98 protein-coding genes and 2 riboswitches (1 of these 100 cut by a window edge) are annotated in these 114,964 nt (G+C 71.7%); of the genes, 63 read left to right on the plus strand and 35 right to left on the minus strand.

Features of this window, described 5'->3' with window-relative positions:
- Window positions 1-168 precede the first annotated feature (168 nt).
- Together ACGFR7_RS15790 and ACGFR7_RS15795 are read left to right on the plus strand one after the other, a co-directional pair.
- On the plus strand, window positions 169-567 hold the full coding sequence (locus ACGFR7_RS15790; protein ID WP_030083935.1) for a cytochrome c oxidase subunit 4: 399 nt from the start codon (window positions 169-171) through the stop codon (window positions 565-567).
- 134 nt (window positions 568-701) lie between these two features.
- On the plus strand, window positions 702-1,976 hold the full coding sequence (locus ACGFR7_RS15795; RefSeq protein ID WP_393318624.1) for an Ig-like domain-containing protein: 1,275 nt from the start codon (window positions 702-704) through the stop codon (window positions 1,974-1,976).
- 17 nt (window positions 1,977-1,993) lie between these two features.
- On the opposite strand, the gene ACGFR7_RS15800 is transcribed toward ACGFR7_RS15795, so the two are convergent.
- The gene (locus tag ACGFR7_RS15800; protein WP_350250461.1) at window positions 1,994-2,395 is read right to left on the minus strand and encodes a hypothetical protein; all 402 of its coding nucleotides are present in this window, start codon (window positions 2,393-2,395) and stop codon (window positions 1,994-1,996) included.
- Between the two features lie 263 nt (window positions 2,396-2,658).
- On the opposite strand from ACGFR7_RS15800, the gene ACGFR7_RS15805 reads away from it, so the two are divergent.
- The 6 genes from ACGFR7_RS15805 to ACGFR7_RS15830 all read left to right on the plus strand — a co-directional run bounded on the left by ACGFR7_RS15805 (window position 2,659) and on the right by ACGFR7_RS15830 (window position 9,836).
- Complete coding sequence (locus tag ACGFR7_RS15805) at window positions 2,659-3,279, plus strand: heme-copper oxidase subunit III (protein WP_086717031.1); 621 nt, start codon at window positions 2,659-2,661, stop codon at window positions 3,277-3,279.
- A gap of 77 nt (window positions 3,280-3,356) precedes the next feature.
- Window positions 3,357-4,166, plus strand: coding sequence for a c-type cytochrome (locus tag ACGFR7_RS15810; protein WP_393318627.1), 810 nt, complete (start codon window positions 3,357-3,359; stop codon window positions 4,164-4,166).
- A complete protein-coding gene (locus ACGFR7_RS15815) occupies window positions 4,163-5,227 on the plus strand; it encodes a Rieske 2Fe-2S domain-containing protein (RefSeq protein WP_393318630.1) in 1,065 nt (354 codons plus the stop codon). The genes ACGFR7_RS15810 and ACGFR7_RS15815 overlap by 4 nt, the downstream gene beginning before the upstream one ends.
- Complete coding sequence (locus ACGFR7_RS15820; protein ID WP_393318633.1) at window positions 5,224-6,861, plus strand: cytochrome bc complex cytochrome b subunit; 1,638 nt, start codon at window positions 5,224-5,226, stop codon at window positions 6,859-6,861. Before ACGFR7_RS15815 ends, ACGFR7_RS15820 begins: the two co-directional genes overlap by 4 nt.
- A gap of 139 nt (window positions 6,862-7,000) precedes the next feature.
- Complete coding sequence (gene trpD / locus ACGFR7_RS15825; protein WP_393318636.1) at window positions 7,001-8,065, plus strand: anthranilate phosphoribosyltransferase; 1,065 nt, start codon at window positions 7,001-7,003, stop codon at window positions 8,063-8,065.
- 91 nt (window positions 8,066-8,156) lie between these two features.
- A riboswitch (SAM riboswitch) is annotated at window positions 8,157-8,274 on the plus strand.
- A gap of 182 nt (window positions 8,275-8,456) precedes the next feature.
- A complete protein-coding gene (locus ACGFR7_RS15830) occupies window positions 8,457-9,836 on the plus strand; it encodes an aminotransferase class V-fold PLP-dependent enzyme (RefSeq protein WP_393318639.1) in 1,380 nt (459 codons plus the stop codon).
- Window positions 9,837-10,473: 637 nt separating this feature from the next.
- Here ACGFR7_RS15830 and ACGFR7_RS15835 read toward each other — a convergent pair.
- A complete protein-coding gene (locus tag ACGFR7_RS15835; protein WP_393318642.1) occupies window positions 10,474-10,755 on the minus strand; it encodes an Lrp/AsnC family transcriptional regulator in 282 nt (93 codons plus the stop codon).
- A complete protein-coding gene (locus tag ACGFR7_RS15840) occupies window positions 10,752-11,432 on the minus strand; it encodes a rhomboid family intramembrane serine protease (protein ID WP_393318645.1) in 681 nt (226 codons plus the stop codon). The genes ACGFR7_RS15835 and ACGFR7_RS15840 overlap by 4 nt, the downstream gene beginning before the upstream one ends.
- Before the next feature lie 293 nt (window positions 11,433-11,725).
- Between ACGFR7_RS15840 and ACGFR7_RS15845 the strand changes: the two genes are divergently transcribed.
- From ACGFR7_RS15845 to ACGFR7_RS15865, 5 genes are all read left to right on the plus strand, one after another.
- Entirely contained in the window at window positions 11,726-11,965 is a 240-nt protein-coding gene (locus ACGFR7_RS15845) for a hypothetical protein (protein ID WP_030086623.1), read from the plus strand.
- Window positions 11,966-11,983: 18 nt separating this feature from the next.
- On the plus strand, window positions 11,984-13,357 hold the full coding sequence (locus tag ACGFR7_RS15850; RefSeq protein WP_393318648.1) for an NYN domain-containing protein: 1,374 nt from the start codon (window positions 11,984-11,986) through the stop codon (window positions 13,355-13,357).
- Between the two features lie 302 nt (window positions 13,358-13,659).
- Window positions 13,660-14,685 carry an NlpC/P60 family protein gene (locus ACGFR7_RS15855; protein WP_393318651.1) on the plus strand — a complete coding sequence of 342 codons (1,026 nt, stop codon included), beginning with the start codon at window positions 13,660-13,662 and terminating at the stop codon, window positions 14,683-14,685.
- Window positions 14,686-14,954: 269 nt separating this feature from the next.
- Window positions 14,955-16,001, plus strand: coding sequence for an NlpC/P60 family protein (locus tag ACGFR7_RS15860; protein ID WP_393318654.1), 1,047 nt, complete (start codon window positions 14,955-14,957; stop codon window positions 15,999-16,001).
- Between the two features lie 51 nt (window positions 16,002-16,052).
- Window positions 16,053-17,438 (plus strand): hypothetical protein, encoded by a 1,386-nt coding sequence (locus ACGFR7_RS15865; RefSeq protein ID WP_393318657.1) that lies wholly within the window; start codon window positions 16,053-16,055, stop codon window positions 17,436-17,438.
- A 15-nt stretch (window positions 17,439-17,453) separates the two neighbouring features.
- On the opposite strand, the gene ACGFR7_RS15870 is transcribed toward ACGFR7_RS15865, so the two are convergent.
- Window positions 17,454-18,782, minus strand: a complete 1,329-nt coding sequence (locus ACGFR7_RS15870; RefSeq protein ID WP_393319385.1) for a glycosyltransferase 87 family protein — start codon at window positions 18,780-18,782, stop codon at window positions 17,454-17,456.
- Between the two features lie 234 nt (window positions 18,783-19,016).
- Here ACGFR7_RS15870 and ACGFR7_RS15875 point away from each other — a divergent pair, with 234 nt between their 5' ends.
- The gene (locus tag ACGFR7_RS15875; protein ID WP_393318660.1) at window positions 19,017-20,159 is read left to right on the plus strand and encodes a glycosyltransferase family 4 protein; all 1,143 of its coding nucleotides are present in this window, start codon (window positions 19,017-19,019) and stop codon (window positions 20,157-20,159) included.
- A 164-nt stretch (window positions 20,160-20,323) separates the two neighbouring features.
- Here ACGFR7_RS15875 and ACGFR7_RS15880 read toward each other — a convergent pair whose 3' ends face one another.
- Window positions 20,324-22,120 carry an AMP-dependent synthetase/ligase gene (locus ACGFR7_RS15880; RefSeq protein WP_393318663.1) on the minus strand — a complete coding sequence of 599 codons (1,797 nt, stop codon included), beginning with the start codon at window positions 22,118-22,120 and terminating at the stop codon, window positions 20,324-20,326.
- 273 nt (window positions 22,121-22,393) lie between these two features.
- Here ACGFR7_RS15880 and ACGFR7_RS15885 point away from each other — a divergent pair, with 273 nt between their 5' ends.
- The 6 genes from ACGFR7_RS15885 (at window position 22,394) to ACGFR7_RS15910 (ending at window position 27,673) form a co-directional block, all read left to right on the plus strand.
- Complete coding sequence (locus tag ACGFR7_RS15885; RefSeq protein ID WP_393318666.1) at window positions 22,394-23,170, plus strand: metallophosphoesterase; 777 nt, start codon at window positions 22,394-22,396, stop codon at window positions 23,168-23,170.
- Between the two features lie 257 nt (window positions 23,171-23,427).
- Complete coding sequence (locus ACGFR7_RS15890; protein ID WP_393318669.1) at window positions 23,428-23,946, plus strand: SRPBCC family protein; 519 nt, start codon at window positions 23,428-23,430, stop codon at window positions 23,944-23,946.
- Between the two features lie 2 nt (window positions 23,947-23,948).
- Window positions 23,949-25,151 carry an ArsA family ATPase gene (locus ACGFR7_RS15895; RefSeq protein ID WP_393318672.1) on the plus strand — a complete coding sequence of 401 codons (1,203 nt, stop codon included), beginning with the start codon at window positions 23,949-23,951 and terminating at the stop codon, window positions 25,149-25,151.
- Between the two features lie 105 nt (window positions 25,152-25,256).
- Window positions 25,257-25,733, plus strand: a complete 477-nt coding sequence (locus ACGFR7_RS15900) for a DUF5304 domain-containing protein (protein ID WP_393318675.1) — start codon at window positions 25,257-25,259, stop codon at window positions 25,731-25,733.
- 126 nt (window positions 25,734-25,859) lie between these two features.
- Window positions 25,860-26,801, plus strand: a complete 942-nt coding sequence (locus ACGFR7_RS15905; protein ID WP_393318680.1) for an ROK family glucokinase — start codon at window positions 25,860-25,862, stop codon at window positions 26,799-26,801.
- Window positions 26,802-26,923: 122 nt separating this feature from the next.
- The gene (locus ACGFR7_RS15910; protein ID WP_393319388.1) at window positions 26,924-27,673 is read left to right on the plus strand and encodes an endonuclease/exonuclease/phosphatase family protein; all 750 of its coding nucleotides are present in this window, start codon (window positions 26,924-26,926) and stop codon (window positions 27,671-27,673) included.
- A 1-nt stretch (window position 27,674) separates the two neighbouring features.
- Here ACGFR7_RS15910 and ACGFR7_RS15915 read toward each other — a convergent pair whose 3' ends face one another.
- A complete protein-coding gene (locus tag ACGFR7_RS15915) occupies window positions 27,675-28,358 on the minus strand; it encodes a hypothetical protein (protein ID WP_393318683.1) in 684 nt (227 codons plus the stop codon).
- Window positions 28,345-29,142 carry an alpha/beta hydrolase gene (locus tag ACGFR7_RS15920; RefSeq protein ID WP_393318686.1) on the minus strand — a complete coding sequence of 266 codons (798 nt, stop codon included), beginning with the start codon at window positions 29,140-29,142 and terminating at the stop codon, window positions 28,345-28,347. Before ACGFR7_RS15920 ends, ACGFR7_RS15915 begins: the two co-directional genes overlap by 14 nt.
- Window positions 29,143-29,304: 162 nt before the next feature.
- Between ACGFR7_RS15920 and ACGFR7_RS15925 the strand changes: the two genes are divergently transcribed.
- The 5 genes from ACGFR7_RS15925 (at window position 29,305) to ACGFR7_RS15945 (ending at window position 34,607) form a co-directional block, all read left to right on the plus strand.
- Window positions 29,305-30,051 carry a 1-acyl-sn-glycerol-3-phosphate acyltransferase gene (locus tag ACGFR7_RS15925; RefSeq protein ID WP_088797274.1) on the plus strand — a complete coding sequence of 249 codons (747 nt, stop codon included), beginning with the start codon at window positions 29,305-29,307 and terminating at the stop codon, window positions 30,049-30,051.
- A 104-nt stretch (window positions 30,052-30,155) separates the two neighbouring features.
- Window positions 30,156-31,433 (plus strand): MacS family sensor histidine kinase, encoded by a 1,278-nt coding sequence (gene macS / locus ACGFR7_RS15930; protein WP_393319390.1) that lies wholly within the window; start codon window positions 30,156-30,158, stop codon window positions 31,431-31,433.
- Window positions 31,434-31,453: 20 nt separating this feature from the next.
- Entirely contained in the window at window positions 31,454-32,098 is a 645-nt protein-coding gene (locus ACGFR7_RS15935) for a response regulator (protein WP_393319393.1), read from the plus strand.
- Between the two features lie 245 nt (window positions 32,099-32,343).
- The gene (locus ACGFR7_RS15940) at window positions 32,344-33,372 is read left to right on the plus strand and encodes a 6-phosphofructokinase (protein ID WP_393318689.1); all 1,029 of its coding nucleotides are present in this window, start codon (window positions 32,344-32,346) and stop codon (window positions 33,370-33,372) included.
- A gap of 218 nt (window positions 33,373-33,590) precedes the next feature.
- The gene (locus ACGFR7_RS15945) at window positions 33,591-34,607 is read left to right on the plus strand and encodes a 2-hydroxyacid dehydrogenase (protein WP_393318692.1); all 1,017 of its coding nucleotides are present in this window, start codon (window positions 33,591-33,593) and stop codon (window positions 34,605-34,607) included.
- Here the strand turns inward: ACGFR7_RS15945 and ACGFR7_RS15950 are convergent.
- Window positions 34,573-36,615, minus strand: a complete 2,043-nt coding sequence (locus ACGFR7_RS15950; RefSeq protein ID WP_393318695.1) for an anthranilate synthase family protein — start codon at window positions 36,613-36,615, stop codon at window positions 34,573-34,575. The genes ACGFR7_RS15945 and ACGFR7_RS15950 overlap by 35 nt on opposite strands.
- A gap of 253 nt (window positions 36,616-36,868) precedes the next feature.
- On the opposite strand from ACGFR7_RS15950, the gene ACGFR7_RS15955 reads away from it, so the two are divergent.
- Window positions 36,869-38,218, plus strand: a complete 1,350-nt coding sequence (locus tag ACGFR7_RS15955; RefSeq protein ID WP_393318698.1) for a class II 3-deoxy-7-phosphoheptulonate synthase — start codon at window positions 36,869-36,871, stop codon at window positions 38,216-38,218.
- 174 nt (window positions 38,219-38,392) lie between these two features.
- Window positions 38,393-38,647, plus strand: coding sequence for a (2Fe-2S)-binding protein (locus ACGFR7_RS15960; RefSeq protein WP_350250438.1), 255 nt, complete (start codon window positions 38,393-38,395; stop codon window positions 38,645-38,647).
- A gap of 70 nt (window positions 38,648-38,717) precedes the next feature.
- Here the strand turns inward: ACGFR7_RS15960 and bfr are convergent, their stop codons facing one another.
- Window positions 38,718-39,194 carry a bacterioferritin gene (gene bfr / locus ACGFR7_RS15965; protein WP_393318701.1) on the minus strand — a complete coding sequence of 159 codons (477 nt, stop codon included), beginning with the start codon at window positions 39,192-39,194 and terminating at the stop codon, window positions 38,718-38,720.
- A gap of 145 nt (window positions 39,195-39,339) precedes the next feature.
- Here bfr and ACGFR7_RS15970 point away from each other — a divergent pair, with 145 nt between their 5' ends.
- Window positions 39,340-39,972 carry a sulfite oxidase-like oxidoreductase gene (locus ACGFR7_RS15970; RefSeq protein ID WP_393318704.1) on the plus strand — a complete coding sequence of 211 codons (633 nt, stop codon included), beginning with the start codon at window positions 39,340-39,342 and terminating at the stop codon, window positions 39,970-39,972.
- A 21-nt stretch (window positions 39,973-39,993) separates the two neighbouring features.
- Here the strand turns inward: ACGFR7_RS15970 and ACGFR7_RS15975 are convergent, their stop codons facing one another.
- The 5 genes from ACGFR7_RS15975 to thiO all read right to left on the minus strand — a co-directional run bounded on the left by ACGFR7_RS15975 (window position 39,994) and on the right by thiO (window position 45,535).
- Window positions 39,994-40,887, minus strand: a complete 894-nt coding sequence (locus ACGFR7_RS15975) for a deoxyribonuclease IV (protein WP_393318707.1) — start codon at window positions 40,885-40,887, stop codon at window positions 39,994-39,996.
- 64 nt (window positions 40,888-40,951) lie between these two features.
- Window positions 40,952-42,919, minus strand: a complete 1,968-nt coding sequence (gene pknB, locus ACGFR7_RS15980; protein ID WP_393318710.1) for a Stk1 family PASTA domain-containing Ser/Thr kinase — start codon at window positions 42,917-42,919, stop codon at window positions 40,952-40,954.
- Window positions 42,920-43,193: 274 nt separating this feature from the next.
- Entirely contained in the window at window positions 43,194-44,048 is an 855-nt protein-coding gene (locus tag ACGFR7_RS15985) for a thiazole synthase (protein WP_393318713.1), read from the minus strand.
- A 9-nt stretch (window positions 44,049-44,057) separates the two neighbouring features.
- The gene (gene thiS, locus ACGFR7_RS15990; RefSeq protein WP_393318715.1) at window positions 44,058-44,285 is read right to left on the minus strand and encodes a sulfur carrier protein ThiS; all 228 of its coding nucleotides are present in this window, start codon (window positions 44,283-44,285) and stop codon (window positions 44,058-44,060) included.
- Window positions 44,282-45,535, minus strand: coding sequence for a glycine oxidase ThiO (thiO, locus tag ACGFR7_RS15995; RefSeq protein WP_393318718.1), 1,254 nt, complete (start codon window positions 45,533-45,535; stop codon window positions 44,282-44,284). The genes thiS and thiO overlap by 4 nt, the downstream gene beginning before the upstream one ends.
- Window positions 45,533-45,645, minus strand: a riboswitch (TPP riboswitch). (Overlaps the previous gene by 3 nt.)
- Before the next feature lie 155 nt (window positions 45,646-45,800).
- Between thiO and ACGFR7_RS16000 the strand changes: the two genes are divergently transcribed.
- From ACGFR7_RS16000 to ACGFR7_RS16020, 5 genes are all read left to right on the plus strand, one after another.
- Complete coding sequence (locus ACGFR7_RS16000) at window positions 45,801-47,096, plus strand: NAD(P)/FAD-dependent oxidoreductase (RefSeq protein WP_393318721.1); 1,296 nt, start codon at window positions 45,801-45,803, stop codon at window positions 47,094-47,096.
- A gap of 156 nt (window positions 47,097-47,252) precedes the next feature.
- Window positions 47,253-47,618, plus strand: coding sequence for an Rv2175c family DNA-binding protein (locus ACGFR7_RS16005; protein ID WP_364876876.1), 366 nt, complete (start codon window positions 47,253-47,255; stop codon window positions 47,616-47,618).
- 115 nt (window positions 47,619-47,733) lie between these two features.
- The gene (gene thiE, locus ACGFR7_RS16010) at window positions 47,734-48,426 is read left to right on the plus strand and encodes a thiamine phosphate synthase (RefSeq protein ID WP_393318724.1); all 693 of its coding nucleotides are present in this window, start codon (window positions 47,734-47,736) and stop codon (window positions 48,424-48,426) included.
- A gap of 172 nt (window positions 48,427-48,598) precedes the next feature.
- Complete coding sequence (gene metF / locus ACGFR7_RS16015) at window positions 48,599-49,516, plus strand: methylenetetrahydrofolate reductase [NAD(P)H] (protein ID WP_393318727.1); 918 nt, start codon at window positions 48,599-48,601, stop codon at window positions 49,514-49,516.
- Between the two features lie 36 nt (window positions 49,517-49,552).
- Window positions 49,553-50,851: a hypothetical protein gene (locus ACGFR7_RS16020; protein WP_393318730.1), complete on the plus strand. Its 1,299-nt coding sequence runs from the start codon at window positions 49,553-49,555 to the stop codon at window positions 50,849-50,851.
- Window positions 50,852-50,977: 126 nt separating this feature from the next.
- Here the strand turns inward: ACGFR7_RS16020 and ACGFR7_RS16025 are convergent, their stop codons facing one another.
- The 5 genes from ACGFR7_RS16025 to ACGFR7_RS16045 all read right to left on the minus strand — a co-directional run bounded on the left by ACGFR7_RS16025 (window position 50,978) and on the right by ACGFR7_RS16045 (window position 57,634).
- Window positions 50,978-52,495 (minus strand): phytoene desaturase family protein, encoded by a 1,518-nt coding sequence (locus tag ACGFR7_RS16025; RefSeq protein WP_393318733.1) that lies wholly within the window; start codon window positions 52,493-52,495, stop codon window positions 50,978-50,980.
- A gap of 104 nt (window positions 52,496-52,599) precedes the next feature.
- A complete protein-coding gene (locus ACGFR7_RS16030; protein ID WP_393318736.1) occupies window positions 52,600-53,220 on the minus strand; it encodes a DUF4126 domain-containing protein in 621 nt (206 codons plus the stop codon).
- Window positions 53,221-53,653: 433 nt separating this feature from the next.
- The gene (locus tag ACGFR7_RS16035; RefSeq protein ID WP_393318739.1) at window positions 53,654-54,268 is read right to left on the minus strand and encodes a TetR/AcrR family transcriptional regulator; all 615 of its coding nucleotides are present in this window, start codon (window positions 54,266-54,268) and stop codon (window positions 53,654-53,656) included.
- Window positions 54,269-54,396: 128 nt separating this feature from the next.
- Window positions 54,397-56,604 carry a YhgE/Pip family protein gene (locus ACGFR7_RS16040; protein WP_393318742.1) on the minus strand — a complete coding sequence of 736 codons (2,208 nt, stop codon included), beginning with the start codon at window positions 56,602-56,604 and terminating at the stop codon, window positions 54,397-54,399.
- On the minus strand, window positions 56,576-57,634 hold the full coding sequence (locus ACGFR7_RS16045) for an ATP-binding cassette domain-containing protein (RefSeq protein WP_393318746.1): 1,059 nt from the start codon (window positions 57,632-57,634) through the stop codon (window positions 56,576-56,578). The genes ACGFR7_RS16040 and ACGFR7_RS16045 overlap by 29 nt, the downstream gene beginning before the upstream one ends.
- Before the next feature lie 242 nt (window positions 57,635-57,876).
- Between ACGFR7_RS16045 and ACGFR7_RS16050 the strand changes: the two genes are divergently transcribed.
- The 3 genes from ACGFR7_RS16050 to ACGFR7_RS16060 all read left to right on the plus strand — a co-directional run bounded on the left by ACGFR7_RS16050 (window position 57,877) and on the right by ACGFR7_RS16060 (window position 60,103).
- Window positions 57,877-58,362 carry an SAV_6107 family HEPN domain-containing protein gene (locus tag ACGFR7_RS16050; RefSeq protein WP_393318749.1) on the plus strand — a complete coding sequence of 162 codons (486 nt, stop codon included), beginning with the start codon at window positions 57,877-57,879 and terminating at the stop codon, window positions 58,360-58,362.
- A gap of 319 nt (window positions 58,363-58,681) precedes the next feature.
- Window positions 58,682-59,437 carry a methyltransferase gene (locus tag ACGFR7_RS16055; protein WP_393318752.1) on the plus strand — a complete coding sequence of 252 codons (756 nt, stop codon included), beginning with the start codon at window positions 58,682-58,684 and terminating at the stop codon, window positions 59,435-59,437.
- 258 nt (window positions 59,438-59,695) lie between these two features.
- Window positions 59,696-60,103 carry a DUF3040 domain-containing protein gene (locus tag ACGFR7_RS16060; RefSeq protein ID WP_350250419.1) on the plus strand — a complete coding sequence of 136 codons (408 nt, stop codon included), beginning with the start codon at window positions 59,696-59,698 and terminating at the stop codon, window positions 60,101-60,103.
- A 339-nt stretch (window positions 60,104-60,442) separates the two neighbouring features.
- On the opposite strand, the gene ACGFR7_RS16065 is transcribed toward ACGFR7_RS16060, so the two are convergent.
- The 4 genes from ACGFR7_RS16065 to ACGFR7_RS16080 all read right to left on the minus strand — a co-directional run bounded on the left by ACGFR7_RS16065 (window position 60,443) and on the right by ACGFR7_RS16080 (window position 66,299).
- Complete coding sequence (locus ACGFR7_RS16065; RefSeq protein WP_393318755.1) at window positions 60,443-62,905, minus strand: transglutaminaseTgpA domain-containing protein; 2,463 nt, start codon at window positions 62,903-62,905, stop codon at window positions 60,443-60,445.
- Window positions 62,906-63,050: 145 nt separating this feature from the next.
- A complete protein-coding gene (locus ACGFR7_RS16070) occupies window positions 63,051-64,433 on the minus strand; it encodes a DUF58 domain-containing protein (protein WP_393318758.1) in 1,383 nt (460 codons plus the stop codon).
- Entirely contained in the window at window positions 64,433-65,506 is a 1,074-nt protein-coding gene (locus ACGFR7_RS16075; RefSeq protein WP_393318761.1) for an AAA family ATPase, read from the minus strand. Before ACGFR7_RS16075 ends, ACGFR7_RS16070 begins: the two co-directional genes overlap by 1 nt.
- Before the next feature lie 232 nt (window positions 65,507-65,738).
- On the minus strand, window positions 65,739-66,299 hold the full coding sequence (locus ACGFR7_RS16080) for a beta-class carbonic anhydrase (protein WP_393318763.1): 561 nt from the start codon (window positions 66,297-66,299) through the stop codon (window positions 65,739-65,741).
- A 506-nt stretch (window positions 66,300-66,805) separates the two neighbouring features.
- On the opposite strand from ACGFR7_RS16080, the gene rsmH reads away from it, so the two are divergent.
- The 16 genes from rsmH (at window position 66,806) to ACGFR7_RS16160 (ending at window position 84,992) form a co-directional block, all read left to right on the plus strand.
- Entirely contained in the window at window positions 66,806-67,774 is a 969-nt protein-coding gene (gene rsmH / locus ACGFR7_RS16085; protein ID WP_393318766.1) for a 16S rRNA (cytosine(1402)-N(4))-methyltransferase RsmH, read from the plus strand.
- Window positions 67,771-68,487 carry a septum formation initiator family protein gene (locus ACGFR7_RS16090; protein ID WP_393318769.1) on the plus strand — a complete coding sequence of 239 codons (717 nt, stop codon included), beginning with the start codon at window positions 67,771-67,773 and terminating at the stop codon, window positions 68,485-68,487. The genes rsmH and ACGFR7_RS16090 overlap by 4 nt, the downstream gene beginning before the upstream one ends.
- A gap of 7 nt (window positions 68,488-68,494) precedes the next feature.
- Window positions 68,495-70,507, plus strand: a complete 2,013-nt coding sequence (locus ACGFR7_RS16095; protein ID WP_393318772.1) for a peptidoglycan D,D-transpeptidase FtsI family protein — start codon at window positions 68,495-68,497, stop codon at window positions 70,505-70,507.
- An 18-nt stretch (window positions 70,508-70,525) separates the two neighbouring features.
- Window positions 70,526-72,331 carry a UDP-N-acetylmuramoyl-L-alanyl-D-glutamate--2,6-diaminopimelate ligase gene (locus ACGFR7_RS16100; RefSeq protein ID WP_393318775.1) on the plus strand — a complete coding sequence of 602 codons (1,806 nt, stop codon included), beginning with the start codon at window positions 70,526-70,528 and terminating at the stop codon, window positions 72,329-72,331.
- Between the two features lie 62 nt (window positions 72,332-72,393).
- Window positions 72,394-73,845, plus strand: a complete 1,452-nt coding sequence (gene murF, locus ACGFR7_RS16105) for a UDP-N-acetylmuramoyl-tripeptide--D-alanyl-D-alanine ligase (RefSeq protein WP_393318778.1) — start codon at window positions 72,394-72,396, stop codon at window positions 73,843-73,845.
- 5 nt (window positions 73,846-73,850) lie between these two features.
- The gene (gene mraY / locus ACGFR7_RS16110; protein WP_088801983.1) at window positions 73,851-74,915 is read left to right on the plus strand and encodes a phospho-N-acetylmuramoyl-pentapeptide-transferase; all 1,065 of its coding nucleotides are present in this window, start codon (window positions 73,851-73,853) and stop codon (window positions 74,913-74,915) included.
- Window positions 74,912-76,354 (plus strand): UDP-N-acetylmuramoyl-L-alanine--D-glutamate ligase, encoded by a 1,443-nt coding sequence (gene murD, locus ACGFR7_RS16115; protein ID WP_393318780.1) that lies wholly within the window; start codon window positions 74,912-74,914, stop codon window positions 76,352-76,354. Before mraY ends, murD begins: the two co-directional genes overlap by 4 nt.
- A 59-nt stretch (window positions 76,355-76,413) precedes the next feature.
- Window positions 76,414-77,760 (plus strand): putative lipid II flippase FtsW, encoded by a 1,347-nt coding sequence (gene ftsW, locus ACGFR7_RS16120; protein ID WP_393318783.1) that lies wholly within the window; start codon window positions 76,414-76,416, stop codon window positions 77,758-77,760.
- A gap of 6 nt (window positions 77,761-77,766) precedes the next feature.
- Window positions 77,767-78,858, plus strand: coding sequence for an undecaprenyldiphospho-muramoylpentapeptide beta-N-acetylglucosaminyltransferase (gene murG / locus ACGFR7_RS16125; protein WP_393318786.1), 1,092 nt, complete (start codon window positions 77,767-77,769; stop codon window positions 78,856-78,858).
- Window positions 78,859-78,880: 22 nt separating this feature from the next.
- On the plus strand, window positions 78,881-79,696 hold the full coding sequence (locus ACGFR7_RS16130; RefSeq protein ID WP_393318789.1) for a cell division protein FtsQ/DivIB: 816 nt from the start codon (window positions 78,881-78,883) through the stop codon (window positions 79,694-79,696).
- A 281-nt stretch (window positions 79,697-79,977) separates the two neighbouring features.
- Complete coding sequence (gene ftsZ, locus ACGFR7_RS16135; protein WP_393318792.1) at window positions 79,978-81,216, plus strand: cell division protein FtsZ; 1,239 nt, start codon at window positions 79,978-79,980, stop codon at window positions 81,214-81,216.
- A gap of 14 nt (window positions 81,217-81,230) precedes the next feature.
- Window positions 81,231-81,995: a peptidoglycan editing factor PgeF gene (gene pgeF / locus ACGFR7_RS16140; RefSeq protein WP_393318795.1), complete on the plus strand. Its 765-nt coding sequence runs from the start codon at window positions 81,231-81,233 to the stop codon at window positions 81,993-81,995.
- Complete coding sequence (locus ACGFR7_RS16145) at window positions 81,947-82,714, plus strand: YggS family pyridoxal phosphate-dependent enzyme (protein WP_393318798.1); 768 nt, start codon at window positions 81,947-81,949, stop codon at window positions 82,712-82,714. Before pgeF ends, ACGFR7_RS16145 begins: the two co-directional genes overlap by 49 nt.
- 123 nt (window positions 82,715-82,837) lie before the next feature.
- Window positions 82,838-83,458, plus strand: a complete 621-nt coding sequence (locus tag ACGFR7_RS16150) for a cell division protein SepF (protein ID WP_393318800.1) — start codon at window positions 82,838-82,840, stop codon at window positions 83,456-83,458.
- 72 nt (window positions 83,459-83,530) lie between these two features.
- On the plus strand, window positions 83,531-83,824 hold the full coding sequence (locus ACGFR7_RS16155) for a YggT family protein (protein ID WP_085924893.1): 294 nt from the start codon (window positions 83,531-83,533) through the stop codon (window positions 83,822-83,824).
- 49 nt (window positions 83,825-83,873) lie between these two features.
- A complete protein-coding gene (locus ACGFR7_RS16160) occupies window positions 83,874-84,992 on the plus strand; it encodes a DivIVA domain-containing protein (RefSeq protein ID WP_129296869.1) in 1,119 nt (372 codons plus the stop codon).
- Window positions 84,993-85,170: 178 nt separating this feature from the next.
- Here ACGFR7_RS16160 and ileS read toward each other — a convergent pair whose 3' ends face one another.
- On the minus strand, window positions 85,171-88,308 hold the full coding sequence (gene ileS / locus ACGFR7_RS16165) for an isoleucine--tRNA ligase (protein WP_393318803.1): 3,138 nt from the start codon (window positions 88,306-88,308) through the stop codon (window positions 85,171-85,173).
- Window positions 88,309-88,982: 674 nt separating this feature from the next.
- On the opposite strand from ileS, the gene ACGFR7_RS16170 reads away from it, so the two are divergent.
- The 4 genes from ACGFR7_RS16170 to ACGFR7_RS16185 all read left to right on the plus strand — a co-directional run bounded on the left by ACGFR7_RS16170 (window position 88,983) and on the right by ACGFR7_RS16185 (window position 93,253).
- Window positions 88,983-89,771 (plus strand): TraR/DksA family transcriptional regulator, encoded by a 789-nt coding sequence (locus ACGFR7_RS16170; RefSeq protein WP_393318805.1) that lies wholly within the window; start codon window positions 88,983-88,985, stop codon window positions 89,769-89,771.
- 121 nt (window positions 89,772-89,892) lie between these two features.
- Window positions 89,893-90,495 (plus strand): signal peptidase II, encoded by a 603-nt coding sequence (gene lspA / locus ACGFR7_RS16175; RefSeq protein ID WP_393318808.1) that lies wholly within the window; start codon window positions 89,893-89,895, stop codon window positions 90,493-90,495.
- 118 nt (window positions 90,496-90,613) lie between these two features.
- Complete coding sequence (locus tag ACGFR7_RS16180; protein ID WP_328387496.1) at window positions 90,614-91,555, plus strand: RluA family pseudouridine synthase; 942 nt, start codon at window positions 90,614-90,616, stop codon at window positions 91,553-91,555.
- A 120-nt stretch (window positions 91,556-91,675) separates the two neighbouring features.
- Entirely contained in the window at window positions 91,676-93,253 is a 1,578-nt protein-coding gene (locus ACGFR7_RS16185; protein WP_393319396.1) for a Na+/H+ antiporter, read from the plus strand.
- On the opposite strand, the gene ACGFR7_RS16190 is transcribed toward ACGFR7_RS16185, so the two are convergent.
- Entirely contained in the window at window positions 93,250-94,311 is a 1,062-nt protein-coding gene (locus ACGFR7_RS16190; protein ID WP_393319399.1) for a mechanosensitive ion channel family protein, read from the minus strand. The genes ACGFR7_RS16185 and ACGFR7_RS16190 overlap by 4 nt on opposite strands.
- Window positions 94,312-94,423: 112 nt before the next feature.
- Between ACGFR7_RS16190 and ACGFR7_RS16195 the strand changes: the two genes are divergently transcribed.
- Window positions 94,424-95,035, plus strand: coding sequence for a dienelactone hydrolase family protein (locus tag ACGFR7_RS16195; RefSeq protein WP_393319402.1), 612 nt, complete (start codon window positions 94,424-94,426; stop codon window positions 95,033-95,035).
- Between the two features lie 34 nt (window positions 95,036-95,069).
- Here ACGFR7_RS16195 and ACGFR7_RS16200 read toward each other — a convergent pair whose 3' ends face one another.
- The 6 genes from ACGFR7_RS16200 to ACGFR7_RS16225 form a co-directional block, all read right to left on the minus strand.
- A complete protein-coding gene (locus tag ACGFR7_RS16200) occupies window positions 95,070-96,713 on the minus strand; it encodes an alkaline phosphatase D family protein (RefSeq protein ID WP_393318811.1) in 1,644 nt (547 codons plus the stop codon).
- Window positions 96,714-96,802: 89 nt separating this feature from the next.
- Window positions 96,803-97,741 (minus strand): thioredoxin domain-containing protein, encoded by a 939-nt coding sequence (locus ACGFR7_RS16205; protein WP_393318814.1) that lies wholly within the window; start codon window positions 97,739-97,741, stop codon window positions 96,803-96,805.
- A gap of 46 nt (window positions 97,742-97,787) precedes the next feature.
- Entirely contained in the window at window positions 97,788-98,501 is a 714-nt protein-coding gene (locus tag ACGFR7_RS16210; RefSeq protein ID WP_393318816.1) for a hypothetical protein, read from the minus strand.
- 132 nt (window positions 98,502-98,633) lie between these two features.
- Complete coding sequence (locus ACGFR7_RS16215) at window positions 98,634-99,482, minus strand: thioredoxin domain-containing protein (RefSeq protein ID WP_393318819.1); 849 nt, start codon at window positions 99,480-99,482, stop codon at window positions 98,634-98,636.
- Between the two features lie 99 nt (window positions 99,483-99,581).
- Complete coding sequence (locus tag ACGFR7_RS16220; protein WP_393318822.1) at window positions 99,582-100,241, minus strand: hypothetical protein; 660 nt, start codon at window positions 100,239-100,241, stop codon at window positions 99,582-99,584.
- A 128-nt stretch (window positions 100,242-100,369) separates the two neighbouring features.
- The gene (locus tag ACGFR7_RS16225) at window positions 100,370-101,728 is read right to left on the minus strand and encodes a DUF2252 domain-containing protein (RefSeq protein ID WP_393318825.1); all 1,359 of its coding nucleotides are present in this window, start codon (window positions 101,726-101,728) and stop codon (window positions 100,370-100,372) included.
- 233 nt (window positions 101,729-101,961) lie between these two features.
- On the opposite strand from ACGFR7_RS16225, the gene dnaE reads away from it, so the two are divergent.
- Complete coding sequence (dnaE, locus tag ACGFR7_RS16230) at window positions 101,962-105,513, plus strand: DNA polymerase III subunit alpha (protein ID WP_393318828.1); 3,552 nt, start codon at window positions 101,962-101,964, stop codon at window positions 105,511-105,513.
- A 157-nt stretch (window positions 105,514-105,670) separates the two neighbouring features.
- On the opposite strand, the gene ACGFR7_RS16235 is transcribed toward dnaE, so the two are convergent.
- Window positions 105,671-105,850: a hypothetical protein gene (locus ACGFR7_RS16235; protein ID WP_327702354.1), complete on the minus strand. Its 180-nt coding sequence runs from the start codon at window positions 105,848-105,850 to the stop codon at window positions 105,671-105,673.
- A 273-nt stretch (window positions 105,851-106,123) separates the two neighbouring features.
- Between ACGFR7_RS16235 and ACGFR7_RS16240 the strand changes: the two genes are divergently transcribed.
- From ACGFR7_RS16240 to ACGFR7_RS16255, 4 genes are all read left to right on the plus strand, one after another.
- On the plus strand, window positions 106,124-107,434 hold the full coding sequence (locus ACGFR7_RS16240) for an NYN domain-containing protein (RefSeq protein ID WP_393318831.1): 1,311 nt from the start codon (window positions 106,124-106,126) through the stop codon (window positions 107,432-107,434).
- A 160-nt stretch (window positions 107,435-107,594) separates the two neighbouring features.
- A complete protein-coding gene (locus ACGFR7_RS16245; protein ID WP_393319405.1) occupies window positions 107,595-108,527 on the plus strand; it encodes an ABC transporter ATP-binding protein in 933 nt (310 codons plus the stop codon).
- A 73-nt stretch (window positions 108,528-108,600) separates the two neighbouring features.
- The gene (locus ACGFR7_RS16250; protein ID WP_393318834.1) at window positions 108,601-109,425 is read left to right on the plus strand and encodes an ABC transporter permease; all 825 of its coding nucleotides are present in this window, start codon (window positions 108,601-108,603) and stop codon (window positions 109,423-109,425) included.
- Window positions 109,426-109,493: 68 nt separating this feature from the next.
- A complete protein-coding gene (locus ACGFR7_RS16255; protein WP_393318837.1) occupies window positions 109,494-110,234 on the plus strand; it encodes an ABC transporter permease in 741 nt (246 codons plus the stop codon).
- Window positions 110,235-110,349: 115 nt separating this feature from the next.
- Here the strand turns inward: ACGFR7_RS16255 and ybaK are convergent, their stop codons facing one another.
- The 3 genes from ybaK to ACGFR7_RS16270 all read right to left on the minus strand — a co-directional run bounded on the left by ybaK (window position 110,350) and on the right by ACGFR7_RS16270 (window position 113,553).
- Entirely contained in the window at window positions 110,350-110,844 is a 495-nt protein-coding gene (ybaK, locus tag ACGFR7_RS16260) for a Cys-tRNA(Pro) deacylase (protein WP_393318840.1), read from the minus strand.
- Between the two features lie 52 nt (window positions 110,845-110,896).
- The gene (locus tag ACGFR7_RS16265; RefSeq protein WP_393318843.1) at window positions 110,897-111,646 is read right to left on the minus strand and encodes an LON peptidase substrate-binding domain-containing protein; all 750 of its coding nucleotides are present in this window, start codon (window positions 111,644-111,646) and stop codon (window positions 110,897-110,899) included.
- A 305-nt stretch (window positions 111,647-111,951) separates the two neighbouring features.
- Entirely contained in the window at window positions 111,952-113,553 is a 1,602-nt protein-coding gene (locus ACGFR7_RS16270; protein WP_393318846.1) for an oxidoreductase, read from the minus strand.
- Between the two features lie 264 nt (window positions 113,554-113,817).
- On the opposite strand from ACGFR7_RS16270, the gene hisD reads away from it, so the two are divergent.
- Window positions 113,818-114,964: the 5' portion of a histidinol dehydrogenase gene (gene hisD / locus ACGFR7_RS16275; RefSeq protein WP_393318849.1), read on the plus strand. It continues 176 nt past the right edge of the window; the window shows 1,147 of its 1,323 coding nt (coding positions 1-1,147); the start codon lies at window positions 113,818-113,820; the stop codon falls past the right edge of the window.

A 114,964-nucleotide genomic window follows, 5' to 3' on the forward strand; every position in this document is an offset into this window, starting at 1 on the left:
GACGTCCTGCCCGCCGCCGCGGCACAACTTCCTCACCCTGCCGCGTATTCGCTCCGAATCCCCGGCGTTCGACCTGCACCACCCGGAGATCGCAGCCCTCGACGCGCTGCACAACGGCCGCGCCTCCGAGGATGACAAGGCCCTCGCCGGCGGCAAGGAGGCGGGCAAGTGAAGATCCAGGGCAAGATGTTCATCTGGCTCTCCGTCTTCGTCCTCGCCATGGCGATCGTCTATGGCGTCTGGTCGAAGGAGCCCGCGGGTACCACCGCACTGTTCCTCGCCTTCGGCCTGTGCATCATGGTCGGCTACTACCTGGCCTTCACGGCCCGGCGGGTCGACGCGGGTGCGCAGGACAACGAGAACGCCGAGGTCTCGGACGACGCCGGTGAGCTGGGCTTCTTCAGCCCGCACAGCTGGCAGCCGCTGTCCCTGGCCGTCGGTGGCGCGCTCGCCTTCCTGGGCGTGGTCTTCGGCTGGTGGCTGCTGTACTTCTCCCTCCCGGTGATCCTCGTCGGCCTCTTCGGCTGGGTCTTCGAGTACTACCGCGGCGAGAACCGCACGCAGTAACCAGGGCGCATGACGCCGCGGCGGGCCCGGACACCTCAACAGGTGTCCGGGCCCGTCTCGTTTGGCGGCCGGGAGCAGACCCGTTTGCAGTCCTCCAGCGCGCCGGTACAGGTGATTCTTCATATTTTTGGGGCATGAGTCACAGACCTCGAACCCGGACGGTGCTGAGCTGCGGCCTCCTGCTCGTGCCCCTTGCGGTGAGCGCCACCGCGTGCGGGGGCTCGGATTCGGAAGCGCTCTCCGGCACTCCTTACGACGCGGCCGACCAGATCTCGGCCAACATCCCGAACGGCACCAGGAAGGCGGACCCCGACAAGCCGCTCGAGGTGTCCGTCAAGGGGGACGACGCGCGGATCACCGACGTGACCGCCACCGACACCACAGGACGCTTCGTACGCGGCGAGCTGAGCGCCGACGGCAGGCGCTGGCGCACCACGGCGCCGCTGGCCGCCGGGAGCCGCTACACGGTGCGGGTGAGCACCGAGGAGGAGGACGGTTCGCCCGGCCGTAAGACGCTCGTGGTCAACACCCGTGACGCCGACGGCCAGTTGACCGCCACCTTCGGCCCGAAGGAGGGGGAGTACGGCGTCGGCCAGCCGGTCACCGCCGAACTGAGCCAGCCGATCAAGGACCCCAAGGCCCGGGCCGTCGTCGAGAGCGCCCTGAAGGTCGACTCCATGCCGCGGGTCCAGGGCTCCTGGCACTGGGTGGACGACAAGAAGCTGCACTTCCGCCCCAAGGAGTACTGGCCCGCGCACGCCACCATCTCGGTGCACAGCAACCTGGCGGGCCTGAAGGTCGCCAAGGGGCTCTACGGAGGCCCGTCCAAGCCGGTGAAGCTCACCACCGGCGACCGCGTGGAGGCCATCACCGACGCGGCGACACACCAGATGACGGTGCTGCGCAACGGTGAGTCGATCAACACCATCCCCGTGACCACCGGCAAGCCCGGATTCTCCACCCGCAACGGCGTCAAGGTCGTCCTCGGCAAGGAGAGCTTCGTACGGATGCGCAGCTCCACGGTCGGCATCGCCGCCGGGAGCGGGGACTCCTACGACCTGCCGGTCCACTGGGCCACCCGGGTGACCTGGAGCGGGGAGTACGTCCACGCCGCACCCTGGTCCGTCGGATCACAGGGCGCGGCGAACGTCAGCCACGGCTGTACGGGCATGTCCACCAGCAACGCCCAGTGGTTCTTCAACACCGTGCGTATCGGCGACATCGTCAAGGTCGTCAACAGCGGCGGCGACACCATGACGCCGTTCGACAACGGCTTCGGCGACTGGAACATGCCCTGGCAGGAATGGCGCGAGGGCAGCGCGCTCAAGAACAAGGCCAACACGACCACAGGAGCCGCCGGGCGCGCCCAGAACCCCGCCGGTGACGCCCGGCTGCGCCCGAAGTTCTGACGCCGCCCGGCGGCCGCTCAGGCCTGTACGAGGTTCCTGCGGCGCAGCAGGCCGGCCAGGGCGTCCGCGAAGGCCACCGGATCCAGCGGATGCGTCACCGCGGCATCCGCACGGCTCCAGGTCGCCAGCCAGGCGTCCTGGGGGCGGCCGATCAGCAGCAGCACCGGCGGGCACCGGAAGATCTCGTCCTTGATCTGCCGGCAGACGCCCATCCCGCCCGCGGGTGCCGTCTCGCCGTCCAGCACACAGACGTCGATACCGCCCTGCTCCAGGGCCGTGAGGACGGCGGGCGCGGTGGCGCACTCCAGGATCTCGATCTGCGGGACGTCGGCGGCCGGGCGCCGGCCGGCCGCCAGCCGGACCTGCTCGCGGGTGCCTGCGTTGTCGCTGTAGACCAGCACCGTGGCAGTCGCCTGCATCGTTCCTCCACGCTTCGTAGCGGCACAGCATCGGGTGGGGCGGATGCTACTCCCGCGGCGGGTGTCCGCAGGAGGGGTTGAGCGGATCCATGATCTGCCCGACGGGCCGTCAGGACCGGCTCCGGACGGGACGGCGGGCGGCGGCCACCCGGCGCGTCCCCCCTTCGGGCGACCTCCGGAATTGGGCCGTACGAGCAGGGCACACGTCCTTGACACACCGAACGGCACCCCCCGGAGTGAGGGCGGGATAAGCGACCGACATAATGTCGGTCGTGGCGACAGCAACGACAGTAGAAACCGGGCACGCGCACCCGTCGGTCAATCGGCCGAACCTCACCAGCGTCGGAACCATCATCTGGCTGAGTTCCGAGCTGATGTTCTTCGCGGCCCTCTTCGCGATGTACTTCACCCTTCGTTCGGTGACCGGATCCGAGTATTGGAAGGAATCCGCCAGTGCGCTGAATCTTCCGTTCTCCGCGACCAACACCACGATCCTGGTGCTCAGCTCTCTGACCTGCCAGCTCGGCGTTTTCGCGGCCGAGCGTGGCGATGTCAAGAAGCTCCGGGCCTGGTTCGTGGTCACCTTCATCATGGGTGCGATCTTCATCGGCGGTCAGGTCTTCGAGTACACGGAGCTGGTCAAGCACGAGGGCCTGTCGCTCTCGTCCGGCCCGTACGGCTCGGTGTTCTACCTGACCACCGGCTTCCACGGACTGCATGTGACGGGCGGTCTGATCGCCTTCCTGCTGGTCCTGGGCAGGACGTACGCGGCCAAGAGGTTCACCCACACGCAGGCCACCGCGGCCATCGTCGTGTCCTACTACTGGCACTTCGTCGATGTCGTCTGGATCGGCCTCTTCGCCACGATCTACCTGATCCGGTAACCGGCCCGACCGGTACCGCATATCAGACAGACATAGCCAAAGCATCGACGCAGAAGATCCTGACACCGGGGTAATCCGTGAAAAAGCTCTCCGCACGACGGCGCCATCCGCTGGCGGCGCTCGTCGTCCTACTCTTCGCGCTGGCGGTCACTGGGGGGCTGTACGCCGCGTTCGCGCCGGCGGACAAGGCTCAGGCCGATGACACCGCCCAGTCTCTTGCCGTCAAGGAGGGCAAGAAGCTCTTCGCCGTGGGCTGCGCCAGCTGCCACGGCACCGGCGGTCAGGGCACCTCCGACGGTCCGAGCCTGGTCGGCGTCGGCGCCGCAGCCGTGGACTTCCAGGTGGGCACCGGCCGGATGCCGGCCCAGCAGCCCGGCGCCCAGGTGCCGCGGAAGAAGAACATCTACACCAACGCCCAGATCGACCAGCTCGCGGCCTACGTCGCGTCGCTGGGCCCCGGCCCGAGCGTGCCCTCCAAGGAGCAGTACAGCGCCGGCGGTGCCGACATCGGCAAGGGCGGCGAGCTGTTCCGCACCAACTGTGCTCAGTGCCACAACTTCACCGGTAAGGGCGGCGCCCTGACCGACGGCAAGTTCGCACCGACGCTCGAAGGCGTGGACCCGAAGCACATCTACGAGGCCATGGAGACCGGCCCGCAGAACATGCCCTCCTTCGGTGACGGCTCGCTGTCGAAGGAGAACAAGAAGGACATCATCGCGTACCTCGGCGCCGTCAACGGCGATGAATCCGAGAGCCCCGGCGGCCTCGACCTCGGCGGTCTCGGTCCGGTCAGTGAGGGTCTCTTCGGCTACATCTTCGGCCTGGGCGCGCTGATCGCGGTCGCCATCTGGGTCGCAGCCCGGACTACGAAGGCCAAGAAGTCATGAGCGAGACTGGACGACACGAAGACGTGCCAGAAGAAACCCTTCCCAGTGAGCGGGAGACGGCTCACGAAGGCGCGGTGGCCACGGCGGAGAACCCCTTCGCCGACCCGGGCCTGCCGCCCCACGAGCACCGCGCCCAGGACATCGACGAGCGGGCCGCCAAGCGCTCCGAGCGCACCGTGGCGCTGCTCTTCGTGGTGTCGATGGTGGCGACGGTCGCCTTCATCGCCTCCTACGTGGCGATCCCGATCGACAAGATCGTCTACATCTGGCCGATCGGTCACATCAGCGCGCTGAACTTCGCGCTCGGTCTGACGCTCGGCGCGGCGCTGTTCTGCATCGGCGCCGGTGCGGTCCACTGGGCCCGCACGCTGATGTCGGACGAGGAGGTCGCCGACGACCGTCACCCGATCGAGGCCGCCCCCGAGGTCAAGGCCAAGGTCATGGCGGACTTCGCGGCGGGTGCCAAGGAGTCGCAGATCGGCCGCCGCAAGCTGGTGCGCAACACGATGTTCGGTGCGCTGGCCCTGGTGCCGCTCTCCGGTGTCGTCCTGCTGCGTGACCTCGGGCCGCTGCCCGGGACCAAGCTGCGCACCACGAACTGGAAGAGGGGCGTCCGGCTCGTCAACCAGTCCACCAACCTCCCGCTGCGTCCCGAGGACATCGCGGTCGGCTCCCTGACGTTCGCCAAGCCCGAGGGCCTGGAGGAGAACGACGAGGAGTTCGCCGAGAAGATCGCCAAGGACGCCCTGATGCTCGTGCGGATCCAGCCGCAGGACATCAAGGACAAGCACGAACTCTCCTGGTCGCACGAGGGCATCGTGGCGTACTCGAAGATCTGCACCCACGTGGGTTGCCCGATCAGCCTGTACGAGCAGCAGACGCACCACGTGCTCTGCCCGTGCCACCAGTCGACGTTCGACCTCTCTGACGGTGGTCGGGTGATCTTCGGTCCGGCCGGACACGCCCTGCCGCAGCTGCACATCACGGAGAAGGACGGCTTCCTGGAGGCCGCAAGCGGCTTCGAGGAGCCCGTCGGCCCGAGTTTCTGGGAGCGCGGATGAGTAACGAGACAACCGCGACCAGCACACGCCGTGGCCCGGCGCCACGGGGCGAGCGGATCGCGGACTGGGCGGACGGCCGGCTGGGCATCTACAGCCTCGCCAAGTCCAACATGCGCAAGATCTTCCCGGACCACTGGTCCTTCATGCTGGGTGAGGTCGCGCTCTACAGCTTCATCATCATCATCCTGACCGGTGTCTACCTGACGCTGTTCTTCCACCCGAGCATGGCCGAGGTGACCTATCACGGTTCCTATGTGCCCATGCAGGGAATCCGGATGACCCAGGCCTTCGAGTCGACGCTGGACATCAGCTTCGACGTGCGCGGCGGCCTGCTCATCCGCCAGATCCACCACTGGGCCGCGCTGGTCTTCCTGGCCGCGATGATGGTCCACATGATGCGGGTGTTCTTCACCGGCGCCTTCCGCAAGCCGCGCGAGGTCAACTGGCTGTTCGGCTTCCTGCTGTTCGTGCTGGGCATGTTCACCGGCTTCACCGGCTACTCGCTCCCCGACGACCTGCTCTCCGGCACCGGTGTGCGGTTCATCGAGGGCGTCATCCTGGCGATGCCGCTGGTCGGTTCGTACCTGCAGTTCTTCATCTTCGGCGGGGAGTTCCCGGGGCACGACATCATCCCGCGGTTCTTCACGGTGCACGTCCTGCTGCTGCCGGGCATCATGCTCGGCCTGCTGGTGGCGCACCTGATCCTGGTCTTCTACCACAAGCACACGCAGTTCCCGGGTGCCGGCAAGACCAACAACAACGTCGTGGGCATGCCGCTGCTGCCGGTCTACATGGCCAAGGCCGGAGGCTTCTTCTTCCTGGTCTTCGGTGTGATCGCCGCGATCGCCGCGGTGGCCAGCATCAACCCGGTGTGGGCGATCGGCCCCTACCGGCCGGACCAGGTGTCCACCGGCGCCCAGCCCGACTGGTACATGGGCTTCGCCGAGGGTCTGGTGCGTGTCATGCCGGGCTGGGAGTGGAACTTCTGGGGCCACACCGTCAACTTCGGCGTGCTGATCCCGATCCTGATCTTCCCGCTGGTCCTGGTCGCGATCGCGGTCTACCCGTTCGTCGAGTCCTGGGTCAAGGGCGACAAGCGCGAGCACCACATCCTGGACCGCCCGCGCAATGTCCCGACCCGTACCGGCTTCGGTGTCGCCTGGCTGATCGCGTACTTCGTGATGCTGATCGGTGGCGGCAACGACCTGTGGGCCACCCACTTCCACCTGTCGATCAACTCGATCACCTGGTTCGTCCGGATCGCGTTCTTCGTCGGGCCGGTGCTGGGCTTCATCGCCACCAAGCGGGTCTGCATGGGTCTGCAGCGGCGCGACAAGGACAAGGTGCTGCACGGACGCGAGTCGGGCATCATCAAGCGCCTGCCGCACGGTGAGTTCGTCGAGGTCCACGAGCCGCTCGACCAGGAGCAGCTGCACGTGCTCACCCAGCACGAGCAGCCCGCGCCGCTCGAGCTCGGCCCGGAGGTCGACGAGAACGGTGTGGCGCGCAAGGTGCCGCGCTCGCAGAAGCTGCGGGCCAAGCTCTCCAAGAGCTACTACGGCGAGGACAACGTCATCGCCAAGCCCACGGTCGAGGAGTACAAGGAGATCACCAGCGGCCACGGCCACCACTGATCACCGCGGCGCCTCGTAGCGCACCGTAGGAGCACGCCACCCAGAGGGCCCCGTCTGCTGAGCGGACGGGGCCCTCCGGCGTGTCCGGCGGCTCGATAGGGTGAACACACAAGCAGGAGACAAATCAGGAGTGTGGACCATGAACGTTGCGACCCCCCTCGGCGGCGACAGCGTGGCGGCCCACACCTGGCCGGGCATCCTCAACGCCCTGCTCGACGGCCGGGACCTCGCCGCGGAGGACACCGCATGGGCGATGGACCGGATCATGCGGGGCGAGGCCGGCGACGCCCAGATCGCCGGCTTCGCGGTGGCGCTGCGGGCCAAGGGCGAGACCGTCGCCGAGATCTCCGGGCTCGTCCGGGCCATGTACGAGCACGCCCGGCTGATCGAGGTGCCGGGACCGAGCGTGGACATCGTCGGCACCGGCGGCGACGGCGCCAAGACCGTCAACATCTCCACGATGTCCTCGATCGTGGTGGCCGGCACCGGCGCCAGGGTCGTCAAGCACGGCAACCGCGCCGCGTCCTCGGCCAGCGGCGCCTCCGACGTGCTGGAGAAGCTCGGCGTCAATCTCGACCTCACCCCGCAGCGGGTCACCGAGGTCGCCCAGGAAGCGGGCATCACCTTCTGCTTCGCGGTGAAGTTCCACCCCTCGTTGCGGCACGTCGCCAATGCCCGGGGCCAGCTCGGCATCCGTACGACGTTCAACGTGCTGGGCCCGCTGACCAACCCCGCGAAGGTCCGCGCCCAGGCGACCGGCGTCGCGGACGCCCGGATGGCGCCGATCCTGGCCGGGGTGCTCGCCGAGCGCGGCTCGTCAGCGCTGGTCTTCCGGGGCGACGACGGCCTGGACGAGCTGACCACGACCGCGACCTCCCGGGTCTGGATCGTCCGGGACGGCACGGTGCGCGAGGAGGCCTTCGACCCTCGCGACGTGGGTATCGACCTGGTGCCCGTGGAGGCGCTGCGCGGCGCCGACGCGTCGTACAACGCGGAGGTGGCCCGCCGGCTGCTGGACGGGGAGACCGGTCCGGTGCGCGATGCGGTGCTGCTGAACTCCGCGGCGGCGCTGGTCGCGCTGGAGCCCTCCGACGCCCCGCTGGCCCGGCAGATCCGGGCCGGTATCGACAAGGCCGCCCTGGCGATCGACTCGGGGGCGGCCCGGCAGGCGCTGGAGCGCTGGGTGGCCGCCAGCAACACCTGAGCGCCCGGTGACGCAGCGTGTGACGCAAGCCCCAGTCCGGTATACGGACCGGGGCTTGCGTGATGTTGCCCGTATGGCATGATTCTGCGCAGGTCACGAGTGACAGCGATGCAGGCCCCGGCCCGCTGTCCGGCAACCCTCCTTCCGTGGCGGGGTGCCCCGGGTGATGACCAGGCCGTAGGCAGCGAGGTCTGCGGCAAGCGCGGATCCCTCGCCAGGGATCCTGGTCCCCGAGGGAGAACTTCCGTGAATCAGCGAATGCGATAGGGCTCGACGGCCCCTTTTCCGCATCCTTTTTCCTTTTCCGCTGCGGCGCCCTGCCGTGCGCCCCGCGCACCCCTGACGCGCTCCGCCCCGCAGCGAATTCACTTGCTTCTTACGGGAGTTCGCCATGTCCGTTTCCGCCGTTGCCGCCGACCGCTCCGTCTGTGCCCCGCTGCCCGTCCTCGGCCGGGACGTCCGCGTCCCGCTGGTGACCGGCGGCGAGGTCGACTACGCCGCGCTGGACTACGCCGCCAGCGCGCCCGCGCTGCAGCGGGTCTGGGACGACGTGGCGGCCTACGCCCCGTACTACGGCAGCGTGCACCGCGGCGCCGGGTACCTCTCGCAGCTGTCCACCGACCTCTTCGAGAACAGCCGCCGGACCATCGCGGAGTTCCTGGGCTGCGGTGACGACCACCAGGTGGTCCTCACCCGCTCCACCACCGACTCGCTGAACCTCCTCGCGGCCGTACTCCCTGAGCACACCCGGGTCTTCGTCTTCGAGACCGAGCACCACGCCTCGCTGCTGCCCTGGGAGCAGCGCCCGGATGTCGCGGTGACCTACCTCAACGCGCCGCGCACCCCGCGGCAGGCGGTGGACACCCTGGAGAAGGCACTGGCCGAGCGCGACCCCTACGGCCCGGCGCTGGTCTGTGTGACCGGTGCTTCCAACGTGACCGGTGAGTTGTGGCCGGTGCGCGAGCTGGCGGCCGCCGCGCATGCCCACGGCGCGCGCATCGTGCTGGACGCGGCGCAGCTCGCCCCGCACCACCCCGTGGACATCGTGGAGCTGGACGTCGACTGGGTCGCCTTCTCCGGCCACAAGCTGTACGCGCCCTTCGGCGCCGGTGTCCTGGCGGGCCGCGCGGACTGGCTGCAGGCCGCCGCCCCGTACCTGGCCGGCGGCGGCGCCAGCCGCAAGGTCTCCCGGCGGACCGACGGCGGAGTCGACGTCGAGTGGCACACCACCGCCGCCCGGCACGAGGCCGGTTCGCCCAACGTCATCGGCGCCTACGCCATCGCCTCGGCCTGCCGGGCCCTGACCGAGGCCGGCTTCGACGGCCTGGTCGCCCGCGAACAGGAGCTGATCGCCCGCCTGCGCGCCGGCCTGGCCGAGGTGCCCGAGGTCAACGTGCTCTCCCTCTTCGGCGAGGACGCGGCACGCGTCGGCGTCCTCTCCTTCGTCGTCGAGGGCTGGAACAGCTCCCACTTCGCCGCGGCGCTGTCGGCCGAGTACGGCATCGGCGTCCGCGACGGCCTTTTCTGCGCCCACCCCCTCGTCCGTACCCTCCTCGGCAGCGAGCCCCAGGCCCCCGGCGAGTGCGGCGCCCCCGACGCGGTCCCCGGCGAGCGCTCCCTGAACGCCATCCGCGTCAGCGTGGGCGTCGGCACGCCGGATGAGCACGTCGACCGCTTCCTCCGCGCGGTCAAGGAACTGGTGACGAACGGCGCCACCTGGAACTACCACACGGAGGACGGCCGTTGCGTGCCGGCGCGTAGCGCGGATTAATCCCACGTTTTCGGCTTTCCCGTCGTGATTCGTCTCGCCGTTTCCCGCCCGCTAACGCGGTGCGCCCGCCGTTGCGCCTGCGGCGGGCCGGTCCGCTGTGCTTTGCCTGTCCCGACGTGGGGGTTTGCCGCCGTTGCGCCTGCGGCGGGCGGTGCCGCTGCGCGGGCCCGTCCCCTCCCGTTGAGGGGTGGGGAAAAGCCAGGTGGGGGTGCAGGTAGGTGGCCGGGTGCGCCTTGTCGCTCGTATTGAAGTGAACGGGTTGCGAGTGGCCGGCCCCCACTCACCCGTCACTCAATTCCCCCACGGGAGGGGACGGGCCGGAGGGGCAGGGGTGTGGGACGTAAAGCGAAGCAGTCCCACACCCCTGCCCCGGAGGTCCGTCACCGCACCCACAGCCCCGCGCAGCGGACCCGGCCCGCCGCAGGCGCAACGGCGAGAAACCCCAACAGCGAGCCGAGGCACAGCGCAGCGAACCCGCCCCGCAGCGAACCCGCCCCGCAGCGAACCCGCCCCGCAGCGGACCTGGCCCGCCGCAGGCGCAACGGCGGGCGCACCGCGAAGCGGGCGGCAAACGGTGAGCAACCCCCACGGCGGAAAAGACAAAAACGTGGGGCGCAAGCAAAGCGCAGCGAATGGGCTACGCGTCGAGCCCGATCGCAAAGGCAGACTCAAGGTCATGCTGCGAATACGTGCGGAACGCGATATGCGTTTCCGTGGAGGCGACGCCAGGAACCTTGCTGATGCGGCCGGGGATGACGTCCGCGAGGTCGTCGTGGGCGGCGACCCGCACCATGGCGATCAGGTCGTGGGCGCCGGTGACCGAGTAGACCTCGCTGACCCCTTCCAGCGCGGCGATCTTCTCGGCGATCTCCGGGATCTGGTCCACGTTGGTCTTGATGAGCACGATCGACGTGATCACGGCTGGCTCTCTCCCTCGGTCGCCCGGTCATCTCCCCTGGTGGCCCCCACACTATCTCTCCGGTAGCGGGCCCAGGCGTACAGGAAGCCGAGCGCGAAGCCGATGACATGGGCGAGGTAGGCGACGCCGGGACCGCGGGGGTCGTCCTGCGCCGCCTGCCACTGAAGGAAGAACCAGAACAGCAGCACGATCCAGGCGGGGAAGCGCAGCGGCAGGAAGAAGAGGAACGGGAAGAGGCTGGTGACCCGGGCCGTGGGGAACAGGAAGAGGAAGGCGCCGAGGACGCCGGAGATCGAGCCGGAGGCGCCCACCAGTGTCTGCCCCGAGGTGGCGTGGGCGGCCGCGTAGCCGAGCAGCGCCAGGTAGCCGATGATGAGGTAGAAGGCGGTGAACGGCAGCCTGCCCATACGTGCCTCGGTCATGGCGCCGAAGACGTACAGGAAGAGCACGTTGCCGAGCAGGTGCAGCCAGCTGCCGTGCACGAATAACGCGGTGAGCGGGGTGATCAGCGCCCGTGCCGAACCGCTCCACAGCTCCAGCGGGATCACGCCCCACCGCTCGAAATATGCGGTCTGGGCCTTGAGCAGGGCCTCGCCGGTGCCGTATATCCGGTTCAGGCCGGAGGCGGGGCCGAGCACGAAGACCGCGCAGCACAGGCCGATCAGCACATTCGTCATCCGCGAGAACACCGCGGCCGGCGACCGGGCGGGGCGCGGAGGGCGGGGGTGGAGACCGGACGAGCGGGGTGATCGGGGTGAAGGGGCCGGCGCCGTCATGAGGTGATCATGACCCAATGCGGGCAATCGGGACAGAGTGCCTCGCCGCGTCCCGGCACCTGGGCGGGCCCGCACCGGCCCCCCATCAGGCCGTAGGGTTACAGGCAGTACTTTGCGTACTTCCGCGATCCGACGGCGCACCGCGTGAACCGCGCAGCAGCACGACACCGATGAGCACGAAAGAGGACGACACGATGGCTGTTCCCCTGCCGACGGACGGGACCCGGTGGCGCTGCACGCTGTGCGGCAACCTCACGCGGTTCGACGTGACGCGCCGGTCCAAGGTCGTGGAGTACGTCCACCTGGACCTGGCCGGGGCGCCGACGGTGGAGGAGCGCGAGGTCCTCAGTGAGAGCATCGAGTCCGTGCGCTGCCGCTGGTGCAACGCGGTCGACCAGATCGAGCTGGTCGACCGTCCGGGCGCGAACGCCTGAGATCGGAGCGATGCAGCCGTGGTGGACCGTCCAGAAGGGGAGTCGGGGGACCGGCGTGCGGACGCACCGGCGAGTGCGGCCGACGACGTGCTCGACCGTCCGCTGCCCGAGGGCGTACGGCGCCGGGTCGTGGCGCTCACCGCGGAATCGTTCGGCGCGCTGACGCTCTCCGAACTCCCGCCCCCGCTGCGGCAGTACGCCCGGTTCACCCCGACTCGTCGGGCCAAATTCGCCGGAAACGCGATGGCCGCGGCGCTGGAGAGCGACGCGGTCTTCCGGCAGCGGATCGCGGGCAAGCTGCGCGAGGCACAGTCGGAGCTCGCCGAGGCGCTGGAGCACGGCACCCCGCCCGCGGCCGCGGATCCGCTCGATGTCGCGGCGGCCGCCTATGTGCTGCGACCCGAGGGCTGGGTCAAGCTCGTCGCGGCGGCCGGTGAGGAGGCGCAGCGGGCGCGCGCCGAGCGGGCCGGCGAGGAGGCCGAACGCGAGCTGGCCAGGCTGCGCGAGGAGCTGGCGCACGCGCGCGGCGAGGCCCGTACGGAAGCCGACCGGATCCGGGTGGACCTGGACGCGGCCCGCAAGGAGAACGAGTCGCTGCGGCGCAAGCTGCGCAGCGCGCTGAGCGACGTCAAGCGCGGTGAGGCCGCGGTGCGCAAGGCCGAGGCCGCCCTCACGGACGTACGGGACCGGGCGGCCACCGAGAAGACCGCGGCGGACAGCGAGGTGCGCCGGCTCAAGACCCGGATCACCGAGGCGGAGACGGCGTTGGAGACCAGCCGGCGCTCCGCCCGCGAGGGCCGCAGCGTCGAGGACATGCGGCTGCGGCTGCTGCTGGACACGGTCCTGGACGCGGCGCAGGGGCTGCGCCGCGAGCTGGCGCTGCCGCCCGCCAGCGTCCATCCGGCGGACACCGTCGAGGCGGTCGCGCCGGGACGGATGACCCCCAAGGACATCGCGACGCGGGCGCTGTCGGAGATGGACCCGGCGCTGCTCGACCAGCTTCTGGCGCTGCCGCAGGCGCATTTGGTGGTGGATGGCTACAACGTCACCAAAACCGGCTATCCGACCATGCCGCTCGACAAGCAGCGGCTGCGGCTGCTGGGCGGCCTCGCGGTGCTGGCGGCGCAGACCGGTGCGGAGATGACCTGTGTCTTCGACGGTGCGGAGCTCGCGGCGCCGGTGCTGCTCGCACCTCCGCGCGGCGTCCGGGTCCTGTTCAGCAAACCGGGCGTAACGGCCGATGAGTTGATTCGTCAGCTGGTTCGGGCCGAACCGCCCGGCCGTCCGGTCGTCGTGGTCTCCACGGACCGGGAAGTGGCCGACGGGGTGGCGAAGGCCGGGGCGCGGCCGGTGGCATCGGCCCTGCTCCTCAAGCGACTTGCCCGGACCTGACAGGCTGCCCGCTCCGGCGGCCGGAACACCAAAAATCGCCGGCGATCCGTCTCTGAGCGTCAAGTGGCGCTCACTGCCTGTGCGATGTTGGTAAAGGATGGGGCTGGTGGCGCAGATTTTTTCCCTGGGGATTTGAAGCGATCACAGCTCGGTTACTAAGGTCAGCCCCGAACCTTCATGAATCTGATCATCCAACCGGGATGAACCGTGAAGGTACCGCCGAGTCCGCGGCGTTCACGCGGAGCCGGGGTCTCCCCCCCCACTTCCCGGTAGGCGGCTGGAGGAAGAAGGAGCTCGCCCCCGTGGCGTCCCACCGTCGACCCAAGCAGCCGAGCCGTACTCGCGTGACCGTGCTCACCGCCACCGCCGCGGCGGCCGTCGCCCTTTCGTCCCAGGCCGCCCAGGCCGACCCGCACCAGTCGAAGAAGGACGTCAAGTCCGAGGTCGACAAGCTGTACAACGAGGCCGAGCAGGCCACCGAGAAGTACGACGGGGTCAAGGAGCAGCAGGACAAGCTCCAGAAGGAGGTCGACGACCTCCAGGACAAGGTCGCCCGCGGGCAGGGTGAGCTGAACCAGATGCGCAAGGGCCTCGGTGCCGTTGCCTCCGGCCAGTACCGCAGCGGCAGCATCGACCCCTCGGTTCAGCTGTTCCTCTCCGGGGACCCGGACACCTACCTCGAAAAGGCCGCCACGCTCGACCAGCTGAGCGGCAAGCAGGCCGACCAGCTCAAGACCGTCGCGGACAAGCAGCGCCGGCTCGCCCAGGAGCGCGCGGAGGCCTCGGCCAAGATCAAGGACCTCTCCGAGACCCGTAAGGCGCTCGGTGACAAGAAGGACGAGATCAAGGGCAAGCTGGCGGAAGCGCAGCAGCTGCTCAACAAGATGACGGCCAAGGAGCGGGCGTCCATGCAGGCCGAGCAGAACCGCGCCAACCGCAGCAACTCGCGGGTCAACCTCGGCGATGACGTGCCGGCCTCGCAGCGCGGTGCGGCCGCCCTGGCCGCCGCCCAGTCCAAGATAGGTTCGCCGTACGTCTGGGGCGCCACCGGCCCGTCCTCCTTCGACTGCTCGGGTCTGACCTCCTGGGCCTACCAGCAGGCGGGCCAGTCGCTGCCGCGTACCTCGCAGGCACAGGCCAACGCCGGTACCCGGATCGCCTCGCAGAGCGCCCTCAAGCCCGGCGATCTGGTGCTCTTCTACAGCGACCTGCACCACATCGGTCTCTATGCGGGCAACGGTCAGGTGCTGCACGCCCCGAAGCCGGGTGCCGCCGTGCGCTACGAGCCCATGAGCAACATGGAGTTCGCGTTCGGCGTGCGGGTCTGAAAAGCCTCACAACGTTCTCAACCTGCCGCCCGAACGGGCGAATTGCGGCCTCGGCCACTGACTTGCCGCCCCGCCGGTGACCTGCACAGTCACCGGTGGGGCGGCTTTTTGCGGGTGAAAGGGCGGCTTTGGCCGGATCGCACCGGCGCCGTACTCTCTGCCCTCGCAGCTTCCGCTTCACCGACCGCCCTCCCGGGGCGGCAGGGGCTTCCCCCGAGCTCTCGGCTGCGCTCAAGCAGGGGGTACCCCATCGGAAGGAGTCGGCTCTCGTGGCGTCCCATCGCCGTACCTCGCAGCAAGGCCGGACCGCCGTCGCCGGAGTCACCGTGGTGTCGGCCGCCCTCGCGACCGCGGCCGCCGCGCTGTCGGCACCGCAGGCCTTCGCCGACCCCGCCGCCCGCTCGGCCGCCGACCACGACGCGGCCGCCTCGCGGGTCGACCACCTCTACGAACAGGCGGAGCGGGCCACCGAGAAGTTCAACGGCGCGGACGCCCGGACCAAGAAACTGCGCGGCCAGGTGGCGGCGCTCCAGGACCGCACCGCCCGCGCCCAGGAGCGGGTCAACCGGATGCGCGGCAGGCTGGGCGCGCTGGCGGCTGCCCAGTACCGGGCCGGCGGGATGGACCCCACGGTCAGGCTGATGCTCTCCGAACGGCCCGACACCTACCTGGAGAAGGCCTCCGCCCTCGACCGGCTGGGCGCAGGGCAGGCCCGCGAGCTGCGCGGGCTGCGGGCCGCGCAGCGCTCCCTGGAGCAGCGGCGCAGGGAGACCGTGCGGAAGCTGGCGGAGCTGGAGGCCGGACGCAAGGAGGTCGCGCGCCACAAGAAGGACGTCCAGCACAAGCTGGCCACGGCGCGGCGGCTGCTGAACGCGCTCCCCGGGGACGCCAGGGAGGCCTACGCCCGGGCTTCCCGGAGCGACGGCCGCCACGAGGCGGCCCCGGACCTGCGGGGGGCCGTACCGGCCTCCGGGCGGGCCGCCGCGGCCGTCGCCGCGGTGCGTGCCGCGGTCGGCCGGCCCTACGCATGGGGAGGCAGCGGCCCTGCGTCCTTCGACTGCTCCGGACTCACCCAATGGGCCTACGGGCGGGCCGGTGTCTCCCTCCCGCGTACCTCGCAGGCGCAGCGCGGCGCCGGCCGGCAGGTGCCCCTCAGCCAGGCACAGCCCGGTGACCTGGTCATCTACCGCTCGGACGGCAGCCATGTCGGGATGTACGTCGGCAACGGCCAAGTGGTCCACGCGCCCTATCCCGGCGCACGGGTCCGCTACGACCCCGTCGGGATGATGCCGATCTCGTCCGTCACCAGGCCCTGAGGCGGAGCGCAGCGTTTTTGCCCCGGCCGGGCCGGATCTACGATCGTCCGCATGTCACACCAGTGGGCGGGACGAGGGCTGCCGCGGGCCCGGGCGGCGGGCTGCGCCGCCCTGCTCCTCGCGCTGCTCGCACCGCTGACCGGCTGTGCGCCCACCAACTCCACCCCGGCCCGCTACCCGGACGTCCAGCGGATGCTCGACACCCGTGCGCGGGCCGTCCAGCGCCGGGACGCGGCGGGCTTCCTGGCCACCGTCGACCCGCGGGCCACCGGCTACCGGGACCGCCAGCGCACCATGTTCGACCAGCTGGCAGGCGTGCCGCTGGCCGACTGGCACTACGAGCTCGACGCGACCGGCGCCTTCCCGCTGGCGGCCGGCGAATCCGATTCGCACCTGGCCGCGAAGGTGCAGCTGCGCTACCGCTTCAAGGGCTATGACACCTCGCCGGTCCACGCCGTCCAGTACCTCACCCTGACCCGGCGGGACGGCCGCTGGCTGATCTCGTCCGACACCGACGGTGCGGCGGCGGGCAGGAGCGGCACCCGCCAGCTGTGGGACCAGGGCCCGGTGCGGCTGGTCCGCGGCCGGTACAGCCTGGTCCTGGGCGACGCCGCGCATCTGGCGCGGCTGAAGGATCTGGCCCACCGGGTGGACCGGGCGGTGCCCGCGGTGTCCGCCGCCTGGAAGGGGAAGTGGTCGCAGAAGGTCGTGGTGGAGGCGCCGGATTCGGTCGGGCGGATGGCACAGCTGATGGGCAGCGACGATGCGTCCGGCTATGCGGGGATCGCGGCGGTCACCACGGGGGAGGCGGGCGTCTCGACGCCCGCGCCCGCGGACCGCGTGATCATCAACCCCGAGGCCTACGAAGAACTCAACGACCTGGGCCGCACGGTGGTCCTCACCCACGAGACCGCCCATGTCGCCACCCGCACGGCCACCTCGGCGGCGACCCCGCTGTGGCTCTCGGAGGGCTTCGCCGACTGGGTCGCCTACCGGGACAGCCACCGCAAGCCCGCCACCACCGCCCCCGAACTCACCCGCGCCCTCGCCCGGGGCAAGGTCCCCGCCCACCTGCCGACCGACGCGGACTTCGGCTTCAAGGCCGGCGCCGACCGGCTGGCCAAGGCCTACGAGGGCAGCTGGCTGGCCTGCCGGATGATCGCCGGCAAGTGGGGCGAGGACAAACTGATCGCCTTCTACCGGGCGGCGGGCAAGAGCGAGCTCCGTGTCTCGTCGGGGAACGCGGGGGCGCCGATGGAGGCGGCCACGGCCCTCGCCGCGGACTCCCGTGCGGCCGCCCGGGCCGCAGGACCCGGACACCGGCCGCCGGCCCATGCCGACCGGACGGACCGCGCCCTGCGCTCCCAACTGGGCATCAGTCTTGCGGAGTTCACCCGGCAGTGGCGGGCCTATGTGAAGGCACAGCTGCGGCGGTGAGGGCGCCCACCGGGCTCAGTGTCCCGGTGCCGGCGAGCCGTCCGCCGGTGTCTGCGGGGCGGAGCCCGTGAGCCGTGGGGGAGCGGCAGCGGTCTCGCCCTCGCCGGCCGGCCGGCGTGCGCGCACCACGCCGACCGGTCCCGTACGCCCGGGCCCGCTGCCCCGCGTCGAGACCCACAGCCGGCGGCAGGCGAGCAGCGACGCGGCGACCAGCAGGCCGTTGCGCACGGCCAGCAGCATCACGGCCGGAAGATCGCTCGCCACGATGTGCGCGAACCAGACGGGGAATTCCAGCTGGGTGAGCCCGGTGGCCAGCAGGACCAGCACGGCCGGCAGCGTCTGCCGGCCGGCCCGGACCGTCACGCACACCGCGGCGAGCCCCACCAGCCAGAGCATGTACTGCGGGCTGATGACGCGGCTGGTGGTCGTGAACAGCAGGGTGGCGGTGAAGGCGGCGTCGCTCAGCGTCGTGGGGCCCGGCTCCCCGGCGTGCAGCCGCCACAGGAACAGCCAGCCCGCGGCGGCGAGGCTCAGGGTGAGCGCCACGGTGCTGACCAGCGGGACGCCCGGGCCGAGGAATTCCAGCGAGCCGTAGTGCAGCAGTACCTGTCCGTCCCACCCGTACTGCCGGGCGATGTGGAAGACCAGCGCGCCGAGCGATTCGACCTCCGTCCCGCGGTCGCGCTGGAAGGTGAGGAAGGCCAGCGCGCCCGGTGCGGCGGCCACGAAGAACAGGGTCAGCCCGGCCGCGGTGCCGGCCGCGCTCCACCACAGGGCGCGGGCCCGGCGTCCGCGCACCGCCGCCCCCGTCAGCAGCAGCACGGGCCAGACCTTCAGCAGCGCACCGAAGGCGACCAGTGCGCCCGCCACCCGTGGCCGGCGGGCGGCCGCGAACAGCGCGGCGGCCGCGACGGCGGCCACCATCAGGTCGTAGCGGGCGTAGGCGGTCGGGCCCAGCAGTGCCACGCCCGCGATCCACACCCACGCCCCCGCCGGGCGATGGCCAGGACGCCGGCCGGCCCGCAGGAAGAGCGCCAGCGCCGCCGCGTCCGTGACCAGGATCAGGGTGAAGAACGCGGGGGCGTAGTCCAGGAACGGCAGCAGGCCGGGGGAGAGGATCGCGAGCGCGGCGGCCGGCGGGTACTGCCAGGTCACATCGGCCAGCGGGAAGCTGCCGGTCTTCAGGACCTCGGACCAGTTCTGATAGATCACCGAAACATCGGTGGTGACATCGGGCCCGGGCAGCACCAGCACCCTCCAGACGCACAGCAGGATCACGGCCCGGGTCACGGCCCAGGCCGCGACCGGGAGCCACACCCCGCGCGCTCTGCTGATGCTGCTCATCGTCACCTCATCGCTCCTCGGCCGTTGCCCTCCGGCGCCGCCCGCGGCACCGCGGACCCGGTGCCCTGCGCGCCGCGGACCGCCCGTGCCCTCTGCATGATGCCGGTAGCGGCCGGTCACGACCGTAGACGAGAACGGGCGTGGCGGGGCGGGCCGCCCCCGGCCGGGCGCCGACCGGTACTGTCGGGCGGAACCGCCGAGACCGACCGCCGAGACCACCGCCGAGAGACCATCGTGCACAAGACCCTGATCGTCACGAACGACTTCCCGCCCCGGCCCGGCGGCATCCAGGCCTTCCTGCACAGCATGGCGCTGCGCCTGGACCCCTCCCAGGTCGTCGTCTACGCCTCGACCTGGAAGCGCGGCGCGGAAGGTCTCGCGGCCACCGCCGCCTTCGATGCCGAGCAGCCGTTCCCTGTGGTGCGCGACCGTACGACGATGCTGCTGCCCACCCCGAGGGTGACCCGCCGGGCCACCGGGCTGCTGCGCGAACACGGCTGCTCCTCGGTGTGGTTCGGCGCGGCGGCGCCGCTCGGCCTGATGGCGCCGGCGCTCCGCTCGGCCGGTGCCCGCCGCATCGTGGCCACCACGCACGGCCATGAGGCGGGCTGGGCGCAGCTGCCGGCCGCCCGGCAGCTGCTGCGCCGGATCGGCGAGGGCACCGACACGCTCACCTACCTCGGCGAGTACACCCGCTCGCGGATCGCCGGTGCGCTCACCCCGCACGCCGCGCGGCGGATGGTCCAACTGCCGCCCGGCGTGGACGAGAAGACCTTCCACCCCGGCTCGGGGGGCGACGCCGTACGGGCCGCGCTCGGGCTCACCGGCCGTCCCGTGGTGGTCTGCGTCTCACGGCTCGTCCCGCGCAAGGGCCAGGACACCCTGATCGAGGCGATGCCGGCCATCGTCTCCGCGGTGCCCGACGCCGTCCTGCTGATCGTCGGCGGCGGCCCGTACGAGAAGGAACTGCACGCGCTGGCCCAGGAGAAGGGCGTCGGGGACGCGGTGCGCTTCACCGGTGCGGTCCCCTGGGAGGAGCTGCCGGCCCACTTCGGCGCCGGTGACGTCTTCGCGATGCCCTGCCGCACCCGCCGCGGCGGGCTGGACGTCGAAGGCCTCGGCATCGTCTATCTGGAGGCCTCCGCCACCGGACTCCCCGTGGTGGCGGGCGACTCGGGCGGCGCCCCCGACGCGGTCCTGGACGGCGAGACGGGCTGGGTCGTCCCCGGCGGCTCCCCGGCCCCCACCGCGGACCGCATCATCACCCTGCTCCAGGACCCGGACCTGCGCCGCACCATGGGCGCACGCGGCCGCGCCTGGGTGGAGGAGAAGTGGCGCTGGGACCTGCTGGCGGAACGGCTGAAGGAACTGCTCTAGGGGGCCGCCCGAAGACATCCGCCCCAGGCCGTCCGCCCCGCCCACCCCGTCCGCCCCGTGCGGACGGCGTCCCGGACAACGAAGATCCGCCGCCGTGGCGCGCGGCCACGACGGCGGATCACAGCGGTACGGGAGCGCCCCCGGCCTGACCGGGGACCCCCTGGCTAGGCGCGGTAAAGCGCCTCGATGTCCTCCGCGAAGTCCTTTGCCACCACGTTCCGCTTGAGCTTCAGCGACGGCGTGACATGGCCCGACTCCTCGGTGAACTGGGTCGGCAGGATACGGAACTTGCGCACCGACTCGGCCTTGGAGACGGCCGCGTTGCCGTCGTCGACGGCGCGCTGGACGGCGGCCAGCAGCTCCGGGTCCCCGGCGATCTGGGACGGTGTCACATCGGCGGGGTGGCCGTGCTCCTCGGCCCAGCGGGGCAGGAACTCCTCGTCGAGGGTGACCAGCGCGCCGATGAACGGCCGGCCGTCGCCGACGACCATGCACTCGGCGATCAGGGCGTGCGCCCGGATACGGTCCTCGATCACGGCGGGGGCGACGTTCTTGCCGCCCGCGGTGACCAGTATTTCCTTCTTGCGGCCGGTGATGGCGAGGTAGCCGTCCTCGTCGAGGGTGCCGATGTCGCCGGTGTGGAACCAGCCGTCGGACAGCGCCTCCTTGGTGGCCGACGGGTTGTTCCAGTACTCGGTGAACAGGTGCTCGCCGTGCAGCAGCACCTCGCCGTCGTCGGCGATCCGCACGACCGAACCCGGCAGCGGCTGGCCCACGGTGCCGATCTTCTGCCGGTCCCAGGGGTTGAAGGCGGTGGCCGCGCAGGACTCCGTCAGGCCGTAGCCCTCCAGGGCGGTGAAGCCGATGCCGCGGTAGAAGTGGCCGAGGCGCTCACCGAGCGGGGCGCCGCCGGAGATGGCGTGGGTGGCGCGGCCGCCGAGGACGGCGCGCAGCCTGCTGAAGACCAGCCGGTCGAAGACCTTGTACTTCAGCTTCAGTCCGAGTGCCGGGCCCTCGGGGGTGTCCAGCGCGCGGCTGTAGGCGATCGCGACGTCCGCCGCCTTGTCGAAGACCTTGCCCTTGCCGTCGGCCTGCGCCTTGGCCCGCGCCGAGTTGTAGACCTTCTCGAAGACCCGGGGCACGCCCAGGACCAGCGTCGGACGGAAGGAGGCGAGGTCGTCGGTGAGGTTCTTGATGTCGGGGGCGTGGCCCAGCTTGATGGGGGCCATCACCGCGGCGACCTGCACGAGCCGGCCGAAGACATGCGCGATGGGGAGGAAGAGCAGCACCGAGGAGTCGCCGGTACGGAACAGCGGCCGCAGCCGTTCGACGATGTTGCCGCACTCGGCGAAGAAGCTGCGGTGGCTGAGCACACAGCCCTTGGGGCGGCCGGTGGTGCCGGAGGTGTAGACGATGGTGGCCGGCGAGTCCGCGTCGGCGAGCGCGCTGCGCGCGTCCACCTCCTCGTCCGGGACGCCGGAGCCCGCGGCCCGCAGCCGCGCGATGGCGTCCCGCTCGATCTGCCAGATGTTCTCCAGCTCCGGCAGCCGGTCGCGGACCGATTCGACGGTCGCCTCGTGGGTGGGGGACTCCACCAGGCAGGCCACCGCGCCGGAGTCGGCGAGGATCCACTGGATCTGTTCGGCCGAACTGGTCTCGTACACGGGGACGGTGACGGCTCCCGCGCTCCAGATGGCGAAGTCCAGCAGCGTCCACTCGTAGCGGGTGCGCGACATCAGGCCGACCCGGTCGCCGGGCCGGACGCCCGAGGCGATCAGACCTTTGGCGGCGGCGCGGACCTCGGCGAGGAAGGTGGCAGCGGTGACGTCCTGCCACCCGCCGTTCACCTTGCGTCCCATGACGGCAACATCCGGGTACTGCGCGGCATTTCGGCGGATGAGATCCGTCAGATTGCCGTCCGCGGGGACCTCGTACAGGGCCGGAAGGCTGAACTCGCGCAAGACTGCTGCTCCTCAAAAGCGCCGGCGCCACGACGCTGTGTGTACACCGACGGCGGTCCATGGTCATGCAAGGGGGATTGGACTGCCCGGACGTTACCCATGGGTATTGCGTTCGGGATAGGGGGGATGGCCAGATGTTCGATGCGTCACACGCTGCGGGCACGCCATGGGGTACTTTTCCCGCGCAGACTAGACCAGCGGGTCGGTGACCGGAAAGTAACCCGAGGCGCCGGCCCCCTCCCCGCGCCCGCCCGCGCGATCTAGGGTGACGCCATGCGTGTGCATGTGGTCAGTGACGTACACGGCAACAGCCGGGACCTCGCGGCGGCCGGAACCGGTGCCGATGCCCTGCTCTGCCTCGGTGACCTGGTTCTCTTCCTCGACTACGCCGACCATTCGCGCGGCATCTTCCCCGACCTCTTCGGCACCGGCAACGCCGACGCGCTGGTCGAACTGCGCACCGCCCGCCGCTTCGAGGAGGCCCGCGCACTGGGCCGCAGGCTGTGGGGCGAGCTCGACGCCACGGGCGCGAGCCGGGAGTCGGTCATCGAGGGCGCGGTCCGCAAGCAGTACGCCGAACTCTTCGCGGCCTTCCCCACCCCCACGTACGCCACCTACGGCAACGTCGACATCCCGCGCCTGTGGCCCGAGTACGCGGGAGAAGGCGTCACCGTCCTGGACGGCCAGCGGGTGGAGATCGGCGGGCGGGTCTTCGGCTTCGTGGGCGGCGGTCTCACCAGCCCCATGCGCACCCCGTACGAGATCAGCGACGAGGAGTTCGCCGCGAAGGTCGAGGCGGTCGGCGAGGTGGACGTGCTGTGCAGCCACATCCCGCCCGAGGTCCCCGAGCTCTGCTACGACACCGTCGCCCGCCGCTTCGAGCGCGGCAGCACCGCGCTGCTGCACGCCATCCGCACCACCCGGCCGCGCTACGCCCTCTTCGGCCACGTGCACCAGCCGCTGGCCCGCCGGGTCCGGGTCGGGGCCACGGAATGCATCAATGTCGGCCATTTCAATGCGACCGGGACGCCCTACGTCATGGAGTGGTGAGACCGGCGGCCCCGGGGCGTGAACCCGGTCGTGGGCGGCCGGGCGGCGCCTCGCCCCGTCGTGCCGGGCCTGCTGGTGTCCGCCCGCAGGTTCCCGCGCGGTAGCCTCAGAGCCGGTAGCAGCACAGACACCGCGCAATGGGGTCTCCCCGGCTCATGGGGGCGCCGCCGCTCGAGCGAAGCCGAGAGCGGGGGAGGAGCTGAGAGCTCGGGGAAGGTCGGCGGACCGGCATGAATCGGCATGGAGGAGTCACGGCGATGGCCGAACACACCAGCTCGAGCATCACGATCGAGGCGGCACCCGCCGAAGTGATGGGAGTGATCGCCGACTTTGACCGCTATCCGGAATGGACCGGCGAGGTCAAGGAGGCGGAAGTCCTCGACAAGGACGACCACGGCCGCGCGGCGCAGGTGCGCCTGCTGCTGGACGCCGGAGCGATCAAGGACGACCACACCCTCGCCTACACCTGGACCGGTGAGAGGGAGGTCAGCTGGTCCCTGGTCAAGTCGCAGATGCTGCGCGCCCTCGACGGTTCCTACCGCCTGGCCGCACTGGGCAACGGCGCGCGCACCGAGGTGACCTACCAGCTCACCGTCGACGTCAAGATCCCCATGCTCGGGATGATCAAGCGCAAGGCGGAGAAGGTCATCATCGACCGTGCGCTGGCCGGGCTGAAGAAGCGCGTCGAGAGCGGTCCGGCCGAGCACGCCGCCGGGTCCGAGCACGCCGCCGGGTCCGCCGCGACCGGGTCCGCCGACGAGGCCAAGAAGCTCTGAGCGTGCGCACCGTCCTCGTCACGGGCTCCGGCGGCGCGGGCCGCACCACGCTCGCCGCCGCGACCGCCCTGGCCGGCGCCCGCCGGGGCGCTCGGGCGCTCCTGCTCACCACCGAGAGCAGCGCCCCGGAAGCGGTGCTGGGCACCCCCCTCGGCGCCGACGCCCGCACCCCGATAGCACCCGGCCTGCACGCCCTGCGGATCGACCCCGGCGACCGCTTCCGCCAGGAATTCCTCGCCTTCCAGGAGCGGGCCGGCGCGGTCCTGGACCTGCTCGGCGCCGGCCCCCTCGACGAGGACGAACTCACCGAACTCCCCGGCTCCGAGGACTTCGCGCTGCTGCACGCCCTGCGCGCCGAACACGCCTCGGGCGACTGGGACATGGTCGTCGTCGACATGCCCTCGGCCGCCGAAACGATCCGGCTGCTCGCCCTGCCGGCCCAGGTACGCCGCTATCTGCGCCGCCTGCTGCCGCCCGAACGCCAGGCGGCCCGCGCACTGCGTCCGGTGCTCGCGCAGCTCGCCGGTGTCCCGATGCCGGCCCAGAAGCTCTATGACGCCGCCGAGCGCTGGGAGAGCGAACTCGCCGCCGTCCAGCGGGCGATCGACGACCCCGGCACGTCCGTACGCCTGGTCACCGACGCCGGACCGGTCGCCGCCGCCAACCTGCGCACCATCCGGGCCGGCCTGGCGCTGCACGGCCGGCGCACCGACGGTGTGGTCGTCAACCGGCTGCTGCCCACCGGCTCGGCGGACCCGTTCCTCGCCGCGCTCTCCGGCAGCCAGCAGACGGCCCTCAAGGCGCTGCGCGAGGAGTTCCCCGACATCCCGGTCCACGAGGTGGCGCACCTGGGCCGCGACCCGCAGGGCGTCGACGAGCTGGACGGGCTGATCGACGGGCCCGACGCCGGGCTCCGCGCGGCGGGACCCGACGACGGGCCCCGCCCGGACCCCTGGACCGTCGAGGACCGGCTGGCCGCCGACGGCATCCTCGTCTGGCGGGTGCCGCTGCCCGGAGCCGAACGCAAGGGCCTCGGCCTGGTGCGCCGCGGTGACGAGATCGTGGTCAGCGTGGGCCGCTTCCGGCGGATCCGTACGCTCCCCTCCGCGCTGCGCCGCTGCACCGTCTCCGGCGCCGGGCTGCGCGACGGCTCCCTGGAGATCCGCTTCACCCCCGATCCGGACCTGTGGCCCAAGAGCGACTGAACGCGCTACCACCGTTCGGGTACCGTCGAGGGTGGGCCCCGCCCCGGGGTGCCGTCCCGCACCCCTTCGCCGTACCGCCTCGCCGCAGGAGTCACGGAGTTCCCCATGAGTGATGCCACCGAGCGCCCCGCCGACCGCAGGGCCGAGCCCGATGCCGACGCCTGGGAGACGGCCTGCGCCGAGGACCTCGCGGCCGAGAAGGCCCGGCACCGCACCGCCCACGGCCCGCAGCCGGGCAGCGCGGCCGAGGAGCTGCGCAAGCTCGCCGACGCGGTGACCGACAAGCTCTCCGGCATCCAGCTGCCCGGCGCGCTCGGCGGCATCGCCGCGCAGGGCGCCGTCAGCCAGCTGTTCAAGCAGGCCAAGGCGGCCGTCGAGCCGGTCATCGAGCGCAACCCCGACCTCTTCGACCACCTCGCCGCGGCCGGCTCCGAACTGCTCGCCGCCTACCGCTCCGCCGTCGAGACCAGCGAACGCCGCTGGACCCGCGACGACCTCGACGAAGGCCCCGCCGCCCGCCGCGGCGACGACCCGCGCGACGACGACGGCCCCACCGGCACCGAGCGGATCGACCTCGACTGAGTCCCCGCGGCACGGCCTCGCACCACCGGGCGGCCGCCCGGGCCCGCCGCCTGACGGGCACGGCCGGCGCCCCCGCCTCCGGTACGGTGGGTCCTGGCGGGGTTCGAGCGAAAAACTGAGGGACACATGGGACTCACCATCGGCGTCGACATCGGCGGCACGAAGATCGCGGCCGGCGTGGTCGACGAAGAGGGCTCGATCCTTGAGACGTGCAAGGTTCCGACTCCGCATGCCACCGACGCGCTGACCGAGGCCATCGCGGACGCGGTGCGGACCGTCGGGGCCGGCCACCCGGTCGAGGCCGTCGGTATCGGCGCCGCCGGCTATGTCGACGAGAAGCGCGCCACGGTCCTGTTCGCACCGAACATCGACTGGCGCCACGAACCGCTCAAGGACAAGGTCGAACAGCGCGTCGGCCTCCCCGTGGTCGTCGAGAACGATGCCAACGCCGCGGCCTGGGGCGAGTACAAGTTCGGCGCCGGGCAGGGCCACAGCGACGTCATCTGCATCACGCTCGGCACCGGCCTGGGCGGCGGCATCATCATCGGCAACAAGCTGCGCCGCGGCCGCTTCGGCGTCGCCGCCGAATTCGGGCACATCCGGATGGTGCCCGACGGCCTGCTCTGCGGCTGTGGCAACCAGGGCTGCTGGGAGCAGTACGCCTCCGGCCGCGCCCTGCTGCGCTATGCCCGCCAGCGCGCGTTCGCCACCCCCGAGAACGCCCAGATCCTGCTGTCGCTGGGCGACGGCACCTCCGAGGGCATCCAGGGGCGGCACGTCAGCGAGGCCGCCCGCCAGGGCGACCCGGTCGCCATCGACTCGTTCCGTGAACTGGCCCGCTGGGCCGGGGCCGGCCTCGCCGACCTCGCCTCGCTCTTCGACCCGTCCGCCTTCATCGTCGGCGGCGGCGTCTCGGACGAGGGCGAGCTGGTCCTGGAGCCGATCCGCAAGTCCTTCCGCCGCTGGCTGGTCGGCAACCAGTGGCGGCCGCACGCCCAGGTGCTCGCCGCCCAGCTCGGCGGCAAGGCGGGGCTGGTCGGCGCGGCCGACCTCGCGCGCCAGGGCTGAGGGCCCGCGGGCCCACACGCCTGCTCATCCGTAACGGCACCGCCCGTCGCGTCCCCCAGGGGTGCGGCGGGCGGTGCTCTATCTTGGCCCGCGTGACGATCCCGGTGAGAGGACCCGCCGCCGTGCTCCGGCTTCCCGACTCCCGTACCGAGCCCGACGGTACGGCCGTGATCCGGGTGCTCAGCTACAACATCCGCTCGATGCGCGACGACCGGGCGGCGCTGGCCAGGGTCATCCGGGCCTGTGCTCCCGATCTCGTGCTGGTCCAGGAGGCGCCGCGGTTCTTCCGCTGGCGCAAGGCCGCCGAGCGGCTGGCCCGCGCGGCCGGTCTGGTGTACGTCACCGGCGGCGCCACCGCCGCCGGACCGATGATCCTGTCCACCCTGCGCGCCCACGTGGAGCGCACGGAGGACGTCCTGCTGCCCCGCACCCCCGGACTGCACCAGCGCGGTTTCGCCACCGCCGTGGTGCGGATCGGCGGTGCCCGCCTCGGTGTGCTCAGCTGCCACCTCAGCCTCGCCGCCCGGGAGCGTGACGAGCAGGCCGGGCTGCTGCTGGAGCGGCTGGCGGCCCTCGGCGTGCCGTACGCCGTGGCCGGCGGCGACCTCAACGAGCGGCCGGACGGCGGGAGCTTCCGGCGGCTGGCGGGGGCGCTCACCGATGCCTGGGCGGTACGGCCGTGGGGCGGGGAGCTCACCTCCACGCCCCGTGACCCGCATCAGCGGATCGACGCGATCTTCACCACGCCGGGCGTGGAAGTCCTCGGCTGCGGTGTGCCGCACGGTCTGCCGGGGGTACGGGAGAGCGACCTCACCGCCGCGACGGACCATCTGCCGGTGCTGGCCGCACTGCGGGTGCCGGCCGGGGGCTGACTCACACCACCGCGCCGCTGCCCGGCAGATCGTTGTCGTCCTCGTCGTCGTTCTTCATCCGCGCCACCAGGGTGGCGAACCCGCCGAGGAAGCCGCCGATGCCCAGGAGCGAACTCCACCACGTCACCGGCTGCTGCAGCAGCACCATGACCACCAGCAGCAGGGGACCGCCGAGCACCGCGATCCAGGCGAACTTGGCGGTCACATCGGTCTCCGGCAGCGGCGGGGGCTCGGGCGGGGTGAAGTGGCCCTCGTCGGTCTCGTCGAAGTCGTTGTCGGACGGCTCGGAAGGGGACCAGTTGCGGGGGCCGATGCCCGGCGCGAAGACGACGAAGCTGCCCGGACGGAGGACGTCGCCCTTGCCGTCGCCGGCCTTGTCCTTTTCCGGGTCCTCTGCTTCCGGGTCCTCTGCTTCCGGGCCTTTTGCTTCCGGGCCTTTTGCGGAGTGCTCTGCGGAGTTCTCCGGGGCTGCCTTCCCGGTGTCTTCCGCGGCGCTCTCCTCGGGGGCGTCCTCGGGGCCGTCCCCGGCGCTCTTCGAGCCGCCCTTGCCCGCCGGTTCGTCCGTGCCGTCGTCGCCGTCGCCCGGGGGGAAGGACGGCTGGTCGCCGTAGCCCGCCACGATCTCGGCCCAGGCGGCCTCTTCGTCCAGCGGGTCCCGGGGGTCGCGGGGGCTACGCTCCGCCACTGGCCGCCGTCCCCTCCGAAGCCGCGTCCGCCCGCGCGTGCGGCGCGAGCCGGGTGAGGAAGGCGAACGTCTCCCGGAAGATCTGCTCCGCGTCGTGGTCGAGGGTGGCGACGTGGTAGCTGCGCTCCAGGAGCGTCTGCCGGACGTCCGTCGAGGACACCCGGCTCAGGATGCGTGCGGAGTCCCCCGGCGGGACGACATGGTCCTGCGGGCTGGTCATCACCAGCAACGGCTGGGTGACGCCGGGGAGTTCGGAGTCGACCTGCTGGAAGAAGCGGCGCACCGAGTGCGCGGCGTGCAGCGGCACCCGGTCGTAGCCGATCTCCACCGCCCCGGGCTTGGCGATATCGCTCGTCAGCCCCTTGGTCGTCCGGACGAGATGGCGCAGTACCGGCAGCAGCGGCCCGGCCGCGTCGTGCACCCTGTTGGCGGGGTTGACCACGGCCACCCCGCTGATGGCGTCGCCGTGTTTGGCGGCCAGCCGCAGCGCCAGCGCGCCGCCCATCGACAGGCCGCAGACGAAGACCGAGGAGCAGCGCTCGGTCAGCGCCCGCAGCTCGCGGTCGACCTCGGCGTACCAGTCCTGCCAGGTCGTGATCTGCAGATCCTGCCAGCGGGTGCCGTGACCGGGCAGCAGCGGCAGACTGACCGTGAGTCCCCGGTCGGCCAGATATTCGGCCCAGGGGCGTACGGACTGGGGGGAGCCGGTGAAGCCGTGGCACACAAGGACGCCGACCTCTCCGCCGTCACGGCGGAACGGCTCGGCTCCGGGAAGGAGCGGCACCGGGGGACTCCGATCGATGAGGGGACCTGGCGAGTTACCCCAGGGTACGCAAAGTGACGGCGGGCGGATAGGTCCGGCGGCAGCCGCGGCGCGAGGGGGGCACCGGGGCAGGTTAAGGTCTTTGCGTCACACACAGGAGGCAGTCGGTTGATCTACGGCGCAATGAAGTTTTCCATCGGCGGGTCGCTGAAGCTTGCCTTCAGGCCCTGGGTGGAAGGCATCGAGAACATTCCCGCCGAGGGCCCGGCGATCCTCGCGAGCAACCACCTGTCCTTCTCGGACTCGTTCTTCCTGCCCGCGGTGCTCGACCGCAAGGTCACCTTCATCGCGAAGTCGGAGTACTTCACCTCCCCGGGGGTCAAGGGCAAGCTGACCGCCGCGTTCTTCAAGGGCGTGGGCCAGCTGCCGGTGGACCGCTCGGGCGGCCGGGGCGCGGGCGAGGCGGCGATCAAGAGCGGTATCGAGGTGCTGGAGCGCGGTGAGCTGTTCGGCATCTACCCGGAGGGCACCCGCTCCCCGGACGGCCGGCTCTACCGCGGCAAGCCGGGCGGTCTGGCGCGGGTGGCGCTGGCCACCGGGGCACCGGTCATCCCCGTGGCGATGATCGACACCGAGAAGGTGCAGCCGCCCGGCAAGATCGTGCCGAAGATGATCCGGCCGGGCATCCGCATCGGCAAGCCGCTGGACTTCACCCGCTATCAGGGCATGGAGGGCGACCGCTTCATCCTGCGGTCGGTCACCGACGAGGTCATGTACGAGATCATGAAGCTGTCCGGCCAGGAGTACGTCGACATCTACGCGACCGCGGCCAAGCGGCAGATCGCCGACGCGGCGAAGGCCGAGGCGGCGCAGGCCGAGGCACAGAAGAAGGCCGAGGCGGAGCGGGCCAAGAAGGCGGCCGCCGAATAGACGGGCAGGGCCGAGACCGGGCGTGACCACGCCCGGCAAGGGGGACGGCAATGACGGACACGGATACGGGCACGGATACGGGCACCGGCATGACGGGTGCCGCCATGGCCGCCAGGCGCCACGGCAAACGCCCTCCGAAGGTGCTGCGGATGTCCGTCGAGCTCCCGCTGTGGCGCGCGCTCACCGGCTACCGGATCCTCACCCTCGTCTACACCCTGTGCCTGGTCGCGCTCTCCTACCGGCAGTACGCCCATCCGCTGGGCGCCGCCGCCTACATGGGCGCCCTGACCGTCTGGACGGCGCTGACCTGGCAGCGCACCACCTCGGCGGAGCGCTGCACCCGGCACTTCCTCGTCGCCGATCTCGGCTTCGCGGTCGGCGGCATCCTGCTCACGCTTGTGGTCGACACCCACGCCCGCATCATGGACGGCGGGCCGACGCTGCCGTCCATCTGGACGGCGGGTGCGGTCCTGGGCTTCGCGATCAAGGGCGGCTGGCGCTGGGCGGCGGTGGCCTCCAGCATCGTGGCGGTGGCCAATCTCGTCGAGCGCCAGGAGCTGGCCCGCGACACCATCCACAACGTGGTGCTGGTGTGGGTGGCCAGCGTCGGCCTCGGCTATGTCGTCGAGGTGGCCCGTTCCAGTGAGCGCACCCTCGCCCGCGCCCTGCAGATCGAGGCCGCCACCCGGGAGCGGGAGCGGCTGGCCCGCGACATCCACGACAGCGTGCTGCAGGTGCTGGCGATGGTGCAGCGGCGCGGTGCCGAGATCGGCGGCGAGGCGAGCGAACTCGGGCGGATGGCCGGTGAGCAGGAGGTCGCGCTGCGGACCCTGGTCGCGGGCGGGCTGGTGTCGCCGCCCGCGCTCCGGGTGACGGTGCCGCACCAGGCCGGTGCGGGAGCCGGGGAGTCCGCCGCGGCATCCGCCCTGGCCGTGCCGGCGGCGCCCGGTGACGGACCGTGTGACGTCCGGGCGCTGCTCGCGCCGTACGCGGGCGCCGGTGTCACCTTCTCCGAACCCGGTGCCCCGGTCGCGCTGCCGCCCGCCGCGGCGGCCGAACTCGCGGCCGCTGTCAGTGCCGCGTTGGACAATGTGCGGGTGCATGCGGGGGCGAAGGCCCACGCATGGATCCTGGTGGAGGACGAACCGCACGCGGTGATCGTGACGGTCCGCGACGACGGCCCCGGCATCCCCGAGGGCCGGCTCGCGGACGCCGAGCGCGAGGGCCGTCTGGGGGTGGCGCTGTCGATCCGCGGCCGGCTGCGCGACCTGGGCGGCAGTGCGGAGTGGATCTCGGTCCCCGGCCAGGGCACGGAAGTGGAGTTGACGGTCCCCAAGGGCGGTGCGCCCGAGGGCGGAAAACGGGGGAAGGGCGGAGCGTGAGCGAGCAGGGGCTGAAGGTCATGGTGGTCGACGACCACCCGATGTGGCGGGACGCGGTCGCACGGGATCTGGCGGAGGCCGGGTGCGAGGTGGTCGCGACGGCCGGTGACGGCCTCCAGGCGGTGCGCAGGGCGCAGGCCGCGGCGCCAGATGTGCTGGTCCTGGACCTCAATCTGCCGGGGCTGCCCGGTGTACGGGTGTGCCAGGAACTGGTCGGTGCCAACCCGGCGCTGCGGGTGCTGGTGCTGTCCGCGAGCGGGGAGCACGCCGATGTCCTGGAGGCGGTCAAGTCCGGGGCGACCGGCTATCTGCTGAAGTCGGCGAGCACCGGCGAGCTGCTGGACGCGGTGCGGCGCACGGCCGCCGGTGATGCGGTGTTCACCCCGGGCCTGGCCGGTCTGGTACTCGGCGAGTACCGCAGGCTGGCGACCGAACCGGCCCCGGCGACGCCGGACGATCCGGGCGCACCCCAGTTGACGGACCGGGAGACCGAGGTGCTGCGCCTGGTCGCCAAGGGGCTCTCGTACAAGCAGATCGCCGAGCGGCTGGTGATCTCGCACCGCACGGTGCAGAACCACGTCCAGAACACCCTCGGCAAGCTCCAGTTGCACAACCGCGTGGAGCTGGTGCGCTATGCGATAGAGCGCGGCCTCGACGAGGCGTGAAGAGTGGCACCGGCGAGGCGTGCAGCGCGGCCCCGGCGAGGAGTGACCGGCGCGCTCGCCGTCCGCCCCGGCCGCCACCCGGAGGGATCCGCTCGTACGGGTGAACGCCCCCTGCCAACTCGCCGGTAAATCACGGACATCGCCGTTTGTCCCATCCCGGAGTGACCCAGATCACCATTAGCGTGACCGGCGTCGGCTCACACACGGCCGTGCGCGGCCACTGTCGGGAGGTAGGTGAAGCAGCGATGCGGGTCGGAGTACTGACCGGCGGCGGCGACTGCCCGGGTCTGAACGCAGTGATCAGGGGGGTCGTCCGCAAGGGCACCCAGGAGTACGGATACGAGTTCGTCGGCTTCCGGGACGGCTGGCGCGGGCCGTTGGAAAACGACACGGTTCCGCTGGACATCCCGGCGGTGCGCGGCATCCTGCCCCGTGGCGGCACCGTCCTCGGCTCCTCGCGGACCAACCCCTTCAAGGAGAAGGACGGCGTCCGCCGGATCAAGGAAACGCTCGCCAAGCAGGAGGTCGAAGCGCTGATCGCGATCGGCGGCGAGGACACCCTCGGCGTCGCCGCCCGGCTCTCCGGCGAACACGCCATCCCCTGCGTCGGCGTCCCCAAGACCATCGACAACGATCTCTCCGCCACCGACTACACCTTCGGCTTCGACACCGCCGTCGGCGTCGCCACCGAGGCCATCGACCGGCTGCACACCACCGCCGAATCCCATATGCGGGTACTGGTCGTCGAGGTGATGGGCCGGCACGCCGGCTGGATCGCGCTGCACTCCGGGCTCGCCGGCGGGGCGAACGTCATCCTCATCCCGGAGCAGCGTTTCGACATCGAGCAGGTCTGCCGCTGGATCGACTCCCGCTTCAAGGTCCGCTACGCCCCGATCGTGGTCGTCGCCGAGGGCGCGATGCCCAAGGACGGCCAGATGGTGGTCAAGGACGACTCCACCGACTCCTTCGGCCATGTCCGGCTGTCCGGGGTGGGGGAGTGGCTGGCCAAGGAGATCGAGGCGCGTACCGGCAAGGAGGCGCGCACGACGGTCCTCGGGCACACCCAGCGCGGCGGCACGCCCAGCGCCTTCGACCGCTGGCTGGCCACCCGCTTCGGGCTGCACGCCATCGACGCGGTCCACGACGGCGACTTCGGGAAGATGGTCGCGCTGCGCGGTACGGACATCGTCCGGGTGCCGATCGCGGAGGCGACCGCACAGCTGAAGATCGTCGATCCGGCGCGCTACGCCGAGGTCGGTGTGTTCTTCGGCTGAGCCCGGCCGTCGCGGCCGCCCGTCCGCCGTAACCCGGCGTGACCCGGCACCCGTGACCCGCCGCCTCCCGCCGCCGTCCCGGTCTCCGGGCGGCACCCGGAGGCAAGGGGCCGTATATTCGCGGTATTCGCGGTATTCGCCGCATTCGGCACCAGCGAATATCCGGCCCCTCGCCCCTGGGCGCGGGCGCACCACCGGCGGGAGAACCGGGAGAGCTCGTGGAGATCGTCGCCTTCGGGGTGCAGGCCGATGAGCGGCCGTACCTGGAGAAGGCCTTCGCCGGCCGCCACCAGGTCCGCAGCCTGGATGTCTTCCTCAACCGCGACACCGCGCCCATCGCACGCGGCTACGAGATCGTCAGCTCCAGCGTCAACGCCGATCTGGGCGCGGACATCCTGCAGGCCCTCGCGGCCGGCGGGACGAAGCTGATCGCCCAGCGCTCCACGGGCTTCAACAACATCGATCTGGAGGCCGCGGCCGACCTCGGGATGAGCATCGGCCGGGTCTCCTCCTACTCCCCCTACGCGGTCGCCGAATTCGCCTGGGCGCTGGCGCTGGCCGTCAACCGGCGGATCGTCCGGGCCACCAACCGCACCCGTAACTTCGATTTCCGGCTGGACGGCCTGATGGGCCGCGATCTGCGCGGGCGGACGGCGGGGGTGCTCGGCACCGGCAAGATCGGCGAGGCGTTCACCCGGATCGCCCACGGCTTCGGGATGAACCTGCTGGGCTGGGACCTCTCCGAGAACCCGAGCTGCGTGGAGCTGGGCATGCAGTACGTCCCCCGGGAGCGGCTGCTGGCCGAGGCGGATCTGATCACCCTCCACCTCCCGCTGGTGGACGGGACCCGGCGGATCGTCGACGCCGCCGCGCTGGCCGCGATGAAGGACGACGCGATCCTGGTCAACTCCAGCCGCGGCGGGCTCATCGACACCGAGGCCCTGGTCGGCACGCTCAAGGCCGGCCGGCTCACCGGTGTCGGCTTGGACGTCTACGAGGAGGAGGCCAAGTTCTTCTTCTTCGACAAGTCCCTGGACATCATCGACGACGACACCCTGGCCCGCCTGATGACCTTCGGGAACGTGCTGGTCACCTCGCACCAGGGGTACTTCACCGAGGACGCGGTCGGCCAGATCGTCGCGGCCACCGTGGCCAACGTCGAGGACCACCTGGCCCACCGCACCAACGAGAACATGCTGGTCACACGAGGACAGCTGCCAACAGCTGCGCGGTGACCGAGGCGCCGTCCAAGGTCAGCACCGACTCCGGGTGGAACTGCACTCCGGCAAAGCCCGGGCCGCGCAGCGCATGCACCTCACCGCTGACCGCGTCCCGGCTCAATTCCACGCGGTGCATGGCGAGTTCGGCCGCCGTGGTGTCGTCGCAGCGGGCCGTGAAGGTGTTGTAGAAGCCGACGGTCTCCGGGCGGCCGAAGAAGTCGATCCGCTCCTGCGCGCCCTGACAGGGCACCTCCTTGCGGACCAACTCCAACCCCAGCTCGACGGCGAGCAGTTCATGCCCCAGGCAGACCCCCAGAAGGCCGTCGTGGTGCCCGGCGACCAGCTCGGCGGTGAGCGACCGCAGGAAACGCATCCTGGGGTCGGCGGCGTCCGACGGGTTTCCCGGCCCCGGGCCCAGCACGATGGGGCCCCGGTGTGCGCGAGCGGCCTCGCGCAGCCCCGGCTCGTCGAAGCGGCGCACCGTGACGTCCAGCCCCGAGGTGCGCAGCAGATGCGCCAGCATCGCGGTGAAGGTGTCCTCCGCGTCGATGACCAGTGCGTGCCCGCTCAGCTCGGCGATCGGCGCGGTGGTCTGCATCCGCAGCCAGAAGGGCGCGAGGCCGGTGCGGCGGGCATCCAGCGCGGCCTGCACCCGGGGGTCGTCGGCCAGTCGCTTCCTTCGGTCCCCGGCCGCCGGCCGGGAGGGCGCCGGCCGTACCCCCAGCGCGCTCAGCACCCCCGCGGCCTTCGCGTGCGTCTCGGCGACCTCGCTGCGCGGGTCGGAGGCGCGGACGAGCGTGGCGCCGACCGGCACCCGCAGCCGGCCGTCCGCGGAGATGTCGGCGGTGCGGATCAGGATCGGCGAGTCCAGCGTCTGCGCGCCGCCCGCGTCCCGGCCGATCAGCGCCAGCGCCCCCGCGTAGTAGCCGCGGCCCCGTCCGCCGGCGTCCGCCGGCTCGTACCGCTCGATCACCCGGCAGGCGTTCTGCACCGGCGACCCGGTGACCGTCGCCGCGAACATCGTCTCCTTCAGCACCTCGCGCACATCGAGGGTGGACCGGCCGCGCAGTTCGTACTCGGTGTGCGCGAGGTGGGCCATCTCCTTGAGCCGGGGCCCGATCACCACCCCGCCCTTGTCGCCGACGGTGCACATCATCTTCAGTTCCTCGTCCACCACCATGGACAGCTCCTCGGCCTCCTTGCGGTCATCGAGGAACGCCAGCAGGCTCTCGGCGGTGGGGCCGCCCTCCGGGTAGCGGTAGGTGCCGCTGATCGGGTTCATCACGACCGTCCCGGCCGCCCGCCCGCCGTCCCCGGGCCCGAGCGGCCCGTGCTCGCCGGGCCCGCCGGTCATCCGGACGTGCACCTCGGGGCTGGCGCCGACCAGGGTGCGCACCCCGGGGCGGTGCACCACATACGTCCAGTACGCGCCGCGCTCACCGGCCAGCAGCCGCCGGAACAGCGCCAGCGCCCCGGCCGCCGAGAAGTCCTCGATCGTGCCCTCGAAGGTCCTGCGGATGACGAAGTTCGCGCCCTCGCCGGTACCGATCTCGTCCCGCACCACCCGCCCGACGATCTCGGCGTAGGCGTCGTCGTCCACGTCGAACGCCCCGTCCTTCACCCGTACCTCCTGCGCGGGCAGCGCCGCCAGCACCTCGTCGAGCGGCAGCTCCGCGCTCTCGCGGGGGCGCAGCACGGCCAGCGGCGTGCCGTCGTCATGGGCCCGGAAGCCGCGCTCGCGGATCTGCCGGAACGGGATCAGCGCGAGCGCATCGGTCACCGGCGCGTCCGGCACCCCCTCGCCCAGCGGGATGTCGGCCAGGTGCCCGACCTCGTCGACCTCACCGATCAGCACCTCGACGGTGGGGGCACCTCCCGCTTGAGCGAAGCCGGGAGCGGGGGAGGCCGCCTCCCGCCCGGGCGTGCGGCGGTGCAGCAGGGCGAACGGCGGGCAGGCGGGGTCGAGCAGCCGCCTGACGAGTGCGGCGGCGTCCGGGCGGGCGGCGGGGGGCTCGCGGTGCATGACGGGGTTCCTTCCAGGAGAGGAGGAACGGCCGCCGCAAAAGGCTGAAGGCCGCCCCTCGGGCGGCCTTCGCGAAAGTGTGTGGTGTGCGCGCGAATCAGTGGGCCGCCGGATGAGCGGTCCACCACCAGTTGCTGTTGAGCGCCGGTCGCGTGCACATGAGGGGAACCCTACCGGACCGTCCGAGTGCAGTGCGTCTCAAAGTCCGGATACCGGGACGGACAGTCTCCCGGGACCCCGTAATGTGGGCGGTGTGACCGTGAACGCTGAAACCCACGCCGGTGGCCACACCTGGCGAGACCTGCCCGCGGCGCAGCAGCCTGACTGGCCGGACCAAAAGGCTCTGCGCGATGTGATCGCGGAGCTCGAGTCCTATCCGCCGCTCGTCTTCGCGGGCGAGTGCGACCAGCTGCGCGAGCGCCTGGGAGCGGTCGCCCGTGGTGAGGCGTTCCTGCTTCAGGGCGGCGACTGCGCGGAGGCCTTCGACGCCGTATCCGCCGAGCACATCCGTAACAAGCTCAAGACGCTCCTCCAGATGGGCGCCGTCCTGACCTACGCCGGGTCCGTCCCGGTGGTCAAGGTCGGCCGGATCGCCGGCCAGTACAGCAAGCCGCGCTCCAAGCCCACCGAGACCCGCGACGGGGTGACGCTGCCGACCTACCGCGGCGACTCCGTCAACGGCTTCGAGTTCACCGAGGCGGCCCGGATCCCGGACCCCGAGCGGCTCAAGCGGATGTACCACGCCTCCGCGGCGACCCTGAACCTCGTGCGCGCCTTCACCACGGGCGGCTACGCCGACCTGCGGCAGGTGCACGCCTGGAACCAGGACTTCGTGAAGTCCTCGCCCTCCGGACAGCGCTACGAGGCGCTGGCCCGCGAGATCGACCGCGCGATGAACTTCATGAACGCCTGCGGGGTGGACCCGGAGGAGTTCCGCACCGTCGAGTTCTACGCCTCCCACGAGGCGCTGGTCCTGGACTACGAGTCGTCGCTGACCCGCGTCGACTCGCGCACCGGCAACCTCTACGACGTCTCCGGCCACATGGTCTGGATCGGCGAGCGCACCCGTCAGCTGGACGGCGCGCACATCGAGTTCGCCTCGCGCATCCGCAACCCCCTCGGCGTCAAGCTCGGCCCGACGACGACGCCGGAGGACGCGCTGACGCTCATCGAGCGCCTCGACCCGGAGCGGGAGCCGGGCCGGCTGACCTTCATCACCCGCATGGGAGCGGACAAGGTCCGCGAGAAGCTCCCCGAGCTGGTCGAGAAGGTCACCGCCTCCGGCGCGCAGGTCGCCTGGATCTGCGACCCGATGCACGGCAACACCTTCGAGGCGGCCTCCGGTCACAAGACCCGGCGCTTCGACGACGTGCTGGACGAGGTCAAGGGCTTCTTCGAGGTCCACAAGAGCCTCGGCACCCACCCGGGCGGCATCCACGTCGAGCTGACCGGTGACGACGTCACCGAGTGCGTGGGCGGCGGCGACGAGATCTTCGTCGACGACCTCCACCAGCGCTACGAGACCGCCTGCGACCCGCGGCTCAACCGCAGCCAGTCGCTCGACCTGGCCTTCCTGGTGGCGGAGATGTACCGCGACCAGTGAGCCGGTCGGCCGCTGACCTGCGCTGACGGGCAGGGGCACAACGAAAGTGGGGCGCGGATCCTGTGATCCGCGCCCCACTGCGTTGTGCAGCCCCCGCCGAGGCAGGTAAGGTAAGGGTTACCTCACCCAAGATCAGCCGGATGGATGAGGTGACTCCACGGAAGGTGAAGCCGCGTGTACGTCTGCTCCTGCTTCGGGATCACCGAGCAGCAGGTCCGTGAGCACGCGGACACGGGCGCCTGCACGCCCCGGCAGATCGCCTCCGCCTGCAAGGCCGGTACCGACTGCGGCGGCTGCGTCCGCCGCATCCAGTCCCTGCTCGGCCGGGGCTCCTGCCCCCGCCGGGAGCTCATCGACAGCGGTGCGCCCGAACCGCTGGGCGCGGAGGCGGACGCCGTGGAGCCCGCGGCGCTTTCGGAGGCCGCGTAGCCCTCAGGGCCGACGAGGGCCTTTCGCCGCCGCTCCGGGCCGGGCGGAGGATGGGCATCCGGCCGCTCGCTCAGCTCGGCTGCTCGATGAGCTGGGCGATGTAGAGCGCTTCTCCGAGCTTCTCCACCAGCTCCAGCTGGGTGTCGAGGTAGTCGATGTGGTGCTCCTCGTCCGCGAGGATGTCCTCGAAGATATTCGCCGAGGTGATGTCGCCCTTGTTGCGCATGAGCTCGATACCGCGCTTGAGGCGGTCGATGGCCTCGACCTCGATCTGCCGGTCGGCCTGGAACATCTCCGTGACGGTCTGGCCCACCCGTACGTGGAACAGCCGCTGGTAATTCGGCAGAGCTTCGAGGAAGAGAATCCGGTCCGTCAGGATCTCTGCATGCTTCATCTCGTCGAAGGACTCTGAGCGGGTGTACTTCGCGAGCTTCGTCCAGCCGAAGTTCTCCTGCATCTTGGCGTGCAGGAAGTACTGGTTGATCGCGGTGAGCTCGGCGGTCAGCTGCTCATTGAGGAATTCGATGACCTCGGGGTCGCCCTGCATGGCTGCGGGCTCCTTCCACGCGAGAACTGGGCAGGTGCCGCATCCTCGCACCGCCCGGAGCAGGGCGTCCAGTAAGTGCACGCTTAGTGCGAGTTGCCCCAATCCCTCTCTCCCTGGTCATCGGCACCCCTTCCGGTCTGACAACATGGAGGGCATGGGTCAGCCGGAAAGCCGCGAAGAGGAGCAACCCCAGCTGCCTCCGGGGCAGCGGTTGCAGCGGGGCTGGCCGGTGACGCATTACGGTCCGGTGCCGAAGTTCCGCGCCGAACGCTGGGAGTTCCGGGCTTTCGGTGCCACCGCCGACGGCGCCAAACACTGCTGGTCGCACGAGGAATTCACGGCGCTGCCGTACGCCACGGTCGTTGCCGATATGCACTGCGTAACGAAATTCAGCATGCTGGGAGCCGAATGGGGCGGAGTGCGCACCCAAACGATCCTCGAACTCGCACCGCCCGCCCCCGATGTCACCCATGTCATGGTGTGGGCCGAGTACGGCTTCAGTTCGAATGTGCGGATCGAGGATTTCGCCGCGGAGAATTGCCTCTTCGCCACGCACCGCTCGGGTGAGCTCCTGACCGCGGAGCACGGTTTCCCGGTCCGCCTGATCGTTCCGCAGCTGTACGCCTGGAAAGGCCCCAAGTGGGTCCGCGGCGTCGAGTACATGCGGGCCGACCGCCGCGGCTTCTGGGAGGAACGCGGCTACCACAACCTGGGCGACCCCTGGCGGGAGCAGCGCTACTCGTACCAGGAAGAGCCCGGGGACGGCCCCGAGCTCTGATCCCGGCGTGCCGGACGGGGCTCAGGGCCCGCGCAGCTCCTTGAGCCGGGCCACGTCCGCCGCATGCCCCTCCTTGCCGCCCGGGGTCTCGACCACCAGCGGCACCCCCTCCGTCGCCGGGTGCCGAAACAGCTCACCGAACGGCTCCGCACCGATGTGACCCGCGCCGATGTTCTCGTGCCTGTCCTTGTGGGCGCCGACGACATCCTTGGAGTCATTGGCGTGGATCAGCTTCAGCCTGCCCTCGCCCGCGACCTCCACCAGCTCGTCCAGCAGCGCCTTGGTGCCGCCCGGCGCCGCCATGTCGTGCCCGGCCGCGAACGCATGACAGGTGTCAAGGCAGATCCCCAGCTTGGGGTGCCGGTCCAGCGCATCGAAGTACGGACCGAGATCTTCGGCCAGTGCGCACAGCGACGCCCCCTGCCCGGCCGTCGGCTCCAGCAGCAGCCACGGGTCGTCCGGGTGCGTCAGCTCGTCGAGCAAAGGCCGCATCCGCTCTCTGACCTGCGCCATCGCCGTCTCACGCGGCCGCCCGCCGGTCGCCGAGCCGGTGTGCACGACCACGCCCAGCGCACCGATCTCCCGGCCCCGGCGCAGCGAGTGGCGCAGCGAGAGCACGGATTTGTCGACGGTCGCCTCGGTGTGTGAACCGAAGTTGATCAGATACGGCGCATGGACGTACGCCGGGATCCCCTCCTGGTCGCAGGCCGCGCGGAACGCCTCGTCCTGTCCGGGGCTGCCGGGCAGCGTCGCCCAGCCGCGGGGATTGGCCACAAAGACCTGGACGACCTCGTCGCCCATCTCCCGGGCGTAGGGAAGGCCGGTCTTGGCCAGGCCGCCGGCCACCGGCACATGGCCGCCGACCGGGTTACGTGCACGGGCGCGCTGCGCGGCGCCCTCGGGGGAGGTACTCACCCTCCCAGGGTGCCAGGTGCCCCACGCCCGCCGGACGGCAGCCGTGGGGCAGGGACGGCGGGTCCTACAGGGCGCCCTTGAGCTCGATGGTGATCGTGCCGCCCTTCGGCGCCTTCTTGCCGGGATCGACGGACTGGCTGTCGACCGTGTCCTGCGGGAACAGCAACGGCTTCTTCACCTCGACCTGGAAGCCCAGATCCGTCAGCTGCTTCTTGGCGTCATCGACGTTCTTGCCGGTGACGTTCGGGACGGCGATCATCTCCGGGCCCTTGGAGAGCGTGAGGGTGACCGTGTCGCCCTTGCCGAGCTTCTTGCCCTCTGCCGGGGTCTGCCGGGCGACGGTGCCCTTGTCCTGGGTGGAGAACACCGGCCCCTCGGCGAAACGCACCTGGAAACCGGCCTCGCGCAGCGTGTTCGCCGCGTCCGCCCGGTCGCTGCCGAGCACGCCGGGCACATCGACCGCGGTGCCACGGCTGACCGTCAGCCCCACCCCCGTATCGGGCCGCCGCTTGGTCCCGGCATGCGGGTCCGTACGGATCACCGAGCCCTTGGCCACCTCGTCGCTGAACTCCCGGGTGACGGCGCCCGGCACCAGCCCGCGGTCGCGCAGCTTGCGCTTGGCGTCGGCGACCGGGGTGCCGGACAGGTCCGGGACGCTGACGATCTCCGGCCCGCGGGAGATGGTGAGGGTGACCGTGTCGGTGCCACGGATCCGCTTGCCGTTCTCCGGATCCACCTTCATGACGTGGCCGCGCTGCACGTTCGAGCTGAAGTCGCGCACCACCTTCACGCCCAGGCCGTCGTCCCGCAGGGTCTTCTCGGCCTTGGCCTGTGTCATCTCCAGCACCGCGGGGACGGTGGTGAACTGGCCGGAGTTGATGTACCAGACGCCCGTACCGACCCCGAGGACCAGCAGGACGGCCGCGATGACGGTGGCGAGCCGCCGCCGGCGGAGCCCGCGGCGGGGTGCCTCCTCGGCGGGCACCGGGCGCAGCCGGGTGGTCTGCTCGGAGGCCGTCGGCACCTCCAGCCGGCTGGTGCGGTTCAGCTCCGTCTCGCCGGCCCCCGGCAGCGGCGGCTGTATGCCATCGGTGCGGGGTATCACGTCCGTACGCTCGAAGCCTTCACCCGAGCTCCCCGGGGCCAGGTCCCTGGCCTCCGGCGGCACGATGTCCAGCTGGGCGTCGGTCAGCTGTGCCCGGGCCTCCTGCGCCCGGGACAGCAGCGCCACCGCGTCCTGCGGACGCACCTGCGGTTCGCGGGCACAGGCCAGCGCGACCAGCTCGTCCAGCTGCGGTGCGAGACCGGGCACCAGGCCGGACGGCGGCAGCACGTCCTCGTGCAGATGCTGGTAGAGGATCTGCGCCACGGTGCCGCCGGTGTGCGGCTTCCCGCCGGTCAGCATCTCGTAGAGCACCACACCGCAGGCATAGACATCGACCCGGGCGTCCGCGGTGCCGTGCTCCAACTGCTCGGGGGCGAGGTAGGAGACGGTGCCCAGGACGGAGCCGGTCGAGGCGGTGGTGTTGGTGTCCACCGCCCGCACCAGACCGAAGTCGGCGACCTTGACCCGGCCGTCGTCGCCGATCAGGACGTTCTCCGGCTTCATGTCGCGGTGCACCAGCCCGGCGCGGTGCGCGGCCCCCAGGGCGGCCAGGATCGGTTCCAGGATGTCCAGCGCGGCCCGTGGCTGCAGGGCGCCCCGCTCGCGCAGCACGTCGCGCAGCGTGCAGCCGGCGACGTACTCCATGGCCAGATACACGTACGTACCGTCCGTGCCCTGGTCGAAGACGCCCACCACATTCGAATGCGACAGCCGCGCGACCGACTTCGCCTCACGGATGAAGCGTTCGACGAACGCCCCGTCCGTGGCGAGCCCCGGGTGCATCACCTTCAGCGCGAGCACGCGGTCGAGCCGGGTGTCCATGGCCTGGTAGACCGTGGCCATACCGCCTGCGGCGATGCGCGCCTGGACGCGATAACGGCCGTCGAGCAGCTGGCCCACGAGCGGGTCCTGAAGGGTGGTATCCACGGCAGAAGAGTCTATGGCCTATGGGCCGCCTCCCACGATTTCGGCCTCCCCGCCGTGGTTGTCGCCCGCTTCGGGGCCCGCTGCGCGGTGCCACCGCCGCCCGCCTGCGGCGGGGGCGGGTCCGCTGCGCGGCGCTTTCGGGCTGCGGTGACGGGCCTGAGGGGCAGGGGTGGGGGAAGAAGGGCCGTGGGGTGTGCGTGACGGGTCGGGTGCGGCTCGTGGGCATGGGGCAAGGCAGGGCGGCACCACAACGGCGGGCAGCCGAAACGTGGGGCTAAAAAGCCGGCCGCTCGGGGTCGAAGGCGGCCACACCGTCCGTCGGTGAGGAGGCCAGCGCGAAGTGTCGCTGGGGGATGCGCCCCGCGCGGTACGCCAGTCGGCCCGCCGTCACCGCGTGGCGCATGGCGGACGCCATCAGCTCCGGCTCCTGGGCGCGGGTCACCGCGGACGCCAGCATCACGGCCGCGCAGCCCAGCTCCATGGCCAGTGAGACGTCCGACGCCGTGCCCGCGCCCGCGTCGAGGATGACGGGGACGCCGGCCCGCTCGGTGATCAGCTGGAAGTTGTGCGGGTTGCGGATGCCCAGGCCGGAGCCGATCGGCGAGCCCAGCGGCATGATCGCGGCGCAGCCCACGTCCTCCAGCTTGCGGGCCAGCACCGGATCGTCGTTGGTGTAGGGCAGCACGGTGAAACCGTCGTCCACCAGGGTTTCGGCGGCGTCCAGCAGCTCGATCGGGTCGGGCAGCAGGGTGCGCTCGTCGGCGACCACCTCCAGCTTGACCCAGTCCGTGCCGAGCGCTTCCCGGGCGAGCCGGGCGGTGAGCACGGCTTCGCCCGCGGTGAAGCAGCCCGCGGTGTTCGGCAGCACCTTGATCTTGTGCCGCTCCAGTACGGAGAGCACCGAGCCCTGCACGGTCGGATCCAGCCGCCGCATGGCGACCGTGGTCAGCTCCGTACCGGAGGCGAGCAGTGCCCGCTCCAGGACGTCGAGGCTGGGTGCGCCACCGGTCCCCATGATCAGGCGGGACGCGAAGGTGGTGCCGGCGAGGGTGAGGGGGTCCCCGCTCGCGGCGAAGTCGCTGCCGGATGCGGCGGGGGCCGTTCCCCGGAGCGCTGCGGTGTCGGTCATGTCTGCGGATCAGCCTCCCTGGACCGCGGTGAGCACCTCGACGCGGTCGCCGTCGGCGAGCCCAGTGGCGGACCACCGGGTACGGGGCACCACGGTCTCGTTGACCGCCGCGGCCACCCCGGCGGGTGCCTGGGACAGCGTCGCGACGAGCCGGTCGAGGGTGAGCCCGCCGGGGATCTCGCGGGTCTCCCCGTTGACGGACACCGAGACGGTGGGGGTGGGTGGGGCGGCGTTCATACGGGCTGCTCCTGTGGGGCACGGGTGCGCTCGGACCCCGGCGCGGCGATGGGGGTCCCCCCGTGCCGTTCAGGCGTGGGGGAGAAGCGCGCGGGGGAGAAGGGGCGGGCCTCTTCGGGAAGGAGGCCGGTGGCCAGTACCTCGGCCATCGCGTCACCGGTGACGGGGGTGAGCAGCACCCCGTTGCGGAAGTGGCCGGTGGCGAGGTGGAGGCCGGGCAGGGCGGTCGGCCCGAGCATCGGGGCGTTGTCGGGGGAGCCGGGGCGCAGACCGGCGCAGGTCTCGACGAGCGGCAGCTCGGTGATGCCGGGGACCAGTTCGTGGGCGTCGCGCAGCAACTCGTAGACGCCGCCGGCGGTCACGGTGGTGTCCCAGCCCAGCTCCTCGCTGGTGGCGCCGACGACCAGTTCGCCGTTCTCGCGCGGGACCAGGTAGAGCGGGCCGCCGCGGACGACCGCCCGTACGGTGCGGGAGAGGAAGGCGGGGCTGCCGGCGGGCATCTCCGGCAGCCGCAGCCGCAGTACCTGGCCCTTGACCGGCCGCACCCGGGGCAGCACCTCGCCGGGCACGCCGGCGAGCCGGCCGCTGTGGCTGCCCGCGGCCAGCACGACCTGACCGGCCGGCACCCGGGTCCCGTCGGCGAGTTCCGCGCCGGTGGCACGGCCGCCGTCGACCGTCAGCCGCACGGCCGCGCTCCGGTGGAAGGCCACCCCGGAGCGCACACAGGCGGTCAGCAGCGCGCTCGCCAGCCGGCGCGGATCGACCTGATGGTCGCCGTCCACCCGCAGCCCGCCGCGTACCCCGGGGGCCAGCATCGGCTCCAGGCGCCGGCACTCGCGCCCCGTGAGCCACTGTGACTCCAGTTCCGAGCGGATCTGCAGGGCGTGCAGTTCGCGCAGATGGGCGCGGTCGTCGGCGTCCAGCGCGACGGCCAGGGTGCCGCACCGCCGGTAGCCGACGGCCTGGCCCGCGGCCTCCTCCAGCTCTTCGACGAACCGGGGGTAGCGCCGGGCGGAGGCGAGGTTGAGGCCCAGCAGGGTCTGCTCGCCGTAGTGGAGCTCGGTGACCGCGGCCAGCATCCCGGCCGCGACCCGGGCGGCGCCGCCCCCGGGTGAGGGGTCGGCCACCGCGGCGCTCAGCCCGCGTACGGCCGCCCGCCAGGCGGTGACCAGGCCGATGATGCCGCCGCCGATGACCAGCACATCAGGGCTCTGCGGGGTGGGTTGTGATCGTGTGGCAGCTACGTGCATGGGTGTCCAGCCCCTCCCTTCGCCGGCATGACCCGGATCAGGTTCGTACGGTCGGAGGCCGGTCAGCCTCCCTCTCAGCCCGGTGCGTCCGGGCTCCCGCGAGTGCGTGTATCCGTCACCCTAATACGGGGCCGCGAGGCACCGTAAGGCAGCGCCGCGGCCTCCCGGGGGCCCGCGCCCCGGGCCGCCCGGACGGTGACGCTGTGTCAGAGATCTCCTTGCGCGCTGCTGCGAGCCGCCTCACACCCCGTCCTAGAGTGATCGGGTGAGCGAGCAGAGCAAGTCCTCCCAGGCCCCTGACCGCACGCCGCACGTCGTGATCGCCGGCGCCGGAATCGCGGGTGTGCAGACCGCCGTCGCCCTGCGCGAACAGGGCTGGCCCGGCGCGATCACGCTCCTCGGCGACGAGCCCCACCAGCCCTACGACCGTCCCCCGCTGTCCAAGGCGGTACTGCTGGGCAAGGCCGAGGGCTCCACCTTCGACGTCGACTTCGCAGCGCTCGGCATCACCCTCCACCTCAGCCGCCCGGTCACCGCCCTGGTGCCGGACGCCCATGTGATCGAGACGGCCGAGGGCCCGGTCCCCTACGACTACGCGGTCCTGGCGACCGGCGCCGACCCGGTCGTGCTGCCCGGCAGCGAGGGACTGCCCGGCGTCCATCTGCTGCGCACCCTGGACGACGCCAAGCGGCTGCGGCCGGTGCTCGCCGCCCAGCACGAGATCGTGGTCGTCGGGGCCGGCTGGATCGGAGCCGAGTTCGCGACCGCGGCGCGCGAGGCGGGCTGTGCGGTCACCGTCGTCGAGGCCGCCGACCGCCCGCTGGCCGGTGCGCTGCCCGCCGAGGTCGCCGCCCATATGACCGGCTGGTACGCGGACGCGGGCGCGGAGCTGCGCACCGGCGCCCGGGTCGCCTCCGTCACGGCGGGCGCGGTCACCCTCGACGACGGCACGGTGCTGCCCGCCGACGCGGTGGTCATCGGGATCGGCGCCCGCCCCGCGACCGGCTGGCTGGCCGGCTCGGGCGTCGAGCTCTCGCCGCGGGACGGCTCCGTACTGGCCGACGAGCAGCTGCGCACCTCCGTGCCCGATGTCTATGCGGTCGGCGACTGTGCCTCCTTCCCGTCGGGCCGCTACGGCGCCCGCCTGCTGATCCACCACTGGGACAACGCCCTCCAGGGCCCGCGCACGGTCGCCGAGAACATCGCCCGCGGCGAGGCGGAAGGGGTGGCCTACGACCCCGTTCCGTACTTCTGGTCGGAGCAGTTCGGCCGGTTCGTGCAGTACGTGGGCCACCACGGGGGCGCCGACGAGCTGGTCTGGCGCGGTGACCCGGCCGGGGCCGCCTGGTCGGTGCTCTGGCTGCGCAGTGAGGGGGGTCTGCGCGAAGCGCCGTCGGACCGGGGCGGTGGTGGGCGACGGGAGGGCAGGCTCGTCGCGCTGCTGGCCGTGGGGCGGCCCCGGGACCTCGCCCAGGGGCGCAAGCTGATCGAACGGGGCGTGGCCCTGGACCGGGAGCGGGCCGCGAATGCGTCGGTGCCGCTCAAGGCCGCGGCGCTGTAGGCGGGCGCGGGCTCCGGGAGCCGGGCGCGGGGCGCCCGGGAGCGCGGTGACCGGCGGTGGCCGGCCGGGCGCCGGCCGTCACCCTCCGGTGTGCGGCAGGCCTCCGATGGCGATGCCCGGCTACCGGCTGTCAGTGGGAGGTGGCAGGCTTGTCCTGTGACCGAGATTGACGCAAACATCGATGGACTCGTCCCCGCCTGGCTCACCCTCCCCGACATCGCCGAACAGTTCGGCGTCGAGGTGACGCGGGTCCGGCAGCTGGTCAAGGAGGGCCAGCTGATCGCGGTGCGCCGCGGCGAGAACCGGGCGCTGCACGTGCCCGCCGATTTCATCAAGGACGACAAGGTGGTCAAGGGCCTCGTCGGCACCCTCACCCTCCTCAAGGACGACGGTTTCACCGACGAGGAGATGCTGGAGTGGCTGTTCACCCCGGATGAGACCCTGCCCGGCACGCCCGCCCAGGCGCTGCGCGAGAATCGCGGCACGGAGGTGAAGCGCCGGGCCCAGGCGCTCGCCGTCTGACGCCATGACGCGGCCCGCACTTCGGCAGCCGCATCAGCATCCGTAACCGCATCCGCGGGGCGTACGGACCGGAAGGCCCGGCCCGTACGCCCCCGACCTGGGGGGAAGCCGCCCGATGACCACCGCACGCCCGGCTCTGTCCGATGCCAGGCTCTACCTCTGCACGGACGCCCGCCGGCGCCAGGGCGATCTCCCGCAGTTCCTGGACGCGGTGCTCGCCTCGGGTGTGGACATCGTCCAGCTGCGGGACAAGGGCATGGAGGCCGGCGAGGAGCTGCGGCATCTGGAGGTCTTCGCGGACGCCTGCCGGCGGCACGGCAAGCTGCTCGCGGTCAACGACCGCGCGGATGTCGCCCACGCGGCGGGCAGCGATGTTCTGCATCTCGGGCAGGGCGATCTGCCGGTCCCGGCCGCCCGCGCCCTGCTGGGCCCGGACGTCCTCATAGGCCGCTCCACCCACGCCGAGGCCGAGGTGGACGCCGCACTCACCGAACCGGGTGTGGACTACTTCTGCACGGGCCCGTGCTGGCCGACCCCCACCAAGCCCGGCCGCCACGCCCCCGGCCTCGACCTGGTCCGTTACGCCGCGGCCCGCGCTCCCGAGCGCCCTTGGTTCGCGATCGGCGGGATCGATGCCGGAAATCTGGACGAGGTGCTGCAGGCGGGCGCCCGCCGGATCGTGGTGGTCCGCGCCCTCACGGAGGCGGACGATCCGGGAGCGGCGGCCGCCGCACTGGCCCGGCGCATCCGGACCTGGGACGCCCCGGACACCTCCGCACCGTCGCGTCCGGCCCGCGCGGCCGGGTGACCGGGCACCGGGTAACCAGGTGACCTGCGTCACTGTGCGCGGTACCGGGAGCCGGCGGTCTCCTGACGCCCGGGCGACGGGAAAATGTCCACCCAGTGGACATCAACCCGGCCAACCAGGCATTACGCCCGACGCGGTTGGTGTGGGCCCGGCCGGTGGTTAACCTGCCGGTATGGCCCTAGGTACAGCTTCCACCAGGACTGATCGCGCACGAACGGTGCGCGACCTGCTTGCTTCCGGTAAGCAGTCGTATTCATTCGAGTTCGCCGCCCCCAAGACGGAGAAGGGCGAGCGGACCCTGTGGAACGCCATTCGCCGCATCGAGGCCGTCTCGCCGACGTTCGTCTCCGTGACGTACGGCGCCGGCGGCACCTCCCGTGACGGCACGGTGCGCGCCACCGAGCGCATCGCCACCGACACCACCCTGACCCCGGTCGCCCACCTCACCGCGGTCAACCACTCCACGGCCGACCTGCGCAACATCATCGGCCAGTACGCCGACGCCGGGATCCGCAATATGCTCGCGCTGCGCGGCGACCCGCCCGGCGACCCGATGGGCGAGTGGGTCAAGCACCCCGACGGCATCGGCTACGCCGCCGACCTGGTCCGGCTGATCAAGGAGTCCGGTGACTTCTGCGTCGGCGTCGCGGCCTTCCCCGAGATGCATCCGCGCTCGGCGGACTGGGACACGGACGTGGCGCACTTCGTCGCCAAGTGCCGGGCCGGCGCGGACTTCGCCATCACCCAGATGTTCTTCTACCCCGAGGACTACTTCCGGCTGCGGGACCGCGTTGCGGCGGCGGGTTGCTCGACGCCGATCATTCCGGAGATCATGCCGGTCACGAACGTGCGCCAGATCGAGAGGTTCGCTCAGCTCAGCAACGCGGCTTTCCCGCCCGAGCTGGCCGAGCGCATCCTCGCCGTCAAGGACGACCCGGCGGCGGTACGCTCCATTGGTATCGAGTACGCAACGGACCTGTGCGCACGCTTGATGGCCGAGGATGTTCCCGGGTTGCACTTCATTACCCTGAACCACTCCACGGCGACCCTGGAAATCTACGAGAATCTGGGGCTGCACCAGCAGTCCTGATCACGGTGGCCGGCGAGCGGCGGAAGAGGGGCGTATATGGGCTGGACGGTCCTCTACATCGCGTTCGGCCTGGTGGCACTGTGGCTGTTGGGTGAGGTCCTGCTCCAGAACAAGGCGCGGCTGCGCTGGCGGCTACTGGCCTTCGCCGGTTTTCTCGGCGTGGTCGTCGGTGTCATCATCCCGTCAATACTCGTGATCGGGCTGGGACTTGTCGCCTTCGCCATCGGGCAGACGAATGTGACGCTCTCCTTCCGTCGCGGCTTCACCACCGGCTGGGCCCTGCGCGGCATGCCCGGGGCGTCCGGTGACAGCGGCCGGCGCCGGAGGGCCCGCCCGTCCGAACCGCCCCCCGCCGACCCGACGCTGGAGGTCTCCGGCCTGGAGGCGGTGGCGCCCACCGAGGCCCCCGGCCGGGGCGGCGACGGGGGCCCGGACACCTTCGAGAGCACCGGCGGCTTCCAGCGGGTGGACCCCTACGCCGGGCAGGACACCTTTGCCGGGCAGGACACCTTCGCCGGGCAGGACACCTTCGCCGGGCAGGGCACCTACGGCGGGCCCGGTACCCCTGCGGGGCAGGACGGCTTCGCCGCGCAGGACACCTTCGTTGCCGGGCAGGAGGCCTTTGCCGCGCAGGAGACCGTGGTCGGACAGGGCTTCTACGGCTACACCCCCGGCGACGACTACCGCGGCCAGGACCCGTACCAGGGGCAGCAGCAGGATCAAGATGCCTACGCCACCCAGGCGTTCGCCGTCCAGGACGACTTCGCGCGGCCCGACAACGCCGCCGTCTACGCCCCCCAGCCGATGCCCGAGGAGACCGGTCAATACGGCATCTACAGCCCCGACGCCCGTGGCCAGCAGCCCGGTTACCACGGTTACGGCGGCTACGACGTCTACGACCCTGCTGCCGGCAACGGCAACGGCAACGGCAACGGCAACGGCAACGGCTATGCGTACGGCGGCGGTTACGACCAGACCGGAGCCGGCCAGGACCCCTACGCCGACCCCTATGCGGCCTACGGCGACGGCCAGGCCCAGGCCCAGGCCCAGCAGGCGCCCTACACCGACCCGTACCTCGGCGGCCAGCAGTACGCCGCCTCCTACGACCCCTACCAGCAGGCGGACCCCTACCAGCAGGCGGACCCCTACGCCTCATCTCCCTACGCGGCGCAGCAGTACGACGCCCAGGGACAGCCGCTCGGCCAGGGGTACGGCGAGACCCCGCCCGGTGGCGTCTGGGTCCCGCAGCAGCGCGACGGCGAACTCCCGCCCGAGCAGCAGCCCTACCCGCCCTACCAGCAGCCGGGGTACGACGGGCAGCAGTACCGCTACTGAGCAGCACCGCTGCTGAGCGGACGAAACGCGCGGCCGATGGCGCGCCGCACCGTCCCGCGGCGGCCCCGGCCCGGACAGCGCCTGCGGGACAGCCTCTGCCGGGACAGCCCCGCCCCGCCCCGCCGCTCAGCTGGAGCCGTGCCAGTCGTCGCCGTTCACGATCAGGCCCGCAACGATCGCACCGGACATCCCGGCATGCGCCGGTCCGCCGCCCGGATGCGACCAGCCGCCGACCGTGTAGAGCCCCGGTATCCGGGTGCGGTTGCCGGGCCGCAGGAAGCGGCCTTCGCGGCCGGCCAGCGCCGGTCCCGGCGCCAGTCCGTCCGGCGTCGGCGGCAGCACCTCCCGCCACAGCATCCGCTCCCGCAGCCCGGGAACGGCCGCCTCTGCGATCTCGGTCATCCGCTCCGCGCAGGCCGCCGCGGTCTCCCCGCCCGCCCAGTCGACCGGGCCGGGCGGGGCCACCGTCGCGGTCAGGGTCACCGCCTCATGGGCCTCGTCCGGCCGGGACGCCGGATCGTCCGGGCGCAGCACCGTCACCGTGGGCCGGGCGCACGGGGTCCGTGGCCCGGAGCCGTCGCCGAACACGCCCGCCAACTCGGCCTCGCGGTCCGGGGCATGGACCACCGTCCGGTGCACGGCATCCGCGGGGCGCGCGCCGCGCAGTGCCAGACAGACGGTGAGCCGTCCGGTGGCCCGGTCACCCGGGCCCAGGTCGGGCCGCACCTCGTCGGCACCCCACGGCTCCCTTCCCCCGCAGAGCTCCACCAGCCGCACCGGATCGATGCCCGCGACCACGAACTCGGCCTCGGCCACCCGGCCGTCGGCCAGCTCGACGCCCGCCGCCCGGCCCTCCTTCTCCACGACTGCGGTCACCGCCGTGCCGAAGCCGAACTCCACCTTGCGCGCCAGGCACCGCTCGTACAGCGCGTCGGCCAGCGCCCGCATACCGCCGCGCGGATACCAACTACCGAAGGTCTGCTCCATGTACGGCAGCACGACGGCGCTCGCCGGGGCGCTGCGCGGGTCGAAGCCGTACGCCAGCGTATGGCTCTCCAGCAGCGCGGTCAGCCGGGGGTCGGCCAGCTCGCGGCGCGCCACCTCGGCGAGGGTGGCGGTGGTGGGGCCCTTGCCCCGGCCGAACAGCCCGCGCCTGCGCACCGCCGGATACGGATCGCGCCCCAGCACCCGCCAGTCCTGCCACAGCGGCTCCTCCAGGAGCGGGCGGCGGGTGGCGTCCCAGGCCTCGCGGGCGCGGCCCATCAGGTCGCTCCAGCGTTCACCGAGGCCCGCGCCCAGCGCCTCGTCGAGGGCCGCCAGCACCCCGGCCCGCGAGGCGTTCGGCAGCGAGACGGCAGTTCCGTCGGCGAAGACGTGCCGGCCGGCGGGGTCGACCTGGGACAGCTCGACGCAGCTCTCCAGCGGCTCGCGGCCGGTCTTGAGGAACAGGTCGCGGTAGACGGCCGGCAGATGCAGCAGGCCGGGGCCCGTATCGAAGGCGAAGCCGTCCCGCTCCCGCCGTTGCAGGGCGCCGCCATGGGCCGCGCCGCGCTCGAACACCGCCACCCGGTGGCCCGCGACGGCCAGCCGGGCAGCGGCTGCCATCGCGCCCATCCCGGCGCCGATCACCGCAATCCGTGCCATGCCTGCGACTTTATCCGGACCCACTGACAACGCCGCTGCCAGGCCGGGGAGCCGACCTGGCAGCGACAGCGACAGCGGTAGCCCGCCGCCGGGGCGGCGGGCCATCAGACCGCCGGGGGCAGCGCCTCGCCCGCCGCGGCGGGCCGCTTCTCCTCGCGCCGCTGCCGGCGGCGCCGCAGGAAACGGCGGATCCGCGACCACAGGAGCACCACCAGTGCGATGCCCGCGGCCAGCAGCGCCGCCGCGATGACCGCCGCGGCCACCGGATGGAACACCGCGAAGGCGATGATCCCGGCGACGCCCAGGTCCTCGGCGAGGCTCAGCACGATATTGCTGGCCGGCTCCGGCGAGGTGTTGACCGCGATCCGGGTACCCGCCTTGACCAGATGGCTCAGCAGCGCCGTGGAACCGCCCACCGCACCCGCCGCCAGTTCGGGCAGCGAGCCGTTGTGGCCGGCCAGCAGCGCCGCCACGACGGCGCCGGCCAGCGGCCGGATCACCGTGTGCACCGCGTCCCAGACCGAGTCGACGTACGGGATCTTGTCGGCGACCGCCTCGCACAGGAAGAGCACCCCGGCCACGATCAGCACATCGGGGCGCTGCAGCGCCGCGGGCACCTCATCGGTGACGCCGGTCGCGCCGAGCAGGCCGAAGAGCAGGACGACGGCGTAGGCGTTGATCCCGCTCGCCCAGCCACTGGTGAACACCAAGGGAAGTACGGACACGCGGGAAAGCGTAGGCCCCGGCCGGGGACCGGTGCTCAGGATCGCGGGCTTCGGCCCGGGGCCGGTGCTCAGGAACACAGGCTTCGGCTGGGGGCCGGTGCTCAGGGTTGAGTATCCGTACTCAGACACCGAGATGAGTAGGTACGCGGATGGGCCGGTAGCCGCCCGGAAGGAAGAGTGGGGACCACGGAAGGGAAGCGGCGCCGCACCGCCGACACGGGGCGGCGGAGCGGCGCGGCTCCCGGACGTGACGGGGGAACACGGGGGAAGCACGGGGGAGTACGGGGGAAGCGCTGTCCTGGTCGGATCGCTGGGGGAACGATCCGCGCCAGGGCAGCGCACTCTTTTGTGCGGGTCCCGGGGGAAGGCGGCGTGCGTCGTACCTGACCACTACGGCGCGCACGCGCTGCCTCCCCCGGGAGGCCCGGCCCGGCTACGAGGGGTGGCCGCTGACCCGCCCCTGGAGCAGTCGCGACAGCGCCGCGTGCACCTCGTCGATCGACCGGTCCGGCTGGTAGGACTGCCAGTCCAGGGCGGCCACCAGCACCATCCCGAACAGCGCCGACGCGGTCAGCGGGATGTCGATCTCCTCGCTCAGCTCCCCGCCCGCCACCGCCCCGCGCAGCACGTCCTCCACCACCGTGATGGCCCGCTCGCGCACCACCATCAGCGTCGACTGCCAGGCCCGGTTGGTGCGCCACAGCTCGGCCACGTAGAGCTGGGTGAGCGCCGGGTAACGGGAGATGAAGTCCAGCCCGGCCCGGATCATCGCGTCGAGCGCGTCGATCCGGCTGCCGCCCCGGCCGGTGACCTCCTCGGCGGCCGCCTGCAGGGAGGTCGCCAGCATCTCGATGCCGTGCCGCAGCAGCTCTTCGAAGAGCACGTTCTTGCTCGCGAAGTTGTAGTAGACCGTGCCCTTCGCGACGCCCGCCCGGTCGGCGATCTCGTCCACCGTGGTGGAGGAGAAGCCCTGTTCGGCGATGAGCGTGACCGCGGCTTCGAAGAGCTTGCGCCGGGTGGCGTCGCGGCGTGTATTGGAGCTGTCCATGGGGGCGATTGTGCCGGTCCCCGCGGATCGGTGCGCGGCGCGGTGAGGCGGCCCCCGGACGGGCGGCTCCGGGGGAGCCGCCGGGCGGGCGGTGACGGGCGCCGGGCGGGCGGCGGCCGGGCCGGCGCTCACAGGCTCAACTCCGGGTGAAGGTCCTTCATCCGCACCACCTGGCGCCCGCGCGCCGTCAGGGACGTCAGCACGAGCGCCCCCGCGGTGAACGCCACCAGCACCACGCTGCCCTGCCACACGGGCGCGACCTCCCCGCCGGTGATCAGCCGGCGCAGCCCCTCCACGACGTAACTCATCGGCAGATACGGGTGGATGGCGGCGAAGAAGCCCGGACTGGTCTGCACGGGGTAGGTGCCGCCCGCCGAGGTCAGCTGGAGCATCAGCAGCGCCAGCACCAGGATCCGGCCGGCCGGGCCGAACCGTGCGTTCAGCCACTGCACGATCGCCGAGAAACAGGCCGTGACCAGCACGAGGAAGCCGATCGTGCCGGCCGCCCGCACCATCTCCAGGCCGATCGCGAAGTGCAATACGGCCATCAGGGCGGCGGTCTGCAGCACCCCCACACCGAACACCGGCAGCCATCCGGACACCGCCACCCGCCAGGAGGGGGCGCCCATCGCCAGCGCCCGCCGGTTCAGCGGCTGGATCAGCATGTACGCCACCATCGCGCCGACCCACAGGGACAGCGGGATGAAATACGGGGCGAACCCGGTGCCGTAGTTCGGCGCCTTGTGGGCGGCGTCCGAGGCCAGCTGGACGGGGTCGGACATGACCTGGGTGCGTGCGTCGCGGTCCTTCTTGCCGTAGTCGGGGATCTGCTTCGCCCCGTCGTGCAGCCCGCCGGCCAGCTTCTGCGACCCGTCGGAGAGCTTGAACATGCCGCCGTTCAGTGTGTGGGCGCCGTCCTTGAGCCTGCCCACACCGGAGTCGAGGTCGCCCATACCGGCCGCGGCCCGGCCCGTACCGTCGTGCAGCTGGTGCGCGCCGTTGTCGAGCTCGTCCGCGCCGGCGGCCAGCCGGGCGTTGCCCGCGGCCAGCTTGCGCGCCCCCGCGGACACCTTGTGAGCCCCGTCGTTGAGATCGTTGATCTTCTTGACGGCGGCGTCCATGTCGGCGCCCAGGGTCGGCCCGTGCCGCGCCAGCTCGCCCGCCAGGGAGTGCAGCGTGTCCAGGTCCCGGCCCAGTCGGTCGAGGTTCTTCTGGTCGTGGACGTACCCGCTGACCTCCTCGGCCCGGTCCGCCGCGGTGGCCGCCTCCTCCTTGAGCTGCTTCAGCTCCGTGCAGGAGGTGTCGAGCCGCACCGCGCTCTCACAGCGCAGCCGGTAGTAGGCGGCCAGATGGCCGGAGATCCCCCGGGAGAGCTTCGCCCCGTCGGCGGCCGCTTCGGGGAGCTTGGCGAGGTGGTCACGCACCGCCTGCGAACCGTCGGCGACGAGCTGCGCCGCCTCACCGATCTCCTTGCCGTGCGCCCGGATGAAGGGCCCCACCTTGCCGGCGACCGCGTTGACCGTATCGGCCAGCTGCTGGGTTCCCTGCGCCACCTGCCCGGAACCGTCGGCCAGTTGGCGTGAGCCGTGGGCGGCACTCCCGGCTCCCCGGGCGAGGCCGGAGCTGCCCCGGGAGAGCCGCCCCGCGCCCGCGTCGAGGTCGCCCAGGCCCGTGACCAGCTTGCCGCTGCCGTCCTTCGCGGTGCCCAGGCCGTCGGCCAGTGCGCCCGCGCCGTGCCGGGCCTGCCCGATGCCGTCGTTGAGCCGGTCGGCGCCGTCCGCGGCCTGCTCGGTCTTGCCGTGCAGCGTCGAGAACGAGACAAAGATCTTGTCGAGGAAGGTACGCGCCGACTTCGTGGAGGCCGCGGAACGCACCTCGGAGAACACCGTCCGGGAGATCTGCCCGACGATGTAGTTGTTCGCGTCGTTCGTCCGTACCTTGAGGGCGCCGGTCTCCGGGTGGTCCCCGGAACTGGAGGCGATCCGCCGGCTGAATTCCGTCGGGATCGTCAGCGAGAGGTAGTACGAGCCGTCCTCGACGCCCCGTGCGGCCTCCTTGGCGTCCACGGGGCGCCAGTCGAAGGTGTGGCTGCCGGCCAGCCCGTCGACGATGCTGTCGCCGGCCGAGAGGTGCTTCCCGCCGACGGCCGCACCGCTGTCCTCGTTGACCAGCGCCACCGGGATCTTGTCCAGCCGCCCGTACGGGTCCCAGAAGGACCACAGGTACAGCGCGCCGTACAGGAGCGGCAGCAGGAGAAGGGCGGCCAGCGCGGCCCGCGGCAGCTTCCCCCTCCCGAACCGCTTCAGCTCAAGCGCGGCCAGCTTCGGCGAGCGCATCGGCGGCCTCCTCCTCATCGTCGGGGCCGTCGTTCTTGCCGGCCTTGGCGGCCTTGCCGGCCTTGGCGGCCTTGCCGGCCTTGGCGGCCTTGCCGGCCTTGGCGGCCTTGGCGGCCTCGTCGCCGTCCTGCTCGTCTGCGGCGTCAGCGGTGGCCGTCGCGTTCGTGGTGGCTGTCGCGTCCGTGGTGTCCGTGGTGGCCGTCGCGTTCGTGGTGTCCGTGGCGGCTGTCGCGTCCGCGGTGTCCGCGGTGTCCTTGGCGTCCTTGGCGTCCGTGGTGGCGGGGGAATCGCCGGACGTGCCCTTCGGGGTGTTCCGCTCCGGGCGGCCGCCCGTGTGGACCAGCACCACGCCCTCGCCGTCCACCGGCGGCTCGCTGCACACCGCCAGCACGGTCGTACCGGCCGCCGCCAGGCCGCGCAGCAACGCCCAGACCGCGACGCGCTCGTCGCCGGACAGCTTCAGATCGGTGTCGTCGACGGCCAGCAGCCGCGGGCCGCCGATCAGCGCGAGAGCCACGGACAGCCGCAGCGCCTCCAGTCGCTCCAGGTCGCGGACGGACGTACGGATCCCCTTGGGCAGCGCCTCCGGGTCGAGTCCGGCCGCGGCGAGGGCGGTGTCCACCAGGGCGCGGGCTTCGGCCCGGCGCTCCTGCCGCGGCCGCAGCAGCGCTCGCAGCGAACCGCCGAACCGGCCCTGCAGCAGGGCACGTTCCCGCAGGTGCTCGCCCACCGTGAGGGCGGGATCGAGCTCGGCGACCCCAGGCACATGGGCGAGTGCGGTGACGGACCGGACAGCGGCCCTTTTCTCCGGCAGCGGCAGTCCGCCGACCTCGGCGGTGCCGGCGGCGGACTTCATCCGGCCGGTGAGCGCGAGCAGCAGACACGTACGGCCCGAACCCGAAGGGCCCTGCACGGCGATCAGTGAGCCGGGGCCGGCAGCGATGTCGATGTTCCGGAACGCCCACCCGCGGGGGCCCTTGACCCCGAATCCCGTGGCCGTGACCGCCGCCCCGCGCGGGGTGCTGTCCACGATCCCCTCCTTGAACTGACTGGTCAGTTCAAAAAGTATGCGGCATGCCACCCCCTGTTCCGCAAGGGGGTGTTGGGAATCCGGCTCGGAAATCTGCCCCGGGCATCCGCCCCGCCGCATGTCCCCTTTCCGACGAAAGTGCAGGTCAGTGCCGATTGTCAGTGGCGTACGCCACGATGGCTTCATACGGTCACGAACCGGCATGCGGTCCCGAACCGGTATGCGACGACAGGAGGTTCGTCATGGCAGCTCGTCCCAGCGGGGGCAGCTCCGCTGCGTACGGTCCCCCGAGCGATGTCCACCCCGTCCTGCGAAGGGCGGCCGCGCCACCCGCCGCCCTCACCTTGCTCGCCCAGGCCCAGCAGGGCCTCGACGAAGCGGAGACCCTGGAAACCCCCAATGAGCGGTTCGCCACGGCCCATCTGGCCGCGCTGCGCACCGCCGCCGCCGTCCTCGCCGTCCGCGGCCGGCCGGAGAGCACCCTGCGTCGCAGGCAGCGTATCCGCAGCGCCTGGGAGGTTCTTCCCGAGGTGGCGCCCGAACTCTCCGAGTGGAGCGCCCTCTTCGCCGCCGGCGCCGCACGCCGGGCGAAGGCCGAGGCCGGTATAGCCGGTGCGGCCTGCCGCCGGGACGCCGACGATCTGCTGCGCGACGCCGCCATGTTCCTGCGCCTGGTGGAGCGGATGCTGCTCCTCCAGCCGTCGCTGCCGCCACAGCGGGCGGGATAGGAACGGCGCAATCGCGGTCGGCGGGGGGCCGGGGCGGCAGGGTGCCGGCGGCGGGGGAGTGGGGAGGGGAGGGGAGGGGAGGGGAGGGGAGGGGAGGGGAGGGGAGGGGGCGGGGCCCCGGGGGAGGGGGAGGAGGAAGCGCCGTCCGCCGTTACATCGTCCGCCGTCCGGCCCGCGTCCCCCGGCGTCCCGCCAGCCCCGGTGTCCCGCCAGCCCCGGCGCCCGACCGGCTCCGCGGACGGCGGACGCTGGACGGCGCGGGACGGAATAGGGTGGTGGACGCCTAGACGTTCATGCCCCCGCCGAGGAGCCACCCGCCGTGTCTGACCCGCTGCGCCCCCGCGCCTCCCTTCGTACCGCCGTGGTCTGGGACGTCCTCAAGGACGCCCTGGAGCGCCGGGTCAAGGCCGCCGGGCGCGACGCCCTGGACGTCCTCGACACCGGCGGCGGCACCGGCAACTTCGCCGTGCCGGTCGCCCGCCTCGGCCACCGCGTCACGGTCGTCGACCCCAGCCCCAACGCCCTCTTCGCCCTGGAGCGCCGCGCCGCGGAGGCGGGCGTCGCCGACCGGGTACGCGCGGTGCAGGGCGACGCCCACGGTCTGTTCGACGTCGTCGAGCGCGGCGTCCATGACGTCGTGCTCTGCCACGGCGTGCTGGAGTACGTGGACGACCCGGCCGAGGGCGTCCGCAACGCCGTCGACGCGCTGCGCCCGGCCGGCACCCTCAGCCTGCTCGCGGCCGGTCTGGGCGGCGCGGTCCTCGCACGCGCCCTCGCGGGCCACTTCACCGAGGCCCACCAGGCCCTCACCGACCCGTCCGGACGCTGGGGCGAGGGCGACCCGATGCCGCGCCGGTTCACCGCCGACCAGCTCACCGATCTGGTGTCCGCCACGGGTCTGCAGGTCGGCGCGGTGCACGGCGTGCGGGTCTTCGCCGATCTCGTCCCCGGGGTGCTGGTCGACACCGAGCCGGGCGCCATGGACGCCCTGCTGAAGCTCGAAGCGGCCGCGGCCGAACAGCCCGCCTTCCACTCCGTGGCCACTCAGTTGCACGTCCTCGCCGAGCGCGACTGACCCACCCGGCACACCCGGCTACCGCGTGCAGTCGGCCACAGACCACCCGATCAGCCCCTTCGCCCCGTATGATCGGGGTACGACGTTCCGGCATGGCGGACGGGCGGGTGGGGAATGCAGGCAGCATCACCACCGGTCGCCGCGGCGGCCCGGACAGTGAATTGGCGTCGAGGGGCGGGTTTCACGGGGACGATTCCCTGCCTATCCTGAAAGGGTCGCACCCCGGTCGCCCCCGCGACCGACGAGTAGGAGGACTCCGTGCCGCTCTCGGAGCACGAGCAGCGCATGCTCGAGCAAATGGAGCGAGCGCTGTACGCCGAAGATCCCAAGTTCGCGACAGCGCTTGAGGGAAGCGGGCTGCGTACGTACACCCGGCGACGGGTCTACCAAGCGGTCGCGGGCTTCCTGGTGGGTATCGCCCTGCTCATGGCCGGCATGGTCGCGCAGCAGATCTGGATCAGCGTGGTGGGATTCCTCGTCATGCTCGGCTGCGCAGTGCTGGCGGTCACGGGCTGGCGCAAGGCCCCCAAGCCGGGTGCGCAGCAGTCCGGCGCGGGTTCCGGAGGTGGTGCACCGGCGCGCCGACAGGCCAGGCAGCGGCGCTCGATGATGAACCGCATCGAGGACCGCTGGCAGCGGCGCAGGGACGAACAGCAGGGCCACTGAGCAACAGGCAGCGCAGCTGAGCAACAACAGGGTCGCTGAGGAACAGCAGGACCTTTGAGCTGACGGGGCGGGGGAGCGAGCCCGCTGGACTGCCTGAACGGGGTTCAATGGGCCTTGCTCCAGCGAGCCCGACCGAGCTTCAGCAGTTACTCCGGCATTTCCTTTTCCGAATCCATTTCTCCTGCTGCTTTTCCGGCATTTCTTCCCGCTGTTTCTCCTTGCCCTCCGTGCGGTTCTTTCCCGCCGGGACTTCTCCGCTCGCCGAAGGCCGGGCTCTTTGCTTCCGCGCTGAGCCCGGCCTTTCGGTGCTTCGGGAGGCCCCTGCCCCGGGCCTGGTGACTATGCCCGCTGCCGGCCCGGCCGGAGAGCGGCCGCCACACGCCGTACCGAGGCCACCGGACGGCTGTCGCGGCACCGGAGCAGCCACGCGGTCCAGCGCGCTGACCAGGCCCAACGGAGACGGGCCGCCGAACGCGGGGCGAGCTGGGCGCGCAGCCGCAGACCACGGGTCGCGCCGTCCCGCAACCCGGCCCGCACCTGTCGCACCTCCGCGGCGAGTCCGGACACCGGCAGCGGTTGCGGTGAGTACAGGGTCTGCTCCACCGCCGCCGCAACGCGCCGGGCGGCCGCGGCGGGCTCCGGTTGCAGTTCTCCGAGACGGATGATCCGCGCGACCGCCTTACGCGGAGTCAGCGACTCGTCCGGCAGGATGCCGAAGTCCCAGGCGGTGTCCTGGAGCTCCCGCCAGGCGGCGAGGGTGCCCGCGGGGACGTCCCCGTCCGGGCCGGCTTCCGCCAGCCGTCCCGCCCGCGTCCGCAGCCGCCACAGCAGCGGGGCCGTGGCCAGCAGCAGGACGAGCAGTGCTGCCGGCGCGATACCGGCCGCCCAGAAGGACGAGCCGTCCTCCGGCGGGCGGGTGCCCCCGTTCTGAGCGGGCAACGTGAGGCACCCCCCACCGGATCCCGAGCCCGCACCGGATCCCGCGCCGGACCGCTGCTCGCCGGGGCCGCAGGACGGGTCCGCGGAGGGGCCTTCCGAGGGGGCCGCGGACCGGGAGGGTACCGGGTCCGGGCTGCCGGGGTCGGCCGCGCCAGGGGTGTCGGGGTACGCGTAGTCAGGGATACTGCCGCGGCTCGGGGTGGGCTCGAAGCGGGTCCAGCCGATGCCCTGGAAGTACAGCTCGGGCCAGGCATGTGCGTCCTTGAGACCCACCGAGGTCGTGCCGTCGGGCTGCTTGGTGCCCGGGGTGAAACCGACCGCGACCCGGGCCGGGATGCCCAGCGTCCGGGCCATCGCCGCCATCGAGAAGGAGAAGTGGACGCAGAAGCCCTCCTTCTGCCTCAGGAACCGCGCGATGGCCTCGGAACCGCTGCCCGCCCGGACGTCCGTGTTGTAGCTGAAGCCGCCGTTGAGCGCGAACCAGTCCTGCAGCTTGACGGCCTTGGCGTAGGTGGTCGGTGCGCCGCGGGTGACCCGGCGTGCGGTGGTGCGTACGACAGAGGGCAGCGAGTCCGGGACCTTGGTGTACTCGCGCAGCAGGCCGGCGGGCGGCGCCGGCGCGGCGGCCAGCTGCCCGGAGGTGGGCCGCACCTGCAGGCTCTCGACCTGGTACTGCAGGCCGTGGGTGTTCTGCCCGCGGTCCCCGACGAGCGTGCGTCCCTGGGGCTCGAAGCGCCAGCGCCCGGAGATGTCCACCTTGGATGCCGGATAGGGGAGCGGCAGCCAGTTCTGGGCGTACCACCCGGCGGTCGAGATGGAGGTGTTGATCCGGTTGAGGTCGACCGCGGAGCTGAGCCCGGGCGGACGCGGAAGCCGCTCGGGGACGTCCGTGACCGTGCGCTCGGACGGCTTCCAGGTCGTGCCGTCGAACTGGTCGAGGGCGACGATCCGCAGATACAGATCGCGGGTGTCGGAGGCGGTCGTGCGGTAGTTGAGGACTTCCTTGTCCTCGGGCTGGTTGAGGCTGTCCTGCAGTGACACCAGCGGGTTCACCGCGGAGATCGTGCCACCGCCGCCAGGTCCCGTGCCGTTGCCGGAGGTGCCCAGCAACCCGCCGCCGAGGGAGGGCAGCACGGCGGGCACCACCACGGCGAGCCCGAGCGCCATCGCGCCGATCCTGCGGCCCGTACGGACCGGGGCGGACGCCGGCGCGTCGGTGCCCGCCGCGAACCCCCGCCCGCTGCCCGGCCGGTCCGCTCCGGCGCCCGGCCCGCCGAACACCCGGCCCCACTGGGAGAGCCGGTCGCGGCCCTCGGCCAGCAGAAGCAGCAGATAGCCGGCCGCCGCGATCAGGAACAGCAGCCAGCCCGCGCCGCCCTGGGACAGTCCCGCCGCCACCGAATACAGCGCGAGCAGCGGCAGCCCGGCGGGCGCGGCGCTGCGGTAGGTGACCGCCAGCGCGTCCACCGCCAGGCCGATCACCAGCACGCCCAGGACCAGCAGTAACCGGATGCCGGGGGTGAGGGGTGCGGGGATGGCGTACCGGCCGACGTCGTGTACGCCGTCCTGCAGCAGCCGGCCGAATTCCGCCAGGGCGTCCGGGCCCGGCAGCAGTCCGAACACCGCCTCGTTCCTGGCGAACAGCAGGGTCATCAGCAGCACGGCGGCCAGGGCCTGGAGACCGATGGTCAGCGGTCCGGCGAGGGGCACCCGGCGGGCCGCCGCGCCCACTGCGCTCATGAGGGCCAGCAGGATCGCTGCCTCGACCATCCAGGTGAACGGATCCACCAGCGGCAGCATCGCGCCGGCGGCACACAGGGTGGCCACCGCCGCGCACACCGCCAGCCGCGCCCGGCCGCTCATGCCCGTGCCTCATTTCCCTCGGGACCCGGGCACCGCCCGTACCGTCCGCCGCCCGGGCCGCGCGGCCCGGGCCGCCCGGGCGCACCCGGCCACCCGCCGCAGCACAGCCGCCTTCCCCTCACCCGTCCGATCTCCATGCCCCCGTTCATGACCGGCCCCCGGCCACCGTCTCCGGCGCGCTCACGTGCGCCGGTCGCTGAGGCTCCGCCCCGGCACGGTCCGCGGCCGCACGCCACAGGTCGGCGAGCGCGTCGCCGGGAGCCACCGGCAGTGCCGTCCAGCCCGCCCGGCGCAGCAGCCGCACCCGCTCGGCGACCGGGACCTGGCCGGCGGAGAATCTGATCCCACCGGGGCCCCGCGTCCAGGCGTCGCCGTCCAGGACGAAGGCGACGGCCGCGCCGCAACGCTGCCGTATCCGTCCGGCGACCGCCGCCTGCTCCTCGTCCAGATCGCCGAAGAAGGCGATCAGCACGCCTTCGTCTCCGGCGCGCACGGCGTCGTACGCCGCCGACAGCCCCTCTGCCTCGGAGTGGTCCACGACCGCGAGGGTGTCCAGCAGCAGGCCCACGGTGTCGGCGGATTCGGCGCCGCCCGCGAAGCCGCCGGCGCCGTCGGGACCGGGCACCGAGGTGCCGGTGTCGGTCAGCAGCCGCACCGAGAAGCCGCGCTCCAGCAGGTGCACCGCGGCCGAAGCGGCGCCCGCCACCGCCCACTCGAAGGCCGAGTCGGGGCCCGCTCCCGGGTGGGCGGCGGCGCGGGTGTCGAGCAGGACCGTGCAGCGCGCCTTCTGCGGCTGCTCCTCCCTGCGGACCATCAGCTCGCCGTGGCGCGCGGTGGAGCGCCAGTGGACCCGGCGCAGGTCGTCGCCGTGCCGGTAGCCGCGCGGAATGAGGTCGTCCTCGCCGGCCAGCGCCAGGGAGCGCCGGTGCCCGTCGCCGTATCCGGCGGCCTCGCCGGCCAGCCGCACCGGAGGCAGGGGTTCGACCCGCGGCACCACCGTCAGGGTGTCGACGGTGCTGAACGAACGGGTCAGCTCGCACATCCCGAACGGATCGGAAAGCCGTAGTTGCAGCGGCCCCAGCGGATAGCGTCCGCGCAGGTCGGCGCGGACGCGGTAGGAGACCTCGCGGCGGCCGCCGGGCTCGACCCGGTCCAGGACGAAGCGCGGCCGGGGGCCGAGGACGTAGGGCACCCGGTCCTGGAGCATCAGCACGCCCGTCGGCAGCCGGGAGACGTTCTCCATCCGCAGCCGGACCCGGGACTCGGCGGTCGCGGGCACCCGGGCGGGGGAGAGCGTACGGCTGCCCGCGACCCGGTAGCGGGTGCGGTGCAGCACCAGGACGCACACCAGCGGGAGGACGGCGAGCAGCAGCCCGACCCGCAGCAGATCCGCCTGCCCCAGGAGGTAGGAGCACGCCACGGCTGCCAGCCCGGCCGCCAGGAACGATCTGCCCCGCGTCGTCAGCCCCCCGAGGGCCGCCCGCAGTCCGCGGTGCTCCGCCGTCCCCTCGCCGCCCCCCTCGGACATCACAACCCCCGTACGCCGGGAGGCTGCTGACCGGGTGTCCGCCACGCCTGCGCGGACGGGTCGGGGACCGGGACGCGCCGCAGGATCTCCAGCACGATCTGTTCGGCCGTCCGGCGGTTCAACTGGGCCTGGGCGGTGGGCAGCAGCCGGTGCGCGAGCACCGCCGCCGCCAGCGACTGGACGTCGTCCGGGAGGACGTACTCCCGCCCCAGGAGCGCGGCCGAGGCCTTGGCGGCGCGCAGCAGATGCAGGGTCGCCCGCGGTGAGGCACCGAGCCGCAACTCGGGATGGCTGCGGGTGGCCGCCACCAGGTCCACGGTGTACCTGCGCACCGTTTCGGCGACATGGACCCTGCGCACCGTCTCGATCAGCTTCAGGATCTCGTGGGCGTGCGCCACCGGCTGGAGTTCGTCGAGCGGTGAGGCACCGCCGTGCACATCCAGCATCTGCAGCTCGGCCGACGGGCTGGGGTAGCCGATGGACACCCGCGCCATGAAGCGGTCCCGCTGTGCCTCGGGGAGGGGGTAGGTGCCCTCCATCTCGACCGGGTTCTGGGTGGCGACCACCATGAACGGGCTGGGCAGCTCGTAGGTCTGCCCGTCCATCGTGACCTGGCGCTCCTCCATGGACTCCAGGAGCGCCGACTGGGTCTTGGGCGAGGCGCGGTTGATCTCGTCGCCGATCACGATCTGGGAGAAGATCGCGCCGGGCTTGAACTCGAAGTCCCGCTGCTGCTGGTCGAAGATGCTGACGCCGGTGATGTCGGAGGGCAGCAGGTCGGGCGTGAACTGGATGCGCCGCACCGAGCAGTCGATGGAGCGGGCGAGTGCCTTGGCGAGCATGGTCTTGCCGACGCCGGGCACATCCTCGATCAGCAGATGCCCCTCGGCCAGCAGCACCGTCAGCGCGAGCCGTACGACCTCCGGCTTGCCCTCGATGACGCTCTCCACCGACCGGTGAATACGCTGCGCGGTGGTGGTCAGATCTCCGCCCGGGCCCGGCTCCGCCCCCACTGCCGGCTCCGCTCGGGCGGGGGGACCCCCAAGGCTCGCTCGTTCGTCATACGTCGTCACTCGGCCCTCCTCGGCCCCGCACTACGGGCCGGTGCCACCTTGCGGACCGGCCCACCCCGAACGTGGCGTCGCACCCGGCCACCGCCGGGACGACGTCACCCCCGCATTCTTGCCGCCCGCGCGGCTTCGCGTCATGACCTGTGGATAACTCACAAGGATAGGCCCCGGCCTTCGTGACGAATGCGACTTTTCGTTCCCGTTCGCACGTCAGGGAGGCCGGGGCCGGGGTGCTTCAGCGCTGCGGATCGATCTCCCGCAGCAGTCCTGTGGTCACGTCGAAGACAAAGCCGCGGACATCGTCGGTGTGCGGGAGGAAGGGCGAGGTGCGCACCCGCTCCATGGACTGCCGTACGTCCTCGTCGAGGTCCTTGAAGGCCTCGACCGCCCAGGTGGGACGCTGTCCGACCTCGGCCGCCAGGTCGTGGCGGAAGTCCTCGGTCAGGCTGAGCAGACCGCAGCCGGTGTGGTGGATGAGGACGACCGAGCGGGTGCCCAGGGCACGCTGGCTGATGGTCAGGGACCGGATGATGTCGTCGGTGACCACACCTCCGGCGTTGCGGATGGTGTGGCAGTCGCCGAGTTCGAGGCCGAGTGCCTTGTGCAGGTCGAGCCGGGCGTCCATACAGGCCACGACGGCGACCTTCCGGACGGGCCGGGCATCCATCCCGGGGTCGGTGAAGGCCTCGGCGTAGCGCCGGTTCGCCTCGACGAGAGCGTCCGTGACGGTGCCGCCGGCACGGGTGCCGGCACTGTCGGCGGACGAGGGCAGCGGCTGCGATGCAGGTATGGGCATGGATTCACGGTAATCGCAGCCCGCCGCTTCGGCCGCACGAGAGGCCGGGCATAGGGGGCAACGTCACTCCATGTGAGGTAATCCACAGGGCCGTCCGTGTCGCCCCCGTCCGGGTGAGAAGCCCGCGGCAAAGGCGGCGCGAAAGCCGTCGCAGGACGCGCGGAACCGGTTGATTGACCGGGGCGACCGGTGGACTAAAGTGGCGCGAAGTGGGAGGCGTGACGCTCTCCTTGGATACCGGATTCCTCGCGTGCGCGCGTCGTACGTACGGCTCGGCCTCCTCCCGCTCCCATGGTCTTCCGACGTCACTTCCCCGTCGCCGGAGGGCCACTTCCCCTTCAGAGCGGGCGGGGACCAAGCGGTACGTGCGGCATCCCCCAGCCAGCGGCCGGGGCCCCACCTGCCGCCCAGCCCATCGGAAGGCACATGAGCGAGCGTAGCGAGCGATTCAGGAAGCGGTGCGCACACGGCGCCCGCAGGCGGGCCGAGCGCAGCGGGGCCGTCGCATGACCAACAGCACTCGCCACGTCCCCGTCATGCTCCAGCGGTGCCTGGACATGCTCGCCCCCGCCCTCGCCGAGCCCGGCGCTGTCGTCGTCGACTGCACGCTCGGCCTCGGTGGGCACAGCGAGGCGCTGCTCGCCACCTTCCCGGCGGCCCGGCTCATCGCCCTCGACCGGGACACCTCGGCCCTGAAGCTCGCGGGCGAACGGCTCGCCCCCTACGGAGAGCGCGCCACCCTGGTGCACGCCGTCTATGACGAGCTCCCCGAAGTCCTCGACCGTCTCGGCACCCCGCGCGTCCAGGGCGTCCTGTTCGACCTCGGCGTGTCCTCCATGCAGCTCGACGAGGCCGACCGCGGCTTCGCGTACGCGCAGGACGCCCCGCTGGACATGCGGATGGACCAGACGACCGGCATCAGCGCCGCGGATGTCCTCAACACCTATGCGCCCGGTGAGCTGGTCCGGATCCTGCGCTCCTACGGGGAGGAGAAGCAGGCCAAGCGGATCGTCGAGGCCGTCGTCCGGGAGCGTGCCAAGGAGCCGTTCACCACCAGCGCGCGGCTGGTCGAGCTGATCCGCAACGCGCTGCCGCAGGCCGCCAAGCGCACCGGCGGCAATCCCGCCAAGCGCACCTTCCAGGCACTGCGCATCGAGGTCAACGGTGAGCTGGCGAGTGTCGAGCGCGCCGTCCCGGCCGCCGTGAAGGCGCTCGCCGTCGGCGGCCGGATCGCCGTGCTCTCCTACCACTCGTTGGAGGACCGGCTGGTCAAGCAGGTCTTCGCGGCCGGAGCGGCCAATACGGCGCCCGCCGGGCTGCCGGTCGTCCCCGAGCGCTACCAGCCCCGGCTCAAGCTGCTGACCCGCGGCGCCGAACTCCCCACGGAGGAGGAGGTCGCCGAGAACCGCCGCGCCGCCCCCGCCCGGCTGCGCGGCGCGGAGCGTATCCGCGAGAACGTCGAGGACACCGCGTGAAAGACCAGGGGCGGCCGCGCGGCAGGCAAAAACGCCTGGCCGCGCTGTTCCCCTCCGGCGCCGGATCCGCCGGCACCGCGGCGCGCACGCCGTTCGTGGTCCTCATCGTCGTCCTGCTCGGCTCCGGCCTGATCACCCTGCTGCTGCTCAACTCCGCCCTCAACCAGGGGTCGTTCGAGCTCAGCAAGCTGGAGAAGAAGACCGACGAGCTGACGGACGAGCAGCAGGCGCTGCAGCAGGACGTGGACGCGTACTCGGCCCCCGGCGCGCTGGAGCGGCGGGCCCGCCGGCTGGGGATGGTGCCGGGCGGCAGCCCCGCGTTCCTGCTCCCGGACGGCACCATCCGCGGCAGGACGGGCCCGGCCACCTCGGACGGGGCACCGCTGAGCACCTCCGCCGAGCCGTCGGCGACGAGCGCGGCCGGCCACCGTGCCCCGTCCGCACACCGGGTCCCGCCCGCCCCGCTGCTCCCGCCGGTGCCGGCCCTTGCCGGCGGGCCGGTCCCGGACAGCGTCGTGCGGACACCCGGCGCCCCCCGTGACCCCGCCGCCCCGGTCGCCCGGGCCGCCCTGATCTCCTCCGTCCTGCGCGTCCCGTTCACCGGTACCGCCTCCACCGCCCCGGCACCGGCGCCCGCACCCGCACCCGCACCCGCACCCGCACCCGCGCCCGGCGCCCCGGCCGCCCTCTCCCCGACGACCTCCGGCAGGTGATCGCGGCATGACCGAGCCCAGGGACCCCCGCCGGGTGCCACGCCCCGCCCAGCGCGGCGGCCAGGCGGGCGGTCGCGGCGGCCAGGCCGGTGGCCGAGGCGGCCGCCCGCCCGCCGGACGCCCCGCGCCCCGGCCGGGTCCCCGGCCCCCCGCCCGCCGCCCCGTACGTCCCCGCTCCGGTGCCCCGGTGCTCCGCCTGGGCAACCCGCGCCCCCGGCTGCGGCTGGTCTCCCTCGCGCTGACGCTGGTGATGCTGGTCTTCGTCGTACGCCTCTTCCAGGTACAGGCCGTGGACGCCGGGGCGTTCGCCGCCAAGGCCAACGAGAACCGCTATGTGCCGGTCAAGCTGGCGGCCGAGCGCGGTGCGATCACCGACCGCAACGGCGTGGATCTCGCCACCACCGTCGACGCGTACGACATCACCGCCGACCCGAGCCTGCTGGCGCCTGCCAAGACCAAGATCCACGACGCTCCGCAGCGGGCCGCCGCGCTGCTCGCGCCGATCCTCGGCGAGGACAAGGCCACCCTCGCCACCAAGCTCGACCAGCCCAAGGCGCGCTACGTCCTGCTCGCCCGGCAGCGCTCCCCGCAGGTCTGGAAGCGGATCAAGGACCTGCGCGCCGGCCTCGACGCCAAGGCGGCCGCCGCGCCCAAGAGCGCACCCCGCCCCGACGTCCTGGTCGGGATCTTCGCCGACAAGCACAGCAAGCGCCTCTACCCGAACAAGGACCTCGCCTCCGGCGTCCTCGGCTTCGTCAACGGGGCCGGCAAGGGCGGCGGCGGCCTGGAGGCGCTGCTGAACAAGCAGCTGGCCGGCAAGGACGGCAAGCTCGTCTACGCCCAGTCCGGCGGCCGCCGGGTGCCCACCGCCGACACCCAGGAACACCCCGCCGTCCCCGGCAGCGACGTCGAGCTCACCCTCGACCGCGACATCCAGTGGGCCGCCCAGCAGGCCATCACCGAGCAGGTCGCCAAGTCGAACGCCGACCGCGGCTACGTCGTCGTCCAGGACACCCGCACCGGAGAGATCCTGGCGCTCGCCAACGCCCCCGGGTTCGACCCCAACGAGGTGTCGAAGGCCGATCCGGAGGCGCTGGGCAATGCCGCGCTGTCCGACGCCTTCGAGCCGGGGTCCACCAGCAAGCTGATGTCGATGGCCGCCGTCCTGGAGGAGGGCGTCGCCACGTCCTCCACCCGCGTCACCGTGCCCAACCGGCTGCACCGCGGCGACCGGCTGTTCGCGGACGACGTCGACCACGCCACCTGGCACCTGACGCTCAACGGCGTGCTCGCCAAGTCCAGCAACATCGGCACGATCCTCGCCGCCGGCCAGCTGGGCCGGACCCAGCCCCAGGCCAACCAGGTCCTCTACTCGTACCTGCGGAAGTTCGGTATCGGGAAGCCGACCGGGCTCGGCTTCCCCGGGGAGACCGACGGCATCCTGGCCAAGCCGCAGGACTGGAACACCTCGCAGCAGTTCACCATCCCGTTCGGCCAGGGACTGTCCCTCAACGCCGTGCAGGCCGCCTCCGTCTACTCCACGATCGCAGGCGGCGGCGAGCGCATCGCCCCCACCCTGGTCCGCGGCAGCACCGGACCCGACGGCCACTACGTACCGGCGCCCAAGCCCGGCAGGAACCGCGTGGTCAGCCCGAAGACCGCGCGCACCCTCGCCACCATGCTCGAATCGGTGGTCGACGACGAGGAGGGCACCGGAGCCAAGGCGAAGATCGACGGCTACCGCGTCGGCGGCAAAACCGGAACGTCCAACCGGGTGGACCCCAAAACCGGCCGCTACCACGGCTACACCGCGTCCTTCGCCGGCTTCGCACCCGCCGACAAGCCCCGCATCACGGTCTACTGCGCCGTGCAGAACCCCACCACGGGCAGCTATTTCGGCGGCCAGGTCTGTGGCCCGATCTACCAGCAGGTCATGGCCTTCGCGCTGAAAACCCTCCAGGTCCCGCCGACCGGCGCGGGGCCCCCGCGGCTGCCGGTCACCTTCACGCCAGGCCAATGAAATCGAGGCAATTCCGCCGTGACGACCATCACCCCCGACGGCACCCCCGACGGCACCCCCGTCGCGGGAAACTGCTCCTCCCCACGGCCCTCACTTCGCCCCGGGCCAGTGGTGCCCGGTACGCTCACCGCCGTGTCACACGCTGATCAGTCCCCGAAAGCCCAGCACGCCGAGAAGGGCGGGCCCGGCACCTATCCGGGAGCCCCGCGCCCTGAAACGGTCCGCCCCACCCCCCTGGCGGACCTGGCCGAGCAGCTGGGATGCCCCGCCCCGGATCCCGGCCACCCCGGTGCAGGCACCGGCTCCACCGGAGCGGCTGACGCCGCGCGGCCAGTGATGGTCACCGGCATCACCCATGACTCCCGGGCGGTCCGCCCCGGCGACGTCTACGCCGCGCTGCCCGGCGCCCGTCTGCACGGCGCCGACTTCGTCGCCCAGGCCGCCGACCTCGGCGCCGCGGCGATCCTGACCGACCCGACGGGCGCCGAGCGCGCCGTGGCGACCGGCCTGCCGGCCCTCGTCGTCGAGAACCCGCGCGCCCGGATGGGCTCCCTGGCCGTCTCGATCTACGGAGCGCCGGGCGAGGACCTCCTCCAGATCGGCATCACCGGCACCTCCGGCAAGACCACCACCGCCTACCTCATCGAGGGCGGGCTGCGGGCGGCCGCCGCGAAGCATGCCGACGGGGGACTCACCGGCCTGATCGGCACCGTCGAGACCCGTATCGGCGACGAGCGGATCAAGTCCGAGCGCACCACCCCCGAGGCCACCGACCTGCAGGCGCTGTTCGCCGTGATGCGCGAGCGCGGCGTCCGCGCCGTCGCCATGGAGGTCTCCAGCCACGCCCTGGTCCTCGGCCGGGTCGACGGCTGCGTCTTCGACGTCGCGATCTTCAACAACCTCAGCCCGGAGCACATGGAGTTCCACTCCGGGATGGAGGACTACTTCCAGGCCAAGGCCCAGCTCTTCACCAAGGCCCGCAGCCGGGCCGGCGTCGTCAACCTCGACGACGAGTACGGCAAGCGGCTGGCCGAGGGCGAGTCCGAGGTGCCGGTCACCACCTTCTCCGCCGAGGGCCACCCGGACGCGGACTGGCGGGCCTCGGACGTCGAGGTCGGCGCACTCGGCTCGACCTTCACCGTGCACGGGCCGGACGGCCGGACCCTGCGCGCCGCCTCCCCGATCGCCGGCCCGTTCAACGTCGCCAACGCGCTGGCCGCGATCGTCTCGCTGGTCGTCGCCGGCATCGACGCGCAGACCGCGGCCGACGGCGTCGCCGCGGTGCCCGGCGTCCCCGGCCGCCTGGAGCGCATCGACGCCGGACAGCCGTACCTGGCGGTCGTCGACTACGCCCACAAGACCGACGCCGTCGAATCGGTTCTGCGCGCGCTGCGCAAGGTCACCGACGGCAAGCTGCACGCGGTCCTCGGCTGCGGCGGCGACCGTGACCCGCACAAGCGCGGCCCGATGGGTGCCGCGGTGGCCCGGCTCGCCGACACGGCCATCCTGACCTCCGACAACCCGCGTGGCGAGGACCCGCTCTCCATCCTCGCCACCATGCTCGCGGGTGCCGCGGAGGTCCCCATCCACGAACGCGGCACGGTGCTGGTCGAGGAAGAGCGGGCCACCGCCATCGCCGCCGCCGTCGCCCGCGCCGAGTCCGGCGACACCGTGATCGTCGCGGGCAAGGGCCACGAGCAGGGCCAGGACATCGCCGGAGTGGTACGCCCCTTCGACGACCGTCAGGTGCTGCGCGATGCCATCGAGGACTCGCTGAAGTCACAGCAGTCGCAGCAGTCACCGCCCCCGAACCACCAGGGATGACACACCGCCATGCGCGCACAACCCCTTCACCGTCACCGCCCGCCCCTCGCCGGGGGTGACCTGTGATCTCCCTGTCGCTCGCCGAGATCGCGAGCATCGTCGGCGGCCGGCAGCACGACATACCGGACGACGGACGCCGGGTGACCGGGCCGGTCGTGGCGGACTCCCGTGCGGTACGCCCCGGCGCACTCTTCGTGGCCTTCGCCGGTGACCGCGCGGACGGCCACGACTTCGCGGCGGGTGCCGTCGAGTCGGGCGCGGTGGCCGTCCTGGCCGCCCGCCCCGTCGGTGTCCCCGCGATCGTCGTCGGCGACGTGGTCGCCGCCCTCGGCGCGCTCGCCCGCGCCGTCGTCGAGCGGCTGGGCACCACCGTCGTCGGCCTCACCGGCTCGGCCGGCAAGACCAGCACCAAGGACCTGATCGCCCAGCTGCTGCAGCGCACCGGCCCGACGGTCTGGCCGGAGGGCAACCTCAACAACGAGATCGGGCTGCCGCTGACCGCGCTGCGCGCCGATGAGACCACCCGTCACCTCGTCCTGGAGATGGGCGCCCGCGGCGTCGGCCACATCCGCTACCTCGCCGGGCTGACCCCGCCGAGGATCGGTGTGGTGCTCAACGTCGGCAGCGCGCACATCGGCGAGTTCGGCGGCCGGGAGCAGATCGCCCTGGCCAAGGGCGAACTCGTCGAGCAGCTGCCGGCGGCCGAGGACGGCGGGGTCGCGGTGCTCAACGCCGACGACCCGTATGTGCGTGCCATGGTCCCCCGCACAAAGGCCCGCACCATCCTGTTCGGTGAGGCCGCGGACGCCGCCGTACGTGCCGATAATGTCCGGATCACGGATGCCGGTCAGCCCTCCTTCACGCTTCACACACCCTCCGGGTGCAGTGATGTGACCATGCGGCTGTACGGTGAGCACCACGTGTCGAACGCGCTCGCCGCGGCCGCCGTCGCCCATGAGTTGGGCATGTCCGTGGACGAGATCGCCACCGCGCTCTCCGAAGCCGGCACGCTCTCCCGTTGGCGTATGGAGGTCACCGAGCGCGCGGACGGCGTGACGGTCGTCAACGACGCCTACAACGCGAACCCCGAGTCCATGCGAGCGGCGCTGCGAGCGCTGGTCGCCATGGGCACAGCCGCCAAGGCGAAGGGCGGTCGCACGTGGGCGGTGCTCGGTGAGATGGCCGAGCTCGGCGAGGAGTCGCTCGCCGAACACGACGCGGTCGGGCGGCTGGTCGTCCGGCTCAACGTCAGCAAGCTCGTGGCAGTCGGCGGCAGGGAAGCGGCCTGGCTCGACATGGGCGCCAAGAACGAGGGTTCGTGGGGTGAGGAGTCGGTGCACGTGTCCGACGCGCGGGCGGCGGTCGACCTGTTGCGCAGCGAGCTGCGACCGGGAGACGTCGTGCTGGTGAAGGCGTCCAGGTCGGTGGGGCTGGAGCGGGTTGCCGCAGCATTGCTGGATGACGCCGGCCGCGAGGGCGCTGCGGGCGCCGAGGGTGGAGCCGCGTCCCGATGAACTCGATGAAGCAGATCCTCTTCTCCGGAATGATCGGGCTCTTCCTGACCTTGATCGGCACCCCGCTGCTGATCAAGCTGCTGGCCAAAAAGGGATACGGGCAGTTCATCCGCGATGACGGCCCGCGCGACCACCACAGCAAGCGCGGTACGCCCACCATGGGTGGTATCGCCTTCATCCTGGCCACGATCATCGCCTACGTGCTGACCAAGGTCATCACGAGCAGTGACCCCACCTTCTCCGGTGTGCTGGTGCTGTTCCTGATGGCGGGCATGGGCCTGGTCGGCTTCCTGGACGACTACATCAAGATCGTCAAGCAGCGTTCGCTGGGCCTGCGGGCCAAGGCGAAGATGGCCGGCCAGCTGATCGTCGGCATCGCCTTCGCCGTGCTCTCCCTGCAGTTCGCCGATCTGCGCGGGCAGACCCCGGCGTCCGACCGGCTCTCCTTCACCCAGGACTTCGGCTGGCAGATCGGCCCGGTGATCTTCGTGATCTGGGCCCTGTTCATGATCCTGGCGATGTCCAACGGCGTGAACCTCACCGACGGCCTCGACGGCCTCGCCACCGGCGCCTCGGTGATGGTCTTCGGCGCGTACACGTTCATCGGCATCTGGCAGCACCAGGAGTCGTGCGCCAACCAGATCACCGCGGGACCGGGCTGTTACGAGGTCCGCGACCCACTCGACCTCGCGGTCGTCGCCTCGGCCCTGATGGGCGCCTGCTTCGGCTTCCTGTGGTGGAACACCTCGCCCGCCAAGATCTTCATGGGGGACACCGGTTCGCTGGCCCTGGGCGGCGCGCTGGCCGGTCTGGCCATCTGCTCCCGTACGGAGCTGCTGCTGGCCATCCTCGGCGGTCTCTTCGTCCTGATCACGATGTCCGTGGTGATCCAGGTCGGCTCGTTCCGGCTCACCGGTAAGCGGGTCTTCCGGATGGCGCCACTCCAGCACCACTTCGAACTCAAGGGGTGGTCCGAAGTCCTTGTGGTGGTGCGGTTCTGGATCATCCAGGGCATGTGCGTCATCGTGGGACTCGGCATCTTCTACGGCGGCTGGCAGGCGGCAAAGTGACCATCCAGAGCCCGGCGGACTTCGCGGGTCGGCACATCACCGTTGCCGGCCTGGGCGTGAGCGGCGTTCCCGCCGCCCGCGCCCTGGCCGGCCTCGGCGCCCGCGTCACCGTCGTCAACAGCAGCGACGGTGAGCGCGAGCGTGCGCAGGCCGCCGAGCTGGAGGAGCTGGGGGCCACCGTCCGCCTGGGCGACGGCGACACCCTCCCCGAGGGCACGGAACTGGTCGTCACCACCCCGGGGTGGAAGCCGGCCAGTCCGCTCTTCGCCGCGGCCGGGAAGGCGGGCGTCGAGGTGTGGGGCGATGTCGAACTGGCCTGGCGGCTGCGCGGCCCCGACGCCGCCCCCTGGCTGGCGGTCACCGGCACCAACGGCAAGACCACCACCGTCCGGATGCTGGCCTCGATCCTGGAGGCGGCGGGGCTGCGCACCGCCGCCGTCGGCAACATCGGCGTCCCGCTCGTCGATGTGGTGCTCGGCGAGGGGCAGCCGGACGGCGCGTCGTACGACGTCCTCGCCGTCGAGCTCTCCAGTTACCAGCTGCACTGGGCGCCCTCCGTACGGGCGCACTCCGCGGCCGTCCTCAACCTCGCCCCCGACCACCTGGACTGGCACGGTTCCATGGCGGCCTACGCCGCCGACAAGGGCCGTATCTACGAGGGCAACACCGTCGCCTGCGTCTACAACGCCGCCGACCCGGCGACCGAGGAACTGGTCAGGGCGGCCGACGTCGAGGAAGGCTGCCGCGCCATCGGCTTCACCCTGGGCACCCCCGGGCCCTCCCAGGTGGGCGTCGTCGAGGGCATCCTCGTCGACCGCGCCTTCGTGGAGAACCGGCAGCAGCAGGCCCAGGAGCTCGCGGAGGTCTCGGACGTCACGCCCGCGGCCCCGCACAACATCGCCAACGCCCTCGCGGCCGCGGCGCTGGCCCGTGCCTTCGGGGTGGCCCCCGCCGCCGTACGCGACGGACTGCGCGCCTTCCACCCGGACGCCCACCGCATCCAGCACGTCGCCGAGCTCGGCGGCATCGCCTACGTCGACGACTCCAAGGCCACCAACACCCATGCCGCCGAGGCGTCGTTGGCGGCGTACGAGCACATCGTGTGGATCGCCGGCGGTCTCGCCAAGGGCGCGACCTTCGACGAGCTGGTGCAGAAGTCGGCGGCCCGGCTGCGCGGTGTGGTGCTGGTCGGTGCCGACCGGGCGCTGATTCGCGAAGCCCTGGCGCGACACGCCCCCGATGTCCCGGTGGTCGACCTCGACCGGACCGACACTGGGGCGATGTCCGAGGCGGTCAGGGAAGCGGCTCGCCTGGCCGAGCCCGGCGACACCGTCCTGCTGGCTCCGGCCTGTGCCTCGATGGACATGTTCGTCAATTACAACAAGCGGGGCGAGGCCTTCGCCGACGCGGTCGGCGAACTGACCGCACGGGATCACTAGACGTTTCTCCCCGCTGTCGTCGTCAGCCGGCGGCGAGCGCACCTGTGGAGGGGACGAGGATGACGGCCCGATCGGCGAAGCCGGCCCCGTCGCGTCCGCGCCGGCCCTCCGCGGTGCGCACGCCGCGCGCCGGCCGCACACCGGGGGGCCCCCGGGGGCTCCACACCCGCCTCAAACGGGCCTGGGACCGCCCGCTGACCGCCTACTACCTGATCCTCGGCGGCAGCCTGCTGATCACCGTCCTGGGGCTGGTGATGGTCTACTCGGCGTCCCAGATCAAGGCGTTGCAGTCCGGCCTGGCCCCGACGTACTTCTTCCGCAAGCAGCTGCTCGCCGCCGTCCTGGGCGGCGGGCTGCTGCTGGCCGCCTCCCGGATGACGGTACGGCTGCACCGCACGCTGGCCTATCCGCTGCTCGCCGTCTCCGTGTTCCTGATGTGCCTGGTGCAGATTCCGGGCATAGGGGTCGCGGTCAACGGCAACCAGAACTGGATCAACCTCGGCGGCCCTTTCCAGATGCAACCGAGCGAGTTCGGCAAGCTCGCGCTGGTGCTGTGGGGCGCCGATCTGCTGGCCCGCAAACAGGGCAAGCGGCTGCTGGCGCAGTGGAAGCACCTGCTGGTGCCGCTGATCCCGGTGGCGTTCCTGCTGCTCGGGCTGATCATGCTCGGCGGCGACATGGGCACCGCGATCATTCTCACGGCGATCCTCTTCGGGCTGCTGTGGCTGGCCGGCGCCCCGACCCGGCTGTTCGTGGGAGTGCTGGGCAGCGCCGCGCTGATCGGGGCGCTGCTGATCAAGACCAGCGCCAACCGGATGTCCCGGCTGGCCTGCATCGGCGCGACCGATCCGGGTCCCGGGGACCAGTGCTGGCAGGCCGTGCACGGCATCTACGCGCTGGCCTCCGGCGGATTCTTCGGTTCGGGCCTCGGCGCCAGTATGGAAAAATGGGGAGAACTCCCCGAACCGCACACCGACTTCATCTTCGCCATCACCGGGGAGGAACTGGGTCTGGCGGGGACGCTGTCGGTGCTGGCCCTCTTCGCGGCTCTAGGCTATGCGGGTATCCGCGTGGCCGGACGCACGGAGGACCCCTTCGTACGGTACGCCGCGGGAGGTGTGACCACCTGGATCACGGCTCAGGCAGTGATCAACATCGGTGCGGTGCTCGGCCTGTTGCCGATCGCCGGTGTCCCGCTCCCGCTGTTCTCCTACGGAGGCTCCGCCCTGCTGCCGACGATGTTCGCCATCGGGCTGCTGATCGCCTTCGCGCGTGACGAGCCCGCTGCACGGGCGGCGTTGTCGGCACGGTCGGCGCGGAAGCCGGGTTCCGGAAGGAAACCGGCTGGGGTGAGATGGAAGACGATGAGACGGCGCGTCAAGAAGCGGCCGTCCGGAGAGCGGTGAATTTCGGTGCATGTCGTACTCGCCGGTGGGGGGACCGCCGGCCACATCGAGCCCGCGCTCGCCCTCGCGGACGCACTGCGGAGGCAGGACCCCACCGTGGGGATCACGGCACTCGGTACGGAGAAGGGCCTGGAGACCCGCCTCGTCCCGGAACGCGGCTATGAGCTGGGTCTGATCCCGGCCGTGCCGCTGCCGCGCAAGCCCACCCCCGAGCTGATCACCGTCCCCGGGCGGCTGCGCGGCACGATCAAGGCCGCCGAGCAGATCCTGGAGCGCACCAAGGCGGACTGCGTCGTCGGCTTCGGCGGCTACGTGGCGCTGCCCGGCTACCTCGCCGCCAAGCGCCTCGGGGTGCCGATCATCGTCCACGAGGCCAACGCCCGCCCCGGCCTGGCCAACAAGATCGGCTCGCGGTACGCCAAGTTCGTCGCCGTCAGCACCCCCGACAGCAAGCTGCGCGGCGCCCGCTACGTCGGCATCCCGCTGCGCCGCACCATCGCCACCCTGGACCGTGCCGCGGTCCGCCCGGAGGCGCGGGCCGCCTTCGGGCTCGACCCCAACCTCCCGACCCTGCTGGTGTCCGGCGGTTCGCAGGGTGCCCGCCGGCTGAACGAGGTCACCCAGGCCGCCGTCCCGGCCCTCCAGCGCGCCGGGATCCAGGTGCTGCACGCGGTCGGTCCGAAGAACGAACTGCCGCACGCGGACAACATGCCCGGGATGCCCCCCTATATCCCGGTACCGTACGTGGACCGGATGGATCTCGCGTACGCCGCGGCCGACATGATGCTCTGCCGCGCGGGCGCGATGACCGTCGCCGAGTTGTCCGCCGTCGGGCTGCCGGCCGCTTTCGTCCCGCTGCCCATCGGCAACGGCGAGCAGCGGCTCAACGCCCAGCCGCTGGTCAACGCCGGCGGGGGCCTGCTGGTCGATGACGCCCAGTTGACCCCGGAGTGGGTGCAAAGCAGCGTGCTCCCGGTCCTGGCCGATCCGCACCGGCTGTACGAGATGTCCCGCGCGGCCTCCGAGTTCGGCCGCAGGGACGCCGACGAGCTGCTGGTCGGCATGGTGTACGAGGCGATCGCGCAGCACAACAAGTAGCGCACGAGAGAAGGCAGGGAGCGTGGCCGGACCGGCAACCGCCCGACGCGGCGAGAAGAAGTCACCGTCCGGCCCGCCCTCCGCCGCGCCACCCCGCGCGACGGGATTGAGGCGGGTGCGCATTCCTCTTCGCGCGCCGGGCCGCCGCAGTCTGATCATCATCACGATCGTCGCGGTGCTGCTCGGCGCGTTCGGCGTCTGGGCGCTCTACGCCTCGAACTGGCTCCGGGTGGAACGCGTCGAGGCCACCGGCACCCGCGTGCTGACGCCGCATGAGGTCGTCGCCGCGGCACGCGCCCCGATGAACGAGCCGCTGGTCTCCGTGGACACGGACGCGCTCGCCCGGCGGCTGCGCGCGCGGCTGCCGCGCATCAAGACCGTGGAGGTCGAGCGGTCCTGGCCGCACACAATCGGTCTGAAGGTGACCGAAAGAATGCCGGAACTGTTGATGCAGGCGGGCGGAAAGTTTGTCGAAGTGGACGCCGAGGGCGTCCGGTTCGCCACCGTTCGCACGGCCCCCCAGGGGGTTCCGCTTCTGGAAATGACCGTTTCCGACTCCCCGAGTCTGCACCGGTTCGGAATCGACCGGTTGCGACGGGCCGCGGTCGAGGTCACCCGGGATCTGCCCACGGCCGTGCGCAAGGACGTGCGCCAGGTCCGTGTACGGTCCTACGACGCCGTCTCCCTCGAACTGACCGGCGGCCGCACGGTGGCGTGGGGCAGCCGCGAAGAGGGCGCCGAAAAGGCAAAGGTGCTGACCGCGCTGCTGAAAGCGGCACACGGCGGGCGCCACTTCGACGTCTCGGTCCCCAGTGCCCCTGCGGTATCGGGGAGTTGACGTCCGGAGCCGCAGGCCAGCACCCTGGATGGCTACGACTATGGGTGATCACATAGGGTGAAAAGAAAAACGGGAGGTTCGGCGTGTTCGTTGAACGCGCGCGCCTTGTCGACTTAGTGTCTCGTTCCAAAGGGACTATGGAACCAAGGAACACAGGCACAGGTAACCCTAAACTTCAACGTTAGGGTTCGGGTCGGCAATACGAACCGTCCCATCGGCATCAGTCGGCGTCCACACGCAGTGCGGCGACGACACGTAACTCGAGGCGAGAGGCCTTCGACGTGGCAGCACCGCAGAACTACCTCGCAGTCATCAAGGTCGTCGGCATCGGCGGCGGTGGCGTGAACGCCATCAACCGGATGATCGAGGTCGGGCTCAAGGGCGTCGAGTTCATCGCGATCAACACCGATGCGCAGGCGCTGCTGATGAGCGACGCCGACGTCAAGCTCGACGTCGGGCGCGAAATGACGCGCGGACTCGGAGCCGGCGCCAACCCGGATGTGGGTCGCAAGGCGGCCGAGGACCACCGCGAGGAGATCGAGGAGGTCCTCAAGGGGGCCGACATGGTCTTCGTGACCGCGGGTGAGGGCGGCGGCACCGGCACCGGCGGCGCACCCGTCGTCGCCAACATCGCCCGCTCGCTGGGCGCCCTGACGATCGGTGTGGTCACCCGCCCGTTCACCTTCGAGGGCCGCCGTCGCGCCAACCAGGCCGAGGACGGCATCGCGCAGCTGCGCGAAGAGGTCGACACCCTCATCGTGATCCCCAACGACCGGCTGCTGTCCATCTCGGACCGCCAGGTGAGCGTGCTCGACGCGTTCAAGTCCGCGGACCAGGTGCTGCTGTCGGGTGTCCAGGGCATCACCGATCTGATCACCACCCCGGGCCTGATCAACCTCGACTTCGCCGACGTCAAGTCCGTGATGTCGGAGGCCGGTTCCGCGCTCATGGGCATCGGCTCGGCACGGGGCGACGACCGTGCGGTGGCCGCCGCGGAGATGGCGATCTCCTCGCCGCTCCTGGAGGCCTCCATCGACGGCGCCCGCGGGGTGCTGCTCTCCATCTCCGGCGGTTCCGACCTCGGTCTCTTCGAGATCAACGAGGCCGCACAGCTGGTCAGCGAGGCCGCGCACCCGGAAGCCAACATCATCTTCGGTGCGGTCATCGACGATGCGCTGGGCGACGAGGTCCGGGTGACGGTCATCGCCGCGGGCTTCGACGGCGGTCAGCCGCCGGCCCGCCGTGATGCCCAGTCGGCGCTGTCGTCCCCCAAGCGCGAAGAGCCCACCCCGGCCCCGAGCCGTCCGGCCACCCCGCCGGAGCCGCGTTCGTCGTCCTTCGGCGGACTGGGATCGGTTCCGGTGCGCGACGAGGAGCCGGCCCCGGCCGAGTCCTCCTCTTCCTCCTCCTCGCTGGGAGAGGTTCCGTCGTCCCCGGCGAGCGCTCCGCAGGTTCCCCCGGCCCGTCCGTACTCGGACTCCGCGGCCGAGGAACTGGACGTCCCCGACTTCCTGAAGTGACGTAAAGCACCGAAGTGATAGGGAAACAGCACCACGAGAGCGGCGCGCACTTCGCCTTCACCGACAGGTGGGGCGGGGTGAGCGCCGCTCCGTACGATCAGCTCAACCTGGGCGGCGCGGTCGGCGACGACCCGCAGGCCGTATACGCCAACCGCGCGCGGGCCGCCGCGGAACTCGGCCTCGACCCGGCCGCGGTGGTCTGGATGCACCAGGTGCACGGCCGGGACGTCGCGGTGGTCGACGGGCCGTGGCACGGCGACGACCTCCCCGGTGTCGACGCGGTGGTGACCGGCCGCAGGGGCCTCGCGCTCGCCGTGCTGACCGCCGACTGCACCCCCGTCCTGCTGGCCGATCCGGTCGCCGGGATCGCGGGGGCCGCGCATGCCGGACGGCCCGGTCTGGTCGCCGGGGTGGTCCCGGCGGTCGTGGAGGCCATGGTGAAGCAGGGGGCGGTGCCGGCGCGGATGGTCGCGTACACCGGACCGGCGATCTGCGGGCGGTGTTACGAGGTACCCGAGGCGATGCGCTCCGATGTCGCCGCGGTGGTGCCCGAGGCCCGTGCGGTGACCGGCTGGGGCACTCCCGCGGTGGACGTCACCGCAGGGGTACGGGCCCAACTCGCCCTGGCGGGCGTACGGGTGCGTGAGGATTCCCACATCTGCACTCGCGAATCCGCCGACCACTTCTCTTACCGGCGCGACCGTACGACGGGACGGCTCGCGAGCTATGTATGGCTCGGGGACACCCCCGGCCCGCGGCTGGGGGAGGCCGACCTGTGACGGATGACCGCAAGGCGCAACTGGCCGAGAACCTGGCCCGGGTGGAGGAACGTATCTCCGCCGCATGTGCCAGGGCCGGCCGGCCGCGTGACGAGGTGACCCTGATCGTGGTCACCAAGACCTACCCCGCGAGCGATGTCCGGTTGCTCGCGGAGCTGGGGGTGCGCCAGGTCGCGGAGAACCGCGATCAGGAAGCCGCACCCAAGGCCGCTGAATGCGCTGATTTGCCCCTTACTTGGCATTTTGTTGGGCAGCTACAGACCAACAAGGTGCGTTCCGTGGCCGGTTATGCCGGAATTGTGCAATCGGTCGACCGGGTCCGGCTCGCCACCGCCCTCTCCAAGGAGGCGGTACGTGCCGGGCGTGAACTGGGTTGTCTGATCCAGGTGGCACTCGACGCGGAGTCGGGGGAGCGGGGTGAGCGCGGCGGGGTGGCGCCCGACGGAGCCGGGGCGCTGGCCGAGGTGATCGCCGGTGCCGAGGGTCTGCGGCTGGACGGTGTGATGACCGTCGCCCCGCTGGCCGGGCCGTACGCCGGACGTGAACTGGCCGCTTTCGAGCGGCTCATGGAAATCTCATCCGACCTGCGCGCGGGTCATCCTGCTGCCACCATGGTGTCCGCAGGCATGAGCGCGGACCTCGAAGAAGCCGTGGCGGCCGGGGCGACACATGTGCGCGTCGGCACTGCGGTACTCGGAGTCCGACCACGGCTCCGGTAACGTCGCCAAGCAAGTCGGACCACAGCACAAAATATGGTCATTCCCGCAAAAAGCGGGCAGGCCGCGTGGATCCAGGGCCCCTGGTGACGGAGCCGATCCACCACAGAGCGGAGGACGCAGAGAATGGCCGGCGCGATGCGCAAGATGGCGGTCTACCTCGGCCTCGTGGAGGACGATGGGTACGACGGCCGGGGGTTCGACCCCGATGACGAGTTCGAGCCCGAGCTTGACCCGGAGCCCGACCGGGGGCGGCGTCAACAGCACCCAGTGCAGGCCGAAATTCCCCCCGAAAGGGAGGAACCCATCCGTGCCGTGACACCTCCGGCGCAACGTGAACCGGCCCCGCTCACCGCGGAAAACGGACGACCCGCGCGAATCGCCCCCGTGGCATCCATCACACCCGAACGTCCAAATCTGGAGAAGAACGCACCGGTGATCATGCCCAAGGTTGTGTCCGAGCGGGAGCCCTACCGCATCACCACACTCCACCCCCGGACCTACAACGAAGCCCGTACCATCGGGGAACACTTCCGTGAGGGCACTCCGGTGATCATGAACCTCACAGAGATGGACGATACCGATGCGAAGCGACTTGTCGACTTTGCGGCCGGTTTGGTGTTTGGTCTTCACGGCAGCATCGAGCGGGTGACGCAGAAGGTGTTCCTGTTGTCGCCTGCTAACGTCGATGTCACGGCGGAGGACAAGGCCCGCATCGCAGAGGGCGGGTTCTTCAACCAGAGCTGAGACGCAACACCGGGCACACCGCGGCCGTAAGGCCAACACGGAAGCAAGGCAAGGGGAGAGGGACTGCGCGAGATGAGTGTCTTTGGTCAGGTGATCTACATCGCGCTGTACTGCTTCCTGATCGTGTTGATCTTCCGGCTGGTGATGGACTATGTCTTCCAGTTCGCCCGTTCATGGCAACCCGGCAAGGCGATGGTGGTCATTCTTGAGGCCGCCTACACTGTCACTGATCCGCCACTCAAGCTTCTGCGGCGGGTAATTCCGCCGCTGCGTCTCGGGGGCGTGGCGCTCGACCTGTCCTTCTTCGTATTGATGATCATCGTGTACATCCTGATCACCGTCGTGAGGACGGTGTTGTTGGTGTGAACGATACGGTCTTGCCGATTGCCGACGACTACGTTGAGGTGAAGTAGAGATGCCGTTGACCCCCGAGGACGTGCGGAACAAGCAGTTCACGACCGTCCGCCTCCGAGAAGGCTATGACGAGGACGAGGTCGATGCCTTCCTCGATGAGGTCGAAGCCGAACTGACCCGGCTCCTGCGGGAGAACGAGGACCTTCGCGCCAAGCTGGCCGCTGCCACCCGCGCCGCCGCGCAGAACCAGCAGCAGCAGGGGCTGCGCAAGGGACCGGACCAGCAGCAGGAGCAGCAGCAGCGGCCCGGGTCTCCGGTGCCCGCCGCCATATCCGGTCCGCAGCCGGTCCCGCCGCAGCAGCAGCAGGGGATGGGTGGCCCTCCCCAACTGCCTGGTGGTGCACCGCAGCTGCCTCCTGGTCCCGGTGGCCACGGCCCCGGCCCGCAGGGCCCGCACGGCCCCGGTCCGATGGGTCCCGGCGGTCCCATGGGCGGCCCGATGGGCGGTCCCGGCGGACCGCAGCTGCCCGGCCCCGGTGGCCAGCAGGGCGGCCCGGGTGGTGACAGCGCGGCGCGCGTGCTGTCGCTGGCACAGCAGACCGCCGACCAGGCGATCGCGGAGGCCCGTTCCGAGGCCAACAAGATCGTCGGCGAGGCGCGCAGCCGTGCCGAGGGCCTGGAGCGGGACGCCCGCGCCAAGGCCGATGCGCTGGAGCGGGACGCGCAGGAGAAGCACCGCGTGGCGATGGGCTCGCTGGAGTCGGCCCGCGCGACGCTGGAGCGCAAGGTCGAGGACCTGCGCGGCTTCGAGCGCGAGTACCGCACCCGGCTGAAGTCCTACCTGGAGAGCCAGCTGCGTCAGCTGGAGAACCAGGCCGACGACTCGCTGGCCCCGCCGCGGACCCCGGCTGCCGCTTCGCTGCCGCCGTCCCCGTCGATGGCGTCGGCCGGTGCCGGCAGCATGGGCGGCGGCAACCACACCATGGGTGGCGGCCAGCAGATGGGCGGCAACCACTCCATGGCCGGCCAGTCCAACGGTGGTCCGTCCTACGGCGGCCAGCAGCAGATGTCGCCGGCGATGACCCAGCCGATGGCTCCGGTGCGGCCGCAGAGCCCGCAGCCGATGCAGCAGACGCCGTCGCCGATGCGCGGCTTCCTCATCGACGAGGACGACAACTGACGTCCGCGTAGCGCGCAGAGTCGGCAATCAGGGCCGGGCCCCGAGGGAACACTCCTTCGGGGCCCGGCCCTTTTGTGTGTACTTGCGCGCGGGAGCCGGGGCGTCCGCGGGGACGGCGAAGCCCCCCGGTGCGGGCTGCACCGGGGGGCTTCGCAGGCCGTGGTGACCGTGGGTGCGGTCAGGCCTTGCGCAGCTGGAACGTGAGGGCCAGGCTCTCGTCGGTGAACGCGGGGCCGTAGGAACCGTCCGCCTCACCGGGGGTGAAGTCGTCGGCGAGCACCTCGTCGGAGATCAGGCCGGAGTGGTCGGTCAGCGCCGTGCGCACCTCCTCGTCGGTGGACCGCCAGCGCAGCGCGATCCGGTCGGCGACGTCCAGGCCGCTGTTCTTACGGGCCTCCTGGATCAGCCGGATCGCGTCGCGGGCCAGGCCCGCCCGGCGCAGCTCCGGGGTGATCTCCAGGTCGAGGGCGACCGTGGCACCGGCGTCGGAGGCCACCGACCAGCCCTCGCGCGGGGTCTCGGTGATGATGACCTCGTCGGGGGCGAGCGGGACGCTCTCCCCGTCGACCTCGACACTCGCCGTGCCGTCGCGCAGGGCGAGCGAGAGGGCGGCGGCGTCCGCCGCGGCGACGGCCTTGGCGACCGCCTGCACGCCCTTGCCGAACCGCTTGCCCAGGGCACGGAAGTTCGCCTTGGCGGTGGTGTCGACCAGGGAGCCACCCACCTCCGACAGCGAGGCCAGCGAACTGACGTTCAGCTCCTCGGTGATCTGGGTGCGCAGGTCCTCGGGCAGGCCCGCGAAGCCGTGGGCCGCCACCAGCGCACGGGAGAGCGGCTGGCGGGTCTTCACCCCCGACTCGGCACGGGTCGCCCGGCCCAGCTCGACCAGCCGGCGCACCAGCTGCATCTGGCCGGACAGCGCCGGGTCGATGAACGTCCGGTCGGCGACCGGCCAGTCGGCGAGGTGGACGGACTCCGGGGCCTCGGGGGTGACCGGGACGACCAGGTCCTGCCAGACCCGCTCGGTGATGAACGGGGTGAGCGGGGCCATCAGCCGGGTGACCGTCTCGATGACCTCGTGGAGCGTGCGCAGCGCGGCCGCGTCGCCCTGCCAGAAGCGGCGGCGCGAGCGGCGGACGTACCAGTTGGAGAGGTCGTCGACGAAGGAGGAGAGGAGCTTGCCGGCGCGCTGGGTGTCGAAGGTTTCCAGGGACTCGGTGACCTGCTCGACCAGGGTGTTCAGCTCACCGAGCAGCCAACGGTCCAGCAGCGGCCGGTCGGCCGGCGCCGGGTCGGCGGCGGAGGGCGCCCAGTTCGACGTGCGGGCGTACAGCGCCTGGAAAGCGACGGTGTTCCAGTACGTCAGCAGCGTCTTGCGGACGACTTCCTGGATGGTGCCGTGGCCCACCCGGCGGGCGGCCCAGGGGGAGCCGCCGGCCGCCATGAACCAGCGGACCGCGTCGGCGCCGTGCTGGTCCATGAGCGGGATCGGCTGGAGGATGTTGCCCAGGTGCTTGGACATCTTCCGGCCGTCCTCGGCGAGGATGTGACCGAGGCAGACCACGTTTTCGTACGAGGACTTGTCGAAGACGAGCGTGCCGACGGCCATCAGGGTGTAGAACCAGCCGCGGGTCTGGTCGATGGCCTCCGAGATGAACTGCGCCGGGTAGCGCTTCTCGAACAGCTCCTTGTTGCGGTACGGGTAGCCCCACTGCGCGAACGGCATCGAGCCCGAGTCGTACCAGGCGTCGATGACCTCGGGGACGCGGGTCGCGGTGCCCTGGCACGTCGGGCAGGCGAAGGTGATCGCGTCGATGTACGGGCGGTGCGGGTCGAGGTCCGACTGGTCGGTGCCGGTCAGCTCGGTCAGCTCGGTGAGCGAGCCGACGCAGGTGAGGTGGTTCTCCTCGCAGCGCCAGATGGGCAGCGGGGTGCCCCAGTAGCGGTTGCGGGACAGCGCCCAGTCGATGTTGTTGTGGAGCCAGTCGCCGAAGCGGCCGTGCTTGACGGAGTCGGGGAACCAGTTGGTGTTCTCGTTCTCCCGCAGCAGGGCGTCCTTGACCGCGGTGGTGCGGATGTACCACGACGGCTGGGCGTAGTAGAGCAGCGCGGTGTGGCAGCGCCAGCAGTGCGGGTAGCTGTGCTCGTAGGCGAGGTGCCGGAAGAGCAGGCCGCGGGCGCCGAGGTCGGCGACCAGCGCCTCGTCGGCCTTCTTGAAGAACTGGCCGCCGACCAGGCGCAGTTCCTCCTCGAACGTGCCGTCCGGGCGGACCGGGTTGATCACCGGCAGGCCGTACGCCTTGCAGGTCCTGAGGTCGTCCTCACCGAAGGCCGGGGCCTGGTGGACGAGGCCGGTGCCGTCATCGGTGGTGACGTACTCGGCGTTGACGACGATATTGGCGCCCTCCAGCTCGACGAGGCCGAAGGGGCGCTCATAGGCCCAGCGCTCCATCTCGCGTCCGGTGAACGACTCGCCGGTGGCGCTCCAGCCCTCGCCCAGGGCCTTCTCCAGCAGCGGCTCGGCGACGACCAGCTGCTCGTTGCCGTCGGTGGCGACGACATAGGTGACGTCGGGATGCGCGGCGACCGCGGTGTTGGAGACCAGGGTCCAGGGGGTGGTCGTCCAGATCAGCAGTGCGGCGCGGCCGGCCAGCGGGCCGGACGTCAGGGGGAGGCGGACGAAGACCGAGGGGTCGACGACGTTCTCGTAGCCCTGGGCCAGCTCGTGGTCCGACAGGCCGGTGCCGCAGCGCGGGCACCAGGGGGCGACGCGGTGGTCCTGGACCAGCAGGCCCTTGTTGAAGATCTCCTTCAGCGACCACCACACCGACTCGATGTAGTCGGGGTCCATGGTGCGGTACGGGGCGTCCAGATCGGTCCAGTACCCCATCCGGGTCGTGAGCTCGGCGAAGGCGTCGGTGTGGCGGGTCACCGACTCGCGGCACCTGTCGTTGAACTCGGCGATGCCGTACGCCTCGATGTCCTTCTTGCCGTTGAAGCCCAGCTCCTTCTCCACGGCCAGCTCGACCGGGAGGCCGTGGCAGTCCCAGCCGGCCTTGCGGTCGACGTGGTAGCCCTGCATCGTGCGGAACCGGGGGAAAACGTCCTTGAAGACGCGCGCCTCGATGTGGTGCGCGCCGGGCATGCCGTTGGCGGTCGGGGGGCCCTCGTAGAAGACCCACTCGGGCCGTCCCTCGGACTGCTGGAGGGTACGGGCGAAGATCTTCTGTTCCTGCCAGAACTCGAGCACGGCGTGCTCGAGGGCGGGGAGGTCTACCTGGGCGGGTACCTGGCGGTACTGGGGTTGCGGACTCATCGGGGGCTTCCTCCGGCGGACACCTGCTGCGTTCTCCGTCCGGAGGGACGAGAGCCTGCGCTCCCGCGGTACCACCCTCCTTGGCGGTGCCGCTGCACCGCCCCCTCATTGGGGTCGCGCTGCCGGTTCTACTCGCCCTGGGCGGCCCGAGGCCCGTGGGCCAAGCCCACTGTCCAGCGCTTTCTTCCGGCGGCTCCGGGGTGATCTTCACATCGTGCACGCCCCCGGGCTTCCACCGTCCCCGGGTCGCTGCTGGCTGCGTACGGCGCTACTCGTCCCGTCAATGCCTCTCGCTCGGCCCAGTGTACGGGGCCGCACCGACAGTGGCCGACCGGATTTACGGCAGCCGGGGGAGGCGGGCCGGCGCCGGCTGCGTACGGGAGGGTGCCGGGCCCGCACGGAAGGGTGCCGGGGCGCTCGGTGCGACGGGGCCGGGGCCGCTTCGCCGCGACGGGCGCCGGGCGCACGCCGTGACCCGAATGGCGAGCGGCCGGACACCGCGCCGGAGGGCGGATTACCGGCCGTGGAGCGGGGCACAAACGAGGCAGACCGGACGTCCGGGCCGGGGGGCAGGACCCGAAGGGCGGTGCGTCCCGTTGCCGCGTGGCGTGCGGCGATTTATCGTTCCCGTCACGATTCGCGAACAAAGTCACATATGTGAAGGGGTCGCGGCCATGGTGGCGAAAAAGACCGCCGCGGAGAAGAGCACGGCGCCTGCCGACGAGGCCGTCGCGAAGCAGCCTGCCCCGAAGAAGGCGGCCCCGAAGAAGGCGGCCCCGAAGAAGGCGGCCCCGAAGAAGGCAGCTCCGAAGAAGGCCGCGGCCAGGAAGACGGCGGCCGGTACGGCCACGCCGGGGAAGACCACGGCCGCACGGGCGGCGCCGAAGAAGCCGGCGGCCAGGAAGACCGCGGCGAAGAAGACCGCGAAGAAGGCTCCGGCCAAGACGGCCGCGGTGCCCGCTAAGAAGACGGGAGCCAAGACGGTGGTGGCGAAGAAGACTGCGGCCGCAACGGCCAAGGCCCACGGCAACGACTCCGCGGTGCCCATGGCCCGGGTGGCCGCGGCGCCGGGGGAGCTCGCCGTACGGCCCGGCGAGGACCCCTGGACGCCCGAAGAGGTCGCCGAGGCGCGGACCGAACTGATGGAGGAGACGTCGCGGCTGCGGCTGGAGATCGTCTCGGCCGAGGACGCCATCGCCGGGCTGATGCGCGACTCCGGTGACGGAGCGGGCGATGACGAGGCCGACACCGGCACCAAGAACATCACCCGCGAACACGAGCTGGCGCTCGCCTCCAACGCCCGCGAGATGCTTCACCAGACCGAGCGGGCCCTGGGCCGGCTGGACGCGGGCACCTACGGCCTCTGCGAGAGCTGCGGCAACCCCATCGGCAAGGCGCGGATGCAGGCTTTCCCCCGCGCGACGCTGTGCGTGGAGTGCAAGCAGAAACAGGAGCGCCGTTGAGGAGGCCGGCAGGTGTCGCCGACGGCACCCGGTCCGCCCGCGCCCGTACGTGTGTGCCGTACTCTCGTGGTTCAGCCGGGCATGGCCCGGCCATGGACACGACGGGCTGAGGGACTCACACGTGGCTAAGGCCGAACGCATCACCGGTACGCCGGAACCCGAGCCGGGTGCCGGAGCGGATTCCACCACGGAATCCGAGGGGGGAGAGACGGTGAAGCCGGAGCAGGGCACCGGCCACCGCAAGCGGCGGATCACCGCGCTGCTGCTGGTCGCGCTCGTCGTCTACCTGCTCGACCTGGGCAGCAAGCTCCTGGTGGTCGCGAAACTGGAGCACCATGAGCCCATCCAGGTCATCGGGACGCTGCTGCAGTTCACCGTGATCCGTAACCGCGGTGCCGCGTTCAGCATGGGCGAGGCGCTGACGATCTTCCTCACCCTCATCGCGGTGGCCGTGATCGTGGTGATCGCCCGGATCGCCCGCAAGCTCTACAGCCTGCCCTGGGCGATCGCGCTCGGGCTGCTGCTCGGCGGCGCCTTCGGCAACCTCACCGACCGGCTGTTCCGGTCGCCGGGGGTCTTCGAGGGCGCGGTGGTCGACTTCATTGCCCCGGCGCACTTCGCGGTGTTCAACCTCGCCGACTCCGGGATCGTCTGCGGCGGCATCCTGATCGTGATCCTTTCGTTCCGCGGTCTGGATCCCGACGGCACCATCCACAAGGACTGACCACCCCGCGGCGGGGCCGGCCGGGGCAGGAGCCGTAAGCGGTGCCGGTTGACGGGCCCCGGGCCCGGCCCCCCGGCCTCCGGGCAGGGCACCACGGCGGGACTGCCATACTCGTGGGGTGAGCACCATTCCCGAGATCCGCACCCTGCCCGTACCGGACGGCCTGGAGGGCGAGCGCGTCGACGCCGCGCTGGCCCGGATGTTCGGCTTCTCCCGTACGAAGGCGGCCGAACTCGCCGCCGCCGGCAAGGTCCGGGTCGACGGCTCCGAGGTGATGAAGTCCGAGCGGGTGAGCGGCGGCGCCTGGCTGGAAGTGGAGATGCCGCAGGCCGCGGCGCCCGTGGAGATCGTCGCCGAGCCCGTCGAGGGCATGGAGATCGTGCACGACGACGACGACATCGTGGTGATCGTCAAGCCCGTCGGCGTGGCCGCGCACCCCAGCCCCGGCTGGACGGGAACGACCGTCATCGGCGGTCTGGCCGCGGCCGGCTACCGCATCTCCACCTCCGGTGCCGCCGAGCGCCAGGGCATCGTGCACCGCCTCGACGTCGGCACCTCCGGCCTGATGGTGGTCGCCAAGTCCGAGCGCGCCTACACCCTGCTCAAGCAGCAGTTCCGTGAGCGCACGGTCGACAAGCGCTACCACGCCCTGGTCCAGGGGCACCCGGACCCGATGAGCGGCACCATCGACGCCCCCATCGGCCGGCACCCGCAGCACGACTACAAGTGGGCGGTGACGGCCGAGGGCAAGGCCTCCGTCACGCACTACGACCTGATCGAGGCGTTCCGCGCGGCCAGCCTGCTCGACATCAAGCTGGAGACCGGCCGCACCCACCAGATCCGGGTGCACATGTCCGCGCACCGCCACCCCTGCGTCGGCGACCTGACCTACGGTGCCGACCCCACCCTCGCCAAGCGCCTCGGCGTCACCCGGCAGTGGCTGCACGCCATGCGGCTGGGCTTCGAGCACCCCTCCGACGGCCGCTGGGTCGAGTTCGAGAGCGGCTACCCGGACGATCTGCAGCGTGCCCTGGACACCGTCCGGGACGAGAGCAGCTGACGCGGAGGACATCGGGCGGGCGCCGACACGGCGGGCCAAAGCCCGTGTCATGGCACGCTGGGGTCGGAAAATGACCGAATCCGACCCCGGAGCGTAGCCACCGTGGACCAGCTGGCTCTGATGTTCGTCCTGCTGCTCGGAGCCGTGGTCATGGTTCCGGTCGGCGACCGGCTGGGACTCCCGTCGCCGGTGCTGATGACCCTCGTCGGCGCCGTGCTGGCACTGCTGCCGTTCGTGCCCAACGTCGAGGTGCCGCCGGAGTTCATCCTGCCGGTGGTGCTGCCGCCGCTGCTCTACGCGGCCGTGCAGCGCACCTCCTGGCGGCAGTTCACCGCCAACCTCCGGCCGATCTTCCTGCTCGCCGTGGCGCTGGTCTTCGCCACCACCGCGGCGGTCGCCGCCGTTGCCCAGGCGGTGGTGCCCGGGATGCCGGTGGCCGCCGCGGTGGTGCTCGGCGCGCTGGTCGCCCCGCCCGACCCGGTGGCCGCGACGGCCGTCGCGGGCAAGCTCGGGCTGCCCCGCCGGCTGGTCTCGATTCTGGAGGGCGAGGGGCTGTTCAACGACGTCACCGCCATCGTGCTGTACCACGTCGCGCTCACCGCTGCGGTCAGCGGAACCTTCTCGGTGCCCGGCGCGGTCGGCTCGCTGGTGCTCTCCGCGGTGGTCGCCATAGCGGTCGGCCTGGGGCTCGGCTGGCTCACCAACAAGCTGATGGGGCTGCTCGGTGACCCGACGCTGCAGATCGGCCTGACGCTGCTGGTGCCGTTCGTCGCGTACGTCCTGGCCGAGAATTTCCGCGGGTCCGGGGTGCTCGCGGTGCTGACCTGCGCGCTGTTCCTGGCCGAGTACGCGGTCGACCCGGACGATGTGATGGGACGGCTCGCCGGCTACACCTTCTGGGAGGTCGTCGACACCCTCGTCACCGGTGTCGCCTTCGGGCTGATCGGCCTGGAGCTGCACAACATCTTCGGGGCGGCCTCCCACCGCTGGGGCCAGCTGCTCGGGGCCGGCGCCGCCGTCGTCGGGGTGGTCGTCGGCGTCCGCCTGCTGTGGCTGCTGCCCGCCGCCTGGCTGGCCAGGCGGATGCACAAGCGCCGCGACTACGACGAGGAGATCCCGATGAGCTCGCGGGAAACCCTCATCATGTGGTGGGCGGGGATGCGCGGGGTGGCCTCGGTGGCGCTGGCGCTGGCCATTCCGTACAGCGTCGACGGCGGCGGTGACTTCCCGGTCCGTGACGACATCCTCTTCATCGCCTTCGCGGTGGTGCTCAGCACCCTCCTCATCCAGGGCCTCACCCTGCCCTGGCTGGTGCGCCGGCTGCGGGTACGGGCCGACACCGATGCCGTCGACGCGCTGGAGCGGGAGCTGGCGATCCGGGTGATCAAGGCGTCCAAGCGGCGGCTGAAGGAGATCCTGGAGGTCGAGGAGCTGCCCGACGAGGTCAGCGAGCAACTGGCCCGCCGCGCGCACGACATCGGCGCCCGGATCGCGCCGGACATCGTCGACGACGAGCGGCGCGAGCTCTTCGACAAGCGCATCACCCGGCTGAAGAAGGTGCACCGCATCCAGGGCGAGATGCTTTCGGCCGCCCGGCACGAGGTACTGGCGGCGCGCAGCGAACCGGGCGCGGACCCGGAGATCGTCGACCGGGTGCTGCGCCATCTGGACATGCGCAGCCTGCGGGGCGCGCCCTAGAGGACGTCTCCCTGGCGGGTGTCCGGCGGCGGCGCCGCCGTGGTGATCCGCGGCAGCGCGTAGGCGTGTTCGGCCTGCAGCCACTCCAGCAGCCGTTCGCGGACCTCGCAGCGCACCGTCCACAGGGTGTCCGAGTCCCGGGCGGTCACCAGCGCACGCACCACGATCGTGGACGGTGTGGTGTCGGTGACCACCAGACTCCAGGACCTGCCGTCCCACTCCGGGCACTCCTGGAGGATTTCCAGCAGCCGCTGGCGCATCTTCTCCACCGGCGCGCTGTGGTCGAGGTGGAGGAGGACCGTGCCGGTCATCTGCGCGCCGCCGCGCGACCAGTTCTCGAACGGCTTGCCGGTGAAGTACGACACCGGCATGGTGATCCGGCGCTCGTCCCAGGTCCGCACGGTCAGAAAGGTCAGCGTGATCTCCTCGACGGTGCCCCACTCGCCGTCCACGACGACGGTGTCCCCGATGCGCACCATGTCGCCGAACGCGATCTGCAGCCCCGCGAAGAGATTGCCGAGGGTGGACTGGGCGGCGATACCGGCGACGATGCCCAGCAGCCCGGCCGACGCCAGCATGGAGGTGCCGACCGCCCGCATCGCCGGGAACGTCAGCAGCATCGAGGCGGCCGCGACGACGATCACCACGGCCGTCACCACCCGCTGGATCAGCGTCACCTGGGTCCGTACCCGCCGCACCCGCGCCGCGTCCCGGGCACCCGCCGCATAGCGCGAGTACGAGGACTCGACGATGGCCGCCGCGGCCCGGACGACCAGCCAGGCGGTGGCCGCGATCAGGACCAGGGTCAGCGCCTGGCCGATGCCCGCCGCATGCCTTTTGACGGACTCCAGCCCCGCATGGTCGAACGAGCCGCGCAACAGGGCCGCGCAGAGCACCACTTGCAGCGGTATCCGGCAGCGCCGCAGCAGCCCCCACAGGGGGGTCTCCGGGTGGCCGGCGTCGATCCGGCGCAGTGCCCGGTCGGCGAGCCAGACCAGGATGAGCGCGAGCAGGACCGCGCCGCCGATGACGACGACCGGACGCAGGACGTCCTCCAAGGACACGGGACTCCTCCTCCGTGGGGTGCGAGGGGCTGCGGTGTGCTGGTACCCGGTCCCCGTGACCGTAACTGGCAGGATGGGACGAGATCGATCCAACTTCAGGGAAGTGATGTCAGTGCCGGCCGCCTCCGAGTCCCCGACCAGCGGGCTTTCGACGATTGTGCTGTTTCATTCGGTGTGCGGGCTGCGTCCCGCGGTGCACGCGGCGGCGGACCGGCTGCGCGCCGCGGGGCACGAGGTGATCGTCCCCGACCTGTTCGACGGCCGGACCGCCGACTCCGTCCCGGACGGCATTCTCATCAAGGACGAGATCGGCAAGGAGGAACTGCTCAAGCGCGCCATCACGGCCGTTGCGCCCTACTCCGACCGCGGACTGGTCTACGCCGGTTTCTCCTTCGGCGGCTCGGTCGCCCAGAACCTCGCGCTCGGCGACGAGCGGACCCGCGGGCTGCTTCTGCTGCACGGGACCTCGGACATCGCGGAGGGCACCGTCGCCGACGACCTGCCGGTGCAGCTGCATGTCGCCGACCCGGACCCGTACGAGCCGCACGACTGGCTGAACGCCTGGTATCTGCAGATGCGCCGGGCCGGCGCGGACGTCGAGGTCTTCCGCTACGCCGGCGCCGGCCATCTCTTCACCGATCCGGAGCTGCCCGACCACGACGAGGAAGCCGCCGAGAGCGCCTGGAAGGTGGCGCTGGGCTTCCTCGCCGAGCTGTGAGCCGGCAGGCCGGGCGGACCCGGGCGGGCTTCCCCTAGACGAGCGGCTGGTCCGTGCGCTCCACCTGCTGGGTGCCGGACCGGGTCTGGTACGAGCGCAGCAGGGTGCTGGTGGCGTTCGGATCGGTTTTGTCGGAGATGCCGAAATAATCCATCTGTGTCCGCTCGGCGTTGATGTCCATGACCCCGTAGCCGTGCGAGTCCATGTCCAGCCACTTCACATGGCGGTTGGCGGCCTTGATGGCGGCGACCCCGGCCAGGGAGATCGTGTGCGGGGCGACGTGCAGGAAGTCGTCCACGTTGTCGGAGGTGACGGAGGTGACCACGAACTCCGTCGCCACCGCGCGGTCGGCGGGGTAGGTCGCCGCCTGGAGCGGCACCTCGTTGGCCCAGGCCATGTGGATGTCGCCGGTCAGGAACACGGTGTTGTCGATGCCGCGGTTGCTGAGGTGGCCGAGCAGTTCGCGGCGGTCGTCGGTGTAGCCGTCCCACTGGTCGGTGTTGATGGCCAGGCCCTCCTTGGGTATCCCGAGGATCTCGGCGAGCGGGCCCAGCAGCTTCGCGGGGACGGCGCCGAAGGCGACCTGCGAGATCATCACCGAGGTGCCGACCAGCCGCCAGGAGGTGTCCGAGCGTTCGAGTCCGGACTTGAGCCAGTCCAGTTGCGCCCGCCCGGTGATCGTACGGCTCGGGTCGTCGACCGCACCGCTGCCCGTCTTGGCCTGTGCGTCGCGGAACGACCGCAGATCCAGCAGGTGCAGATCGGCGAGGGTGCCGAAGCGCAGCCTGCGGTAGGTGGTGCCGGCGATCGAGGGGCGCACCGGCATCCACTCGAAGTAGGCCTGCTTCGCCGCGGCCATCCGCGCGGACCAGGGGCCCTCGGTCTCCGGGGTGTGGTTGACCGCGCCCCCCTTCCAGGCGTTGTCGGCGAACTCGTGGTCGTCCCACATGGCGATGACCGGGTGCGTGGCGTGCATGGCCATCGCGTCCGGGTCGGTCTTGTGGACGCCGTGCCGGATGCGGTAGTCGGCGAGCGTCAGCAGCTCGTGGGCCGGGGAGTGCGGGCGGACGACGTACTTGAACTCCGGGTACTCGCCGGACTTGTACTCGTAGAGGTAGTCGCCGACATGGAGCACCGCGTCCAGCTCGGTGCGGGCGGCCAGGTGCCGGTAGGGGGAGAAGTAGCCGGACTCCCAGTTGGCGCAGGAGACCACGCCGAAGCGGATGTTGCCCGCCGCGGTGTCGTGGGCGGGGGCGGTACGGGTCCGGCCGACGGGGGAGTGCTGTCCGCCGACGGTGAAGCGGTAGTAGTAGTGGGTGGCCGGGTGCAGGCCGCGGACGTCCGCCTTGACGGTGTGGTCACCGGCGGCGGAGGTGGTCAGGTTCCCCCGGGCGACAACGGACGTGAAGCCCTTGTCGCTCGCCACCTGCCAGCTCACCTCGGTGGCCGGTCCGCGGCCGGAGCCGGGGGTCGCCGACGCGGTCGGCGTCACCCGGGTCCACAGCAGGACGCCGTCCGGGAGCGGGTCTCCGGAGGCGACTCCGTGCTGGAAGAACGAGTCCTGGCCCGGGGCTCCTTGAGCGTGCGCGGTGGCGGCGCCGGCGAACGGCAGAAGGGCGGCGGTGGCGGCTACGGCCGTGACGGCAGTGCGGCGCGAGATCTGGTCATGATCGGTCACGGCCGATCACCTTACTGGCCGGTAAGCGGCGCCGGGAGGGCGAATTCCGGCAACCCCGAGAATTCGCCCGCCCGTTGTCCGAAAGGCGCTCAGTGCGCGCCCGAGGGGTCCTTTTCGCCCTCGCGGATGCCGTTCGCGCCACCTTCGCCCGAGCTGCCGCCCTTGCCCGGGTCCCCTCCCGTTGACCCCTTCGCCGGGCCGAACTCCTTGTCGATCGTCTTCTTGAAGTTGGCCTGGGCCAGCTGGTTGTACTGCGCCTGCGTCATCTGCTGCTGCGGCACCTGGGGAATCACCAGCTTCTTGTCGCCGTGCATGAACGTGGGCGTGGCCTTGACGCCCTTGCGGCCGAACAGCGCGGTCATCTCCATCGCCCAGCGGTCGTAGGTGCCCTTCTTGACCGCCGTGGCGAACGCCTTGTCGTTCTTCAGCTCCGGCACGTCGCCGGCGACCTTGAGCAGTTCGGCGTCCTTGGCGTAGAGGTCCTCGCGCTCGTCCGGGTGGTACTTGGCCGAGTACAGCGCCGACTTGTACTTCAAGAAGGCCTCCGGGCTGACGTTCAGCGCCGCGCCGAGCGCGCTGAGCGCGTTCTTCGAGCCCTCGCCGCCGCCGACACCGTCGATGAAGGCGTACATGGTGAAGCGGACCCGGTACCGGCCGTCCTCGATGTCCTTGGCCAGGACCTTGCCGGTGCTCTGCTCGAAGGCCGCACACGCCGGGCAGCGGACGTCCTCGAAGACCTCCAGGGTCTGCTTGGCGTTCTTGTCGCCTATCAGGATCTCGGTGCCGTTCTTGCCCTGGGTGTGCGCGGGCGTGACGAGCTCGGCCTCCTTGGCGGCCTCCCAGCCCGTGGGCTCGTTGGCCTTCATCACGGCGTAGCCGATGCCGCCGGCCACCGCCAGGACGCCGATCACCGCGCCCGCCGCGGTCAGTTGGCGGCGCAGCTTCTCCTTCTTCTTCTGGCGCTCCCGCTCGGCCCGGATGCGTTCGCGGGCCGCGGTCTTGTTGGCCAGGTTGTTGCGGTTGCTCATGGGTGGTGGGGTCCCCTCAAAGGTCGTGCCGGTTTCTGTGTGCTGGTCAGGCGCCGGCCGGGCGGGGCGGGCCGCGGCGCCGTACGCAGTGCACGAGGAGGGGGAGCGGGCGGGCCGGCGGCAGCGGATGCAGCGGCCGGATCCGCCGGCGGGGCGGGGCGGGGGCGGCGGTGCGCGCCGCGACCGCGGTGCGCAGGGGGCGGAAGGCACCGGCCGCGGCGGCGCGCAGCAGGGCGTCCAGCGCGGCGTCCCCGCGGTGCAGCCAGGCCGCGGCGAGCAGGCCGACCGCGACATGGGCGGCGAGCAGCAGCCAGGGGGCCGCCGCCGGGACGGCCGGCGGCAGCGGCGCGCCCGGATGGGCGGCCGCCCGGGCCAGGGGTGTGCCCCATTCGCCGCCCCGGCACAGCAGTTCGACGCCGACCGAGTGCAGCGGGCCGGTGACCGGGCCGCCGGCCGGTCCGTAACAGGTGTGCTGCCCGGCGGTGAAGACGGTGTCGGCGGCCAGTTCCAGCGGCACCAGGAGCGCGGCGACGGCGCGGAATCCGCGCTCCCGGCCGGTCAGCGCATAGGCCGCGGCGAAGACCGCGGCGCAGATCGCGATGACCGGAGCGGGCGGTAACGGGTGGTGCGAGAGCAGCACATGGGAGGTCGTGGACAGGGCGGTGCACAGCGCGGTGAACAGTGCCGCCCGCAGCGCCCTGAGCTGAACTCCCGGCGCGGCCGCCGGCCGGGCCCCGGGGCGTATTCCCGTCGCCTGCATGACGGGAGTCTGCCATGTGCACGGCACGAGCCCGGGTCAAGATTTGGCATCGGCCGGCGTGCACGGAGCACGCCGGCCGAGAGGCGCGGGACGCGGCCCGGCCGGGGCGGGATTACGAAGGCAGGCCCTGGGTCACTTCTTCAGTGCCTTGTCCACCATGGAGTTGAAGGCGGCCACGCTGGACGGCGCCACCTTGCCCTGCGGGCTGTCCGTGCCCAGCACCGTGTCGTTGAGCTTGATCGTCGGGGTGCTGGTGACGTCCTTGACCGCGCTGAAGGCGTCGGACATCTCCAGCGCCCACCGGTCGTAGGTGCCCGACTTGACGGCCTTCTGGAAGGCCGCGTTGCCCTTGAGCGCCGGGATGGTGTCGGCGACCTTGATCAGGTAGCTGTCGTCGGCGAACTTGTCCGGGCCGGTCTCGTCCGGGTGGAACTCCTTCGAGTACAGCGCGTACTTGTACTTCAAGAAGGCGTCCGGGCTGACGTCGAGGGCGGCGCCCAGGGCGCTCAGCGCGTTCTTGGAGCCGGTGCCCTTGAGGTTGGCGTCGAGGAACGTGCCCAGGTGGTAGGACGCCTTGTACTTGCCGTCCTTGATGTCCTTCTCGACGGTGGCCCCGGCGGCCTGCTCGAAGCCCGCGCAGCCGGGGCAGCGCGGGTCCTCGAAGAGGTCCAGGGTGTTCTTGGCGTCCTTCTTGCCGACGACGACCGTGGTGCCGTTCTTGCCGCTGGTGTGCTGGGGCTTGGTCAGCGGGGCCTTCGCGGCCTTCGCCCAGTCGGTGCTGTCCCCGGCGGCGGAGCCGCTGCCGCCGTCCATGGAGGAGACCGCCACCCCGATACCGCCGGCGATCGCCAGGACGCCGACGATCGCACCGCCGACGATCAGCTGCCGGCGGATCTTGTCCTTCTTCGCCTGCCGCTCACGCTCGGCGCGCAGCCGCTCGCGGGCTGCCTGCTTGTTGGCCTGGTTGTTGCGGTTGCTCATGACTGTTCCTGCTCTGTGAAGATCCGTGAGACGGGAGATGCGTGCGGTCGAAGGCGTACGCACCCGGCGCGGGCGTACGCGGGCCGCGCGGCCGAAGGCCTACGCAGCCAGTGCGCAGGGCGGTCCACGGCGCACGACGCAGTGCACGAGCAGGGGAACGGCGCGGGCGGGGCGCCCGGGCCGTACGGGGGCGGGCACCGGGCGGCGCGGGGCGGCGCCGGCGACGATGACCGCGACGGCGATCAGCAGCGGGCGGAAGGCGAAGCCCGCCACCGCGCCCAGCAACTGGTGCAGCGCTCGCTCGCCGCGGCGCAGCCAGCCCGCCGCCAGCAGTCCGGTGCACACATGCGCCGCGAGCAGGACGAGCCAGGTGACCACGGGCGCGGAGTCCTGCGGGGACAGCCGCGCCAGCGGTGCGCCGACGGGGTCGCCACCGCACAGCAGATCCACGCCCAGTGAGCGCAGCGGGCCGGCGACCGGACCGCCGGCCTCTCCGTAACAGGTGTGCTGCCCCAGGCTGAAGGCCAGATCGGCGGCCAGCTCCAGCGGGACCAGCAGCGACGCGATCCGCCAGAAGCCGCGCTCCCGGCCGGCCAGCGCATAGGCGAGGGCGAACACGGCGGCACTGAGCGCGGCGACCAGGCTCAGCGGCAGCGGCATACGGGACAGCAGGACATGCGACCCCGCGGAGAGCGTCACGCACAGCGCCGTGAAAAGCGCTGCGCGCAGTGCCCGCAGGGGTGCCGCCGAGATGTCCATTGCAGCCGAGTGTGCCATGGGCCGGGGTAAGCGGCGGCTAAGGGGGTCCGAAGCCGTACGCACCGGTGCATACGGTGCGTACGGTGCGTACGGCATGCGCCGGCCCCGGCCTCCCGGCCCGCTCCGCCCTACAGACCCGGGATCCGCCCGTTGCGGAAGAGGTCCACGAAGATCTGGTGGTCACGGCGGGCGCGGGCGCCGTAGGAGTGCGCGAAGTCGACCAGCAGCGAGGCGAAGCCGTCCTCGTCGGCGGCGATGGCCGCGTCGATGGCCCGCTCCGTCGAGAACGGCACCAGCGAGTGGCCGCTCTCGTCGTCCGCGGCGGCGTGCATGGTCGCGGTGGCCCGGCCCAGGTCGGCCACCACCGCCGCGATCTCCTCCGGGTCGTCGATGTCCGACCAGTCCAGGTCGACCGCGTACGGCGAGATCTCGGCGACCAGCTGGCCCGCGCCGTCCAGTTCGGTCCAGCCCAGCCACGGGTCGGCGTGGTCCTGCAGGGCGCGCTGCGAGATCACCGTGCGGTGGCCCTCGTGCTGGAAGTAGCCGCGGACCGCGGGGTCGGTGACGTGCCGGGAGACGGCCGGGGTCTGCGCCTGCTTCATGTAGATCACCACATCGTTCTCCAGGGCGTCGCTGTTGCCCTCGAGCAGGATGTTGTACGACGGCAGGCCGGCCGAGCCGATACCGATGCCACGGCGGCCCACCACGTCCTTGACGCGGTAGGAGTCCGGGCGGTCCAGGCTCGACTCCGGCAGCGTCTCCAGATAGCCGTCGAAGGCGGCGAGGACCTTGTAGCGGGTCGCCGCGTCCAGTTCGACGCTGCCGCCGCCCGCCGAGAAACGGCGCTCGAAGTCGCGGATCTCCGTCATCGAGTCCAGCAGTCCGAACCGGGTCAGCGAGCGGGCCATGCGCAGCGCGCCCAGCAGCGGTCCCTCGGCGGTGTCCAGGGTGAAGGGCGGCAGCTCGTCCCGGTCGGAGCTCTTCGTCCCCGAGGCCAGCGCGTGGATGCGCTCCCGGTAGGCGGCGGCGTAGGTGCGCACCAGGTCGGTGATCTGCTTGTCGCTGAGCGCCTTGGCGTAGCCGATCAGCGCGACCGAGGCGGCGAACCGCTTGAGGTCCCAGGTGAACGGCCCGACGTACGCCTCGTCGAAGTCGTTGACGTTGAAGATCAGCCGGCCCGTGGAGTCCATGTACGTGCCGAAGTTCTCGGCGTGCAGATCCCCGTGGATCCACACCCGGCCGGTCTGCTCGTCCAGATACGGGCCGCCGTCCGTGCCGCCCCCGTCCCGCGCGGCCTCCAGGTCCCGGTAGAACAGACAGGCCGTGCCCCGGTAGAAGGCGAAGGCGGAGGCGGCCATCTTCCGGAATTTCACACGGAAGGCTGCGGGGTCGGCGGCGAGCAGTTCCCCGAAGGCGGTGTCGAAGACGGCGAGGATTTCCTCGCCGCGCTGCTCGGCGTCCTGCGCCGGGGCGTGCTGGGACGGCATCGCTGGGTGCCTCCTGAGGTGCGGAAGGGGTACGGAGAGCCGTGGCGGAGCCCGTCGCGGATCTGCCACTGACAACGCGCGAGGCTACTCGTCGGTGCCCGCCGATTGTCAGTGGGGAGTCGTAGACTTCGAGACCGTCTCACTCATCCGTCGCCGACCGTGCACCGGTCGTCCGGCCACCGTCCCCCGCCGAGGCGCTTCGCGCCGTTTCGTACTTTTGGAGGTCCCCCGCCGTGGCAGCCTCGTCCAGGCCCCCCTTCACGCACCTGCATGTCCACACCCAGTACTCACTGCTGGACGGTGCGGCGCGGCTGTCGGACATGTTCAAGGCGTGCAACGAGATGGACATGACGCATATCGCCATGTCCGACCACGGCAACCTCCACGGCGCGTACGACTTCTTCCACTCGGCGCAGAAGGCCGGGGTGACGCCGATCATCGGCATCGAGGCGTATGTGGCGCCGGAGTCGCGGCGGCTCAAGCGCAAGGTGCAGTGGGGCCAGCCGCACCAGAAGCGCGACGACGTCTCCGGTTCCGGTGGTTACACGCACAAGACGATCTGGGCGGCGAACAAGACCGGTCTGCACAACCTCTTCCGGCTGTCCTCGGACGCGTACGCCGAGGGCTGGCTGCAGAAGTGGCCGCGGATGGACAAGGAGACCATCGCCCAGTGGTCCGAGGGCCTGATCGCCTCCACCGGCTGCCCCTCCGGTGAGCTGCAGACCCGGCTGCGCCTGGGCCAGTACGACGAGGCGCGCAAGGCCGCGGGCGAGTATCAGGACATCTTCGGCAAGGACCGTTATTTCCTGGAGCTGATGGACCACGGCATCGAGATCGAGCGCCGGGTCCGCGACGACCTGCTGAAGATCGGCAAAGAGCTCGGCATCCCGCCGCTGGTCACCAACGACTCGCACTACACCTACGCGCACGAGTCCACCGCGCACGACGCGCTGCTGTGCATCCAGACCGGCAAGAACCTCTCCGACCCGGACCGCTTCCGCTTCGACGGCACCGGCTACTACCTCAAGTCCACCGAGGAGATGTACGCCATCGACTCCTCGGACGCCTGGCAGGAGGGCTGCGCCAACACCCGCCTGATCGCCGACCAGATCGACGTCTCCGGGATGTTCGAGAAGCGCGACCTGATGCCGAAGTTCGACATCCCGGAGGGCTTCACGGAGGTCACCTGGTTCCAGGAGGAGGTCCGGGCCGGCATGCAGCGCCGCTTCCCGGGCGGTGTCCCCGAGGACCGGCAGAAGCAGGCCGAGTACGAGATGGACATCATCATCCAGATGGGGTTCCCCGGCTACTTCCTCGTCGTCGCCGACTTCATCATGTGGGCCAAGAACAACGGCATCGCCGTCGGCCCGGGACGTGGCTCCGCGGCCGGTTCGATCGTGGCGTACGCCATGGGCATCACCGACCTCGACCCGATCACGCACGGGCTGATCTTCGAGCGGTTCCTCAACCCCGAGCGTGTCTCCATGCCCGATGTCGACATCGACTTCGACGAGCGCAGGCGCGTCGAAGTCATCCGGTACGTCACGGAAAAGTACGGCGCCGACAAGGTCGCCATGATCGGCACCTACGGCAAGATCAAGGCCAAGAACGCCATCAAGGACTCCGCGCGCGTCCTGGGCTATCCGTACGCCATGGGCGACCGCCTCACCAAGGCCATGCCCGCCGACGTCCTCGGCAAGGGCATCGACCTCAACGGCATCACCGACCCCCAGCACCCGCGCTACAGCGAGGCGGGCGAGATCCGGGGGATGTACGAGAACGAACCGGACGTGAAGAAGGTCATCGACACCGCCAAGGGCGTCGAGGGCCTGGTCCGGCAGATGGGTGTGCACGCGGCCGGCGTGATCATGTCCAGCGAGCCCATCGTCGACCACGCCCCGGTCTGGGTCCGGCACACCGACAACGTCACCATCACGCAGTGGGACTACCCCCAGTGCGAGTCGCTGGGCCTGCTCAAGATGGACTTCCTGGGCCTGCGCAACCTCACCATCATGGACGACGCCGTCAAGATGGTGCGGAAGAACAAGGGCGTCGAGCTGGAGATGCTCACCGTCCCGCTGGACGACCCCAAGACCTACGAAATGCTCTGCCGCGGTGACACCCTCGGCGTCTTCCAGTTCGACGGCGGTCCGATGCGTTCGCTGCTGCGGCTGATGAAGCCCGACAACTTCGAGGACATTTCCGCCGTCTCGGCGCTGTACCGTCCCGGCCCGATGGGCATGGACTCGCACACCAACTACGCGCTGCGCAAGAACGGCCTCCAGGAGATCACCCCGATCCACCCGGAGCTGGAGGAGCCCCTCAAGGAGGTCCTGGGCCTGACCCACGGCCTGATCGTCTACCAGGAGCAGGTGCAGAAGGCCGCTCAGATCATCGCCGGGTACTCCCTCGGCGAGGCCGACATCCTCCGCCGCGTCATGGGCAAGAAGAAGCCCGAGGAACTGGCGAAGAACTTCGTCCTCTTCCAGGAGGGCGCGCGGAAGAACGGCTTCTCCGACCAGGCCATCCAGGCCCTGTGGGACGTCCTGGTCCCCTTCGCCGGCTACGCCTTCAACAAGGCGCACTCCTCCGCGTACGGCCTGGTCACCTACTGGACCGCCTACCTCAAGGCCAACTACCCGGCCGAGTACATGTCCGCGCTGCTGACCTCCGTGCGCGATGACAAGGACAAGTCGGCGGTCTATCTGAACGAGTGCCGGCGCATGGGCATCAAGGTGCTGCCGCCGAACGTCAACGAGTCCGAGGCCAACTTCGCCGCCCAGGGTGACGATGTGATCCTCTTCGGCCTCACCGCGGTCCGTAACGTCGGCCAGAACGTCGTCGACTCGATCATCCGCAGCCGCAAGGCGAAGGGGAAGTACCTCTCCTTCCCTGACTACCTCGACAAGGTCGACGCGGTCGTCTGCAACAAGCGCACCACCGAATCACTGATCAAGGCCGGCGCCTTCGACGAGATGGGCCACACCCGCAAGGGCCTGATGGCGCACTACGAACCGATGATCGACAACGTCGTCCAGGTCAAGCGCAAGGAGGCCGAGGGGCAGTTCGACCTCTTCGGCGGCATGGGTGACGACAGCGCGGACGAGGGCCCCGGCTTCGGCCTGGACGTGGAGTTCTCGGACATCGAGTGGGACAAGACCTATCTCCTGGCCCAGGAGCGGGAGATGCTCGGTCTCTACGTCTCCGACCACCCGCTCTTCGGCCTGGAACACGTGCTGTCCGACAAGGCGGACGCCGCCATCGCCCAGCTGACCGGCGGCGACTACTCCGACGGTTCGATCGTCACCATCGGCGGCATCATCTCCGGCCTGCAGCGCAAGATGACCAAGCAGGGCAACGCCTGGGCGATCGCCACCGTCGAGGACCTGGCCGGCTCCATCGACTGCATGTTCTTCCCGGCGACCTACCAGCTGGTGTCCACCCAACTCGTCGAGGACACCGTGGTCTTCGTCAAGGGCCGCCTCGACAAGCGGGAGGACATCCCGCGGCTGGTGGCCATGGAGATGATGGTCCCCGACCTCTCGGAGGCCGGCACCAACGCCCCCGTGACGATCACCATTCCGACCGTCAAGGTCACCCCGCCGATGGTCGAGAAGCTGGGCGAGGTGCTCAGCAGCCACCGCGGCTCCACGGAGGTGCGGATCAAACTGCAGGGGGCTCGTAAGACGACCGTGCTCCGGCTGGACCGGCACCGGGTCACGCCCGACCCGTCGCTGTTCGGCGATCTCAAGGTGCTGCTCGGCCCGTCCTGCCTGGCGGGCTGACCGCCGGCCGCCGGCCGTCAGGCGCCGTGAGGCAGCCGGGCCCGTGAGGCAGCCGGGCCCTTGAGGCAGCCGGGACCTTGACGGCAGGCCCTACCCCGAGGGGCGCGCCCGTAGTGGACGCGCCCCTCAACCTCTGTACCGCGTGGATCAGTTGAGATCAGTTGTGACCGAAGCGCCGCTGGTGCTTACGTGCAACATCCGCCGGGCTGCCCTGCGCCTGCGACCGCGACTGGGACTGTGCCTCCAGGCTCGACTTCTGGGCTTCCTGCTGGCCGCGCTCGGCCGCGGATGCCGTCTTCTGCTGCTGACTGCGGTCCTGCTTCTTGTCCTTGGCCATGATCGTGCCTCCTGAGGGGGGAATCTGGGATCGGGGCCGGAACCAGACTTACACGCCGGACAGAGCGCTGCATTTCGGGCAATTACCCTGTGCTAACGGGTTGATCACACGCTGTATTCAAGATTCTCGCCGAATCCGCCACGCCGAAGATCGAGTTCGGGCAGTTAACGCCCGCACGGTCGGGCAGACTCGAAGGACAACCGAAGAAAACTCGTGCCACGGGCCGAGCCGGGGGGCGACCGGACATCAGCACCTCAGGGAAGAGGGTGGATCGTGGATCGCTGTGTCGTCCTGGTGGACGCCGGGTATTTGCTCGGCGCCGCGGCGAGCCTGCTCGCCGGAGAGCCCGCCCGTTCCCGGATCACGGTGGATCACGCCGCCCTCATCCAGGGACTGCGCCAGCGCGCCGAGGCGGACACCGAACGCCCGCTGCTGCGGATCTACTGGTTCGACGGCGCCCCCGACCGCGTACCGCAACCCGAGCACCGCCGGCTGCGGGTCATGCCCCGGGTCACCGTCCGGCTGGGCGCCCTGACCCGCAGTGACGGGCGCTGGGCACAGAAGGGCGTGGACGCCGCGATGCACGCCGAGCTGACCGAACTCGCCCGTAACCGCGCCTGCTCCGACATCGTCCTGGTCACCGGCGACGGCGACCTCCTGCCCGGCCTGATGTCCGCCAAGGAGCACGGTGTCGCGGTGCACCTGTGGGCCGTCCAGGCCGCGGACGGGGACTACAACCAGTCCGAGGACCTGGTCGCCGAGGCCGACGAGCGGCGGGTGCTGGACCGGACCTGGATCACCCGGGCGGTCCGCGCCAAGGAACTGGGCGGCCCCTGCGCCCCGCCGCCGGTGCCGCGCCCCGAGATCGCGGCGATCCTCTCCGCCCCGCTGCCCGAGTCCGCGGTCGCGGCCGCGGCGGCCGCGGCAGCCGCCGCCTCCGGCCCGGAGGCCGCCGAGCACGCCCACGAGCACAGCGGTGCCAACGGCGTCTCCCGGCCGCCGGCCGGTACCGCCGGAGCCCCGGCCGCCGCGGATGATCCCGGGGCCGCGGGCTCCCGGGGCGTCCCCACCCCCAAGGACCTGGCCGGGCTCGGCCGGGCCCACGCCGCCGGCCAGGGACCCGCGGGCCCGGGCGGCTCCGCCCCGCAGGCGCCCGCGGCCGGTGCCACCCTGCGCTGGTCGTCCGACAAGGGCTGGGTCGAGCGCGGCGGCCCGGTCGGTGAACCCTCCGAGACCGCGGCCCTGCCCACCCTCGCCCAGCTCACCAGCGCCGAGCAGCGCTGGGCCGACCGCGAGGAGGACATCACCGCCGTCAGCGGCGACCCCTTCGAGGTCGGCCAGGTCTTCGCCCGCCGCTGGACCGACCGGCTCTCCGACACCACCCACCTCCAGCAGCTGTCGACGGAGTACCCGCGCATCCCGCACCGCATCGACGGTGAACTGCTGCGCTACGCCGCCCGGTTCGGGCTGCTGGCCCACAAGGACGACCAGATCGACGAGCACGACCGCTATGCGATCCGGGCCGGATTCTGGCGCGAGGTCGATCTGCGGACGGCTGCCGAGCACGCTCCGGCCGGGGACTGACCGGCCCGGGAGCCCCGGTCCGGCCCGCCCGCCGGAGCCCCGCGGCCCGGAGGCGGGCCGGGGACGCGTACCCTCATAGCTCGTGAGGACGGGCGCAAAACAGGTGGAGCGCGGGGTGCCGGTGTGCGCCGTGCGGGACCTGGTCAAGACGTACCCCGCGATGCGCGGGCGCCGCGGGGCGGCACGGCCGTCCGCCGTACGCGCCAACGACGGCATCACCCTGGACGTGCACCGCGGCGAGATCTTCGGGCTGCTCGGCCCCAACGGAGCCGGCAAGTCCACCCTGGTCCGCCAGCTGACCGGACTGCTGCGCCCGGACTCCGGCAGCATCTCCGTACTGGGCCACGACCTGGTGCGTCACCCGGAGCGGGCCTCCCGGCTGCTGGGCTACCTGGGGCAGGAGTCGACCGCCCTGGACGAGATGACCGTCGCGCTGGCGGTGGAGACCACCGGCCGGCTGCGCGGCCTCGGTGCCCGTGAGGCGCGCGCCGAGCGGGACGACGTGATCGGCGAGCTGGGGCTCGCCGACCTCACCGGAAGGGCGCTGAAGAAGCTGTCCGGCGGGCAGCGGCGGCTGGCCTGCCTGGCCACCGCGCTGATCGGCGAGCGGCCGCTGCTGGTGCTGGACGAGCCGACCACCGGGATGGACCCGGTCGCGCGGCGTGCCGTGTGGGCCGCGGTGGACCGGCGCCGGGCCGAGCGCGGCGCCACGGTGGTGCTGGTGACCCACAACGTCCTGGAGGCCGAGAGCGTGCTCGACCGGGTCGCGGTGATCGACCGGGGCCGGGTCATCGCCTGCGACACGCCCGGCGGGCTCAAGGAAATGGTGAGCGACGAGGTCCGGCTGGAGCTGGTGTGGCGCGACCGCCCGCCGCTGGAGGTGCCCGAGGTCGCCGCCCTCGAAGCGTCCGCGCACACCTCGGGACGCCGCTGGACCCTGCGCCTGCCCGCCGACCGGGCCCGGTCCGCCGTCGCCGCGGTCACCGCGGGCCCCGCCTTCGCGGCCCTGGACGATTTCACGCTGGCCACGCCCAGCCTGGAGGATGTGTACCTCGCCCTGGGGGGCCGGGCGGAGGGACTGGTCAAGGCGTGACGGGCGTGAACGGGGAGCGGTGCGGCGGACGTATGGAGTACCACAGGGGCGGCGAGGAAGGCTTGGTGGCGGCGTGAGTGTGGTTCCCGTGCGGGCGGCGGCCGGGGCGGTCCCGGAAGCCGGGGCACGGCCCGGGGAGGCCGCCGCGCCGTTGGCGCCGCGCGCCCGCCTGGTGCCCGCGCTGGCGGCCGTCTACCGTGCCCAGCTCTCCCGGGCCCGGGTCGCACGGATCCCGCTGCTGTTCGTCGCCACCTTCCAGTCCATCGGGATCATGGTCCTGCTGCGCGGGGTGGTCGACGGCGGGGACGCGGCCCGTTCCGTGGTGTCCGGCTCCAGCGTGCTGGTCGTCGCCTTCGTGGCGCTCAACCTCCTCGCCCAGTACTTCGGCCAGCTGCGGGCCGGCGGCGGGCTCGACCACTACGCGACGCTGCCGGTGCCGCCGGCCGCCGTGGTGCTCGGCGCCGCCGGCGCGTACGCCTCGTTCACCGTGCCGGGGACGGTGGTCACCGCGGTCACCGGCTGTGTGCTCTTCCAGCTGCCGATGGCCCACCTGTGGGTGCTGGCCGCCGTGCTCCCGCTCGCCGGGGCGGCGCTGGCCGGTCTCGGCGCGGCCCTCGGCCTGCTCGCACCCCGCCCCGAACTCGCCACGCTCTGCGGCCAGTTGGGCATGTCGGCGGCGCTGCTGCTGGGTGTCCTGCCGGCCGAGCGGATGCCCGAGGTGATCGGCTGGGCCCGCGATCTGCTGCCCTCGACCTACGGGGTGGAGGCGCTGGCACGCAGCTTCGACCCGCATCCCGACTGGGTCGCGGTCGGCGTGGACCTGGGCGTCTGCGCGGCCGTCGGGGTGCTCTCGCTGGCCGTCGCCACCTGGGCGTACCGCCGGGCGGCGGCCCGATGACGGGCGCCACCACACCGAACGGCCGTCCTGCTTCCGGTCCCACCGGCCCCACCTGGCACGATGACGGGGTGACCGCACCGCTGACGCCCCCCGACAACCAACCGCCCGACGAGCCGCAGCACCCCGATGCCGCGCCCGTCGCCGACCACGGCGGCCCGGTCGGCCCCGAGCTGGCCCGTGAGCTGCGCGAGGGCGCACTGATCGCGCTCGTGGTCGCGGTGACCGGTGTGCTGCTCGGCCTGCTGTGGAACTGGCTCGCGCCGCACATCCCGCTGATCGCGGACACCCGCAACGTCTACCTCAAGAACACCGAGGGCGAAGAGGCGATCGGCGCGGACGGCACCTTCGTCCTGCTGTCCCTCGGCTTCGGCCTGCTCACCACCGCCGCGGTCTTCCTCTTCCGCCGGCGTGGCGGGATTCCGCTGGTCGTGGCGCTGGTCGTGGGCGGACTGCTCGGCGCGGTGCTGGGCTGGGTGACGGGCATGTGGCTGGGCCCCACCCCGGAGGTGGCCGAGCACGCCAAGCAGGTCGGCCCCGGGGTGGCCTTCAGCGGCCCGCTGCGGCTGCAGGCCAAGGGCGCGCTGCTGGCCTGGCCGATCGCCGCGATGCTCACCCAGCTCGCGCTGACCGGGCTGTTCGGGCCGCGCGACCCGGAGCCGGAGGCGTCGCACTGGCCCGGAGAGCAGCACGGGGACCACGGCGACGACCACGAAGACCATCACGGCGGCGACGACCGCGGCGAGGACCGCGGCGACCACCGTGACGCTCACGGGGACCACCCCGGACAGCAGCCGCCCACCGCCGGCTGACCTGCGCGGATCTCCGGGGCGGCCGTCCCCCCGGCCGCCCCGCCGTGCGTTCGTGCCGTCCGCGGTGCCGTCAGTCGCGGCGCCGTCAATCGCGGTGCCGTCAGCCGCGGTGCCGTCAGTCGCGGGCGATCGGCGCGAGGCGCGCCCCCGTGAGCGCCACCAGGTCCGCCGGCGCCAGCTCGACCTCCAGCCCCCGCCGCCCCGCCGAGACACAGACCGTCGGCCGGCCCTCGGCCGAGGAGTCCACGACCGTGGGCAGCCGCTTGCGCTGTCCCAGCGGGGAGATCCCGCCCCGGACGTAGCCGGTGCTGCGTTCGGCCGCCGCCGGGTCGGCCATCGTGGCCCGTTTGCCGCCCACCGCGGCCGCCAGCGCCTTGAGGTCCAACGACCCCGACACCGGGACCACGGCCACCGTCAACGCGCCGTCGACGTCCGCCAGCAGCGTCTTGAACACCTGGTCGGGCGCGACACCGAGAGCCCGGGCGGCCTCCTCGCCGTACGACGGGGCGGCCGGGTCGTGCTCGTAGGAGTGCGTGGTGAAGGGGACGCCAGCCGTGGTGAGGGCGACCGTGGCAGGGGTGCCGACGGACTTCCTGGACTTCTTCGCCACCGTCTTCGTGCCTCGCGTCGGTCGGACCCGCCCTGCGGTGCCGGCGGGTCGTTCAGTTGGGACTGGTCGGCTGCCGGGTCAGATCCACGGCCGGCAGCGACGGGAGCTTACCGAGCAGCGCCGACTCCTGGCGAAGGAGTTTCAGCTCCTGCCCCAGCCGGGACGCGGTGTCCGGCGCCTCCAGCAGCCGCTGCTTGGCGGGGACGTCCAGCACGGCCGCCGCGGCGACGAGATAGGACAGCACCGAGGGATCGGCGGGCAGGTCCTGCCCGCTCGACAGGGTCCGCTCGTTCGCCCAGGCCAGCCGCTTCTGGTAGGTCCGGAAGGCCCGTACGACGCCCGAGGCGAGCGCGCCCGCGCCCTCTCCCTCGCCGTCCTCCAGCTCCTCCAGCTCGCCGGTCAGATACGGCCCCGAGGCGTCCACCGACCGCAGCCGGAAGCGGGTGGTGCCGGTGGCGAGGACCTCGTAGCCGGTGTCGTCGTCGGAGGACTTCTCCCGGATGGTCGCCGCGTCGGCGATACAGCCCACGGAGTGGAACGCCTGCATCGGGTCGTCGCCGAAGCCCGCCGCGGGGCCGTCCGCGGACGGCAGGGTGGCATCGTCCGGCATGCCCTGCGCGGTGGGGGCGACCTCGCGGCCGTCCCGGATCGCGATCACGGCGAAGCGGCGGTCGTCCTCGGACACCGCGCTCAGATCACGCATCATCGCCCGGTACCGCGCCTCGAAGACGTTCAGCGGGAGCACGAGTCCCGGGAACAGCACCGAGTTCAGCGGGAAGAGCGGTAGGCGCAGGGAGGTCACAGCCGGTAAGCCTAGACGCTGCGCTTGGCTGTGCTCCCATGTGGTCGGGGATTCCGTGGTGGCCGGTTCGCTGCGCTTTGCCTCGGGCCCATGTTTTTGGCTTTCCCGCCGTTGCGCCGCTCCGCTGCGCTGTGCCTCGGGCCGGCGTTCGCGGCTCTCCCGCCGTTGCGCCTGCGGCGGGCGGGTCCGCCGAGCGGGGCTGCCGGGTGCGGGGCTGCCGGGGTGCGTCACCTCCCGGGGCGGGTGGGGAAAGGCTCGTGGTGGGTGCGTGTGGGGGGGGCGGCGCACGTGGCACGGCCAGGCAGTCACTGCCTCCGCAGCAGCCGCGACGCGCCCGCCGCGACCGTCGTGGCGAGCACCCAGCCCGCCAGGATCAGGAGGGCGGCCGCCCACTGCGCGCCGCCGCCCGGCTTCCAGGCGGCACCCTGATTGAGGTCGATCACCGGCAGCAGCAGGTCCAGGGCGTAGAGGTACGGATTCCACGGCGGCGCCTCGCCCGCCTTGAGGGGCGGCGGCGGGTACGTCGAGAAGTAGAGCGTGCCGATGGCCCACAGGATGGCCATCCACACCGCGGCCCGCCCCGGGCGGTAGCCGTAGGCCACCGTCCAGTCCTGCAGGAACCCCCAGGTCTTGGCCGCCAGCGGCAGCGTCTCGCGGCGCCGCCGCTGTTTGGCCAGCAGCACTTCGCGGGCGTCCGCGTCCTCGCCGGTGGTGCGCAGCGAGGCGGCAAGCATCTCGTACGGCTCGGGCGCGTACTCCGGGGTCGCCGCGGCCACCCACTGCAGCCGCAGCGCCAGCGGGAAGGGGCCGCGCGGGATCAGCGTCTCGTAGGCGAAGCCGGCCATCCACAGCCCGCCGAGCCCCGGCCAGCTCGCCGACTTGTCGATGAGGTTGACGACCCGGGCACCGGAGAGGATCACCCGGCCGCGCTGCGGCCGGTCGCACAGGAAGCGCAGCTCGGGCGTCTGGATGCGGCGCAGCGACAGCTCCTGGTCGGACTCCATGATGAACCGGGCGTGCTCGAAGTCGACCGCGTCGCCGAACCGCCCGTCGTCCAGCCGCATCCCGCCCTCGCACTCGAAGCGCTGCATCCGGGTGCCGCGCGAGGGGGTGTGGGCGATGCCGTACGGGGGAGTGGCGCTGCTGGAGAACGGGGAGTTGGCCAGGCCCGCGGCGGTGAGATAGAGGGTGCGCTCGACGGTCAGCTGCGGGGCGTTCAGCGCCCGCCGGCCGAAGGGGTTGCTCAGCCGGCTGCCGCGCAGGCTCAGCGACACGCCGATGGTGGCGCCGCGCAGCGACAGCTCCCCGTAGGACTCCATCATCTCGGCCTGCAGATCCTGGGCGACGGTCATCCCGTCCGCCGTGATGGACCGGCCCTGCCGGTCCTTGTGCACCACGGTCTGGTTGAGCATCAGGTCCGTGCCGATGTGCGCGTCGGTGAGCCGGACGCCGGAGTGCACCACACAGCGCGGCAGATGGAGATCGCCCTCGGTGTGCAGCCGGGCCGCCTCCAGCCGGGGTATCGCGCAGTTCACCAGCCGCAGTGTGGTGAACCGGCTCTCCGGCAGCACCACCTCGGCCTCGAAGCGGCAGTCCCGCAGCTCCACGAATGGCTTGATCGTGCCGCCCGCAAGGTCGAGAGTGTCCGTGATGTACGCGCCGGTGAGCTGGAGCGCGGAGACCCGGCCCGGTTGCGGGGGCGGCCCGTCGAGCAGCAGTAACGCCACGACCCTGGCCCGCACCCGGCGCTCCGGGCCCCACAGATGCTGCCCGTGCGGATCGTCGCGCGCCGGGTCGCCGATGTGCAGATCGCAGGTGCTGCCGTTGCGGAAGGCCTGCCACATGCTCCATTCCGCCGATGTCAGCTGAAGGTCGGCGGGCGCGTCGCCGTCCCCGGGCTCGGTCACAGTGGATCCCCCTTGCTCTCCCGTGGTGTGTCGCCACCTGTTCGGACGCATGGCGTGCACCGGTCGTGCCGCGTCCCACAGGCGTCCCCCGTACGCCGTCACGTGGCCCTTGCCCGCCCCGTGACTGCTTGAACACGCGTGGTCAGGGCCAACTCCGGTCAACTTCCGCGGGCCCGGTCACGGGGTGTCCGGAGCGTGTGCCGCTGTGTATCACTGAGTGATACGGCCGCTCGGGCCCAGGAGCGGGTCTGAGACACTGGGAGGGTGATCTCCCGAATCGATCTGCGCGGTGACGCCCTCCCCGAGGGCGGCGCCCTGCGCGACCTGCTGCCCCGTGCCGAGTTCGACGTGGAAGCCGCCCTGGAGAAGGTGCGGCCCATCTGCGAGGACGTACGCCATCGCGGCACCGCGGCGCTGATCGATTACGCGCGGCGGTTCGACGGCGTCGAGATCGAGCGTGTGCGGGTGCCCGCCGAGGCACTGCGCGACGCCCTCGACGCGCTGGACCCGGCCGTGCGCGCCGCCCTGGAGGAGTCCATCCGGCGCGCCCGGATCGTCCACCGCGAGCAGCGCCGCACCGACGTCACGACCAAGGTCGTCCCCGGTGGCACGGTCACCGAACGCTGGGTCCCCGTCGAGCGGGTGGGCCTCTACGTCCCCGGCGGCCTCGCGGTCTACCCGTCGTCCGTCGTCATGAACGTCGTCCCCGCGCAGGAGGCCGGTGTCACGGGCATCGCCGTCACCTCCCCGCCGCAGAAGGAGTTCGGCGGCCGGCCGCACCCGACCATCCTCGCCGCCTGCGCCCTGCTCGGCGTCGACGAGGTCTACGCCGCCGGCGGTGCCCAGGCCATCGCGATGTTCGCGTACGGCACCGAGGAGTGCCTGCCGGTCAACCTCGTCACCGGCCCCGGCAATATCTTCGTCGCCTCCGCCAAGCGCCTCCTCAAGGGCCGGATCGGCATCGACGCCGAGGCCGGGCCCACCGAGATCGCGGTGCTCGCGGACGCCACCGCCGACCCCGAGCACGTCGCCGCCGACCTGATCAGCCAGGCCGAGCACGACACCCTCGCCGCCGCCGTCCTGGTCACCGACTCCACCGAGCTCGCCGACGCCGTCGAGGACGCACTCAAGCAGCAGGTCGCGGCCACCAAGCACATCGAGCGGATCACCGAGGCGCTGGCCGGCCGGCAGTCCGCCGTCGTCCTCGTCGACGGCATCGACGAAGGCCTCAGGGTCGTGGACGCCTACGGCGCCGAACACCTGGAGATCCAGACCGCCGACGCCTCCGCCGTCGCCGCCCGGGTCCGCAACGCCGGCGCGGTCTTCGTCGGCCCCTGGGCCCCGGTCTCGCTCGGCGACTACTGCGCCGGCTCCAACCACGTCCTGCCCACCGGCGGCTGCGCCTGCCACT

Source organism: Streptomyces sp. NPDC048516, from assembly GCF_043199875.1.
Taxonomy (GTDB): Bacteria; Actinomycetota; Actinomycetes; order Streptomycetales; family Streptomycetaceae; genus Streptomyces.

What these genes read in the sequence shown, in the direction of transcription:
- ACGFR7_RS15935 (WP_393319393.1), top strand. Translation starts at nt 31,454, where the DNA reads ATGGTGGTCGACGACCACCCGATGTGGCGGGACGCGGTCGCACGGGAT.
- ACGFR7_RS15845 (WP_030086623.1), top strand. Translation starts at nt 11,726, where the DNA reads ATGGCTGTTCCCCTGCCGACGGACGGGACCCGGTGGCGCTGCACGCTG.
- ileS (WP_393318803.1), bottom strand. Translation starts at nt 88,308, where the DNA reads ATGAGTCCGCAACCCCAGTACCGCCAGGTACCCGCCCAGGTAGACCTC.
- ACGFR7_RS15800 (WP_350250461.1), bottom strand. Translation starts at nt 2,395, where the DNA reads ATGCAGGCGACTGCCACGGTGCTGGTCTACAGCGACAACGCAGGCACC.
- bfr (WP_393318701.1), bottom strand. Translation starts at nt 39,194, where the DNA reads ATGCAGGGCGACCCCGAGGTCATCGAATTCCTCAATGAGCAGCTGACC.
- thiO (WP_393318718.1), bottom strand. Translation starts at nt 45,535, where the DNA reads ATGCACGTAGCTGCCACACGATCACAACCCACCCCGCAGAGCCCTGAT.
- ACGFR7_RS15805 (WP_086717031.1), top strand. Translation starts at nt 2,659, where the DNA reads ATGTCGGTCGTGGCGACAGCAACGACAGTAGAAACCGGGCACGCGCAC.
- ACGFR7_RS16080 (WP_393318763.1), bottom strand. Translation starts at nt 66,299, where the DNA reads ATGCCCATACCTGCATCGCAGCCGCTGCCCTCGTCCGCCGACAGTGCC.
- ACGFR7_RS15885 (WP_393318666.1), top strand. Translation starts at nt 22,394, where the DNA reads ATGCGTGTGCATGTGGTCAGTGACGTACACGGCAACAGCCGGGACCTC.
- ACGFR7_RS15890 (WP_393318669.1), top strand. Translation starts at nt 23,428, where the DNA reads ATGGCCGAACACACCAGCTCGAGCATCACGATCGAGGCGGCACCCGCC.
- ACGFR7_RS16195 (WP_393319402.1), top strand. Translation starts at nt 94,424, where the DNA reads ATGTCAGTGCCGGCCGCCTCCGAGTCCCCGACCAGCGGGCTTTCGACG.
- ACGFR7_RS16155 (WP_085924893.1), top strand. Translation starts at nt 83,531, where the DNA reads ATGAGTGTCTTTGGTCAGGTGATCTACATCGCGCTGTACTGCTTCCTG.
- ACGFR7_RS16160 (WP_129296869.1), top strand. Translation starts at nt 83,874, where the DNA reads ATGCCGTTGACCCCCGAGGACGTGCGGAACAAGCAGTTCACGACCGTC.
- ACGFR7_RS15795 (WP_393318624.1), top strand. Translation starts at nt 702, where the DNA reads ATGAGTCACAGACCTCGAACCCGGACGGTGCTGAGCTGCGGCCTCCTG.
- ACGFR7_RS16210 (WP_393318816.1), bottom strand. Translation starts at nt 98,501, where the DNA reads ATGCAGGCGACGGGAATACGCCCCGGGGCCCGGCCGGCGGCCGCGCCG.
- ACGFR7_RS15985 (WP_393318713.1), bottom strand. Translation starts at nt 44,048, where the DNA reads ATGACCGACACCGCAGCGCTCCGGGGAACGGCCCCCGCCGCATCCGGC.
- ACGFR7_RS15870 (WP_393319385.1), bottom strand. Translation starts at nt 18,782, where the DNA reads ATGAGCAGCATCAGCAGAGCGCGCGGGGTGTGGCTCCCGGTCGCGGCC.
- macS (WP_393319390.1), top strand. Translation starts at nt 30,156, where the DNA reads ATGGCCGCCAGGCGCCACGGCAAACGCCCTCCGAAGGTGCTGCGGATG.
- thiE (WP_393318724.1), top strand. Translation starts at nt 47,734, where the DNA reads ATGACCACCGCACGCCCGGCTCTGTCCGATGCCAGGCTCTACCTCTGC.
- ACGFR7_RS15820 (WP_393318633.1), top strand. Translation starts at nt 5,224, where the DNA reads ATGAGTAACGAGACAACCGCGACCAGCACACGCCGTGGCCCGGCGCCA.
- ftsW (WP_393318783.1), top strand. Translation starts at nt 76,414, where the DNA reads ATGACGGCCCGATCGGCGAAGCCGGCCCCGTCGCGTCCGCGCCGGCCC.
- ACGFR7_RS16170 (WP_393318805.1), top strand. Translation starts at nt 88,983, where the DNA reads ATGGTGGCGAAAAAGACCGCCGCGGAGAAGAGCACGGCGCCTGCCGAC.
- rsmH (WP_393318766.1), top strand. Translation starts at nt 66,806, where the DNA reads ATGACCAACAGCACTCGCCACGTCCCCGTCATGCTCCAGCGGTGCCTG.
- ACGFR7_RS16220 (WP_393318822.1), bottom strand. Translation starts at nt 100,241, where the DNA reads ATGGACATCTCGGCGGCACCCCTGCGGGCACTGCGCGCAGCGCTTTTC.
- mraY (WP_088801983.1), top strand. Translation starts at nt 73,851, where the DNA reads ATGAAGCAGATCCTCTTCTCCGGAATGATCGGGCTCTTCCTGACCTTG.
- thiS (WP_393318715.1), bottom strand. Translation starts at nt 44,285, where the DNA reads ATGAACGCCGCCCCACCCACCCCCACCGTCTCGGTGTCCGTCAACGGG.
- ACGFR7_RS16020 (WP_393318730.1), top strand. Translation starts at nt 49,553, where the DNA reads ATGGGCTGGACGGTCCTCTACATCGCGTTCGGCCTGGTGGCACTGTGG.
- ACGFR7_RS15970 (WP_393318704.1), top strand. Translation starts at nt 39,340, where the DNA reads ATGGAGGGCATGGGTCAGCCGGAAAGCCGCGAAGAGGAGCAACCCCAG.
- ACGFR7_RS16025 (WP_393318733.1), bottom strand. Translation starts at nt 52,495, where the DNA reads ATGGCACGGATTGCGGTGATCGGCGCCGGGATGGGCGCGATGGCAGCC.
- ACGFR7_RS15925 (WP_088797274.1), top strand. Translation starts at nt 29,305, where the DNA reads ATGAAGTTTTCCATCGGCGGGTCGCTGAAGCTTGCCTTCAGGCCCTGG.
- ACGFR7_RS16095 (WP_393318772.1), top strand. Translation starts at nt 68,495, where the DNA reads ATGACCGAGCCCAGGGACCCCCGCCGGGTGCCACGCCCCGCCCAGCGC.
- ACGFR7_RS16150 (WP_393318800.1), top strand. Translation starts at nt 82,838, where the DNA reads ATGGCCGGCGCGATGCGCAAGATGGCGGTCTACCTCGGCCTCGTGGAG.
- ACGFR7_RS15840 (WP_393318645.1), bottom strand. Translation starts at nt 11,432, where the DNA reads ATGACGAATGTGCTGATCGGCCTGTGCTGCGCGGTCTTCGTGCTCGGC.
- ACGFR7_RS16065 (WP_393318755.1), bottom strand. Translation starts at nt 62,905, where the DNA reads ATGAGCGGCCGGGCGCGGCTGGCGGTGTGCGCGGCGGTGGCCACCCTG.
- ACGFR7_RS16145 (WP_393318798.1), top strand. Translation starts at nt 81,947, where the DNA reads ATGGCTCGGGGACACCCCCGGCCCGCGGCTGGGGGAGGCCGACCTGTG.
- ACGFR7_RS16205 (WP_393318814.1), bottom strand. Translation starts at nt 97,741, where the DNA reads ATGAGCAACCGCAACAACCTGGCCAACAAGACCGCGGCCCGCGAACGC.
- ACGFR7_RS15950 (WP_393318695.1), bottom strand. Translation starts at nt 36,615, where the DNA reads ATGCACCGCGAGCCCCCCGCCGCCCGCCCGGACGCCGCCGCACTCGTC.
- ACGFR7_RS15865 (WP_393318657.1), top strand. Translation starts at nt 16,053, where the DNA reads ATGTCACACCAGTGGGCGGGACGAGGGCTGCCGCGGGCCCGGGCGGCG.
- ACGFR7_RS16035 (WP_393318739.1), bottom strand. Translation starts at nt 54,268, where the DNA reads ATGGACAGCTCCAATACACGCCGCGACGCCACCCGGCGCAAGCTCTTC.
- ACGFR7_RS15815 (WP_393318630.1), top strand. Translation starts at nt 4,163, where the DNA reads ATGAGCGAGACTGGACGACACGAAGACGTGCCAGAAGAAACCCTTCCC.
- ACGFR7_RS15905 (WP_393318680.1), top strand. Translation starts at nt 25,860, where the DNA reads ATGGGACTCACCATCGGCGTCGACATCGGCGGCACGAAGATCGCGGCC.
- ACGFR7_RS16225 (WP_393318825.1), bottom strand. Translation starts at nt 101,728, where the DNA reads ATGCCGTCCCAGCACGCCCCGGCGCAGGACGCCGAGCAGCGCGGCGAG.
- ACGFR7_RS15830 (WP_393318639.1), top strand. Translation starts at nt 8,457, where the DNA reads ATGTCCGTTTCCGCCGTTGCCGCCGACCGCTCCGTCTGTGCCCCGCTG.
- trpD (WP_393318636.1), top strand. Translation starts at nt 7,001, where the DNA reads ATGAACGTTGCGACCCCCCTCGGCGGCGACAGCGTGGCGGCCCACACC.
- metF (WP_393318727.1), top strand. Translation starts at nt 48,599, where the DNA reads ATGGCCCTAGGTACAGCTTCCACCAGGACTGATCGCGCACGAACGGTG.
- ACGFR7_RS16040 (WP_393318742.1), bottom strand. Translation starts at nt 56,604, where the DNA reads ATGCGCTCGCCGAAGCTGGCCGCGCTTGAGCTGAAGCGGTTCGGGAGG.
- ACGFR7_RS15940 (WP_393318689.1), top strand. Translation starts at nt 32,344, where the DNA reads ATGCGGGTCGGAGTACTGACCGGCGGCGGCGACTGCCCGGGTCTGAAC.
- ACGFR7_RS16215 (WP_393318819.1), bottom strand. Translation starts at nt 99,482, where the DNA reads ATGAGCAACCGCAACAACCAGGCCAACAAGCAGGCAGCCCGCGAGCGG.
- ACGFR7_RS16185 (WP_393319396.1), top strand. Translation starts at nt 91,676, where the DNA reads ATGTTCGTCCTGCTGCTCGGAGCCGTGGTCATGGTTCCGGTCGGCGAC.
- ACGFR7_RS16070 (WP_393318758.1), bottom strand. Translation starts at nt 64,433, where the DNA reads ATGTCCGAGGGGGGCGGCGAGGGGACGGCGGAGCACCGCGGACTGCGG.
- ACGFR7_RS16050 (WP_393318749.1), top strand. Translation starts at nt 57,877, where the DNA reads ATGGCAGCTCGTCCCAGCGGGGGCAGCTCCGCTGCGTACGGTCCCCCG.
- ACGFR7_RS16235 (WP_327702354.1), bottom strand. Translation starts at nt 105,850, where the DNA reads ATGGCCAAGGACAAGAAGCAGGACCGCAGTCAGCAGCAGAAGACGGCA.
- ACGFR7_RS16245 (WP_393319405.1), top strand. Translation starts at nt 107,595, where the DNA reads ATGCGCGGGCGCCGCGGGGCGGCACGGCCGTCCGCCGTACGCGCCAAC.
- ACGFR7_RS15900 (WP_393318675.1), top strand. Translation starts at nt 25,257, where the DNA reads ATGAGTGATGCCACCGAGCGCCCCGCCGACCGCAGGGCCGAGCCCGAT.